At 55.7% G+C, this 100,603-nt stretch carries 85 protein-coding genes (1 of these 85 cut by a window edge); 53 read left to right on the top strand and 32 right to left on the bottom strand.

Annotation, left to right across the window (positions count from 1 at the left end; genetic code table 11):
* Positions 1–73: 73 nt before the first annotated feature.
* Positions 74–715, bottom strand: a complete 642-nt coding sequence (locus HNQ64_RS20535; protein WP_184212217.1) for a hypothetical protein — start codon at positions 713–715, stop codon at positions 74–76.
* Between the two features lie 131 nt (positions 716–846).
* On the opposite strand from HNQ64_RS20535, the gene HNQ64_RS20530 reads away from it, so the two are divergent.
* Positions 847–3,930, top strand: a complete 3,084-nt coding sequence (locus HNQ64_RS20530) for a DUF1553 domain-containing protein (protein ID WP_184212215.1) — start codon at positions 847–849, stop codon at positions 3,928–3,930.
* A 20-nt stretch (positions 3,931–3,950) separates the two neighbouring features.
* Positions 3,951–5,354, top strand: coding sequence for a DUF1501 domain-containing protein (locus tag HNQ64_RS20525; protein WP_246431144.1), 1,404 nt, complete (start codon positions 3,951–3,953; stop codon positions 5,352–5,354).
* A gap of 6 nt (positions 5,355–5,360) precedes the next feature.
* On the opposite strand, the gene HNQ64_RS20520 is transcribed toward HNQ64_RS20525, so the two are convergent.
* The gene (locus tag HNQ64_RS20520) at positions 5,361–6,833 is read right to left on the bottom strand and encodes a phospholipase D-like domain-containing protein (protein ID WP_184212211.1); all 1,473 of its coding nucleotides are present in this window, start codon (positions 6,831–6,833) and stop codon (positions 5,361–5,363) included.
* A gap of 285 nt (positions 6,834–7,118) precedes the next feature.
* Between HNQ64_RS20520 and HNQ64_RS20515 the strand changes: the two genes are divergently transcribed.
* Positions 7,119–7,877 (top strand): creatininase family protein, encoded by a 759-nt coding sequence (locus HNQ64_RS20515; protein ID WP_184212209.1) that lies wholly within the window; start codon positions 7,119–7,121, stop codon positions 7,875–7,877.
* A 6-nt stretch (positions 7,878–7,883) separates the two neighbouring features.
* Positions 7,884–9,101: an MFS transporter gene (locus HNQ64_RS20510; protein ID WP_184212207.1), complete on the top strand. Its 1,218-nt coding sequence runs from the start codon at positions 7,884–7,886 to the stop codon at positions 9,099–9,101.
* 10 nt (positions 9,102–9,111) lie between these two features.
* Here HNQ64_RS20510 and HNQ64_RS20505 read toward each other — a convergent pair whose 3' ends face one another.
* The 6 genes from HNQ64_RS20505 to HNQ64_RS20480 form a co-directional block, all read right to left on the bottom strand.
* Positions 9,112–9,825: an ABC transporter ATP-binding protein gene (locus tag HNQ64_RS20505; RefSeq protein ID WP_184212205.1), complete on the bottom strand. Its 714-nt coding sequence runs from the start codon at positions 9,823–9,825 to the stop codon at positions 9,112–9,114.
* A gap of 65 nt (positions 9,826–9,890) precedes the next feature.
* Positions 9,891–10,301, bottom strand: coding sequence for a YlbF family regulator (locus tag HNQ64_RS20500; protein WP_184212204.1), 411 nt, complete (start codon positions 10,299–10,301; stop codon positions 9,891–9,893).
* A 133-nt stretch (positions 10,302–10,434) separates the two neighbouring features.
* The gene (locus tag HNQ64_RS20495; protein WP_184212202.1) at positions 10,435–11,685 is read right to left on the bottom strand and encodes an O-antigen ligase family protein; all 1,251 of its coding nucleotides are present in this window, start codon (positions 11,683–11,685) and stop codon (positions 10,435–10,437) included.
* A gap of 21 nt (positions 11,686–11,706) precedes the next feature.
* Entirely contained in the window at positions 11,707–13,656 is a 1,950-nt protein-coding gene (gene asnB / locus HNQ64_RS20490; RefSeq protein ID WP_184212200.1) for an asparagine synthase (glutamine-hydrolyzing), read from the bottom strand.
* Positions 13,657–13,668: 12 nt separating this feature from the next.
* Complete coding sequence (locus tag HNQ64_RS20485) at positions 13,669–15,930, bottom strand: glycosyltransferase (RefSeq protein ID WP_184212198.1); 2,262 nt, start codon at positions 15,928–15,930, stop codon at positions 13,669–13,671.
* 113 nt (positions 15,931–16,043) lie between these two features.
* A complete protein-coding gene (locus tag HNQ64_RS20480; RefSeq protein ID WP_184212196.1) occupies positions 16,044–16,937 on the bottom strand; it encodes a hypothetical protein in 894 nt (297 codons plus the stop codon).
* 109 nt (positions 16,938–17,046) lie between these two features.
* Between HNQ64_RS20480 and HNQ64_RS20475 the strand changes: the two genes are divergently transcribed.
* Positions 17,047–18,174, top strand: a complete 1,128-nt coding sequence (locus HNQ64_RS20475) for a M20 family metallopeptidase (RefSeq protein WP_246431143.1) — start codon at positions 17,047–17,049, stop codon at positions 18,172–18,174.
* 144 nt (positions 18,175–18,318) lie between these two features.
* The gene (locus tag HNQ64_RS20470; protein ID WP_221305518.1) at positions 18,319–19,245 is read left to right on the top strand and encodes an amidohydrolase family protein; all 927 of its coding nucleotides are present in this window, start codon (positions 18,319–18,321) and stop codon (positions 19,243–19,245) included.
* A gap of 120 nt (positions 19,246–19,365) precedes the next feature.
* Here the strand turns inward: HNQ64_RS20470 and HNQ64_RS20465 are convergent, their stop codons facing one another.
* Positions 19,366–20,244, bottom strand: a complete 879-nt coding sequence (locus tag HNQ64_RS20465) for a hypothetical protein (protein ID WP_184212192.1) — start codon at positions 20,242–20,244, stop codon at positions 19,366–19,368.
* Positions 20,245–20,500: 256 nt separating this feature from the next.
* Between HNQ64_RS20465 and HNQ64_RS20460 the strand changes: the two genes are divergently transcribed.
* The 10 genes from HNQ64_RS20460 to hpf all read left to right on the top strand — a co-directional run bounded on the left by HNQ64_RS20460 (position 20,501) and on the right by hpf (position 27,788).
* Entirely contained in the window at positions 20,501–21,157 is a 657-nt protein-coding gene (locus HNQ64_RS20460) for a hypothetical protein (protein ID WP_184212191.1), read from the top strand.
* Positions 21,158–21,248: 91 nt separating this feature from the next.
* Entirely contained in the window at positions 21,249–21,740 is a 492-nt protein-coding gene (locus tag HNQ64_RS20455) for a hypothetical protein (protein WP_184212189.1), read from the top strand.
* A 285-nt stretch (positions 21,741–22,025) separates the two neighbouring features.
* A complete protein-coding gene (locus HNQ64_RS20450) occupies positions 22,026–22,673 on the top strand; it encodes a hypothetical protein (protein ID WP_184212187.1) in 648 nt (215 codons plus the stop codon).
* Between the two features lie 296 nt (positions 22,674–22,969).
* Positions 22,970–23,365, top strand: a complete 396-nt coding sequence (locus HNQ64_RS20445; protein ID WP_184212185.1) for a hypothetical protein — start codon at positions 22,970–22,972, stop codon at positions 23,363–23,365.
* Between the two features lie 78 nt (positions 23,366–23,443).
* The gene (locus HNQ64_RS20440) at positions 23,444–23,620 is read left to right on the top strand and encodes a hypothetical protein (RefSeq protein ID WP_184212183.1); all 177 of its coding nucleotides are present in this window, start codon (positions 23,444–23,446) and stop codon (positions 23,618–23,620) included.
* Positions 23,621–23,948: 328 nt separating this feature from the next.
* A complete protein-coding gene (gene kdsA / locus HNQ64_RS20435) occupies positions 23,949–24,779 on the top strand; it encodes a 3-deoxy-8-phosphooctulonate synthase (protein ID WP_184212181.1) in 831 nt (276 codons plus the stop codon).
* Between the two features lies 1 nt (position 24,780).
* Positions 24,781–25,296 (top strand): hypothetical protein, encoded by a 516-nt coding sequence (locus HNQ64_RS20430; RefSeq protein ID WP_184212179.1) that lies wholly within the window; start codon positions 24,781–24,783, stop codon positions 25,294–25,296.
* A 4-nt stretch (positions 25,297–25,300) separates the two neighbouring features.
* Positions 25,301–26,284 (top strand): LptA/OstA family protein, encoded by a 984-nt coding sequence (locus tag HNQ64_RS20425; RefSeq protein WP_184212178.1) that lies wholly within the window; start codon positions 25,301–25,303, stop codon positions 26,282–26,284.
* A 17-nt stretch (positions 26,285–26,301) separates the two neighbouring features.
* Positions 26,302–27,138: an LPS export ABC transporter ATP-binding protein gene (gene lptB, locus HNQ64_RS20420; RefSeq protein WP_184212176.1), complete on the top strand. Its 837-nt coding sequence runs from the start codon at positions 26,302–26,304 to the stop codon at positions 27,136–27,138.
* A gap of 53 nt (positions 27,139–27,191) precedes the next feature.
* The gene (gene hpf, locus HNQ64_RS20415) at positions 27,192–27,788 is read left to right on the top strand and encodes a ribosome hibernation-promoting factor, HPF/YfiA family (protein ID WP_184212174.1); all 597 of its coding nucleotides are present in this window, start codon (positions 27,192–27,194) and stop codon (positions 27,786–27,788) included.
* 91 nt (positions 27,789–27,879) lie between these two features.
* Here the strand turns inward: hpf and HNQ64_RS20410 are convergent, their stop codons facing one another.
* From HNQ64_RS20410 to HNQ64_RS24395, 4 genes are all read right to left on the bottom strand, one after another.
* Positions 27,880–29,055: an SDR family oxidoreductase gene (locus HNQ64_RS20410; RefSeq protein ID WP_184212172.1), complete on the bottom strand. Its 1,176-nt coding sequence runs from the start codon at positions 29,053–29,055 to the stop codon at positions 27,880–27,882.
* Positions 29,056–29,123: 68 nt separating this feature from the next.
* Positions 29,124–29,723 carry a serine O-acetyltransferase gene (locus HNQ64_RS20405; RefSeq protein WP_184212170.1) on the bottom strand — a complete coding sequence of 200 codons (600 nt, stop codon included), beginning with the start codon at positions 29,721–29,723 and terminating at the stop codon, positions 29,124–29,126.
* A 101-nt stretch (positions 29,724–29,824) separates the two neighbouring features.
* Complete coding sequence (locus HNQ64_RS20400) at positions 29,825–30,064, bottom strand: acyl carrier protein (protein WP_184212168.1); 240 nt, start codon at positions 30,062–30,064, stop codon at positions 29,825–29,827.
* Positions 30,061–31,851 (bottom strand): HAD-IIIC family phosphatase, encoded by a 1,791-nt coding sequence (locus HNQ64_RS24395; protein ID WP_184212166.1) that lies wholly within the window; start codon positions 31,849–31,851, stop codon positions 30,061–30,063. The genes HNQ64_RS20400 and HNQ64_RS24395 overlap by 4 nt, the downstream gene beginning before the upstream one ends.
* A 187-nt stretch (positions 31,852–32,038) precedes the next feature.
* Between HNQ64_RS24395 and HNQ64_RS20390 the strand changes: the two genes are divergently transcribed.
* The 6 genes from HNQ64_RS20390 to HNQ64_RS20365 all read left to right on the top strand — a co-directional run bounded on the left by HNQ64_RS20390 (position 32,039) and on the right by HNQ64_RS20365 (position 45,889).
* Positions 32,039–32,791: an SDR family NAD(P)-dependent oxidoreductase gene (locus HNQ64_RS20390; protein WP_184212165.1), complete on the top strand. Its 753-nt coding sequence runs from the start codon at positions 32,039–32,041 to the stop codon at positions 32,789–32,791.
* Positions 32,792–33,002: 211 nt separating this feature from the next.
* Positions 33,003–34,169 (top strand): pyridoxal phosphate-dependent aminotransferase, encoded by a 1,167-nt coding sequence (locus tag HNQ64_RS20385; protein WP_184212163.1) that lies wholly within the window; start codon positions 33,003–33,005, stop codon positions 34,167–34,169.
* Between the two features lie 150 nt (positions 34,170–34,319).
* The gene (locus HNQ64_RS20380; protein ID WP_184212161.1) at positions 34,320–42,890 is read left to right on the top strand and encodes an RCC1 domain-containing protein; all 8,571 of its coding nucleotides are present in this window, start codon (positions 34,320–34,322) and stop codon (positions 42,888–42,890) included.
* Positions 42,891–43,021: 131 nt separating this feature from the next.
* On the top strand, positions 43,022–44,005 hold the full coding sequence (gene cysK, locus HNQ64_RS20375) for a cysteine synthase A (protein ID WP_184212252.1): 984 nt from the start codon (positions 43,022–43,024) through the stop codon (positions 44,003–44,005).
* A 31-nt stretch (positions 44,006–44,036) separates the two neighbouring features.
* The gene (locus HNQ64_RS24205; RefSeq protein ID WP_184212159.1) at positions 44,037–45,083 is read left to right on the top strand and encodes a tetratricopeptide repeat protein; all 1,047 of its coding nucleotides are present in this window, start codon (positions 44,037–44,039) and stop codon (positions 45,081–45,083) included.
* Between the two features lie 119 nt (positions 45,084–45,202).
* Positions 45,203–45,889, top strand: a complete 687-nt coding sequence (locus HNQ64_RS20365; protein WP_184212157.1) for a phytanoyl-CoA dioxygenase family protein — start codon at positions 45,203–45,205, stop codon at positions 45,887–45,889.
* 41 nt (positions 45,890–45,930) lie between these two features.
* Here HNQ64_RS20365 and HNQ64_RS20360 read toward each other — a convergent pair whose 3' ends face one another.
* The 4 genes from HNQ64_RS20360 to HNQ64_RS20345 all read right to left on the bottom strand — a co-directional run bounded on the left by HNQ64_RS20360 (position 45,931) and on the right by HNQ64_RS20345 (position 52,057).
* Entirely contained in the window at positions 45,931–47,229 is a 1,299-nt protein-coding gene (locus HNQ64_RS20360) for a cation:proton antiporter (protein ID WP_184212156.1), read from the bottom strand.
* Positions 47,230–47,278: 49 nt separating this feature from the next.
* On the bottom strand, positions 47,279–48,616 hold the full coding sequence (locus HNQ64_RS20355) for an alginate export family protein (RefSeq protein WP_184212154.1): 1,338 nt from the start codon (positions 48,614–48,616) through the stop codon (positions 47,279–47,281).
* A gap of 90 nt (positions 48,617–48,706) precedes the next feature.
* Positions 48,707–50,137 carry a dihydrolipoyl dehydrogenase family protein gene (locus HNQ64_RS20350; protein WP_184212152.1) on the bottom strand — a complete coding sequence of 477 codons (1,431 nt, stop codon included), beginning with the start codon at positions 50,135–50,137 and terminating at the stop codon, positions 48,707–48,709.
* A 63-nt stretch (positions 50,138–50,200) separates the two neighbouring features.
* On the bottom strand, positions 50,201–52,057 hold the full coding sequence (locus HNQ64_RS20345) for a prenyltransferase/squalene oxidase repeat-containing protein (protein ID WP_184212150.1): 1,857 nt from the start codon (positions 52,055–52,057) through the stop codon (positions 50,201–50,203).
* Positions 52,058–52,268: 211 nt separating this feature from the next.
* Between HNQ64_RS20345 and HNQ64_RS20340 the strand changes: the two genes are divergently transcribed.
* The 16 genes from HNQ64_RS20340 (at position 52,269) to HNQ64_RS20265 (ending at position 69,306) form a co-directional block, all read left to right on the top strand.
* Positions 52,269–56,828: a DUF4175 family protein gene (locus HNQ64_RS20340; protein WP_184212148.1), complete on the top strand. Its 4,560-nt coding sequence runs from the start codon at positions 52,269–52,271 to the stop codon at positions 56,826–56,828.
* Positions 56,829–56,990: 162 nt separating this feature from the next.
* Complete coding sequence (locus HNQ64_RS20335) at positions 56,991–57,788, top strand: PEP-CTERM sorting domain-containing protein (protein ID WP_184212146.1); 798 nt, start codon at positions 56,991–56,993, stop codon at positions 57,786–57,788.
* Positions 57,789–57,845: 57 nt separating this feature from the next.
* Positions 57,846–58,637, top strand: coding sequence for a glycerophosphodiester phosphodiesterase family protein (locus HNQ64_RS20330; protein WP_184212139.1), 792 nt, complete (start codon positions 57,846–57,848; stop codon positions 58,635–58,637).
* 47 nt (positions 58,638–58,684) lie between these two features.
* Positions 58,685–59,422, top strand: a complete 738-nt coding sequence (locus HNQ64_RS20325; RefSeq protein WP_246431142.1) for a platelet-activating factor acetylhydrolase IB subunit — start codon at positions 58,685–58,687, stop codon at positions 59,420–59,422.
* Positions 59,423–59,680: 258 nt separating this feature from the next.
* Entirely contained in the window at positions 59,681–59,860 is a 180-nt protein-coding gene (locus HNQ64_RS20320; protein ID WP_184212135.1) for a hypothetical protein, read from the top strand.
* A 15-nt stretch (positions 59,861–59,875) separates the two neighbouring features.
* Positions 59,876–60,136, top strand: a complete 261-nt coding sequence (locus HNQ64_RS20315) for a DUF883 family protein (RefSeq protein ID WP_184212133.1) — start codon at positions 59,876–59,878, stop codon at positions 60,134–60,136.
* 52 nt (positions 60,137–60,188) lie between these two features.
* Entirely contained in the window at positions 60,189–60,338 is a 150-nt protein-coding gene (locus HNQ64_RS20310) for a lmo0937 family membrane protein (protein WP_184212131.1), read from the top strand.
* Between the two features lie 42 nt (positions 60,339–60,380).
* Entirely contained in the window at positions 60,381–60,695 is a 315-nt protein-coding gene (locus tag HNQ64_RS20305) for a DUF883 family protein (RefSeq protein ID WP_184212129.1), read from the top strand.
* A 47-nt stretch (positions 60,696–60,742) separates the two neighbouring features.
* A complete protein-coding gene (locus HNQ64_RS20300) occupies positions 60,743–62,506 on the top strand; it encodes an AI-2E family transporter (RefSeq protein ID WP_184212127.1) in 1,764 nt (587 codons plus the stop codon).
* Between the two features lie 38 nt (positions 62,507–62,544).
* Positions 62,545–63,651 carry a zinc-binding metallopeptidase family protein gene (locus HNQ64_RS20295; protein ID WP_184212126.1) on the top strand — a complete coding sequence of 369 codons (1,107 nt, stop codon included), beginning with the start codon at positions 62,545–62,547 and terminating at the stop codon, positions 63,649–63,651.
* A gap of 205 nt (positions 63,652–63,856) precedes the next feature.
* Positions 63,857–64,075 (top strand): entericidin A/B family lipoprotein, encoded by a 219-nt coding sequence (locus tag HNQ64_RS24510; RefSeq protein ID WP_184212124.1) that lies wholly within the window; start codon positions 63,857–63,859, stop codon positions 64,073–64,075.
* Between the two features lie 37 nt (positions 64,076–64,112).
* Positions 64,113–64,241: a DUF3096 domain-containing protein gene (locus tag HNQ64_RS24200; protein WP_184212122.1), complete on the top strand. Its 129-nt coding sequence runs from the start codon at positions 64,113–64,115 to the stop codon at positions 64,239–64,241.
* A gap of 19 nt (positions 64,242–64,260) precedes the next feature.
* Positions 64,261–64,527 (top strand): hypothetical protein, encoded by a 267-nt coding sequence (locus HNQ64_RS20280; RefSeq protein ID WP_221305517.1) that lies wholly within the window; start codon positions 64,261–64,263, stop codon positions 64,525–64,527.
* Positions 64,528–64,634: 107 nt separating this feature from the next.
* Complete coding sequence (locus tag HNQ64_RS20275; RefSeq protein WP_184212120.1) at positions 64,635–66,788, top strand: ATP-binding protein; 2,154 nt, start codon at positions 64,635–64,637, stop codon at positions 66,786–66,788.
* The gene (locus HNQ64_RS20270; protein WP_184212119.1) at positions 66,785–67,918 is read left to right on the top strand and encodes a hybrid sensor histidine kinase/response regulator; all 1,134 of its coding nucleotides are present in this window, start codon (positions 66,785–66,787) and stop codon (positions 67,916–67,918) included. Before HNQ64_RS20275 ends, HNQ64_RS20270 begins: the two co-directional genes overlap by 4 nt.
* Before the next feature lie 38 nt (positions 67,919–67,956).
* Positions 67,957–69,306, top strand: coding sequence for a sigma-54-dependent transcriptional regulator (locus HNQ64_RS20265; RefSeq protein WP_184212117.1), 1,350 nt, complete (start codon positions 67,957–67,959; stop codon positions 69,304–69,306).
* A gap of 51 nt (positions 69,307–69,357) precedes the next feature.
* Here HNQ64_RS20265 and HNQ64_RS20260 read toward each other — a convergent pair whose 3' ends face one another.
* The 4 genes from HNQ64_RS20260 to HNQ64_RS20245 all read right to left on the bottom strand — a co-directional run bounded on the left by HNQ64_RS20260 (position 69,358) and on the right by HNQ64_RS20245 (position 73,112).
* Entirely contained in the window at positions 69,358–70,527 is a 1,170-nt protein-coding gene (locus tag HNQ64_RS20260; RefSeq protein ID WP_184212115.1) for a serine hydrolase domain-containing protein, read from the bottom strand.
* Positions 70,528–70,529: 2 nt separating this feature from the next.
* Positions 70,530–71,009: a TPR end-of-group domain-containing protein gene (locus HNQ64_RS20255; RefSeq protein ID WP_184212113.1), complete on the bottom strand. Its 480-nt coding sequence runs from the start codon at positions 71,007–71,009 to the stop codon at positions 70,530–70,532.
* Between the two features lie 70 nt (positions 71,010–71,079).
* Positions 71,080–71,235: a DUF2256 domain-containing protein gene (locus HNQ64_RS24385; RefSeq protein WP_184212111.1), complete on the bottom strand. Its 156-nt coding sequence runs from the start codon at positions 71,233–71,235 to the stop codon at positions 71,080–71,082.
* 8 nt (positions 71,236–71,243) lie between these two features.
* The gene (locus HNQ64_RS20245; RefSeq protein ID WP_184212109.1) at positions 71,244–73,112 is read right to left on the bottom strand and encodes a SulP family inorganic anion transporter; all 1,869 of its coding nucleotides are present in this window, start codon (positions 73,110–73,112) and stop codon (positions 71,244–71,246) included.
* A 121-nt stretch (positions 73,113–73,233) separates the two neighbouring features.
* Here HNQ64_RS20245 and holA point away from each other — a divergent pair, with 121 nt between their 5' ends.
* The 4 genes from holA (at position 73,234) to glpK (ending at position 79,504) form a co-directional block, all read left to right on the top strand.
* Complete coding sequence (gene holA / locus HNQ64_RS20240) at positions 73,234–74,364, top strand: DNA polymerase III subunit delta (protein ID WP_184212107.1); 1,131 nt, start codon at positions 73,234–73,236, stop codon at positions 74,362–74,364.
* A gap of 75 nt (positions 74,365–74,439) precedes the next feature.
* A complete protein-coding gene (locus tag HNQ64_RS20235) occupies positions 74,440–77,004 on the top strand; it encodes a PQQ-dependent sugar dehydrogenase (protein WP_184212105.1) in 2,565 nt (854 codons plus the stop codon).
* A gap of 46 nt (positions 77,005–77,050) precedes the next feature.
* Positions 77,051–77,947 (top strand): hydroxypyruvate isomerase family protein, encoded by an 897-nt coding sequence (locus tag HNQ64_RS20230; RefSeq protein WP_184212103.1) that lies wholly within the window; start codon positions 77,051–77,053, stop codon positions 77,945–77,947.
* A 78-nt stretch (positions 77,948–78,025) separates the two neighbouring features.
* A complete protein-coding gene (glpK, locus tag HNQ64_RS20225) occupies positions 78,026–79,504 on the top strand; it encodes a glycerol kinase GlpK (protein ID WP_184212101.1) in 1,479 nt (492 codons plus the stop codon).
* A 15-nt stretch (positions 79,505–79,519) separates the two neighbouring features.
* On the opposite strand, the gene HNQ64_RS20220 is transcribed toward glpK, so the two are convergent.
* Together HNQ64_RS20220 and HNQ64_RS20215 are read right to left on the bottom strand one after the other, a co-directional pair.
* Entirely contained in the window at positions 79,520–79,972 is a 453-nt protein-coding gene (locus tag HNQ64_RS20220) for a GatB/YqeY domain-containing protein (RefSeq protein WP_184212099.1), read from the bottom strand.
* Between the two features lie 157 nt (positions 79,973–80,129).
* Entirely contained in the window at positions 80,130–81,098 is a 969-nt protein-coding gene (locus tag HNQ64_RS20215; RefSeq protein ID WP_184212097.1) for a c-type cytochrome domain-containing protein, read from the bottom strand.
* A 123-nt stretch (positions 81,099–81,221) separates the two neighbouring features.
* On the opposite strand from HNQ64_RS20215, the gene HNQ64_RS20210 reads away from it, so the two are divergent.
* A complete protein-coding gene (locus HNQ64_RS20210) occupies positions 81,222–82,520 on the top strand; it encodes a glucose-1-phosphate adenylyltransferase (RefSeq protein ID WP_184212095.1) in 1,299 nt (432 codons plus the stop codon).
* A 54-nt stretch (positions 82,521–82,574) separates the two neighbouring features.
* Here the strand turns inward: HNQ64_RS20210 and HNQ64_RS20205 are convergent, their stop codons facing one another.
* The 3 genes from HNQ64_RS20205 to HNQ64_RS20195 are packed head-to-tail and all read right to left on the bottom strand — an operon-like array spanning position 82,575 to position 85,771.
* A complete protein-coding gene (locus HNQ64_RS20205) occupies positions 82,575–83,873 on the bottom strand; it encodes a sigma-54-dependent transcriptional regulator (RefSeq protein WP_184212093.1) in 1,299 nt (432 codons plus the stop codon).
* A gap of 13 nt (positions 83,874–83,886) precedes the next feature.
* Positions 83,887–85,233 (bottom strand): sensor histidine kinase, encoded by a 1,347-nt coding sequence (locus HNQ64_RS20200; protein WP_184212091.1) that lies wholly within the window; start codon positions 85,231–85,233, stop codon positions 83,887–83,889.
* Positions 85,234–85,243: 10 nt separating this feature from the next.
* Positions 85,244–85,771 carry a gluconokinase gene (locus HNQ64_RS20195; protein ID WP_221305515.1) on the bottom strand — a complete coding sequence of 176 codons (528 nt, stop codon included), beginning with the start codon at positions 85,769–85,771 and terminating at the stop codon, positions 85,244–85,246.
* 90 nt (positions 85,772–85,861) lie between these two features.
* Between HNQ64_RS20195 and purU the strand changes: the two genes are divergently transcribed.
* On the top strand, positions 85,862–86,743 hold the full coding sequence (gene purU, locus HNQ64_RS20190) for a formyltetrahydrofolate deformylase (RefSeq protein WP_246431141.1): 882 nt from the start codon (positions 85,862–85,864) through the stop codon (positions 86,741–86,743).
* 19 nt (positions 86,744–86,762) lie between these two features.
* Here the strand turns inward: purU and HNQ64_RS20185 are convergent, their stop codons facing one another.
* The 4 genes from HNQ64_RS20185 to rnhC form a co-directional block, all read right to left on the bottom strand.
* A complete protein-coding gene (locus tag HNQ64_RS20185; protein WP_184212089.1) occupies positions 86,763–87,194 on the bottom strand; it encodes a hypothetical protein in 432 nt (143 codons plus the stop codon).
* Positions 87,195–87,202: 8 nt separating this feature from the next.
* Positions 87,203–87,814, bottom strand: coding sequence for a helix-turn-helix domain-containing protein (locus tag HNQ64_RS20180; RefSeq protein ID WP_184212088.1), 612 nt, complete (start codon positions 87,812–87,814; stop codon positions 87,203–87,205).
* 175 nt (positions 87,815–87,989) lie between these two features.
* Positions 87,990–88,307: an HU family DNA-binding protein gene (locus HNQ64_RS20175; protein WP_184212086.1), complete on the bottom strand. Its 318-nt coding sequence runs from the start codon at positions 88,305–88,307 to the stop codon at positions 87,990–87,992.
* A 71-nt stretch (positions 88,308–88,378) separates the two neighbouring features.
* Positions 88,379–89,320 (bottom strand): ribonuclease HIII, encoded by a 942-nt coding sequence (gene rnhC / locus HNQ64_RS20170; RefSeq protein WP_184212084.1) that lies wholly within the window; start codon positions 89,318–89,320, stop codon positions 88,379–88,381.
* A gap of 216 nt (positions 89,321–89,536) precedes the next feature.
* On the opposite strand from rnhC, the gene HNQ64_RS20165 reads away from it, so the two are divergent.
* The 5 genes from HNQ64_RS20165 to HNQ64_RS20145 all read left to right on the top strand — a co-directional run bounded on the left by HNQ64_RS20165 (position 89,537) and on the right by HNQ64_RS20145 (position 94,705).
* A complete protein-coding gene (locus HNQ64_RS20165; protein WP_184212082.1) occupies positions 89,537–90,616 on the top strand; it encodes an NHL repeat-containing protein in 1,080 nt (359 codons plus the stop codon).
* Between the two features lie 42 nt (positions 90,617–90,658).
* Positions 90,659–91,708, top strand: coding sequence for an NHL domain-containing protein (locus tag HNQ64_RS20160; RefSeq protein ID WP_184212080.1), 1,050 nt, complete (start codon positions 90,659–90,661; stop codon positions 91,706–91,708).
* 99 nt (positions 91,709–91,807) lie between these two features.
* Complete coding sequence (locus tag HNQ64_RS20155) at positions 91,808–92,686, top strand: class I SAM-dependent methyltransferase (RefSeq protein WP_184212078.1); 879 nt, start codon at positions 91,808–91,810, stop codon at positions 92,684–92,686.
* A 21-nt stretch (positions 92,687–92,707) separates the two neighbouring features.
* Positions 92,708–93,154 (top strand): c-type cytochrome domain-containing protein, encoded by a 447-nt coding sequence (locus HNQ64_RS20150; protein ID WP_184212076.1) that lies wholly within the window; start codon positions 92,708–92,710, stop codon positions 93,152–93,154.
* Between the two features lie 174 nt (positions 93,155–93,328).
* Entirely contained in the window at positions 93,329–94,705 is a 1,377-nt protein-coding gene (locus tag HNQ64_RS20145) for an aspartate aminotransferase family protein (protein ID WP_184212074.1), read from the top strand.
* A gap of 68 nt (positions 94,706–94,773) precedes the next feature.
* On the opposite strand, the gene HNQ64_RS20140 is transcribed toward HNQ64_RS20145, so the two are convergent.
* Positions 94,774–95,658, bottom strand: coding sequence for an NAD(P)-dependent oxidoreductase (locus HNQ64_RS20140; RefSeq protein ID WP_184212072.1), 885 nt, complete (start codon positions 95,656–95,658; stop codon positions 94,774–94,776).
* A gap of 53 nt (positions 95,659–95,711) precedes the next feature.
* On the bottom strand, positions 95,712–97,220 hold the full coding sequence (locus HNQ64_RS20135; protein WP_184212070.1) for an alkaline phosphatase D family protein: 1,509 nt from the start codon (positions 97,218–97,220) through the stop codon (positions 95,712–95,714).
* Positions 97,221–97,320: 100 nt separating this feature from the next.
* Between HNQ64_RS20135 and HNQ64_RS20130 the strand changes: the two genes are divergently transcribed.
* The 4 genes from HNQ64_RS20130 to HNQ64_RS20115 all read left to right on the top strand — a co-directional run.
* Positions 97,321–97,590 carry a VCBS domain-containing protein gene (locus HNQ64_RS20130; protein ID WP_184212068.1) on the top strand — a complete coding sequence of 90 codons (270 nt, stop codon included), beginning with the start codon at positions 97,321–97,323 and terminating at the stop codon, positions 97,588–97,590.
* Between the two features lie 89 nt (positions 97,591–97,679).
* Positions 97,680–99,107: a sulfatase family protein gene (locus HNQ64_RS20125; protein WP_184212066.1), complete on the top strand. Its 1,428-nt coding sequence runs from the start codon at positions 97,680–97,682 to the stop codon at positions 99,105–99,107.
* 242 nt (positions 99,108–99,349) lie between these two features.
* Positions 99,350–99,961, top strand: coding sequence for an Amuc_1102 family pilus-like protein (locus HNQ64_RS20120; protein WP_184212064.1), 612 nt, complete (start codon positions 99,350–99,352; stop codon positions 99,959–99,961).
* Positions 99,962–100,013: 52 nt separating this feature from the next.
* A protein-coding gene (locus HNQ64_RS20115; RefSeq protein WP_184212062.1) for an Amuc_1101 family PilM-like pilus complex protein crosses the window boundary here: on the top strand, positions 100,014–100,603 show its 5' portion. It continues 1,141 nt past the right edge of the window; the window shows 590 of its 1,731 coding nt (coding positions 1–590); it begins with the start codon at positions 100,014–100,016; its stop codon lies off the right edge, out of view.

Below are 100,603 nucleotides of genomic sequence, written 5' to 3'. Positions count from 1 at the left end.
CGCTGCCCCGCAAAAAACGCCCCTGGATGGACGCCATCTTTAGCAAAATCGAGACTCTAACCGCACCTCTGGTCTACTCTACTGCATAGTCCGGGATAAAACGCTCCAAGCTCATGCCCGCACGATCTGCCAAGAAAGAATTTGAGAGGTGCGTATGTGGGGCTTTTTGAATGAGGTCTAACACGTCTAACAAACGATCCGGTATATCTTGGGTGGGAGGTAACTCTAGTCTCGCGAAAGCACTGTGCAGAAGGGCAGCGCTTTCATGATAGAGGCGATGATCCCGCAAGGCGTGAGGTGCCTCGGCATGTGTCCGTAGAACTGCTTGGAGCTGGAGACGCAGAGTTTCATCAACGGGCAAGACGACCGGACCCACCGGCACGGTGCCCGCAAGGCGTGTGACGGTGAAATGCAGCCAATAGTGACAGGCCGTGACAGGGCCGCAGCAGTCAAAAATGGTATTGGCAGGGATGAGCACGTATTCATCTGGCAACAGTGGAATTTCACGCCCTTGATAGCGGAGGTGGCAACCCGCTTTAGGATTGTGGTAGAAGCGCCAAAAAGGACTGTCCACCCCTTCATGATTCCAGTTTTCCAGCGCAGGTTGGAAGCCACTTTCATGAATCAAAAAGGCTGACCAGCCGGCCCGGGCTACTGGAGATAAGCTGACACCCCAGGGAGTGGTGTAATTCAGGTATTTACGTTTGGTCGCCATGCCTTTCAAAAGAATCGGACACGGAGAACTTCTTGGCAAGGGGATGTGACAAGGCGATTACAGCTTACGTGTGTCACGATTAGACACAGATAAATCTCAAAGAGGCAACAGGGTGTTGCGTATAATGCAGCATGACTTGGAAGGTTTCACTTTCTCCAAATGCTTTTCTTGGCCTTGCATTAGCAGGCCTATGGCTGGCTAGCATTGTGCCTGCCCTGGCAGAAAAGATGGAGTTTAATCGAGACATTCGCCCCATCCTTTCAGACAAGTGTTTCCACTGCCACGGCTTTGACCCTAAAACGCGAAAAGGGGATCTGCGCCTGGATGAACGTGCTGCCGCCGTCGCCGATGGCCACATCGTGCCAGGGGATGCGCTGAAAAGCCTAATCATGGAGCGTGTGCTGTCTCATGACGAAGATGAAGTGATGCCGCCACCTGAATCCAAACTGGGGCGCCTAACTGAAAGTGAAATTGCCAAGTTGAAGCAGTGGGTGAATGAAGGCGCAGAGTATCAAAAGCACTGGAGTTTCATCGCCCCAGATCTGAATGAGATGCCTCGCTGGAAGGCGGAGGCCAAAACTGCTGGGGCAAAGGGGCCGATCGATTACATCGTTACTGAAGGACTCAAATCGCGAGGGCTGAGGCTGCAACCCAAAGCGGATGCGGCCACGCTGCTACGACGTGTCAGTTTTGACCTGACGGGCCTACCGCCTTCCGCAGAAGAGGTTTTGGCATTGACGGCGGATTCTCAAAATCATGCTTATGAGGCCCTCGTGACTAGACTCCTCGCTTCGCCCGCCTATGGGGAGCGCATGGCGGTGGACTGGCTGGACGTGGCGCGCTATGCCGATAGCTACGGATTCCAGGTGGATCGCCTGCGGGAGGTGTGGATGTGGCGTGACTGGGTGATTGAGGCATTCAATCAGAACCTTCCGTTTGATCAGTTCATCACCTGGCAGGTGGCGGGTGATCTTCTTCCAAATGCGACAGATAAGCAGATTTTAGCGACGGCTTTTAACCGCCTGCATCAGCAAGAGGCTGAGGGAGGCTCTGTGGAGGAGGAATACCGCATCGAGTATGTGGCGGATCGTGTGCAGACTTTCGCCACGGCATTCCTGGGACTGACGTTTGAGTGCTCTCGCTGTCATGATCATAAATATGATCCCATCAAACAGACCGAGTACTATGGTTTATCAGCCTTTCTTCAGAACATTGACGAGGCGGGTCTGTATTCCTATTTCACGCAATCAGCGCCCACACCAGCCTTCAAGCTGATGGATGAAGGGCAGAAAAAGCAGAAGCGTGAACTTCAAAAGAAAATCACCGAACTCGAACGGCAACTAATGGAGGTGCAAGGAAAGGTGGCGGGCGAAGGTCTAACTACCCTTGATTGGCCAGATGGTGTGCCGCCAAATTCAGAGGGACAGATCGCTCATTTCACATTTGATGTTTTGGACAAAAATAAGTTAGCCGATGCGCTGCATCCCTCGCCTGTCACGAAAGATCCGAAAGACAAAGTGGTAGATCCTGCGGCCATCTTGAAGGGTGGAAACAAGCTTGTCGAGGGACGTCTGGGCAAGGCTATCCAGTTCTCCGGTGATGATCCGGTGGAGACTCCGGTCGGCAATTTTCATCGGCATGATCCCTTCAGTGTGTCTTTGTGGATGAAGACGCCCGATGTGAAAGAGCGGGCCGTGGTCATGCACCGCTCGCGTGCCTGGACAGATGCCGCCAGCCGAGGGTATGAGCTATTGATTGAAGAGGGGAAGCTGAAGTGGTCGCTCATTCATTTTTGGCCGGGTGATGCCATTTCCATTCGTGCGATGGAGGAACTGCCTCTCAACGAATGGGTGCATGTGGTGGTGACCAACGACGGCAGCAGCCGGGCTGCTGGCCTGCGCCTGTATGTGAATGGAAAGCGGGCAGAGGTCGAAATTATTCGAGACCACCTGACGCGTGACATCACTGGGGGAGGCGGGGACAATATTAGCCTTGGCGAACGCTTTCGAGATCGTGGTTTCAAAGACGGCTGGGTAGATGAGTTGCGAGTGTTTGATCGTGATGTTTCTCAAAGTTCAAACACTGCTCTGAATCCCTTGTTGACCAAGCTTCAGGCGGCGCGTGCCCAGTTGACGGCGTTTAGCGATTCTCAAAAAGAGATCATGGTGATGGAGGAGCTGCCCCAACCCAAAGCTGCGTATGTTTTGTTTCGTGGGGAGTATGACAAACGTGGGGAGGTCGCTCCGCCTGTGACTCCCGCCTTCCTATCGCCTTTTCCCAAAGACGCCCCTCTGAACCGCCTGGGCCTGGCCCGCTGGTTGACCGCGCCGGATCATCCTTTGACTGCTCGTGTGACAGTGAATCGCTTATGGCAAAGTTTGTTTGGCCGGGGATTGGTAAAGACCAGTGAGGACTTTGGAAGCCAAGGAGAAAAACCGCTTTACCCAGAGTTGCTCGACTACCTTGCATTGCGGTTGATCGAAACCGGCTGGGATATGAAGGCGCTGGTCCAAGAAATCGTCTCCAGTGATGTTTATCAGCAACGCAGTCTGGCCGATGCCGCAACGATGGCTGATGACCCGGAGAACCAATGGTTAGCACGTGGCGCGCGGTTTCGCCTGCCTGCGGAGATGATCCGTGACAATGCCCTTGCCAGTGCCGGTTTGTTAAAAGCCCAGATCGGCGGCCCACCGGTGAATCCTTATGAGATGGCGGAGGCTTTTAAGCCGGCGAAAGTGGCAGAAGATGGCAGTGTTTACCGTCGCAGTCTATACACTACTTGGCAGCGAACCAGTCCGCCTCCGGCGATGGTAGCCTTCGATGCACCTCGGCGGGCGGTTTGTTCAGCCAAAAGAGAACGCACCGACAGCCCTCTGCAGGCTCTGATTTTGCTCAATGGCACACAGTATGTCGAAGCCGCGCGTGTGCTGGGGGAAGGGATGGTGCGTGAATGCCGGGAGGATGTGGCAAAGATGATCGAGTACGGTTTCTTGCGCTGCCTGAGCCGTCTCCCGGATGCAGCAGAGGTGAACATTTGCACGCGCCTTTATGAAGAGCAGTTGAAACACTTTCAGTTAAACCCAAAATCGGCTGTGGCTCTGATCCAGACAGGGCACGCCCCCAAAGATGAAGCTTTACCAGTGGCCGCGACAGCTGCGGCCACCGTAATGGCGCAGGCTCTTTTAAACCATGACGCAGCCGTTGTGAAACGATGAACACCGTTCCTTCACCCTTGATGAATCGCCGTACCCTACTGAATCGTTTTGGCATGGGCCTAGGCGGTGTGGCCCTGGCTGAAATGCTGAGTAAAGAGCAGGCCCAAGCTGCGGATGCAGGTATCCTAGGGGCTCCGCATGCTGCTCCTAAGGCCAAGCGGATCATTTATCTCTTCATGTCCGGCGGGCCTTCACATCTGGATCTGTATGACTATAAGCCCTTGCTCAACCAACGGCATGGTGAGCAATTGCCAGACAGTGTGCGCGGCACGCAGCGACTGACGGGCATGTCGGGAAATCAAAGCTCGATTCCCATGGTGGGATCGCCATTTAAATTTACTCAGCATGGTCAGGCAGGTGGGTGGTACAGTGACTTGCTGCCTCACACAGCCTCTATTGCCGATGACATCTGTGTGGTGCGTTCGATGTTTACGGAGAGCATCAATCATGGACCTGGTGTGACCTTTTTTCAGACGGGTTCTCAGATCGCGGGACGCCCCAGTATGGGGGCTTGGTTAAGCTACGGATTAGGTGCGCAGAATGAAAATTTACCGTCATTCACAGTGCTGATCACCAAAGGTAAAGGTGGCCAGCCGCTAGGTGCCCATCTTTGGGGCACTGGGTTTCTACCCACGAAACATCAGGGGGTATTATTTCGTGCAGCGAAAGATCCCGTGTTGTATTTGGGCAATCCCGAAGGGGTCAGCGCGGGTAGCCGACGGATGATGCTGGACCGTCTGCGGGAGCTGCATGAGCATCAGTTTGCAGGCACACCGGATGTGGAAATCTCTAGCCGCATTGACCACTATGAAATGGCTTATCGCATGCAGAGCAGCATTCCTGAGGCGACGGGTATCGAGGATGAGCCCCAGTCCATCTTGGACATGTATGGGCCGGATGTGAGAACCCCGGGTACCTTTGCGGCCAACTGCCTTCAAGCGCGCCGTTTAGCGGAACGCGGGGTGCGGTTTATCCAACTTTATCACCAAGACTGGGATCATCACGGCGGCCTGCCTGGGAATCTGCCTAAACTGGCCAAAGAGACGGATCAAGCCTCCGCTGCGCTCATCAAAGACCTGAAACAGCGCGGGCTTCTGGATGACACCCTTGTGGTGTGGGGAGGGGAATTTGGCCGAACCAATTATTGTCAGGGGAAAATCAGCGCCAATTTTGGTCGCGACCATCATCCGCGCTGTTTCACGGCCTGGATGGCAGGTGGTGGAATCAAGCCTGGCAGTGTCTATGGCGAAACGGATGAATTTGGCTACAACGTCGCTAAGGACGGTGTCCATATCCATGATTTTCACGCCACTTTACTGCATCTTTTGGGCATTGATCACGAAAGGCTCACCTACAAGTTTCAGGGGCGTCGTTACCGTCTCACCGATGTCCACGGTCATGTAGTGAAGGGGCTGCTGGCCTAACGAATGTTAGAGTAAATTCTCCCACGGTAAATGAGTGAGTAGCCAGTAGGAGACACGTTTTTTGATCGGAACCTCAGGGTCTGCACGATGAGTGATGGGCTGCCCGTGCTGAGTTTTGCCTTTCCATGTCAGGCGATTGTTTTTCTCCTGATTGACTTGCCAGCAGTTCTCCGGTTGGAGGTCCTCCATGAGGTAGTTTTTCAGTCGTGCGGCAAAGGTGGGGCTATTGATAATCACGCCTGTCTCCGTGTTGATGTACTTGGAGCGCGGATCCATGTTGTATGAGCCGATAAAGGAGATTCGATTATCCACCACAAGTCCCTTGGTATGCATACCCAGAAGGGTAGGCTTTGGCGTGTGGAGGTAGTCTTTGCGGGCAGGGGCGCGGGCGTTCAATTCGTAATAGGCAGCTCCTGTTTCGAGCACTTCCTTTCTCCGATTGGCAATACCTGTCATGGCAAGCAGGCCATCTATGGAGGCTAGTGAATTGGTGAGCAGTCGGATGTTCACACCGCGCTTGGCCGTTTCTTGGAGTAAGGCCAAAGTTTCCTCTTGGGGAATGAGATAGGCGGCATGCATGATCACCTCCTTTTGGGAGCCTTCGATGGCATCTTCCACCGTCCGCCAAACGGGGGAGGCTACTTTACCCTTGCGAAGCATGCGTTCAGGCGGATCGGCGATGAATTCATACTCAGCCCACACCATCCGGTCAGAGAGTTCATCCAAGATTTTTCGGGCATCCTCACGGGCGAGGGTGATGGGGTAAGCATAGCTGTGATGACGGGCCAAGTGGCCCTTTTTGCGGTCAATGTTCTGCCGCATGTCTTGCAGCTTATCTTGATCCTTAGCGGTGAGTTTGGTGCGATCTCCTTTGCGAGTGAGCGGGGAGTTCCAATAAAGATTAAACGACTGGGTGGCGGCATTCACCACTGGACCTTGGGCGATGAAGTCCAGATCCCTCATGTTGTGCTTTCGATCCACGCCGAAATAGGTGTCTGCCAAATTACGCCCTCCACCGATGAGTAATTTTTTGTCGGCGATGAGGATTTTGTTATGCATGCGGCTCTGCATGCGATCAATCTCACCAATCAAGGGAATAGGATTGCCTGCAAAGATCCCCTTCAGCGCTGTCATGGGGTTAAAGAACGCGATCTCAATGTTGGGATGTGCGGCCAGGGTGGCAGACTTCACTTCACTCTGAGCACCATGGGTGATGTCCAGCAGCATGCGCACTTTCACGCCCCGGTCTGCTGCTGCCAGCAGGCGATCCGCGAACACTGTGCCACACACGTCATCCGCCCAGATGAAATATTGGAAATCCAGGGTCTTTCGGGCAGATTCGACTACCGCTAAGCGTGCCAAATAAGCCTCTTTGCCATCGGCCATCATTTCAAAGCCGGAGGTCCCTTCACGGCGCACGGTGCGTTTCTTCGTCGCCTGAGCAATGGTTTCTTGATCTGCCAAAAAGGAAGTCGGCACGGGTGTTTGTCGGGCTGAATGGCCCGTGCATGAGGCAAGGAGGACGAGGCTGCAAATTCCCCAAAGTATGCGAGTGAGGAAGTATTCGGAATGATGACACGGAGCTGTCGGGGGCATGGCGAAAGAGAAATTGGACTCAAATCGTGCAGAAAGACACATGCACTTCGCACGAATTATTCAAGTTGAGCCTGTTTTTTGTTATTCAAACCAATTGCGATCATTTGTGATACGAATGTCTGCATTTTAGCAAAATGGGTTTCGAGCACCGTTGTAAAAAATCTCCACATGCAGCTCACAGATCTGACTTGGCCAGAAATTGCCACTCTCGATAAAAACACGCCCGTCGTGTTTCCCATCGCGGCGCTGGAGCAACATGGCAGGCACATGCCGCTTTTTACAGACTCTTTATTGATGGGGGAGATCGCGCGACGGGCAGAGCTAGAACTAGGAAATGAGGTCCTGTTTGCCCCGTTGCAGTGGCTGGGTAATTCGCATCATCATCTGGACTTTCCTGGCACTCTTTCCGCAGAGCCACGCGTGTATCTGGACTTGCTTGTGGGCCTTCTAGAAAACTTTATCGCTCACGGTTTCCGTCGCCTGATCCTCCTCAATGGTCATGGGGGCAATGATGTGCCAGGAAAACAGGCGGTGTTTGAGGTGCGTCAGCGGCATCGCCAGCGGGATGATTTACTCCTTCTTTTTGCCACTTACTGGAGCCTGAGTCCAGACGCGGGCACTACGCACCCTGAACTGGGGCAAAAAGTCATGGGGCATGCCTGTGAGTGGGAAACATCCATGGTCTTGAGGCTCGCTCCGCATTTAGTGAAGCCTTTGGACGGCGTAACGGATGTGCCCTTTGGCAATAGCTTTGAGCCTGCAGCGCGCGGCTGGATCATGCAGGATCGCTCTGCTCCCGGACACGTGGGAGATCCCACTCAAGCGACTGCAGAAAAGGGAGAGGCATTGTTCCAGGGCTTCACCCGAGATGTCGTGGCGCTGCTGCGACGCATGCTTCTTTGGAACGGAAAAAGCTGGGATGGTTGATGATTTATGACACGCTCCCCTTACTGGAAATGGTGGATCACAGGCCTGCTTTTGCTTGCCACGACAATCAATTACATGGACCGCGTCACGCTGGCGAACGCCTCCGTTCGTGTGACTCAGGAGTTCGGCCTGAATGATGAGCAGTATGGCAATTTGGAACTCACTTTTGGTTGGGCCTTTGCCGCAGGGTCGTTGGTCTTTGGTTTCCTGGCGGATCGCATTCGCATCTACTGGTTGTACCCTTGCGTGCTCGCAGGTTGGTCGCTGATGGGCATGCTGTCCGGCTGGACCCAGGATTACACGGGACTGCTGGTTTGCCGCACCTTGCTGGGTTTTTTTGAGGCAGGGCACTGGCCGTGTGCGTTAAAGACGACCTTTGCTGTCCTGACAGAAAAAGATCGGACCATGGGTAACAGTGTCTTGCAGAGTGGGGCCTCCATTGGGGCTATCATCACTCCTCAGGTGATGATGCTTTTGATGACAGAGGATCTTGGTTCCTGGAGATCTGCCTTTGTCGTGGTGGGGGCATCTGGGCTGCTATGGGTGGTGGCATGGTTCCTCATGCTGCGGCCTCGGGATCTGGATGTGCCTGCCCGTGCAGTGACAGTGGCCCCTGTGAATCTGGGCAGCATCCTTATCAGTCCTAGCTTTTGGGCACTGGCTCTACTGATCACAGGCACGCAGACTGTGTGGCACATGTACCGAGTTTGGATGATGAAGTTTTTGCAAACGGGACGTGGCTATGCGGAGAGCGAGGCGCTGAATTTTAATTCGCTCTATTACATCTCCACCGATGTCGGCTGTGTCATGGCGGGGGTGGCCTCGCTTTGGCTCGTGCGGCGATTCCATTGTTCACCGCACCAATCACGGCGCTGGGTGTATGCCGCTGCTTGTGGACTCACCTCTCTCAGCGTGGCCTTACCCTGGCTGGGGCAGGGATGGTTATTGCTCGGCGTGCTGTTGCTCATCGGCGCAGGAGCTTTGGCCCTTTTTCCCTGCTACTACACCTTTGTACAGGAATTGTCAGAAGAGCACGTGGGTCGCCTGACCGGATTGCTCAGTTTTTGGGTCTGGGTCATTACCTCGCCGCTGCATCGTTGGTTCGGCAAATTGGCCGATAGCACAGGTTCCTACGACCTGGGGTTGGTCATCGCGGGGCTTGCGCCATGGATCGGCGTCTTCGCCATGAGGTGGCTTTGGCGGCCTCAGGCTCGGCTAGCGTGAGGCCTACTTTTTACCACTTCAGGCTGGTCACAGGCACCCGCGTTTCATTGTGATGAGATTTCACAATCTGCCCATCTTTGAGATGTAGCACGCGATCCGCCATCCCTGCCATGTCCGCATTGTGGGTAATGATGACCGTTAGGGTGCCGAGCTCGCGATTGATACGCTCCACAGCTTCCAGCACGGCAATGCCCGTATTCACATCCAGCGCTCCGGTGGGTTCATCGCAGAGTAAAACCTCTGGCTTCTTCGCAATCGCGCGGGCAATGGCCACGCGTTGCTGTTCGCCTCCACTGAGCTGGGAGGGGAAATGATCCATGCGGTGCTGCAAATTTACCAAGGCCAGGGCTTCCTCCGGCTTCATGGGGTCCCGCGAAATGTCTGTGATCAGCGCCACATTTTCCCGGGCCGTGAGGCTGGGGATGAGATTGTAAAACTGGAAGACAAAGCCCACGCAGTTTCGCCGGAAGAGCGTCAGCGTGCGCTCGTCGCCTCCGGTGAGATCCCAGCCCTTGTAGCGTAGCTGGCCACTGGTCGGTGTATCCAGTCCACCCAGGATATTCAGCAAGGTGGATTTGCCACTGCCCGAAGCCCCCAGTAGGACGACCAATTCACTGGAGTGAAATTGGATATCCACTCCATGTAGCGCCACCACGTCCAGCTCACCAGTATGGTAAACTTTCCGCAGGGCACGGGCCTCAAAAATGGGAGCGGAGGGAGGCATGGGGAATCAGTGCTCAGGAGATCAGTAGAGGCAGCACCCTGAGCACTGGAAGAATCGTGCAGGACTCAATGGCAGCCGCAGCCTTCGCCACAACCAGCTTGGCCAAAGACTTCGTCGTGAGTCGGCACCCGGCCTTTTTCCAGAGTCTTGGTAACAAAACCATTCACTTTGTTAGCCACATCTTGCAGCAAGTCCTGGGCAGCCATGAAGCTCTGGATCACTTCATTGCCATCAGCCTGGTCTTGTAGCGCCTGAAAACGGCTGACTTCGGCGGGCTCCATCTCCGCCCCGCTGCGGTGACGCTGCTCCAGGCTGCGGCCCAGGGTCATCACATCACGGTAAAGAGAGACTGCACCTTCATCAGCCAAGAAAGTTTCGGCTTGGTTACGGGCAGCCTGCACTTCAGGATCTGCGGCGATAGCGGCGCACAGAGCTTCAATGTGGGAGGCGATGATCGGATCGATAGCGGCGTTCATGGAGGGGGAGGCTAGCTGGAAAAGCGGAAATTGTCGAATGGCGGATTGGAGTTTTGTGGATACGCCGGTAAACCTAAGAAAGAGGCCAAATTCGCCGCGTAAGCCCCCCGCATGCAAGGTTGCAGATGTCACCTCACGGGGTGGCGGGAGACGCGGGCGTGGCCACGACGATGCGAAAACGTTGCGGCCATAGAATGAAGGCTGCAGTTGCCAGCGCGAGATAGTAATGTGGCATCTCGATCCGTCCCTGACCCGCTGGGGTATAAGCGATGATGGCAAACAGCAGATAACCCGCCTTTCCCCCGGTCATGAAACTGCGGACGACCAGTGCCCCCAGGGTGCCTACAAACAGCAGGAGCCCAGGGATGCCCAACTCTAACAAGATGGAGACATATTCATTATGCGGAGCGTAGAGCACACCAGAAACGCCCGTGCCGTGGCCTAACAAAGGCTTTTGCATGACACCTTCCCAGCCGTGCGCTAGGTCCTGGGCTCGTTCAGGTGATTTTAGCTTTTCGAAGTCCAGTTCATAGATAGCCTGGAGGCGGTCAGATGTGTTTTTATCCTTCACCACGCCCTGTTCCGTACGGCTTTGAAGAATGGCAAATCCGACGCCTGCAGCAGGAATGGCGATGGCGGCCATGAGCAAAAGGAAGGGCAGATTTCGCCGAGCGTTTTGGAGGATGTACACGGTGCACATGAGGGCCAAAACCACAAAGCCACTGCGCCCATAGGTAAGGGCCACCCCCACGAAAGAAACCGCGATGAGTAAGCAATTCAGCTTAAAACTGCGACATAAAGCAAACGTGATGCCCAGCATCTCGCAGAGCAAAACGGGGGGGAAGTTCGGATGACTATTAAAGCCTGCGAAGCGGCCATTGATGCTGGAAAATTTGGCGAGGCCTAGCATTTCGGCGACTTCAGATCCCGTCGTCATGAAGATGGCCAAGATGGCGGCCCACCTTACGGCATTCATGCCTGGAGTGGTGGATAAGACAGCCAGCGTGGCCAAGATGATCAGCATGATGCGCAGGTGGTCCATCCCCGCCTGATTCTGGAGAGTCGTGACCGAGCGTGAAAGCAGCGCGGCATCAAACAATCGTACTGCCGGCAGCAGCAGCACCAGCAAACTCACGGGTGCAAAACGGATCCCACTCAAAGCGGAGAGACCGATGCAGCCCGCCACCACCACCACGGTGTAAAGCGAGGGTTTCAGCGGAGAGATCCCGGCATTGTAGAGACCGATGACCACATCTGCCGCGAGCAGCCCTAAAATGGTGCCGCAGATCCAGACGACCATCCGGTGCACCAGAGGATCTGGTTTTGCCAAGGCCCCCGGATGAGCCTGCAGACTGGCTGCATGGAGTGGCGATGAAGGATGCATGGGAACAGATGAAGATCTTGATTACTTCTGCTCTGCTAGCCAGGCCTGGAACATCAAAATATCCCACAGATAAAACTGCCAGTTGCGCGTGCCACTCAGATGCTCCTGCCATTTTTGGCGGATGGGCGCGGGGTGGAAAAAGCCTTCACGTTTCAGCCGTGTCTCGCTGAGCAGATCTTCTGCCCAATCGCGCATCTCAGCTCGCAGCCATTGCCCCAGAGGTACACCGAAGCCGCGTTTGGGGCGGTCAATCATTGCTTTTGGAACGTGGCGGTAGAGGGTCTCCCGCATCAGCCATTTACCCTTACCCTGGCGCACTTTCATAGAGTAAGGCACTCGCCAGGCGAACTCGATGAGGTCGGTATCCAGCAGAGGAATGCGTCCTTCCAGGCTTACCCCCATGGCGGCGCGATCTACCTTAGTGAGGATGTCCCCTGGCAGATAGTTTTCCATGTCCAGGTGCATCATGCGATGGGTGAAATCCGTCACCCGTGGCCAGCCTTTTTTGTTCGTGATGCTGGTCTGTGGATCATGACCGCCGATCACGATGTTTTCAGGCTGTTTCCAGTGCGACATCAAATTCAGATACAGCGTCTCCATGCCTGGCGCGGCCACGACTTCGGCGAGTTTGTGCAACTTATCCCCGAAAGGAACATGCCGCAGACGTTTTGGCAAAACCGGACCCGCCATCGAGCCTAACGAATTGAGTGTATGAGGTGGCAGGAAGGTCATGGCGCCTGCGACGGTCTTCTTGAGCGCCGGAGGCATCCAGGCAAATTTATCCCAAAGACTGCGGCCTACAAAATAGCGCTCGTATCCACCAAACAGCTCGTCTCCAGCATCACCGCTCAAGGCCACTGTAACATGCTGTCTCGCCATTTTGCAGACGAGGTAAGTCGGGATCTGCGAGTAATCTGAAAACGGCTCATCATAGAGTGCTGGTAGCAAAGGAATGGTGGCCAGGGCATCCTTACCCGTCACATACATCTCGGTATGGTCCGTGCGCAGATGATTTGCCACGGCTTTAGCAAACTCCGCCTCATTGTATTCCGGGACGTCAAAGCCGATGGTGAAGGTGCGTACAGGTCGCGTACTTTGCGCCTGCATCATCGCGACGATGAGGGAGGAATCCACCCCACCAGAAAGGAAAGCTCCCAGAGGCACGTCTGAGATCATGCGCATGCCTACGGCTTTCCTGAGGATGGATTCAAAGGTATCTATCGCTTCCGTTTCTGTCCCGGTGAAAGGGTGGTCCACGCCATATTCAATGACCTCACGCAAAGACCAATAAAGTTGAGGGACAGGTTTGTCGCCGGGAGCGCTCAGGGTGATGAGGGACGCCGGAGGCAGCTTATGAAAGCCCTGGTAGATGCAGTGCGGATCGGGGATGTAATTGAACCGAAGTTGGCTGCATAATGCATCCCTGTTGATGCCTGCATCGAAGCCTGGAAACTGGCGCACGGCCTTCAGTTCTGAAGCGAAAACGAAGGTGTTGCCTAACCACCCGTAATACAAAGGTTTTTCTCCCAGGCGGTCACGTCCCAGGTGCAGGGCACGCTCTTGTTTGTCCCACACGGCAAAGGCGAACATGCCATTGAACTGCCGAGTCGCCTCGGCCACGCCCCACTGGAGAAATGCAGCTAGCATGACCTCTGTATCGGAGTGACCCCGCCAGGAATGGCCGTGAGGCTCCAGCTCTGCGCGCAGTTCCTGAAAGTTATAAATCTCTCCGTTAAAGACCAGGACAAAACGACCGTCAGCACTGGCCATGGGCTGGTGCCCCAGAGGGGACAGATCCAAGATGGAAAGGCGGCGGTGGCCTAGGGCGATGCCCGTCTCGGCATCTACCCACGCACCGGCATCGTCTGGCCCGCGCAGGATGATCGCATCCGTCATGCGGGTGATCTCCGCCGTCATTTGGTCTGACGTGCGAGAACGAGGAAGAGTGAAATAACCGGCGATGCCGCACATAAGATTTTAGCTTCAGGGATGGCTCACCAAAACGGCGGCATGAGTCTCACGGGAGGGCGATGAGACAGGGGGATTGAGGAGGGTTTCAAACTGAGCCAGCACACTGCCCAGGGAAAAATGACGCAGGATGTGTTCTCTCCCCGCTTGTCCCTGGGCTCGGCGCTCTTGGGGAGGCAGGTGCAAGATTTTCAAGCAGGCTTCAGCCAAGGTCGTAGGGGAGCGGGGCGGGACTCGCAGGCCAGTTTCACCCATCACCCAGGCGGTGTCGCCCACATCCGTCGCCACCACGGGCACGGCGCAGGCCATGGCTTCACCGACCACGTTTGGAAAACCTTCACTCAATGAGGAAGAAACGGAAAGATCCAGCTCGGCAGTCAGTTGCGGGAGGTCATTTCTCTCACCCAGCAGCTTCACGTGATCTGCCAGTCCCAGGGTGCGAACTTGGATCATGAGTTCGGCATTCCTTTCATCCACATCGGTGCCCACAAGAATAAACTGCGCCTGCGGTATTTCCCTCACGATGAGCGCAGCGGCTTCCAAAAAAACCGGGTAATCTTTGATGGCTGAGTAGCGGCCAAAACGACCGATTTTCACCTGCGATTCTGTCACGCGCTTCTGATCTTCAGACGCCATGGGATGCCATTTCTCCAGGTCAAAACCATTGGCGATGAGTAACGTTTTCGAAGCAGCGTAACCCAGTTTCTCATGCTGCTGGGCGCTGATCTTGGAATTGTAGGTGATCCGACTGACCCAGCGTGACAAAGGGACCAGACTGCGGATGACCCAGGCGGTTCCGCGTTTCTCCAACGTGAGATCGTAAAGGCTCTGCCGGATGTTCCACACCACCGGGGCCCACACCACCAGCCGTGCCAGCATGGCGGCCAAACAGCCATGATACATCCAGCCCATGATGACGGTGGGTCTAGCTTGCCTAACTAATTTTAAAAATTGCCACAGTCCCGTTAGCGAAGGTTTTCCAGCAGGCATGTCCAGCGTATGCACCCGCGCGCCCGCTGCCCGCAGCGGCTCGATGTGTTTACCTCCCGCCGTGAGCGAAAGTACCGTGTGATGCAGATGCGGCAGCCCCTGAATGATCTGGGCCATCATCATCTCCGCGCCGCCAGTCCCTAGGCCCGGGATGATCCATAACACACGCGTGGTGGCGTTACCTCCCTTTGCCACATCCCTCAGCACCTGCGCCGTTTTCGTGACCATGCTCTCTGGCGTAAAATCTTTCTGGATGCGCACCCGGTTTTTATTTCCTAACTCACGCCGTTCTTCCGCAGGCAGGGCGATGAAACTGCGCATCCGCTGAGCGAGTGCTTCAGCATTGCCGGGCTCAAAGATCCAGCGCGCATCGGCGATCAACCAGGCTGAATCGCCCACATCACTGGCGATGCAGGGCAGACCACAGGCCATCGCCTCGCCGATCACATTGGAAAAGCCCTCCCCGTAACTGGAGGAAGAGACCACACAGTCCAGCGTGGGATACACCTGGGGCAAGTCTGTGCGCACGGGCTCCCAGGAAACACGCCCCGCGATACCCAGCGTCTCCGCCAGTTGCCGCAGTTCTCCGGCATAAGGTTCGTCTCCACTGCCGATGATGCGGCCGCGTGCATGAGGCACCAGTGCCAGAGCGCGGAGGAAGGTCCCGTGATCCTTCATCGGGTGCAGTCTGCCCACCACGGTAAACGTATCTCCATGCAGGGCAGGGGAGTGGTGGCCCCAGCGCTCGGCTTCAATGGCGTTCGGGATCACCTCAAAGGATGGCTCCGGGTACCCTTGGCCCACATACCATTTCCGCCCCGCATGGGAGTTGGCAATGATCCGGTCTGCAAAACCTGAAAACAGGCAGTTGAGGCGGAAGCTCATCCTGCCCAGCAGCCCCCACGTCGCGGCATCCGTGCTGGAATCCCGGATACCCCACACGATTCCCGGCCAGCCACAGAAGGGCTTCAGCATGAGGGCCATCAGATTGGATTCGTGGAGGTAGCCATGAATTACCTGGGGCCTGAGATCACGCATGATTTTAACAAGGCGAAAAAAGAACCCCGCCAGATCCCAGCGTGACTTCTTACCCACGCAAATCGTGCGAATGTTTGCCGCTCGCAATTCGGCTTCAAAAACACCCGTGTAAAAATGCACCACGGTGATGTCGAAGTCGCCTCTGGCAGCCAGGGCCTTGGCCAGGGCCGTCATCTGCCGCTGAGCTCCGCCGGGCCCAAGATCCCGGATGAGGAAAGCGATGCGACAAGGCTGAACGGGTGGCGGCATTATGAGAAACTATAATCTCAATAATCCCAGCCTGGCAATTAAGGAATCTTGATATTGGCCGCTCGCGGAGTGAAGAAAGCACTCCTAGCAGGGATGCAGGCGAATTTTTAGCGCTACTCGATCTTCACCAGCTTGGTGGAAACCTGCTGGCGCACTGGCACCTTCTGCCCCTGCACATCCAGCGTGATGTCCGCCCGGAAAGCTCCAAAGGAAACGGTGCCGCGCTCGATGTCGAAGAGGATCTGCCCATAGGTCTTGGAGCCTTTGCCGATGCTCACAGGGCGGGCCTCGATGGCGTTCGCATCATTCGTCATGTCACCTTCAAAGCTGATCTTCGCATGCGGTCCCGTATCGTAGTTCACGATGGCGTCGAATTTCACCCGCAGGTCCACCTTCACCGTGCCAGCACTGGGGAATTTGATCGTCTCTTGGGAGGTCCAGCGGTCGCCAGGTTTTACCTGGATGTGCGGCAGCCCCATCTCGAGCGAGCGCCGATACAGCTCCGCCACTTCTTTTGCTTCCGCGATCCCGGAAAGGGAAGGATTACCCAGAGCCGTCGGGGACATGGCTCCTGTGTCCTTCACTTCCACAAACTTGTCCTTGCCGTCATAGACGAGGATGAAGGACTTGCCCACACTCTGGCCGATGGATGACTGGATCATCGGATGAGCGTCCTTAAGATTCGTCGAGTCAAACGCCTGCTTTTTCCCCTGCAACATGACCTCCCCTGCCATCGCTTCGAAGGTCACTCGCGCCTCTTTCGTGCCTTCCGGTTCCCCCGTCACTTGGATCACGGTGGTCTGTTTCACCTTCATTTTCACCTCATCGGCCTTTTTGGCAGAAGGCAGCCCGGTAAAGGTCTCGGTGGTGGTTTCCTGAGTGTAGGTTTTTCCAGGCAGCCAGCGCAGGTTTAGCGACACCGGTTCCTCCTGGGCCAGCAGTGCAGGGCTGGTGAGCAGGGCGGCCAAAAGGACCCCATGGCGGGCGGCGGAAAGGAAGGAAATCATCGCGGACTGGAGCTAAGGGCAAAACCCGCCCGTCTGCAACTGCGGTCACAAGAATGCGCGTGTGCGTCATTGTCAAACCAGCCCGCCTTGCCCATGCTGCATGCTCACCATGACTCCCGTCATCCAGACTCTGGCAGATCTCGTCCGCATCAACAGCGTCAACTCCTCCTATGACGGCGGCCCTGGCGAGCGCGAGGTGGCCACCTACGTTCACCAGTTTTTCCAGCAGCGCGGCATCGAAGTGTGGGAGCAGGAGGTTTTCCCCGGTCGCCCCAATGTCCTCGCCCGCCTGCCAGGGAAAAATCCCCATCGTCGCCTCGTTCTGGAGGCCCATACAGACACCGTCTCCGTCCAGGGCATGACCATCCCGCCCTTTGACCCCGTCATTCGGGAAGGCCGCATGTATGGCCGGGGCAGTTGCGATACCAAGGCCGGACTCGCCACCATGATGCATGCCCTCGCTTCGCTCAAGGAGGAGGGCATCACCCCTCCGTGCGAGATCCTCCTGGCCGCCGTCGTGGACGAGGAGTACTCCTACCGGGGCGTGGTGAAACTGTGCGAAGATTTAAAAGCCGACGCCGCCATCGTGGCCGAGCCTACAGAACTGCGCGCCATCATCGCGACCAAAGGCGTGCTGCGCTGCCGCATCCTTGTCCATGGCCGCGCCGCCCATAGCTCCAAGCCCCACCTCGGCATCAATGCCATCACCGGCATGGCCCGCGTCATCGCCGCCATTGAGGCTGACAATGCCCGCCTAGCCACCCTGCGCCATCCGCTGGCAGGGGAGGGGACTTGCAACATCGGCGTCATCCACGGTGGCGTGCAGGTGAACTTCGTGCCCGACCGCTGCGCCATCGAGATTGATCGCCGCCTCCTTCCTGGCGAGCGTGCGGAGGATGCCGTGCGCCAATACCAGGCATTGCTGGCCTCCATCCCAGGCCTCCAGGCCGAGGTGGAGTTCCCCCTCCTCCTCGTGGATGAGGGGCTGGACACTCCCGCCCAGGCCGATGTGGTCCACACCGCTAGCCAAGTACTCACCGAGCTGGGCCTCGATCCCGCCCCCGGCGGCGTCCCCTTCGGCTGCGATGCCAGCAAGCTCTCCCGCGCCGGCATCCCCAGCATCGTCTTCGGCCCCGGCAGCATTGATCGCGCCCACACCGTGGATGAATCCATCGAGCTCCACCAAGTCCAGCTCGCCTACGAGTTCCAACGAAGATTCCTCCTCAGCTTCACGTAGCACCTCTCAGCGCCACCCTTCAGTGCTAGCAAAATGAACTCTCCCTCCTGCTTCTGCCCCTCGCACTGAATACTGAACACTGAACACTGAACACTGAACACTGAACACTGAATACTGAATACTGAATACTGAATACCGATCCCCATGTCCACCCTCTCCCGCCGCCAGTTCCTCACCACCGCAGCCACCGCCGCTCTTGGCACCCAGATGAGCAGTTGCGCCACCCTCGCCAGCGGTAGCGCCATTGATGCCCATGTCCATGTTTGGACGCCTGATACCCAGCGCTACCCCCTTGCCTCTGGTTTCGAAAAGAAAAACATGGCCCCTGCCAGCTTCACGCCGGAGCAGCTCTTTGCCCATTGCAAACCCGAAGGCGTCAGCCGCATCGTCCTCATTCAGATGAGCTTCTATCGGTATGACAACCGCTACATGCTCGATGCCATCGCCGCCCACCCCGGCGCCTTCTCCGGCGTCGCCATCATTGACGAAAATGCCCCCGACGTCCGTGGCCGCATGAAGGCCCTGGCCAAACAAGGCGTGCGCGGTTTCCGCATCTACACCGCCAGCAAGGATGTCGAAGCCTGGCTCGCCACCCCCGGCATGCAGGAAATGTGGAAAGTCGCCGCTGATGAAGGCCTGAACATCTGCCTCCTCATCAATCCCGAAACCCTCGCCGCCGTGGACAAGATGTGCATCAAGTATCCCCAGACCCCCGTCGTGGTGGACCACTTCGCCCGCGTCGGCATGGCCGGCCCCGTCACCCGCGCCCATCTCGACCGCCTGCTGCATCTATCCGTCCACAAAAAGCTCACTCTCAAAACCTCCGCATTCTACGCCCTGGGGAAAAAGACCCCGCCCTACACCGACCTCGCCCCCATGATCAAAGAGTGCCGCGACTACTTCGGTGCCGATCGCCTCATGTGGGCCAGCGACTGCCCCTTCCAGGTGGACCCCGGCCACACCTACAAAGACTCCATCGCCCTCATCCGCGACCACCTCGACTTCCTCACCCCCAGCGAAAAAGCCGCCATGCTCGGCAAAACCGCCGAACGCGTGTTCTTTGGGGCTTAGGGCGTGCGTGAATCAGCGGGTTGTGCCCGGCTCGGGCGGAGCATTACTGCGGTGGGTAGTGATGCGGAGTCGAGTACCTGTGCAAGTTCTAGAGTTGGCTCCCTTGACGTTGCAAGCCGATCACTTCACGAAGCTGCCATTGCGCCATTTTTTGAGAAAGTGAACCACGTCATCCGCACTAATCGGACGATTCGATAGCAATCCTGGGGCGTTGATCAGTTTCGGCACTTTCTCCAGAAGGCCGGCCGTTACCGCCGCATCGTCTGCATGCAGATTACCTCCGGCGGAAGCATAGGCAGCAATCACACCGGCCACATCGAGCTTTACGGACGTCAGTGCATGGTATTGGAGAGCACGGGCAGCGTTCGGCTTGTCTAAAAATTCGCCAAGTGTATCTGGAGTAGGCCCCAATAGCAGGTTAGCGTCCTGTTCTAGCAAAAAAGCATTGCTTGCCTCAATCAGATTCACGGGTTTTCCGCTCTGCAACTCTGCGACCAAGGCGCGTGCTTGTTTGGAATCAGGAGCACTCGTCTTTAGCATGGTGATCAGTGAAGACCTGCTAAATCGATTGGATGCGATTGAAGCCAGCAGAGATCGCGCTTCGTCTGGCGACAAATGGCCGCTGATCAGGCCGGGCACAATGCTGTTGTACAGTTTCACCTCACAGTCAGCAGAGACGAGAGCGTTCTCGTAGGCGGGAGTTTCAGACACCCCTTGATGCAGTTCGACCAACTCGGACAATTGACGTTTGGCTGCCTCTGCATTCCCATCGGTCCACAGGATACTCACGCTGGCAGCTTGTTTCCAAGCCGTCCTGACCTCTGGCAATTTGGCTCCGCCATCCGCAGGCGTCAGGTTGGCTGGCATGCTGGTTATTGTCGGAGTCTTCTTCGATGAAGCCGCCGCTGCCGTTTGTTCTGTCTGCTTGTCACAAGACGCGGAGCACACAGCGATGAATACCGCGAGGGCACGGAGTATGGATTGAGAGTGTTTTTTCATTATGGTCAGTCGGTTCCCGCTGGTGGTGTGGTGCCAGAACCTGGGGCCAAATTGAACTTTCCGAGGGCACCTGTTCCATAGGATTGAACCACTTTGATGCTCACAAAAAAGACTTTTCGCTTGGTCGGATACAGTCTTGCCTGGCATCTTTTCCTGAAGCGTTTTGTAATGAGCAGTTGCGACTACGTTGTCCTGCGAACAAGATCGAATTCCTTCTGAAAACTTACTGGCTTGAGGTGGGGCATTGGTCGTTGAAATGGAACATCCAGCTTTGCGGAAGATGAAAACTATTTGTGAACTTGTTGAAATCGTTCTGAAAGATAGAAAGGAAGGGTCTCACACATCATCGTGTGGGCCTCCGACCAAGGTGCCCCAGCCACTTGAAGACAATGGATATCCCGCAGATTTGATCGAATTTTATACATTATGCAGCGGGCTTTACTATTTACCCAAAGATCCCTACCGATACAGGCTCGTTCGGCCAGATGAGTTTATCCGGGCGGATTACAGCGACCATTTGTGGCATGCGTCGCATCGAAAAGATCTCTTGAAGAATGGAATAGCGAAAGATCAATATATCATCGCTACTCTCGACGAAGTTGGTGCGACTATCGTCATTGATCTTTCACAGAGATTTCTTGGTCGATGCTACAGAGTGTATTACGATACGTTTGGGACCCCACAAGCCCCAATTATTGCGACTTCTTTTACTGATCTTCTTAACTTGCTAATTCTTGAAGCTTTTGAGTTCGATGAAGAACTAAAATGCTATGGCTATTTCGGAGACGCAAATCTTTTGCCTGAAAGGGTTAGTCATGAGGTTTTGTATGAGACGCGCTGGCAAAATTTTCCGAAACCATGGGAGATAGATTCGTTCTGGGCGGACCTGAAGCGGCAGCAAGACAAAGCCTGACTATCTGCGCACCTTCTACCTCCAGACCATGAACAACTGGTTACACAACAAGCATCTGCCAGGCAAAAAGGCCACAACCTCCTACCTTTCCATGAAAACCTACATTCTTGTTGGTGCTCTCTTGGTGTTCACACAGCTTGCTAAGTCTAGTGGCCGTAATGCACCAAGTGAGGTCAAGGCATCTGACTGTGTTCGATTCATCATGGATGCCAAAATGCGTCTCGATAAACACCCCGTGGACGATCAACCAGACGAGGTTTTTACTTCTATGGATTATGCTTTATCCAAAAGCGACAGCATTACTGGAGTCCTCGGAGTTGTGTCGCTTTGGTCGAAGGGTAAGGATGGACTTGTTGAGCTGGTTTGGTGGCGACAACAGGACGCAACGGTGCGGAGAGCAGCGCTTCTTTTGTTCTATTCGATGAAAAAAGAAGAAGCCTCTGGCTTTCCAGGGTTTGAATCATTCGCAAAACGATTTGAAGCTGGTGAAGCCGAAAGTAGGGCAAAAGAGATCGCTGAAATGAAGGTAGTTGCTCAAGCGAGTAGAGGCGATTTGATGAAATCCTTGGGCGTTCCAAAGTGAACGCACTGGCCTTCAGCCTGCGACGCCTCGCCAACCCACCCCGGCCGGTGGCTGAGCTTGGCAATATGCCAGCGGGGTAAGTCCATCGTGTTTAGCGGTGTCTTGAGGGTATCCGTCAAACCAAGCCCCGTATGAGAATTATTAAGAAAGAAAAAAGATGCCAAAAGAAAAAAAGATGCCGGGCACTCAGTGCTCGGGAAGCCGCTTTGCCGCTGCCAGGTATCCGAGTGGAACACCTACCGGCCCGATTAGAACCTTTGAAGTTAATGCCTCGAATTTGAGAAGATGATGAAGCATTTTACAGAACGAGTTGGTCAGCTGATTGTCGAGCAAATTCCAAGCTTCAAATTCAAGAAGCGAGAAGGCAAATTGTTCCGATTGACTGACAACGGTTGGCAGGCAATCGCGCTTGAAGTTCTGCCGACGGCGTCACAAGGCATTGGTAAACTTGCCGCCCATGCACAAGTTCGACATGAACAAATTGAATCGCTTTACTCGCAATATCACCCCTTCTTGCAACCGAAGGAAGTGAAGCTCCATGCAACACTTACCGTGAATTGCGACGGTCTGCTGCAAAATCAAACCTTGGCTCACGGGTTTGGTCTCGATCCTGCCTCCGTAAGTGCCTTTGCGGAAGCCTATGCAGAGGCAATCAAATCCGATGTGATTCCGTGGCTAGATAAGTTTTCGGATGAACAAGCACTCTTCATCGGTCTTGCTGACAGTGATCCGATGAAATGGGCAACATCCGATCGTCTTACCCGCTTTCCTGTATTGATGGCTATTTTGGCCAGACGTGGCGACATTGTGGGTTTCGATTCAGCAGCAGCTGAGTTCCAAGATTGGTGCAAGCAAAAGCACGCTTTGGTTTACGCTCCGTTGGCTGCGGCGATGCTCAAGATGCGTCCTGTTCATGAATTGCCGCCGCCCTAAACCCCAACTAGGATTCATCAACCTATGACCTGCCGTATGACGAGACTGATTTGCATACTGCTAACGTTGCCTTTTTCACTGGGCGGCCCGGCGACCAAAACGATGCCAGGCAAGAATGGCACTCAGTTAAGCCGCTGCTCGATCGTGTTCGCGGTGGGGGATTTTTTGGGACTCTTCAACAGATGAAAGGGAATTAGTGTTAACCATGAATAGAGTAAAAGATGCCAGGCAATCAATGCTTGCCATAATAAAAGATGCGAGGCAATCAGTGCTTAACCAGGAAGGCAACATTAGGTATGAAGATAAAACGGATAAAAGTTGGAGTGCTTTTTATAACCTTACTCATTGTTAGTGTATCCATCAGTAGCTTCATTGATATCGTCAGACGATACGAAGCCGGGTTTGGTCAGAAAAGGGTTGTTGTCCTGGCGAATGCTCTCAAAGAGTATCACCAATTGAACGAGAGACTGCCTGTTCAATTGGTGAAGGATTTTGACGAAATGGGATTATTTTGTGACACTCAGGGTATTAAGTTCAATTTTATTGATCTTGATGCAGATAAATTTCAATTGTCATATGAGCCTAAACATAGTTTCAAACTTTTCTCGAAACCAATTCCGGGGAAGCTAGTTGTGAGGTGGGAAAAAGGCATGAGCGAAGTCCTCATACAAAATTCAATCCCTCGACCGTGATGGAGGGCAGCACTTGCGTATGCCATTTAAGCGTGGCACCAAGTGCTAACAATGAAAAGAATCAAAGATAGCCCGTTCATGATCCTGTTAGTCACATTTACAGTGATTGCATTTTTAGCTGCATTTGCTTGGCTGTCTGTTTCGAAGCAGTTAGGAGAAAAATTTAAGGGGATGATTTTCCTTTTTGCGGAATCGCTAGATGCTGCGTCTGATGCTCATCTGCTCAAGTCAGAAACCCATCAAAAGACTAAGTAGAATAAGCGTTAGCAACAACGACTAGCCTTGCTGTTCCACGGTATTCAAACGCATGAGGTGCCGTGACCGTATAGTCCTATGAACACCCATGTGTTCAAGAGTCTTGTTCCTTCATTAAAAGCTCCTGCCCCAACGCTCTCCGCAGAGTCTGATAATAAGGTGACATGCAACCAGCCTGCATGGGAAACAGCAAGGGAGCGATCAGAAATAGATCCTAGGCCTGCCCTTCACACTTGCTGCACTTGCTTGTTGTCAGAACTGGCGGGCCTCGCTATCCTGGTCATCGCGCGGCGGTGTACTGCTGCTGGGCGGCTTTTTTTGATCTCTCATGCTCTCTCTCCCTGTTGTTAAGGTGGGTTCCGTGCCGGTGGATGGCACGCAGCCGTTGTTCATTCTCGGTCCCTGTGTCATCGAGAGTGAGGAATTCATTTGGGATGTGGCCGAGAAGCTGGGGGCCATCGCCAACAGCCTGCGCCTGAAATGGGTCTTTAAGGCCTCCTATGACAAGGCGAATCGCAGCGCCATCAGTTCGTATCGTGGTCTGGGCGTGGAAAAAGGCTGCCGCATCCTGGCCGAGATCGGCGCAAAGCTGGGCGTGCCTGTGACCACAGACGTGCATTCGCCTGAGGAGGCAAAGATCGCCGCCGAGCACATTGATCTGCTGCAAATTCCGGCCTTTCTCAGTCGCCAGACGGACCTCATCCTCACCGCCGGTGAGACCGGGCGCGCGGTGAATGTGAAGAAGGGCCAGTTCATGGCCCCCTGGGATGTGAAAAACATCGCTGAAAAACTCGTCAGCGTGGGCTGCGAAAACTTTCTTTTTACTGAACGCGGCACGACCTTTGGTTATCAAAACTTGGTAACGGATATGAGGTCGCTATACTGGATGCGGGAGCTGGGCTATCGGGTCATTTTTGACGCGACTCATTCCGTCCAACGTCCGGGTGGGCTTGGTACCACCACGGGTGGCGATGGCAAGCTAGCCCCGGTTTTAGCCCGGGCAGCCGTAGCGGCAGGTTGCGACGGTGTTTTCATGGAAACGCATCCAAATCCGGCCAAGGCGCTGTCCGATGGGCCGAATCAGGTGCCCATGTCAGACATCGCCCATGTGGTGGAGAAACTGCGGCGGATTCACAGTCTGGTGACGGAGGATTCTTAACATGAGGTCAGGCAATACTCTGAGAACGCTGCGCCCTTGGGTGGGGCTGGGATTGCTGACCCTCGCAGCAGTGGCCCTGGCACAGACCACGGAGGCCCCCGCTGAAGGCGGCATGAGCGCCTTTGGCAAAATGATCCCGCTGGGATTTGTGAATGAAAACGTCACGGTGCCTTCCTTTAATGAGGGGCGTGCATCCTCGCTTTTAACCGCGAAAACACTGACCCGCCTGGATGAGTCTCGCCTGGGGGCTGAGGGCGTGGTGGTGGAGATTTATGGCAAGACCCCCGCAGAAAATATGCGGGTGGACCTGAAAAGCGCCGTCTATCACATGGATGAAAAGATCCTCCGCAGTGGCGAGCGCAGCCGGGTGGCCCGGACAGATTTCGAAATGGAGGGGGACAGCATGGTCTTCGACACCACGCAATCCATCGGCAGCATGAAAGGCCGCGTGCGCACATTGATCTTTGACACGGGCGCGGTCTCTGGCAAATCGGAGGGGAGCCAACCATCCAACTGATTTTATGAGAACGATCACCACCATCGCCCTAGCCGCCCTCGGCCTGGTTCAGTTTGCCAGTGGGCAGGGCGCATCGCGTCTCACCACGCCCTCCAGCGATCAGAAAAAGCAGCTCCAAGCCGCCGCCGAAAAGCTGCGCGCAGCCCAGTCCAATGGCGAGCTGGACAAGGCCAAAGAAACCGCCAAGGGGCTGATGGGAAAGCTGCCCAGCAATCTCACCGATGCGGCCAAAGCAGCCCTGCAATCCCCCGAAGTGAAAGCCCAGGCAGCGGAAGCGGCCAAAGCAGCGGCGAAGACCCTGCTGCCAGAAGCCCAGAAAATGATGGGTGCACCTGGTGATTTACCCGCCACGGATGCCCCTCCCGCCGCTGCGGCGGCTGTGCCTGCGGCGGATCAACCCCCTGCGGCTCCTCAAGGTCCCGTTCCACAACTTTTGCAGCCTCTGAATCAAGCACCGGCCAATGCCGCTGGCCGAAACCCCATGGCTGTGATTGAGGCCGATAGCTCGGTCTTCAATCCCGAGACAGGCATCCTGATCTACACGGGCAATGTCCGCGCTCGGCATCCACAGTTTTACATCGAGTGTGAAGAGCTCACCGTGCACCTGAATCAGGCGAAGGATGACAAAACGAAACCCAAGCCCGCCGTGAAATCCGACGCCATCTTGGCCAAAGGGGGCGGTGCAGGCAAAGATAACCCAGTGAAAAAGGCCATCGCTACGGGGCCCATGGTGCGCATCGAAAAAGCCGATCCTGAAGGCAAACTCCAGCGCGCCTTTTGCCGCAATGCCGTCTATGATGGCACGACGGGCATCATCACCATGCGCGACAACCCGCAAGTGCAGACCGATAACGTGATGCAGACCGCGATCACCCCAGACACCGTGATGACCTTCGATGAGAAGGGGAACTTTAACTCCAACCGCCGCACGCGGACAGTGATCCTGTCCGAAGAAGAAGGCGCGGGTGCGTCACGCAATAACCTGTAATTTTTTCCTTCACTGGCATGTCAGCCGCACGCACCAAGCGTCCACGCACTTCCGCCGACTCGGCCCCCATCTGGGAGGGCGAACCGACGGCTCAATCCCGCGCGGATTCCGCTGCCGGTAAGGATGAAAGCAGCATCCTTCTTCACACCGAAGGCCTGAAAAAAGTCTATGATGGCCGCGCTGTGGTCAACGGCGTGGACATCGAAGTGAAAGCCGGAGAAATCGTCGGCCTCTTGGGCCCGAACGGGGCTGGCAAGACCACCACGTTCTACATGATCGTCGGCCTCGTTCGTCCGAACGGCGGGAAGGTCATGTTCGATGGCAATGATGCCACGGAACAGCCGATGTTTAAGCGCGCGCGTCTCGGCATGGGTTACCTGCCGCAGGAGGAGTCCATCTTTCGTCGTCTCACCGTAAAGGAAAACATCCTGGCGGTGATGGAGACGCAGAGTTACACGAAAAAAGAGCGCGAAGAGCAGTGCCAGCAGCTCATGGAAAAGTTCGGCATTGACCATGTGGCAGACAATTTGGCCCTCACCCTTTCCGGGGGTGAAAAACGCCGTCTTACCATCGCCCGCAGCCTCGTCACAGAGCCGAAGTTGCTCATGCTGGATGAGCCTTTCAGCGGCGTGGACCCCATCGCCGTCAGCGAGATCCAGGACATCATCCGCATGCTTCGTCGTGCAGGCCTAGCCATCCTGATCACCGATCACAATGTACGCGAAACGCTGAACATTGTGGACCGTGCGTACCTCATTTACGAAGGTCAAGTGAGACGCCATGGAACCAAAGACTTCCTCGTCAACGATCCTGAAGCCCGCCGCCTTTATTTGGGCGAAGACTTCACGATGTAATACCCTTTCCCCCAAGCTATTTCAACCAACCCCAATACAGGAGGATACATACCATGCAAAAACATAACGTGAACCTGCCGATCGTCATCACTGGCCGTCATATCGAGATCACAGATGCCATCCGTGAATACTCTCATAAGAAGATCGAGAGCCTCCACTTGGACTACCCGCGAATCATTGAAGCGAAAATCATTCTGGATGTGGAGCACCACCGTCAGATCGCTGAAATCATCCTGTTCTGCGCTGACCACATCCATATCGAAGTCAAGAGCACCACAGAAGACATCTATGCCTCGATCGACGAGTCCATCTCCAAGATCGCGCGCCGGATGCGCAAGTTTAAGACTCGCCTCCTGAAGAGTCACCGCCCTCGCAAGGATGGCAGCATCCGTCACCTGGAGCAGAAGGTTTTCCACGCCGACGACCTTCACAGCGAAGTCGAAACCGTCGAGCACGCCTACGTTCACCAGGAGCAGTACAAGGTGCGCCCGCTCTACCCAGATGAAGCCATCATGGACCTCGAAATCAATGATCGTCCGTTCGTGGTCTTCCACAACCAGACGACTCACAAACTGGCCATCATGTTCCGCCGTAAGGATGGTGAATACGGCCTGATCGAGCCTGAAGACAAGGCTGCTGCGGCTGCTTAATCTTCACGATTGAGTCTTTCCCAGAACCTCAAACACGTTCGCGTGTTTGAGGTTTTTTTGTGTCAGGCTTCGGATGAGCGTCTGAGGCCTTTTAAACTGGTCCACCCGTTAGCGGGATGTTTTGGCCGTTCATGTAGGCGGAAGCATCGCTGGCGAGAAAGGCGACTACGGAGGCAACGTCTTCCGGCACGGCCAAGCGACGCAGCGGCACCTTGCGGGCCTCGGCCTCTTTCAGACGCGCAGGGACATTGTCCGTCAGTTCCGTGACTGTCATGCCGGGGGAGATCATGTTTGTGGTGATCTGTTGCGGCCCGAGTTCCTGGGCCATGCAGCGCACCGCTCCCCACAGCGCCTGCTTGGCACTGACATAAGCGGCCAGTTTCGCCGGCGGTGGGCCAAAGAGGTAAGAGGTGCCAAGGAAGATGAAGCGACCAAATCGGCGCTCGATCATGCCCGGGGCCGCCGCTTTCACCAAGGCTGTCGCAGCCCCCACATGCACCCGCCAGCAGTCGCGATAATCAGTGGGGGAAAGTTCTTGTACACTGAGGTTTTTCAGCGGCTGGCTGGCGCAGTGGACAATGACATCCACACTCCCGAAATCGCGAATGACTCTCTTCGTGAGTTCTTCTGCTGCGTCTTCTTTGGAGAGGTCAATGCTGTAAGCTTGGCAGCGCACTTCTTTCTCTCGAATGCTGTGAGAAATTTCCTCGGCGGCGGCCTGATTGGAATGGTAGCTGATGGCCACGTGAAAGCCTGCCTCAGCCAGAGCGATAGCGGTGGCAGCCCCGATACCACGTGAACCACCCGTGACCAGAGCCACGCGCGTCTCTGTTTGTTTGGGCGTAGCCTCTACCACCGCGAGACTGGTGGCCATTTTGACCTTGGCTTGGCCTGTCATCACAGGCTCAGACTGTTTATTAAAACCGCGAAGCGCCAGATGCAGCACGGAGGCACCTGTGGAGACTTCCATGATCTCTGCCTCGATCCGCACGGTTTCACCGACGAAAATCGGCTTGGTCCACTCCATGGACTGGCTCATCCACACCGCGCCTGGGCCGGGGACCTTCATACCAATGAGGCGGGAAACGATGGCCGTCTGGATCGCCCCGTGAGCGATCGGGCGCGCGTAACCAAAACCGCGTGCAGCATCCGTCTTGAGGTGGACTGGATTGCGATCCCCTGAAAACTCGGCAAAGCGTTCCACAAATTCAGGAGAGAGGTGGACCTCTTCACTGAAAACCATTCCTTGCTTGAAAGCCTCGATCATAGGGGAAAGTGAGCGATTTTTTAGGGACTCAGGTGTGGCTGCAAACAAAGCACAATCCTGTCTCCGGTCTAGATAGTGTTGGTAACGTAGCTCTCTGAGCCGCTGGTGGAAAATAAGCGGGCGGGCACCCCGATAACCACGCCATTTTCAGGAACATCCTGGAGAACGACAGAGTTGGCGGAAATCAAAGCATGATTGCCAATCTTGACGGTGCCAGAAACGCAGGCCCCAGGACCGACATAAACATTGTCGCCCAGGGTAGGCACCCCTGAGGTGGGACCACGGCTGGCCCGGCCCAATGTTACGCCTTGCGTCAGTGTCAAATTTTTGCCCACCGTGACCCCAGGATTCACCCATATACAGCCCCAGTGCGCCAAGTAAAACCCTGGGCCAATGCGGCAAGTCAGTGGCACGCGCACTCCATAGATGGTGCTCACGCGCTGAAACCAGTAGAGCATCGGGAAGTAGAGCGTAAACTTGCGCAGTTTCGACTGACGCAGGAACTGACAAATCCGAAACAAAGCAACGTAACGGTAGCCTGGGTTTCGGAAAAAATGGAACATGAAGTGGCCCCATCCGCCCTTTCCATCCTGGCGGAAGAGATCGCAGAATAAAAGCGTGCGCAGTTCTCCTAGTGTTTTAGCGAGAGACAGATCCTGGTCGTTCATGAGGCCGCTGAGAAAGGGGTAAGCATTTTGAGCGACGATTCCCTGCGCTTTGCAACATCATTCCACAAACGGTTTTGTCGAAAAATGTCTAAACTGACAGCTTAGATGCCCTTTTCTTCAAGCATGAGGCGAATGAGTTTCACTGAGGTCATGTCCAGCGTCTCTTCGGGAGTAAAGGAGACATTGAAGGTCTCTTCCACCGCCATGACGAGGCTCAGGTGGGTCACAGAATCCCAAGCGGGCAGGACGTCGGGGCTGAGGTCATCGTTGATTTCGCTCGCGGGAACATTGAGCAAGGCGGAGAGTACGGAGTGGAGTTTTTGAGTCTGTTCGGGAGTCATAACTGGGTGAAAATACCTTCAGGAGAAAGACAGTCAGGGAGAGGACGCGGCTTTGCCAACGGTAAAATCCATTGTTTGCCATTGTTTTCAAACCCGTGGTTAGGAAGAAACAGTGCCGCAGGTTGGTTTTTGGCCGTAGGGAAAAAATCTGCGGTCAAGGTGGTTGCGCCTTTGCTGGCGAGTAGCTTTTCCAGGATGGCCAGCATGGCAGTTTCCACCTTTCGCCCAATGACGCGACAGCTCATGAGGAAGGTATCCAGATACCAAGCACCACTTTCTTCTGATGGTGTGGCGATGAGGATGCCAACGACGCCATTGTCACCGAATTTGTCCTGCACGCGGAACCAGAGGACTTGGGCCCCGCCATCCATCATCGCTTGCAGATCTGCGGCTGAGTGGCGGCGGGTGGTCAGGTTAAACTGATTCGTTTTGCCGAGCAGTTGGACGATGCGGGGCAGCACGGTTTCATCGGCCAGCCCAGCGGTCATTTTCATTTCGAGCCCGGCTAGGAAGTCGTCCAAGGAGGTGGCTTGGGTATGCATTTCCTTGCGTAGAGCTTCCTGCTCATACAATCCTGCGCGCAGGAGGTCTTCCTTCACCAGGGCGGCAAAGTCAAAGCAGCCGCATTCAGCCAGCGCTTTGGCATAACCGAGCGGGCTTGCTGGGGCCTCAATGACGGTGACCTCGGGCAATTGCCCCCGCACCCATTCTCGTTCGGTCGGGTTGTCATCGAAAAAGACGAGGGCGTCTGTGCCAATGTTAAGGTGACTGGCGATGCGTCGCAGGCTAGTGGCCTTGTCTTCCCAGTGAGCCTCAAAGGCTGAAAAGTGCCGCCGACGCAGTAGGGAGGCCGGGTGGTGATCCAGTGCTTGGACGGCATCCACCTCATTGTTCTTGCTGGCAACGGCCAGTAACACGCCTGCGTCGCGAAGGGCCAGGATGCGTTTATGGAAATCCACAAACACATTGCCTGGATAGTCAGGTCCTAAGGCGATCCCCTCCAGTCCCGCCTCTCCCAGCACGCCTCCCCAGAGGGTGTTGTCTAAATCTAGCACCAGGCATTTTTTCGGAGTGACCGTGAGGGAGCGTAGCCTGCGCGCAAAAGCCGCAGCTAGGGCGCTCATGGCTTCCAGGCTCAGCGGGGCCTTGGCCAGGTAAGTCATGCGCTCATCATTCCAGTGGCGCATCCCCACCTCCGCTGCTGCTCGTGCGGCATCCAGGATCGCCGTGCCGGGAAGGCGGCCGCAGACTGCGGCGAGGGCATCATTCAGGCTTTGAATGAAGCTGATCTGGGACGTGGCCAAAGTGGAGTCTGCCATGCCAGCGGCCAGCCAGGGCAGGGGGGCGAAGTTCGCCATCAGCACGGTGGCTTGTGTCCGCGAGCGGATCTCTTCTGCAACCTGTTGGAGCCTGGAAATGGCACGTGTCTTCAGTGCCTCTTGATCCTCGGGTGAAAGGCTGATGAAATGATACCCCGCTTCAGGGACCCAATCTTCAATCCGTGGCAGGATGAGTACCACGTCTGGCTGGGCCTGATAAAGCAGGCTGGAGGGATCGCAGGCTTGTTGCTCGATCTGGCCAAACGGAGCTAGCCATAGATCCAGCAAGAATCCTTGCGCGGCCGCTTCAACGACCAAGCAGGGTTTCATCAAGTCCACCGTGAAGGTGGAAAGCACAGCGATGCTTTTCTTGATCAAATTCGGATCTGCCTCAGCCAAGATGGCCTGAGACTGCTGGACGAACTCCGTCCGAGTCAGGGCGGCTGAGGGCTTGCGTGCTGGAGTCACCGTCGAGGACACTGGTTAAAAAAGGATTTAAGAGGCTTGGCGTCGTGAGTAGGATAACATGTGGCTTAACACAAGGGATGAATGCGGTGCAGGGTGAGCTGGAGGGCAAATCTGAAGGGGAAACGCAACCTCCGTCCACTTTCCCTCTGAAGATCTGCAGGGGGACTTTCGTAGTTGGAAGCTCTTCATGAACGTTCTCTCTCTTTCTGGCCGAAAGGCCATCGTCACCGGCAGTGCCCGGGGTATCGGGTATGCCATCGCTGAACGGCTGCTGCAGTCCGGGGCGGCCGTTTGTCTTTGGGATGTGGATGCCACTGCGTTGGAGCAGGCGCAGAGGTCGCTTTCGGCTTCAGGTGAGGTAACTACGGCCCAGGTGGACATTACCAGCGCGGAATCCACGGAAGCTGCTGCTCAGAAAACTTTAGCTGTCTTTGGCAAGGTGGATCTCCTCGTGAACAACGCTGGCATCGCGGGAAACAATGCAAAGACTTGGGAACTGCGTCCTGAGGACTGGCGGCGGGTCATGGACATCAACCTCACGGGGACATTCCTCTGCTGTCGGGCCGTCATCCCGCATCTGCTGGCGAATGGCTATGGTCGAATCGTCAATGTCGCCTCCGTGGCAGGGAAGGAGGGGAATCCCAATGCTGCCCATTACAGTGCCTCCAAGGCGGGGGTGATCACCCTGACGAAGAGCTTGGGGAAGGAACTGGCCACCTCGAACATCCTGGTCAATTGCATCACCCCAGCGGTGATCGAAACAGACATCCTGCAGCAAATGACGCAGGCTCACATTGATTACATGCTTTCGAAGATCCCCATGGGCCGATTTGGCCAAAAGCATGAGGCAGCGGCTTTGGTGGCTTGGCTGTGCTCGGAGGAATGTTCATTCACCACCGGTGCTGTTTTTGATCTTTCGGGGGGACGCGCGACTTACTGAAATCAAGTCAGGCGGTTTTTTTGACCGTTATCACAAAGGGGGACGTCCTTAGGTGCGGTGCGTTTTGCTTCGTCAAAGAACAAAAAACGGGTGACATCTCCGCGTCTCTTCGCTACCCCCGGCGTTGACAAACCCGCTCACCGCTCCTTTTTAGCCAGCCCTTCCCGTGGGGCCCCCCGCACAACCACTTAGATCCGCACCTTTTCCCATTATGGACTTCATTGCCAAAAACATCGCCGAACTTTCGCCCTCCATGACCCTAGCCATCACCAGCCAGGCGAAGGCTCTGAAGAAGCAGGGTGTGGACGTCTTGAGCTTTGGCGCAGGCGAGCCTGACTTTGATACCCCCGCGCACATCACGGCGGCAGCCATTGAGGCCCTGAACACCGGCAAGACACGTTACACGGAGAGCTCTGGCCTCGTCGAACTGCGCGAAGCTCTGGCTGCCAAGCTGCTGATTGATAACGGCATCCAGTATGACCCCTCCCAGATCAGCGTGAACTGCGGCGCCAAGCATAGCTGCTACAACGCCATCGCCGCCTGCGTGAATCCTGGCGATGAAGTCATCATCCCTGCTCCTTACTGGACCAGCTATCCTGAAATGGTGAAGCTTGTGGGCGGTATCCCCGTGGTGGTGGAAACCAAGCTGGAAAATGACTGGAAGATCACTCCGGAAGAGTTCGAGGACGCCATGTCCCCGATGACCAAGATGATCATCATCAACAGCCCAGGCAACCCTACCGGTTCTGTTTACAGCAAAGAAGAGCTTCAGGCCCTGGGTGAAATCGCCGCTGCCGAAGACATCCTCATCCTGTCGGACGAAATTTACGAGAAGCTGGTCTATGGCGACAACAAGCACGTCAGCATCGCCAGCATCAGCAAAGATATTTTTGATCACACCATCACGATCAATGGCTTCTCCAAAGCCTACGCGATGACTGGCTGGCGCCTGGGTTACACCGCTGCTCCCAAGAAGATCGCCGACGCGATTGACACCATTCAGAGCCACACCACCAGCAACCCGACTTCGTTCGCGCAGTATGGTGCCATCGCCGCCCTTCAGGGAGATCAGCAGATCGTCGCTGACATGCGCGATGAGTTCGACGTGCGTCGCCAGTATATGCTGAGCCGCCTGCAGGCGATCAAGAACGTTAAGGTGATCGAGCCCCAGGGCGCTTTCTACTTCCTGGTTGGCATTGAGCCTATCGGCATCAAGTCCATCAACTTCTGCGAGAAGCTGCTGAGCAAGGGCAAAGTGGCCGCTGTTCCAGGGGTCGCTTTCGGTGCCGAATATACCGTGCGCTTCAGCTACGCGACAGGTCTGGATGTCATCAACGCCGGCATGGACCGCTTCGAAGAGTTCTGCGGTCAGCATTAATCGAAGAGTTCCAACTTCGTATGATTTTGGGGGCAGGTCATCTTGACCTGCCCCTTTTTGCTTATGCAAAGTCTCGCGTAGATCAGGTTTTTCTTTAATGACTAAGGTGTTTTGCCTTGTTCTTAAATCGGGGTTTTTATAAAAGATGACGTGCAAAATCAGTCGCGTCTCTTCTTTCTGTTAGTGGTCATCGTTTTGACTCTAGCGGTCTGGAGGAATTTCTCGAAAGAGGCTCCGCCCATCACCCCGGCGACTGCCGTGAATGCTGAAAAAGCTTTGGATAAGCAGGTTTCAGAAGAAACCTCCTCCCGTGTTATTCAGCATCTCCAGGAAGCTCCGCAGGCAGGTGCCGTGGCACAGAGTTTTACCCCAGACGGGACGAAAGTGCAGGTCGAGGTGCCAGCCAAGGTAGCTCAAGAAACCAGCGCCGCTCTGTCTCCTGCGGCGGCCTTATTGTCACAGAAGATTGATCTGACAGATCCAGTCAAACGTCAGCAATTGGTGAAGCAGTTGCGCCAGATAGAAGACTCTCAGCAGGCAAGCACGCGTCTCAAGGCAGAGCGGTTAGGGATTCCTTTGGTCGTTCATGAACCCGGCGGAACCAAGGCCATTTTAGTGGGTTTTGAGGGAGATCGACCGCTCTATCGGGCAGATCATAACGTGAATGCCGCCATTAGCTCGGGTGCTAATTTAATTCGTTCCATAGCCCCCTACAATGTGAGTGGCAGCGGTCTCAAATTGGGCCTTTGGGAGGCTGGTGGCATCCCCCGGGTGAGCCACCAAGAGTTTGGCCCAGGTGTGCGTATCACCATTGCGGATGGCAGTACCACTTTGTCAGATCATGCCAGCCATGTGGCTGGCACCATCATCGCACGGGGTTCCTCAGCCTCCGCACTGGGGATGGCCCCGGGTGCCGTCATTGCAGCCTATGACTCGACCAATGATAATTCTGAAATGGTGGCGGCCGGCGCTGCGGCACCAGCAGAGGCGGGTAAGATCTATATCTCGAACCATTCGTATGGTTTCATCAGTGGTTGGCGGCCTGAAACGGCCACTTGGTACGGCTCATTCACGGATGACGGAAACCCTGCCAACGATGTCGAAACTCGATTCGGCCGCTATGACCCCACCAGTGTGGCCTTGGACGGACTGCTCTTTAATCTGCCGTATTTCTTATCGTTCATGTCTTCGGGCAATGATCGGAATGATGACCCACCAGCTACGGGTGGAACCTGGGCGCAAGGGCCGGGAGGGACGACGCGTGCTTATGATCCGGCTCAACACCCCGCCAGTGATGGGGTTTACAAGTTGGGGTATGATGTGTTGGACAATGAAAAGACCTGTAAAAACGTCATTACCATCGGGGCCGTGAATGATGCCGTGAGTGCAGGGGTGAGGAATGCGGCCAATGGGACAATTACGGCCTTTAGTTCCACAGGTCCCGCTGACGATGGCCGTATCAAACCAGACATCGTAGTGAATGGGGCCAGCCTTACTTCAGCCATATCTACCGGAGACAGCGCATACGGTACGATGAGTGGGACGAGTATGGCGGCCCCGAATGCCAGCGGCTCCGCTCTGCTGCTGGTGGATTATTTCCAGCAGCGTTTTCCTGGCCAATCCATGCGGGCCAGCACGCTCAAGGGACTGCTGATTCACACGGCCAACGACATTGGCCGTGCTGGTCCCGATTACGAGTATGGCTGGGGCTTAATCAACGTCAAAGCTGCGGCGGATTTGATCAAAGCCGAAGCGGATAACGTGCGCATGCAGCAGATCACTGAGCAGGTGCTGGCGCAAGGAGGTGCAGATACCCACCGCTTCACCTGGGATGGCGTGAGCCCCATTCGCGTGACTCTCTGCTGGACGGACCCCGCCGGTGCTGCGTTTTTGACCCATGACAATCGTACCCGTGACCTCACCAACGATCTCAATCTCAAGCTGACCTCTCCTACCGGTGGGGTTCATCGTCCTTTTATCATGCCCTATGTCGGTGATTGGACGAACGCCCAACTGACGGCGGTCGCGACGACGGGGATCAATACCGTGGACAATGTCGAGCAAGTGCTGGTGTCTGCTCCGGCCCAGGCCGGGGAGTACGTCGTTACGGTAGATCATACCGGTAGTCTCACCTTTGGCTCGCAGGGCTACTCGTTGATCATCAGTGGAGCGGTCTGGCCGCAAGCTTTAACGGTGACGCCCGAGGAAGTGTTTGCCGCAGCAGGTTCGCAAGGTGGCCCATTCAGCCCCGCTTCTAAAAGCTACCAGTTGAGCAATACCTCGCCCCAGTCCGTCTCTTGGACTGCAGGGGTCAACCAGCCCTGGTTGCAGGCATCTCCAGCATCGGGCACTCTCGCCGCGGGTCAGAGCGTGAGTGTGACGGTGAGTTTCAACTCTGCCGCCGCAGGGCTGCAGATGGGAAATTATGCAGCCGAAATTTCATTCACAGACACCGTCAACACTCAGGTACACACTCGGCAGGTAAGTCTTCAAGTTGCAGGGTTAGCTCCTGGACTGGTGGTGAAAAACGCGTCGGATCAGGTGCTGGTTAATGGCAGCGGCACCGTTAGCTTTGGCAGTATTCCTTTGGGGGGAAATCCGGCAGATTCCGTGATGAAGCTGGGGAACAGCGTGCCTGGAACGTCGCTGACGGTGGAAGGCATCACCGTTTCTGGCGCGGATGCAGACGCCTTTTCCCTGGTGTCATCGCCACTGGGAGCTGTGGTGACCAGCTCAAGTGACCTGCCCTTTTTGGTCCGGTTTAGCCCCCGCAGAACGGGCTCCCATACAGCCACCCTCAGCATCGCTAGCAATGATCCCGATGATGATCCATTCACGGTTTCCCTGAGCGCCACGGCAACGGCGGCAGCCGGTCCTGCCCAGACGATTTCAGTGGGCAGGGTTTCCTCCAGGGCAACGAGTGCAGGCCCTTTCCGGTTGCCTGCCGTGGCTACGAGCGGGCTGCCTTTGACCTACACGCTGATCGCGGGGCCCGCGACCGTCAATGCGGACGGGCTCGTCACGCCCAACGGCACAGGGGCCGTGACCCTCCAAATCTCCCAGCCTGGGAATGGCCAGTATGTTGCCGCGACTCCCGTCACTGTGACGTTTGTCCTAACCGACCAGCCATTCCAGTTTGCGAAGGTGAGTGTTTCTAGCATGGGCTCACACACACTTGCCATCGGCTTGGATGGTCGTTTGTGGGCTTGGGGATTTGGAGGGATCGGGCAGTTGGGAATGGGTGGTTCATCGACATCGTATGTACCTCAGACTGCCGGAACAGCGCTCGATTGGGCAGATGTGGAAGCAGGTGGAAACCACTCGCTAGGAATTAAAAAGAATGGAAGTCTTTGGGCCTGGGGGAGCAATACATCAGGTCAGTTGGGGGATGGCACGACGATACTAAAATACAGTCCGATTCAGATTTCATCCGGTCGTTGGGTTAGCATTGCGGGCGGAAGCACTCATTCCCTGGCGGTGAAGGAGGATGGAACATTGTGGGGGACCGGATCGAATAGCTCGGGTCAGTTGGGGGATGGCAGCACCGCGAGCCGAACGAGTTTGACTCAGATTGGCTTAGCTACGGACTGGCAGTCCGTTTCAACTGGAACTAGTCACAGCCTCGGAATCAAAAGGGATGGAACTTTGTGGGCTTGGGGATTGGGCACAAGCGGTCAATTAGGTCTAGGGAGCAATGTTAGCTCGAACAGTCCTGTTCAAGTCGGCTCTGCGACGAATTGGAAGCAGGTCACTGTGGGTGCATTTCACAGTCTTGCAATTCGGCGGGATGGCACACTTTGGTCGTGGGGTGGAAATGGCAATGGGCAGTTAGGTTATGGAACCTTCACATCCAGAAATGTCCCAGTACAGATTGGCGTGGGGACAGACTGGGTGTATGTAGATGCGTCCAGCAATCACAGTGTTGCCATTCGACGGGACGGTTCCGCCTGGGCTTGGGGCAGAAACCTCGAAGCGCAAATAGGTAACAGTAACTTGGCGAACGAATCGTTTCCTTTGCGAATCAATCAGCCGGGCGAGGACTGGCGCCAGATTCATGCAGGTTCCTCTCATAGTTTGGCTATGCAGGCTGATGGCAGTCTGATCGCGTGGGGAGATGGCAGCGACTATTCCGGCAAAAGTGGGCGTCAGCTTGTGCGTGCCATCGGACCTGGTGCTGTCAGCCGAGTCAGTTCTCGTACTAGTCACACGTTTATAACACGTGGAGATGGTTCGCTTTGGGCGTTTGGTTCGTCGCTCAATGGTCAGATTGGAAACAATACCTACATTTCACAAGATCTCATTCGAATCGGAAGCCTAACTAACTGGCAATCAGTCGAAGCTGGTCAAGCTCACTCAGGCGGACTTCAACAAGATGGTTCGCTGTGGATGTGGGGAGCGAATACACAGGGCCAGATCGGTGACAGTTCAACTGTACCTCGACTTACTCCCACGGCTGTGGCCGTGGGGAGTAGTTGGCGTGAATTCTCGCTCGGATCTTTTCATAACTTGGCCATTCGGAATGATGGTACTTTGTGGGCATGGGGGAGCAATTCAAATGGGGAGTTTGGAGATGGAGGAACCACAAGTCGAAGCAGTCCAAACCAGATCGGTAGTGAAAACATCTGGGCTAAAGTGGCCTGTGGTAATTTTTATTCGCTAGCTCTAAAATCGGACGGCTCTTTATGGTCCACAGGTTTAAACACTTCGGGGCAACTTGGGCTGGGGAATGCGGTTCAACGCACATCATTCACTCGTGTGGGAACGGACACTGATTGGGCGCAAATCGGGGTTTCGCCTTCCTCCGGTGCGGCGGCTTCATTTGCCATCAAAACAGACGGTAGCTTATGGGCTTGGGGCAGCAATAGCAGTGGCCAGTTAGGACTGGGTAATACGACCAACAGGAATGTTCCTGTTCGTGTCGGAACGGATACGGATTGGAAGCAGGTGGCCTGCAATGTCAACTGGACTGCGGCGGTGAAACAAGATGGCTCTCTGTGGACTTGGGGAGATAATTTAGCTTTCCAGCAGGGGGTGACCACGGTGGGATCCGTCTCTTCCCCTCGCCGGGTTGGCAACAGCACGGGATGGGTGGCGGTGCAGGCGGGAAATCTGCACATCGTGGCCATGCGTGCCGATGGTTCTTTGTGGACGGCAGGTTCGGCTGGGTCTTTTCGGCTGACCTCTGCGGGTGGGCGTTCGGCCTTTGTTCAGGCACCGATTTTGCCTGCATTGCAGCCGCAGACTATCTTGCCTCCTCCCACCGGTTTTCGTTCTGGGCGCATCCTTTCCAGCAGCGGTTTGCCAGTGGAGCTAGAGATCACATCTGGAAACGGCAGTGTGTCAGGAGATGTGTTTACGCACACGGGGCCCGTCGGCAGCACGGCGGTGATCCTGGCCTGGCAGCGGGGCGATGAAACGGCCTGGAATGCGGCACTTCCCACACAATTCTCCGTCACCACTCAGGCCATCACCTTTCCTGTCATCGCACAGCAGACTTGCCTCACACCACTGATCCTGAATGCCACGACAAGCAGTGGTTTGCCAGTGAGCTATACCATCACCTCTGGAGCAAATATTGCGACGATGAATGGCAACACCGTTAGCTTCAGCGCAGTGGGCACGGTGACGATCCAGGCTAGCCAGGCTGGCAGTGCAGACTTTGCTGCGGCAGATCCCGTCAGCCGCACGTTCGCGGTGGTGAAAGCCGAGCAGACCCTTGCCTTCAGCGGGCAAGTTCCTGCGTCTTTACCTTACACTTCGACAGTGACCTTGAATGCAGTTTCAAGCCGTGGGTTGACTCCCATTCTATTGGCTGTGGCTAGCGGGCCGGGCGTGTTAAATGGCAATCAGTTGAGCTTTACGCGGGATGGCACTGTGGTCGTGCGTGCCTCGCAGGCTGGAAGTGATACCGTTTCCGCAGGTGAGGTGGAACTGGAGATCACTGCCTTTAACACAACCCCGATTGCCCAGGCGGGTAGCTTCACCGAAAATGAAGATGTGATGATCCAGGGCACTGCGCAGGCTGCGGATGCAGAGAACACACCCTTGTCTTACTCCCTGGTTTCGGGGCCTGATCATGGTGCGCTCAACTTCAATCCTGACACCGGATCTTTTAGTTATACTCCTGAGGCAAACTATTTTGGAGGCGACCATTTTTCCTTCAAAGTCAATGACGGGTTAGTGGACTCAAATACGGCCACTGTCACGCTAAGCGTGACCTCAGTGAACGATAAGCCAGTGGCCTCGGCACAGACCGTGACCACGCCCGACCACGTTCCTGTAACCATCTCTCTGACTGGTCAGGATGTGGAGACCGCAGCTCTGGAATTTACCTTAGTTGGCCCTCCCGCACATGGCAAGCTGGCAGGCAGTCCGCCGGGGTTGGTTTACACATCCACCCAAGGGTATTCTGGTCCAGATAACTTTACCTTTGTAGTCAGTGACGGGGAGCTCAGTTCCTTGGTCGCCACAGTTTCCATCCAGGTTTCTCCTGTGGGCATCACCTTCATCCGGCAGCCCTTGTCGAAAAAGATCAACGAAACCGAAAGCGCCACTTTTGAAGTCGAGGTGACGGGCTCTGACGAGATCAGCTACCAATGGCTGAAGGATGAGGAGCCCCTAGTGAATCAAACAGGCCCCGTGTTGGTTTTGTCTGGTCTTACTCCTGCCCAGGCGGGCTTTTACCAAGTGCGGGTGACAAACCCGGTGGAGACGGTTTTATCTCAAGTCGCCGAACTGACTGTGGTGGGAGGGAAGCCGGAGATCCTGATGCAGCCCCAGCATCAGTTGGCCTTCATGGGCTCTGAGGTGGTGATGAGTGTTCAGGCGATGGGAAAGCCACCCCTGCGTTATCAATGGCAGAAGGATGGCAAAGCGATCCGAGGGGCTACGCAGGCTGTCCTACGCTTACCTGCCGTGCAACTTGCCCAAGCTGGAGCCTACTCGGTGGCCGTGGCAGCGACTGAGTCCAGCCTCAGTGAAGAAGCCCAGATCGGCGTGGCGGAAAATTTGATTCAAAAAATCATCATCGCAGAAGGGGGCAAGGCATCCTGGTCCGTGAAGACCGCCGGCGAAAACCTTGCGTTGACGTGGAGTCACGATGGCGAGCCAGTGCTTGGAAACCCTAGGGTAGTGCTTTCTGCTGATGGCAAAAGGCTCTCTATCTCAGAGGCTGAACCTGATGCGGCTGGGCGCTATGTCTGCATGGTTTCTGGCCCTGGTGGCGAGGTGGTCATTGGCCCGCAGGATCTAGTGGTTGTCAGTGGTCCACCTGACATCACACCGCTGGCTTCAGGAGATGCATTGCCACCGGCGATTGTTGGAGAGGACTATGAATTTGAGGTTCCTGTGAGTGAAGATGAGCATTTACCTCCGGCATCTTTTACCGCTTCAGGCTTACCACCAGGATTAAAGATAGATGCGCTCACAGGCCTCATTTCGGGACGAGTGACAGCCTCCAAAATCACTCCCTATCAAGTTAAAATCACGGCTAAAAATCTCCTGGGAAGTGATGTGGTGAATGTCACTCTTTTGGTTAGCCCCTTGCCAGAGGGCAGTATCGGCACCTTTGTCGCACCAATCCCACGCCATGTGTCGAACGGTGGCTTAGGCGGGCGATTGGATCTGGTCACCACTCTTTCGGGGAGTTTCAGTGGGAAGCTGACTCTGGGATCTCGGAAGCCGATTCTTTTCAAAGGCGGGTTACTTTCCATGTCCCTGTTACCAGGTCGCACACCCATGGGGAGCGTATCTTTGTCTCAACTCTCACCGCTGCCAGCATTGCAGCTTGGCCTGGTCATGAATCCAGAAAATTCACGGATGACCGCCACACTGACGGATGGTGGTGAGCCTCTCGTTTTTGAAGGCTGGAAAAGCACCTGGAACTCGCGCGAAAACTTAGCAGATGCCTTCGATGGTCTTTACAATTTAGGATTGATCCCTTTGGAGGAAGAAGTGACTGATGGCGAAACTCCTGGAGGAACAGGCTTTGCTTCCGTCACCATCAGCAAGGCCGGTTCAGCAAAACTCGCCGGTAAAACGGCGGATGGTGAAACCATTCTGGGCAGCACTTTCCTGGGGCCACAGGGGCAGGTTTTGGTTTACCAGACGCTGTATGCCGCACCCTCGAAAGGTTCTCTCTTGGGGACTCTGCAGATCCAAACGGGTGCCGATCCAGAAGCTGACCGGGACAACCCTATCGGGGGTGGGCTTTCTTGGTCCCGGCCCGTCATGAGTGGGCGGATTTATCCGCGTGGGTTTGGGCCCCTTACCCTCTCGGTCGTGGGGCAGAGATATCTACCTCCTGTCAGCCCGAATCTGATTCTGGGACTCACAGACGGTCCTGACAACGCCAAGTTGCGATTTAGCGGAGCCAGGATTGAGGAATCAGAGACATCGCCAGACACCGTTTTTCAGATCACCTCAGGTCACAAATGGCTGCTGCATCAAGCAGGCACGGCGAAAAATCCTGGGAAGGTGACGCTGAAACTGAATGTCAAAACAGGGCAGATCAGCGGTTCTTTTCTTTTGCTAGATCCAGGGCCCTCGGGCGGTGCAGGCTCCATTCAAAGGAAAAGCGTTTTCGAAGGCTTGATCTTCCCTGGCCCGGAGGGGCTCAAAGGGCTGGGGTACTTCCTGCTTCCCACTCTGCCTGAAACACCGTCGCAGCCGGCTTTAAACACCCCTGTTTTATCTGGGCAAATGCGGATGGAGTCTCCTTGAGGAGGCGCTGCGCTGCGGTTTTTTCCTTTGCAAGCCTGCCGGGCCACTCCTATAAACTGCACCCTCACCGCTTAGGGCTGCCGTTTGGCCCCTTGGCATTGCTTTTCAAATCCCCCAACCCTGCCTCCGCCATGGGCCATATCTACAATAACATCGTCGAAACCGTCGGCAAGACGCCGCTGGTCAAACTGAACAAAGTGACGGCTGGCCTGGATGCCACCATCGCTCTGAAGTGCGAGTTTTTTAATCCGCTCGGCAGTGTGAAAGACCGTATTGGCATGGCCATGATTGAGGACGCTGAGGCCCGTGGCATTTTGACCAAGGATACGGTCATCATTGAGCCAACCAGTGGTAACACCGGGATCGCTCTGGCCTTTGTGGCTGCGGCTAAAGGTTACAAGCTGATTTTGACGATGCCAGAAACCATGAGCCTGGAGCGCCGCACGCTGCTGGCTCTCCTGGGTGCTGAGTTGGTGCTGACTCCTGGACCGCAGGGCATGAAAGGCGCGATTGCCAAAGCAGAAGAGCTGCTCAAGGAAACACCCAATGCGTGGATCCCCCAGCAGTTCGAAAACCCGGCTAACCCAGCCATCCACATGAAGACCACCGCAGAGGAAATCTGGGCGGATACGGATGGCAAGGTGGATATTTTTGTGGCCGCAGTCGGCACCGGTGGCACCATCACCGGTACCTGTGAGGTTATCAAACCTCGCAAGCCAAGCTTCCAGGCCATCGCAGTGGAGCCAGAAGCCTCTCCGGTCATCAATCAGACCCTCGCAGGCGAACCTGTGCAGCCGGGCCCACACAAGATCCAGGGAACAGGCGCTGGTTTTGTGCCAAAGAACCTGCACCTGAAAGACAGCGCGGGTAATGCCCAGATTGTCGAGTGCATCAAAGTCAGCAATGACGATGCGTTCGCCATGGCTCGTCGCCTGGCTAAAGAAGAAGGCCTGCTGGTCGGTATCAGCACCGGGGCTAACGTCGTCGCCGCTATTCAGGTCGCGCAGCGCCCTGAAAACAAAGGCAAACTGATTGTTACCGTCGCCTGCTCCACAGGTGAACGTTACCTCTCCACCGCTCTGGCGGATGAGGCCCGTGCCAAAGTGGGGGCTTAATCCTCTGTCAGAATTTTAGAAAAAACGGCTCATGTCCAAAGCGACTCCTCCCGCCTCACCGGCACCTGCTCTCGATACACTCGTTCCCTCCTCCCCGATGGAACAGTTCTTGGAAGCGAACTTCAAAAAACTCGTCCTGCTCAGTGCAGCGATCGCCCTGGCGGCAGTCGTTTACGGCATCATCAGTTACACCAACAAAGCCAATGCTGTAGCGGCTGGTGAGGCTTTTGCCGCTGCCAAAACGGTGGAAGATTGTGACCTCGTCATCAGCAATCATCCTGGCACCACTGCTGCTGGGAATGCACTCGTCCTGAAGGCCGATTTCTTGTGGATCCAGGATAAGAAGGACGCTTCTGTGGCAGCTCTTCGTGAGTTCACCACCAAGCACTCAGACCATCCTCTCCTGCCGGAAGTTATCCTTGCTCTGGCGACCAAGCTGGAAGTCATGGGTAAGGCTGACGAAGCCAAACCTTTGTTTGAGCGTGTGGTTTCTGAATTTGCGAGCAGTGATGCTGCTGCTTTGGCTCAGCTTCGTCTCGGGGATTTGCTCTGGGCTGCTGGCAAAGAAGAGGAAGCTAAAGCTGCATACGAAGCCGTGCCTGCCAAGTTCATCACCGCAGATCCTGCTTTCCTCGACCAGAGCGAAGGCCGCCTGAAGTGGATCGCAGCCAAGTTGCCGACGAAGGAAGTGGATGGACCGCCGAAACCTAAAGTGGAAGCTCCTGCCCCGGGCGCTCCCCAGTTGAAGCTGGACTCCACCAGTCTCAATCCTACCTTGATGCCAGCCGGCGCAGCACCTCAGATCCAGGTTTCCCCCGTCGCTCCGAGTGCCCCTCAGATCCAGGTGACGCCATCCGCTGCCCCTGCACCTGTTATGCCCGCTGCACCGAAAATCGAAGTGCCTGCTGTCCCAGCCGCGCCCGCAGTCCCTGCGACGCCAGCTCCTGAAGCACCCAAGATCGAAGTGAAGCCTGCCCCGGCAGTTCCAGCCCCTGCGCCAGCGCCCACCCCAGCTCCCGTGCCTGCCCCGGCACAGCCTGAGACCCCGGCTCCAGCGGTTCCTGCGAAGGCATCCTAAAGGCCGACGTTTTTTTGAATTCCATAACGCTGACTGGGAAACTGGTCAGCGTTTTTTTATGGTTTCGGTGGGATTCAAAATGAATTTGCCTCGCTCTGGAATGTGTGGATGACGTGGGCATGACGTGCGCAGCCCTGGCGGATTATAACCTTGAATCTCACGGCTTCTGTATTTGCCCAGCAGTGCTGAGTGTGGCGCATTGCACTGCGGTTATCGAGGAGCTGGGGCCTATTGTCAGTGCAGGCCGGCGCGGGTTACTCGCGTTGCCAGAAATTGCACGGTTAGCTCATTCACCCAAGTTGATGGAATTGACGCGTCCCTGGTTGCCAGATCCACCTAGGCCAGTACGGGCTATATTCTTTGATAAATCGCCAGATACCAATTGGCTGGTCGCTTGGCATCAAGACCTGACTTTGTCGGTGCGCGAACGCCGTGAAACCCCTGGCTTTGGTCCTTGGAGCATCAAAGAAGGGGTTCCTCATGTGCAGCCACCGGTGGAATGTCTTCAGCGAATGATCACGGTGCGTCTGCATTTAGACGATGCAGATGAAACCAACGGTGCCTTGCGGGTCTTGCCTGGGTCACAGGCTGTAGGCCGACTGTCTGCCGAACAAATACGACAATGGCGGGAGGACGTGCCAGAAGTGACCTGCAGCGCCTCTGCTGGAGATGCGCTTTTGATGCGGCCACTGCTCTTGCATGCTTCGGGTCGTTCTCAAAGCCCGCGTCACCGCCGGGTATTGCACCTAGAGTATGCTGCGTTTGATCTGCCTGCCGGGCTTGAATGGCAAGAGGGGCTTCCCTGATAGAATCAGCGAAGCCCCTTGGAGAAAGAAATCAGGTCGTCTTACATCGCAGCTGGCAGTGTGTCGGCATCTGCATCTGGCTCCGGCTTTTGAGTACCGCTGCCCACGAAGTATTCAAAGATGGGGGAGGCCATGAGCGTGGTGACGATGGCCATGATGACGAGCGTGGCAAAAAGCCCTTCAGAGATGATGCCACGCTGCAGGCCGATGTTGATAATGATGAGCTCCATGAGGCCACGTGCATTCATCAGAATGCCGATGCCCATGGCTTCACGACTCGAGATTCCTGTGGCACGCGCGGCCAGGGTACATGCGGCCCATTTACCCAGCACGGCGGCTGCTAAAACAGCGGCACACATTCCCCAGAGGAACCAGCTATTGATGAGGCCGATCTTGGTATTTAGACCTGAGTAAGTGAAAAACAGCGGCAGCAGAAGCGCCACGGCCAGGGGCTGAATGCGCCCCATGAGATCCTTCACAATGACTCCACGTGGCATCGCAGCTCCCATGATGAAAGCTCCAAAGACGGCATGCAGACCGATTTTGTCCGTGAACCAAGCACCGAGGGACATCATGGCGATGCCAATGACCAGCCCACCATCGGTCAGTTTGCCATCTTTGATCATGAGGTGTGAGGTGGCTGCCAAAAGAGGGCGAATCAGCATCAGGGTGACGGTCACATAGCCGATCGCCCCACCGATGTTGTAAAGAGAGTTGCTAACATTGCCTTCAAAGCTGGCCAGCACGACGGCTAAGAGGATCCAGGCCATGGCATCATCAATGGCTCCTGCACCAATCGCCACGGTACCCATGGTAGTCCCCGCGAGGCCTTTGAAGTGGATGATGCGTGCCAGCATGGGGAAGGCCGTGATGCACATGGAGGCACCCAGGAAAAGCATGGCCTCTCTCAGCGAGGTTTTTTCTGGGAACAGCTCAGTGTAATGAAATAAGACCCACGCCAAGCCAGCGCCTAACAAAAAGGGCGTGATCATGCCGGCCAAAGAAACGGCGACCGAGCTCTTCAGCCGCTTTTTCACGATATCCATGCGAAACTCCATCCCGACGATGAACATGTAGAGCGCCAAGCCAAGCTGGGATGCAGGGAAGAGATAACACGAAGTATCACGCGTCATCTGTTTTGCATCCCAAGGGAAGAGCCATTTTTGCCATTCTGGTGCCAGCTCTCCAAAGAGGGAGGGACCAAGCATGACACCCGTAATCATCTCTGCCACCACCTGCGGCTGGCCAAAGCGGGCGGCGATCATGCCGACGATGCGACAGGCCAAAAGAATAACGGCGATTTGAAGGAAAAACTGAACGGCGAGATGGAGGTTATTCATGGGAGTGTGGAGTCATTTGAAATTGAGGAGTGATGGGGAATTGAATGGCTCAGTAGTTCAGCGTCAGCATGATGTAAGCAAAGTGGGCATCATCACCTGCGCCCGTGTCGTCGAGGTAACTTCCTGCAAAGAAATGGCTATAACCGACGAGCATATCCAGGTGTTGGGTCAGCTTTGAACTGATGGTAAAGTCCACTTCCGCTCCTGCTTGATTGCTGGCAGAGCCTTTGATGGGGCGGACTTGCGTTGTGCCATTGGCTCGGTACCAAGCGTCTGCTGTATCGTCTAACCAAAAGCCATGGAGGTCGAGCGTCGTCTTCAGTTTGGGGTGAGGTTGGGCAGCTAGGCGCAGAACGATGTTGTGCATGTTCTGCCAGGACATGGTGTCCATAAACCCATAAGGCGGATGATTCGTGGGGAAGAGGTTTTGGAAAGTATGAGATTGGCCATCGGTCGCATCGCCATCACCACTGCCATAGCTGTATTCCAGGCCGACGCGGGGCTTCCAAGGCGTTTGCAGCCAATTGTAGCCTGCTTCTAAATGAGAGGCGAAGGCACGCAAGTCCTGGCCACGAACCTGGCCTGCTTGGCCGACGACTTCGACGGTGTAGTCCCACCCTGCGAGTTTGAGGGGATCTCCTTTCAAGCGAGTCCCTAAGGTGATGAAATCGGTGCCACCGGCCAATCCTTCTTCGTGCAGGTGGAAGGCATAAACATCGGTAGTCTGCACACGGATGGCGGTGGTGCTGAAATAAAGACCGCTGAAGAATTGGTCTCGCATGTTTTCCCCATCCAGCCAGTCGGAGGTATTGAAGTGAGATTCGTGGATGCGCACCACGCTGGAGGTAAAGGCATCCAGCCACCAGTCTTTCTCCTGATAGTGCAGCTTCACCGCATCAAAAGTGCGGCTGAAATTCAGCCATTCCAGCGGGCCCACAAGACGCTCATCTCCATAAGCAAGCACCTGACGCCCCAGTTTGAGCGAGAGATGTTTAGGGTCACCGATTTCGAGATTCCCGAGGCGTAGGTCAAAAGCGTCGTCTCCTTCAGCACCCATTTGGTTAGGCACATCTGCTCGGTCCGAGAAAGATTCACGGACATCCTGTCCTTGGATGGAGATTTTAAGCCAGGGCAGGACCTGCCATTCCATGCCGACTCGGATACGATGCAGGAGCCAAGTGTCATCGGTGGCAGCGTTGGCGCTGTTATTAAAGTCAAAAACGTTTTCCCGCCATTCTCCGCGCACACGTGCCTGAAAGTTAAAGACTAAAGGGTCTTTTTCTGGGAGAAGAATGGCTTCGGGTGTTTGATCTCCTGCCAAAGCTCTGAGGGCAAGGCCTGAAGTGCCTAACAGCAAATAAAGAAAGAATTTGATCGGGCATTTCATGGATTATGCTGATTCAGCATAGAATCCATAATCTATAATTAAAATAGTCTTTGGGAATGAGTGTCATGCCGGAATGGCATGAGTGTGATTTCAGGCTTCAAGTTGATCCGCACATTCCTCTGCGGGGTAGGTCCAGATTTCACTCAGGGTCGGGTGATAGTGAGGGATGGCCAGGAAGTCCTGCACCTTGGATCGGTAATGCATGGCGATGACGACCTCGTGAATCAGTTCGGTTGCGTGAGGGCCCACGCAGGTTGCACCGAGGATTTCGCCCGTTTCGCGGTGCGCATGCATTTTGACAAATCCTTCCGTCTCACCCATGCACATGGACTTGCCATGATCATTGAAGGGATAACTGGCAGAAACGAAAGGTGTGCCTGCTTTTTCCAAATCCGCTGCGCCTGCACCGACGGCAGCGACCTGCGGATGGGAAAAGACCCCAAAGAGTAGCAGGCGATAGTCGGTTTCTTCCTCCACAGGTTGTCCCTGAATGAGACGGTGGGCATTGCGTGCGGCGATTTCTCCCTGTTGGATGGCCACATGCACCACATCTAGAGGGCTGCACACATCCCCGGCTGCAAAGATGTGCGGCTGGGTGCTTTGCATCGTTGGCTTTACCGCGATCTTCTTTTGGGTGAGGCTGACTTTGGCGGCCTCTAGATTCAAGCCATCGGTGGCTGGGCTACGCCCCATAGCCACCAGGATTTGATCCACTGTGATGCTCTTTTCTTTGCCCTCGTGCTGATACTCAATGTGCCGACGACCATGGGCAGTCGTGACTTTGTGGATGCTGGTGCCAAGGTGGCAGGTGATGCCACGGTGAGCGTAGGCTTGTTCCAAAACGGCACTGCATTCCGCGTCCAGTCCGGTGAGGAACTGGGGACCGCGCTGGATGAGGGTGACCTTGCGGCCTACCCCTTCCAGGTAATGTGCCATTTCCAGAGCGATGGCACCACCACCCAGAACGGCAAAGGATTCCGGCAGGGCCTCAGCATCCAGCACTTCATCACTGGTCCAGTAACCGGACTCCGCAAGACCTGGAATCGGGGGGACGCTGGGGACGGAGCCTGTGGCGATGCAGAAAGTCTTGCCGGTCAGTTGAAAGGAGGCCGAGCCATCTTGCGGCTGCAGTTCCACCGTGTGTGCATCCGTGAAAGATGCGTGGGCACGATACAGTGTGAAACGCCCGTCTTGGAGCTGTTGCTGGCGGTAACCGGCGAAGTCGGCGATGAGGGTGCGTTTGCGCTCCCGGATGGCCCGGATGTCAACCCCCTGAGATTGCGCATGAAGACCAAATTCGGAAGCTCGGCGAATGCTAAGGTTGCGATCTGCAGATTCGATCAGCGTTTTGCTCGGCATGCAACCCCGTAGGATGCACAGGCCCCCCAGCTCTGCGGCCCCATCCACCACGGCGACGCTGAGGCCTAACGAATGGGCCGTGCGTGCCGCTGCGTAGCCGCCACTGCCACCGCCGATGACAATGAAATCAAAATGAGAGGGTGAGGAGGCATCTGTACTCATGCCCCCATGCTGGCGGAGGCATAAGGGATCTGCATCCAGAATCTGCACTGGCAAGGATGAAGACTAACGATCAAAGAAGCTTTCTTCGTCGCGATCCGCCACTTTCAGGTAACGGTAATAGACCTCCAGCATGAGGGTGCAGAGAGCTTGGCGGTAAACGGGATCGGTAGCATCGCCAGCAGGCCAGTTTGGGCGACCTTTTTTAAAGCTGCCATCGGGCTGCTGCGCGGCCAGGATCTGTGGCAGGAATTGTTGATTGTAAAATTTCCAGTCATCGCCCCCAGCCTGGAAGAAGGTCTGGGTGTAGTAATACCAGCAGTAAGGGTTGCAGTTTTTATTCCAGTCCAGAGGCTCTGCTTCGAGGAACTCCCGGAGGAAACCGATGGCCTTTTTCAGTGGCGCGGTGTGGCCTTTGGACATGGTTTGCAGAGCCAGAGAGCCGGCTCCCGTGAGGCTCCATTGATTGTAGTGTTTGTCACGGTCAGGATTGCCAAAACCGCCGTCTTTGGTCTGCTTGGCCAGCACATACTCCGTGCATTTCTTGATGGCAGAGTCGAGGCCTTGAATTTTGAGGCCCGAGTTCTTGGCGGCTTTCAGCGCCTGGAATTGCCAGCCTGCCACAGAGAGGTCTTCTCCTTTGCTGTTTTTCGTGTAGGCCGTGGTCATGCCTGCGTCCTTGCCGCCGTAGGTCCATGAGCCCCGCTCATTTTGATTGTCGATGATCAACTTCACGCCTTTTTCAAAAGCTTCACGCATGCCTGGCAGCTCCTTGCTGCCCAAACGTGCCAAGGTGTACATTTCACCCAAGGCGTAAGTGGCGATGCCGTGAGCGTAGGTGGAGCCGTTGTTGTAGATGTCTTCACAGATCATCCCGTGGGGATTCTTTTTGCTAGTCTCGATCAGGAAGAGAATGCCCTTCATTACCGTGTCTCCATAGAAGGGAGAATCCGGTGTTTCACAGCGGCCTAAGTAGCAAAGGAGGGCAAGGCCGGTCATGGCGGACTTGCTGCCCATGCCATTCCAGGCACCATCAGGCCCCTGTTTCTGCTTCAGCCATTCCAGGGAGGCGGAAACCGCACGTTCACACTCGGGACTGCCACCGCTGTCAGCCAGTTTTTTCAAACGCTCCTGCGGGGAGCAGCGACTGCGCATGGAAGGTGGCAAAGTCACAAAGCCCTGCATCCCGCCCATGCCCATCCCAGTGCCAAAGCCACCACCAGCTCCTGCTTTGCCAAAACCTCCACTGCCCAGGCTTCCGCCTCCCAGCATCGAGCTCACATCCGGCACATCCAGCAGATCTGGCGGCGCATCTGGCAGCGTCACGGCCGAGTTCTGGCTCGTGCTCACGATCTTCTTCATCGGCATCGTCTTGTTCAGCGATGTCCGCTTCTTCTGCTGCACCTTGTGCTGCATCTCTGCAGAGGCCTGCGCTCCCTGCTGCGTGCCGCCACCAGGCAGGAAGTCCACCTGCTTCTGAATCATCTGCGTGCTGACCACGATAGCACCGCCCACGATGAGGATACCCGCGTGAATGGCCAAGCTGAGGGTCAAAGAGCCACCGCCTACCTTGCGCCAGGCTTTAACCAGAGCATTGGGTGGTTTCACGGTTTCAAAATGGTTGAGCGCCGGCGGGTGATACATTTCGCCTGGGGCTGCATGGAGGGCCACGGCTTGATCTTCTTCCACAGCGGCCACAGGCACGGGGCCTGAGGTGGCCGAAGGCGCGGGGTATCCCGCAGGTGGCGGCGGCATCATGCCGGGCTGGACGGGGTAGCCCAGGTTGTTTCCTTGCACAGGATAGCCTAGATTCCCAGAGGTCGGATATCCTGGAGGATGGCCTAATGGCTGGGTGCCGCCAGGAGGCGGGGGCACAAAAGCATCTGGGGCAGGTTGGCCAGAAGGTGGCTGGTTAGGGTCCATGAGGGGATAAAATACGTTCGGGTGCAGGATAACCGGGAAAATTCTCTTGAAGCAAGAGTATTCGCCTTCGCAAAGAGACGTGTCAGCACGCCGATTCTTGGAGTTGAGAGAACGAAAAGTGCTAATCTGTAGCGGACTCTTTCTTTAAAATGGTCCAAAGCGTCCCGAAAAACGGGGCTGCTACCAGCGTTTACTGCCTGCCTCTTTCCTAATGAATCTCTCTCTCCGTCCCGCCACCGCCCAGGCGCTCCAGGCTTTTCGTGCTCGTCGCCAGCGTTTGCTTATCCTTCGGGCAGGGCTGGCCTTAATTTTGGTGGCACTTGGTTGCTGGACAGCTATTGCCCTGCTGGATCGGGCCTGGTTCATGCCGGAACCCCTGCGCCCTTGGCTCACGCTGCTGGCTTACTTCGGGGGCGCATTCATCGCTTGGTGGGTGGCCTTGCGGCATCTGGCGTTTGGTCGGGATGCGCTAGGAACGGCACGTTTGCTGGAAAGTGTCTCGCCCGACTTGCGCGAGCGCCTGCTGGCTGCCGTGGAGTTAGCGGAAGGGAAGGGAAGCGGCTCGGCAGAGTTTCGTTCCCAGTTGCAGGATGAGGTGGCTGCGCAGATGGAGCGCCTAGATTTGCGAACCGTTTTGCCCCTGCGGTCGCTGAAACCCTGGTTAGTCGGGTTGGGCGCAACCGTGGTACTCGTCATCGCGCTCAGTTTCATCCCGGCGCTGCATTTGCCCGGTTTCCTGGCTCGGGCAGCTATCCCCTTTGCCAATCTGCAACGTCCTTCCAGCGTCAAAATCAGCATTGTCGAACCCAACCCCGCCAGCACCCTGGTGCCCTTTGCTTCAGAGCTAGAGATCGTGGCGAACATCACGGGTCCACAGCCTGGAACCGTTCTTATCGAAACAGAAACGCAGGGCAGTCCTGCACGCCGCACGGAATTGTTGCGCAGCCACGATACTCGCTATTCAGGCCTTGTGGCCATCGGGCAAGGGGACCTGCGTTATCGCGTGCTAGCGGGCGATGCTATTTCTCCCTGGCATACGCTTTCGGCCCGGTCTCGACCACGAGTCACAGAATTTGTGAAGACCGTGGTGCCTCCCGCCTACTCAGGTCTTCCGGAAATGGTCCTGACCGAAGAGCGTGGGGATGTGGAGGCCCTAGATGGCAGTACCGTGCGGTTGAAGTTGAAGCCTAACCAAAAAGTGTCTGAAGCTTGGTTATTGATCAATCCTGACCATGCGGATCATCCTGAAGCGATCGCGATGAACCAAGGCGCGGACGGTTTTCTCACGGGGGAGCTACCCATCCGGCCTGAACATGAGTCCTGGCGCAGTGCACTGACGGCTGAAGAAACTGGCTTTAATAATGAGGAAAGTTCTCCCTGGCAGATCATGACGATTCCTGATCTACCACCCGTGGTGCAGATCTTAGAACCCCTGGAGCAAATTTCCCTCATGGCGGATGAAACGGTGCGGGTGCAGGGGCTGGCCAGTGATGATGTCGGTTTGGCCACAGTGCAGATCGCCCATGCTGTGAATGGAGCGGACTGGCAGCAGCGTCTGCTGTTGAGCAAACCAGGCAAGGAATGCCCTCTGCAAACTACATTACCCCTGGCCCCATTACAGGTGAAGCCAGGCGATGCGCTACTGATCAAACTGGTGGCGACAGATCTGAAAGGGCTGACGACGGAATCACCCGTCGTTCGGGTCATCATTTTGGAGCAGACGGTGGATCCCCAACATCGCCAATGGGCGCAGGACATGCGCCGCCTGGCCCAGCAGGCCACCGCGCTTTCTGAGCAGACGCGTGAGCTGCGTAAGGCGATGGATCAGGTGCAGAAAACGGCCCGTAAAAAAGCGGGTGAAGCTCCTGAATCCACCGTTGCACGCGCCCAGGCGGAACTTCAGCAGGTGACGGATCGTGCCGAAGATCTTTGGACCCAACTCAAGCAGGCGGCTCAGTCCGCACCCACACATCTGGATAGCATGGAAGTTCAGGTGCTGGGGGAGCGGCTGGCGCATCTGCGGAATGAGTCGCTGCCGCAAATGCAAAGCCTCACGGAAAAGGATCTGGAAAGCACCGAAGGACTGCGCCGGGCAGCCAGTGAAGCTGGGGGCGATGCAGAAGCGATCGCCCAAGCTGCCCGCGCTTTTGCCACGGAAGACAATGCCAAGATCGTCGCTCAGGCAGCGCAGCAACTCAGTCGTCAGGAAGCTTTGCTCACGGAGCAATCGCTGACTGCCAACCGCGATAGCAGCCAGCGCCCCAAATGGCAAGAACAGCAGCGTGCGGCCATTGCTGCTAGTGAAGCCCTACGGCAAGAAATGGAATCACTGAAACCCGTGCTGGATGGCGGGCAGCAAAAACAGGTGGAAGACATGCGCAAACAGTTGGTCGAGACCGCCAATGACTTGGGCGCGAGCCTAGATAAACCTGACCAGACCAAAAGCCCCGAGCACCTCTATGGAGCTGCGGACAATCATCGGCAGCGTCTCAGTCGCTCCGCGGAAGCCATGCGTGCCATGGCTGAAAATGCAGGCCATCGCGCTAACCAATTGCGTGAACAGCTCGCACGACAGGAAAATCCCGCCATTATCGCACTGAATGAAGCCCGGGATGCTCTTTCCCAAGCCACCGCAGAGGCGAAAGATCCCAAGGGGCGACAGAAGCTGAGCAGGGAAAATGAAACGGCCACGCAGCGGGCTGAAAAGGAGCTGGGCCAGGCGGCGAAGCAACTGGAAGACCAAGCCGTTTTGCGTGAGCAAAACCAGCGCACAAATACCGAAGCTGCGCTGGATGCAAATCGTGCCAGCCGTGCTGCGGGCCAGCTTGCTCGTGAAACCGCCACATTGCCCAAAGATGCCGCTGTCATTGCCGCGGCTCAGCAAAAAGTGGATCAGTTGACGCAGCTCAGTCGCATGTTAGAGGCGGATGCTCTCACTCAAACCGCTGTGGAGGCCATCGCTGAAGCGGCTGCAAATCCAGATCCTTCGCAAGCAGCCAGCCCCACTCAAGCGACGGATGACGCCCGCGCAGCCAGTGAGGCGCTCCGGCAAGTGCCTGACATGCTCCGCCGTCTGAAAGTGCCGGATCAACCCATGGCCAACACAGCGCAACAAGCCTCAGATACGAGTCGCCAAGCAGCCGATCTGCTCCAGGCTCTTGCTCGCCAGTCGGCGCAGCAGCCTAACCAACCTTTGAATGTAGAGGCCGCGCAGCGGATCTCAGCGGAGGCCGAACAAAAAGTATCACAGTTCGCCCAGCAGCTTCAGGCCCAGACTGCCGACGCACGCGAGACGCTGGCTCAGCTCACCCCAGACGTGAGTGATATGATGAAAGCCGTGGCCCAGGATTTAAAAGCCACTCAGGAGGCTACTCAAGCGGCAGCGGCTGAAGCGGAAGCGAACAAGCCCGTGGCTGAAGTGGCCCAGTCTGCCCAGGCTCTACAAGCCGAGACGGCTGAAAATGCCGAGCAAATGGAATCCTTGCAAGCCGCCCTCCGCCAGGAGGCCAATGCCGCCAACCTTCAAGAAGATGCACAGCGCCAGATGGCCCGCATGGCGGATGTGGCTCTGGCTCAGATGCAGCAGAAGGCTCCTCAAATCGCTCAGAATCTCAAGCAAGCTGCTCAGGCCCAACAGAGCCAGCCACAAGCCCAAAATTTGAACCAGGCAGCGCAGGCGCAGCAGCAAACCGCACAGGCTCTGGATCAACTGGCCCAAAACATGGCCAAGGCAGAAGATGGGCAGAAACTGACCGAACAGGAACTGGCTGCCATGCAAAATATGGAGAAGGACCTAGGCGTGCAAGAATCTCTGGAGGAGGCCTACAAACGCGCCCAGGAACTCGCGGAAATGGCTCAAGATGCGAGTCAAAATCCAGCGGCGGTTTTGGCTGAACTGGAGAAGGAGCTACCTAAAAATCCCGCCATGCAAAAGTCGTTGGCCGAGCTTTCCAAACAAGTCGCCTTGACCAGTGAGCAGGCCGTCGCCGCAGAGGCTCAGCAGCCGAGCAACATCGGCCTCGCCGCGGAAAAAGCGGCTCATGATCTCGCGCGTGTTTCTCGTCACCAGCAGCGGCTTGGTCAAAAAGAAGCCGCCCAGCAGGCAGCTCAGGCAAGCAATCAACTCCAGCAGCAGGCTCAAGTCGCCAAAGGTCAACCAGGGCAGCCGCAAAAACCCATCGGCCCAGAGGCCCAGGCCACCGCCGCCCAGGCTGCTAAAGCTGCTGAAGCCACCGCGACGGCGACCCTACCTGCCACCTCGGTCAATCCTTTTCAGGACATCCAGGGCGCACTTTTAGCCCAGGCTCTGGATCAACTCGACCAGACCCTGAATCCGCAGCAAGGGCAGGCTGGTCAGCAGCAGGAATCCCAATCCGGACAGCAGCAGCAGCCGGGCGGCAATCAACAGCAGAAAGCGCAGCAAAGCCTCGCCGATGCCCAGCAAAGCCAGCAGCAGTCCATGGCTAATCAGCGCAATCAGGGGCAAACACCAGGCTCACAACAGCCAGGTCAGCAGCAGGCTCAGAATCAGAACAAACCTAACCCGAATGATCCCACCCAGCCCTCGGACGGTGAAGGGGGAAACCAGTCCATGAAAATCGTGGAAGGTGTGCTGGGAGCCGATGCCATCTTGGTCAATGGCGACTGGGGCCACCTGCCCAGCAAAATGGCGGCGGATCTCAGCGAAGCCACTCGCAGTGAAGCAGCTCCAGAGTACCGCGCCGCTATCGAAAGCTACTACAAAGCCATCGCCACCAAGGCGAAGAAGTGAAGTCGAGAGTTGCTACCACTCACGGCACCTGAGGTTCACGGTGATGAGCTTATGATCTGCACCACGAGCAAAATCCATGGCCCGGTGACCTAAACTTGACTGAATGTGACCAGTGTCACTGCCTGGAGCTTCCCTGGCCTAAGGACTGCTGATTAGCTTTCTATGGCTTCATTGTCTCTCCATTGCCTTAAACACTGCCATTGGTTTTTGATCTGCCTCATTGTTCTTCTGCTGGCTCCAGCGCAAGCTTCCACCCTTTTATTCTCTCATGTAGGAGCGGTGAATCCGACCACGGAAGGTTGGACTTTTTCAGGCACTGTGCAGACTGGGGCTATCACGAATGATCTTGGCACGGGTGTGGATGCCTGGAAGGTCTATGAGCAGGGCGGTAGCAATGCGGGGACTTACAATAAGACGCTGACGACCGGGCAGCTTTCAGAGGCTCTGCAAATCGGCTGGACACTGGACGCCACCCTTCGCTTCGTACCTCCAGATCCGCTGGTAGCCACTTCTCTCGGCAACAATGCTTGGTGCACGCTTTTGATCGACGAAGGCGTTACGGGCAAGCGCGATCTTTACGGGCTCTACTTTGGCAATGATCTCAGTGGCAATACCTTAGTTCGTCTCTATGCCACAGGGGCTACCTACACCGTGGATTCTGGTTATCACGATTATAGCATCCGCTGGGATCCCACGACTCAACTGGCCTCCTTTTTCATTGATGGAGTGCTGAAGGCTTCTGATTACGCAGGAAGCACGATTGATAACACGGGCACGAGTCGGGTCTATTGGGGGGATAATACCACCACCGCCATCACGCCTGGGCGGGGTGCTCACTATGCTTATGTAGGGCTTAGCATAGGCGCTGCGGTTGTTCCCGAGCCGAGCCGTCTTGGGTTGCTACTGCTGGCAGCGGCCGTGGGCCTGTTCAGGCGGTGTCGGGGCTCACAGCGCGTGTGACGGAAAATTGCGACGGAAGATTTGGCATGTTAAGGGCGTCTTGCTTCATCCCTGATCATGCGAGTTTTATCCCTCCTCCTGCTGTCCCTTCTTTCTGCCAATGTCTCTGCGACGGAGATCGTGGCCCATCGCGGATTCTCTCAACGTGCGCCGGAGAACACCGTGGCCGCTTTCAATCTGGCCTGGGAGCACGAGAGCGATGCCTGCGAGCTGGATCTTTACCTAACCAAAGATGGTGAGATCGCCATCCTGCACGATGCAGATACGAAACGAACCACGGGCGTGGCCAAGATCGTCAAGGAAAGCACCCTGGCAGAATTGCAGGCCCTGGATGCAGGTTCCTGGAAAGCGAAGGGCTACAAGGGCGAAAAGATACCTACTTTGATCGAAAGTCTGAAAACGATGCCTATTGGTAAAAAGCGTTTTTTCCTGGAAGTAAAATGTGGTCCAGAGGTCGTGCCAGTGCTGGCAAAACAACTCAAGACCTGGCGCCCGCGCGCAGGCCAGCTTTGCATTATTGCCTTTGATCGCACTGTTGCTCAGGAAGCCAAGAAGGCCTTGCCGTGGATGAAAGTGTACCGCCTGTCCTCCGAGAAGACCAAGGACAAAAAGCCCGTGGACCTTACCCAGCTCATCGCCGATACCAAGGCCGATGGCCTGGATGGCCTGGATCTAGGTTTAAAATGGGCTTGGAATGAAGCCTTGGTCAAACAGGTGAAAGATGCGGGCCTGGAGCTTTACGTCTGGACGGTCAATAAGCCTGCGGATGTGAAACGCTTGGCTGCTCTGGGCGTGGACGGTATCACGACGGATGATCCGGTGATGGTCCGCATTGCTTTGAAGAAGTAATGATTGCAATGGTCGGCAGTTATCGTTTTCACTGTTCCTCTCAAACCATGAAAAACATCCTCATTGCTTCGGCTTTGTTCATCAGCAGCGCTTTTGCGGCTGAGCCTAATCTCGCCATCAATCCTGTGCCGCGTGATGGTGGCTGGGTGAAACGGCATGAAAGTTTCAATGCCATTTCCAAACAAGGCACGGCCACCTTGGTCTTTCTGGGAGACTCCATCACCCAGGGGTGGGAAGGCAAGGGGAAAGCCACCTGGGAGAAGTTTTATGCCAAACGCAATGCGGCCAATTTTGGCATCGGCGGTGACCGCACCGAGCACGTGCTGTGGCGGTTGGACAATGGCAACTTTGACGGGCTGAAACCGAAGCTCATCGTGCTCATGATCGGGACGAACAACACGGGCCATGTGGGGCGGGCGCAGAAGGAGCTCAATGGTACCATTTATGCGTGCTCTGCCGAGCAGACTGCGGAAGGCGTGAAAGCCATCGTGAGTAAGCTCCAAACCAAAGCTCCTGAAGCGAAAATCCTGCTGCTGGGCATCTTCCCACGTGGTGAGAAACCCTCCGATGCGATGCGCCAACAAAACGAGGCCACGAATGCCATCATTGCTAAACTGGCCGATGGCAAACAAGTCCATTTCCTGGACATCGGGAAGACCTTTCTTCAGCCCGATGGCACGCTCACTCGCGAGGTGATGCCTGACCTGTTGCATCTTTCTGAAAAAGGTTATGACATGTGGGCAGAGGCTATTGATCCCAAGATCAAGGAACTGCTCGGGGAATGATTTTCCGCCGTTACTAAATTCTTCTTTTTACCTCTTCAGAGGTTTAAGAGCCGCCTTTCTAGGCGGCTCTTTTTGTGTCTGAATAGACGACATGCAATTCGCAAGGAATGCTCAGGTTGTTTGCACGAAACAACGAATTTGCCCAGCAACGAAAGGATGAGGTTTTTGATTTAATTCGTTGATCATCAAGGTCTTGATCTCATTCGGCTCTGCTTGGCATCGCCTGTGCGATAGAAGGTAGCCACACTGCCACTCCCCATGATCAACACCAATCCAAACCCCCGCTACCCGCAACTCCGCGTTGCTTCTGTGGCTATCGCGACTCTCGCGGTAACTGCGGCAGTCACGGGAGCGGCTGGCAGTGGAACGGTGTTGGCCTGGGCAGTGGCAGCTATCGCTCTAACCACTTTTGGAGCGAGTTTTTTCCTCAAACCCTAATCCAAAGATACTCTTATGACCGCAACGCCACGCACCGAAGAAGTCCTGCATGACACCGCTAACGATTTCCGCAATCTGGGATCTGCGGTGAAGCAGGACCTGAATAACCTCCGTGAGGAAGCCCGCACCCGCATTGATGGCTGCACTCAAAAGGCCGTGCAGGATGCCAATCAAAACCTGAATCAACTGCGCGATTACGCGGTTGAGAATCCGCTCCGCGCCCTCGCCTATGCTGCATTGGGGGGTGTCGTCCTCGGCCTGTATCTGCGCCGTTAATCTTCCCTGTCATTAAGTCTCTCGTTTCATTCAACCTCAACTCACCACCATTATGCTTTACACCGTCGCCGTCGTTCTTCTCATCCTCTGGCTCCTGGGTCTCGTCACCAGTTACACCCTCAGTGGTTTCATCCACATCCTGCTGGTGATCGCCATTGTGGTCATCCTCCTTCGTGTCATTCAGGGACGCAAACCTCTCTAAGTTTCCTCACCCTTTCCGCCTAACAATAAACATCAAATCGCTATGAGCCTACTTTTCAAACGCAAGCCTCTCAGCACAACCGAGCGCATCAACCACAGCCTGCGCACCATCTCTGATGAAGCCCGCGGCATCCTGGATAGCATCGGTAAAGATTCCAGTCACTACACGGGTCAGGTTAAAGATCGCCTAGCAGGCATCGCTGACTATGCGGGTGAAGCCAGTCACGAAATCGAGCGTCAATTGCGAAACAAAGCCTCCGCTTTGGATTCCGTGGTGCACAAGCGTCCTTATGAGTGCCTAGGCGTGGCAATCGGCCTGGGTCTACTCTTTGGCCTTCTGGCTAACAATCGCCGCTAACTAAGAGTTCGAAAATCAAATAGACCTCGAATAGCGGAACCTTATCTATGGAAGCCTTGCAACTTCAGCTGGCTCCGCTCATCCGGCTCGCCACGGTGATGCTCACCGTGGCGATGCTGTGGTCTGGGCGAGACTTTTTCATCCCTCTCGCTCTAGCGATTCTTTTCGCTTTTTTGCTCAAGCCGGTGGTGTCATTTTTAAACCATCGGTTGCACTTTGCTCGCACCCTGGCGGTCATCACCGTCACGCTGCTTTCTTTTTCCGTCATGGGGGCATTGCTCTGGGTGCTTGGAGGCGAGTTGCACGAATTGGTTAAAGAGTTACCCGGTTACCGGAACACCATTCATCAAAGGGTGGTTAGCCTGAAACAAGTGGGGCAGGGGGGTGTGCTGGAAAAGCTCCAAAGCCTTGCGGCTGAGATTTCCAACGTCTCTGAAGAATCTGGTGCCCAGGGCGCAGATGCTCCGCAGGAGACGCCCGTATTCATCGAGAAGTCCACGAATCGTGTTCAAGAAACGGCCATGTCTGCCCTGGGTTACCTCGCAGATAGCCTGGGCACAGCGTCGGTCGTGGTCGTGTTTGTGATCTTCATGCTGCTCCGGCAGAACGACGTGCGAAACCGTGTCATTCATCTGGTCGGTTACAGTCGTCTGACGACCACCACTCGCGCCTTGGATGAGGCGGCCTCTCGTGTCAGCCGCTATCTATTGATGCAAAGTTTGATCAATGGCGTGTATGGAGTGCTCTTGGCAGTGGGTTTTTGGGCCATCGGTTTGCCCTACGTGGTTCTGTGGGGTGCGTTAGCGGCGCTGTTTCGCTTTGTGCCTTACATTGGTCCGTGGATCGCGGCTGTGTTGCCCATGGCTTTGAGTTTGGCCGTCTTTGATGGCTGGTCCCAGCCTCTAATGGTGATCACCTTGATCGTCGGTTTGGAGTTGCTGACAAACATGATTTTAGAACCTTGGCTTTATGGGCAGAGTGCAGGGGTTTCGGATCTTGCGCTGCTAATCGCCATCATGTTCTGGACCCTTATTTGGGGCCCTGTCGGCTTGCTATTGGCGACACCGCTGACCGTCTGCCTTGTCGTCTTTTCCAAATACATCCCAGAGTTGAGATTTGTCGAAATCTTAATGGGAGATAAACCTGAGGTTCAGCCAGCCTTTTTAGTCTATCAAAGGCTTCTTGTGGGAGACTTGGAAGAGGCTGAGGAACTGACACAGCAGTCGGCCAAAGAGATCGGTCAGGAAAAAACCATCGACCAAGTCTTGCTGCCTGCTGCTGTGCATGCGCGCCGCGAAATGATGGCAGGTCGCCTTAGCAAAGAAGAAAGTGATAGCATTCTAGATACGCTCACAACTCTTTCCAGTGAGACTGCGCTGGAGGAGGCCGTTGTCTTTGCGGCTGACAGCGATGGGCCCTTGCTTTTATGCCGTAGCTTTGACGCTTCTGCAGATGCCATTGCTCTGAATTGGCTCACCCGCTCTGTTGGGGCAGGGGTGCTGAAATGGGAGTCTATACCCCAGTCGGCTCTGGTGTCTGAAGTCATCGCACAAGTGGAAAAGCTGCAACCCGCCATTGTGTGCATCAGCGCCATGCCCCCTGGGGTTAGCAGCACCGCCCAACTGCTGTGTAAGCGTCTCCGTCATCGTTTTCCGGAGTTAAAGATTCTGCTGGCTCGCTGGGGTGCTCAAAAAGCAGAAAGCCCTGCGGATACGGGGGCCTCCTGGGTGGTCACCACGACTGAGCAGGCCCGTGAGCGCTTGCAGACGGTGCTTCGCTTGGAAGAACCCGCTTCAGCTCCTGCGACCTAAATCGTTCGAGATCATTATTGTCCCCCCCCTTCGTCTCCATGAGAACTTATCTATGCGTCTGCGGTCAGCCCGTTTTCTTTAATAACAGCGTCTGCATTCCCTGTGGGCGAGCCGTGGGTTTTGACCCTGACTCGCGTGAAATGCGAACGTTGGATTTAACGGAAGAAGGCGTCCATCAGCAGGCCCTGGCGGAAGTAGCGACGAAGCGCGGCTTTTTCCGCCGTGCACCCAGACCTGTGATACCTCAGCGTTACCGCTTCTGTGCCAACTTGAATGCCTGTGCTTGCAACTGGTTGATCCCTGCGGATGCCGATCCGGCTACCCTGTGTCCTTCCTGTGCTACCACGCGTGTCATTCCAGACCTTTCTCAACCAGGCAATCCAGAACGCTGGACGAAGCTGGAATCCGCCAAACGCAGGCTACTTTTCACGCTGCTCGATCATGGGCTTTGGGGGCCTGGTAATCGAGTGAAGTCCAGCGTTCCTATGGTCTTTGATTTTCTTCAAAATTTGCCAGGTCAAGCCCCCGTGATGACGGGACATGATATGGGTGTCATCACGCTGAATGTGCAGGAAGCTGATGATGATGTGCGTGAAAAAACGCGATTGGAAATGCGCGAGCCTTATCGTTCTTTGTTAGGCCATTTTCGTCATGAATCAGGTCACCATTACTGGGATGTGCTCATTGATGGCAGCCCTTGGCTGGCTGAATATCGCAGTTTGTTTGGCGATGAAACGGCAGATTATTCACTGGCGCTCCAGCGGAACTACTCGGAAGGGCCACCACCGGGGTGGGATCAAAATCACATCAGCGCCTATGCTTCTTCTCACCCCTGGGAGGACTGGGCTGAAACTTGGGCTCACTGGCTGCACATGAGCGATACCCTGGAAACGGCTGATTCGGCTGAGTGCCACAGCAATATCGTGCAGCCGAAAATCGATCCCACGTTGCTTTGTGCCGAAGGTCAGGAACCAACGCCTGAAATCAAGGCTTTTTGCGAGCGTGTCAGCCACTGGGTGGCATTGACCACTTTGGTGAATGAGCTCACACGCAGCATGGGGCAGCCGGATGCCTATCCTTTTGTGTGCAGTGGCCCCGTTCTGAAAAAACTCTTTTTTATTGATCGAGTTGTGAATGCGGGCTGATCAAATTGCGAATTGCATTGCGCAATAAACGCATGTGTTGGAGTCATGCATAAAGCATGAAAACAAGGAAGTTAGGTTCAGTGTTTGATTTATTAAAGTGTTGGTTTTCAACGTTTTAATATCAATGTGGGGCGGTTGGCAAAGTCTTTGCACTAGTCATGTCAGAGTGACGCACCAGTCACATCCATTCCTTGATCTTGCCATCATGAAAACCACCGACATCTCCCACGAAATCGCCTCCAAGGCGGACCATGAAGAAGCGACTGCGCGCCACGCGAGTTTTTTCATTTTCTCCCTCGGGATGCTGATCCTCACCCTCTCTTTCTTGAGCAGTTGCAACACCACACGCGGTTTTGGTCGTGATGTGCAGAAGGTCGGCAGCACCATCGAGAGGCAAGCTGTGAAGGTGCAATCAGGTCGCTAAAGAATCTCCTTATCAATCAGTCAGCCAACCAATCTCTATGAGCCCTCATCTTACTCCCATCGTTTCTATCGTTGCAGGCATTTGTGTCCTCATTTTCCCCCACCTCCTTAACTATGTGGTGGCGATTTATTTGATCCTTACCGGTGTTTTGGCCCTCGTTAAGTAATCTTAATCCTTCGCATCCTATGAACGCTATTCAAAAACAGATTCAGACTGCTTTCGCCGCGATGTTGACTTTACTGTTTGGTCTGAGTTTGACTTTGGTCAGTTGCAAAGACCGCTCTTCGAATGTGATTCTAGACAAACCGGAAACACCAGCAGAAAAGATCAAAGACAAAGTGGACGATGCTCTTGATCGTAGGCCTAACGAAAAGATTCGCGATGTCGCTGAAGACGTCGAGAAGGCGGCTGAAGATGTCAAAGAAAGCGTTAAAGACGCCGCCGAGAAATAGCCGCATGGGAGAGGCTTTAAACGGGTAACTTTTCCCGATGAAAAAGGTACTTACCATTGGCCTCTCCTTTTTAGAGCTTACCCCCCAGCTTCTTTTTCCCCCCATCCATGCTCCGTTCCTGGCACGGTTTATTCCTCATCTTTACTACATTCCTGCTCCTGCTGGTGATGGGTACGGTGGTGCGTAGCGGGCGACTGGCCGAGGAGGGCAGCGAACTAGTGACGCACACGGATGCGGTGATTGGTGAGTATTTAAAACTCCGCACCGTGATCACAGAGGCGGAATCCTCCACACGGGGTTACGCCATGACACGCCAGGCCCCCTTGCTGAAACCCCTCAGCACGGCTCCAGAACAATCTGAAAAACTGCTGCAAAGTCTTGTTGCTATGACTCGGGATAATCCGACTCAGCAAACGCTTTTGACGGAACTTTCCATTCTGGTCAATCAGCGTCTTGCCGTGCTCAAAAAGCTAGCTGATACGGCTAGTTCGAGCGATGCCGATTTGCCTCTGCGGGAGATCATCAGCCAAGGTGCGGGGGTGAATGATAGCATGCTGCAAAAGATTGATGAGGGTATCTTAGCAGAACGTAAACTGCATGCCGGACGCGAGGAGCAACTCCGCGATGTATTGCAGACGATGAATGTTACAGGTATCGGCGGTAGCATCTTGGCGGTCATTACAGGCATCGTGAGTTTTGTCATGCTGCAGCGCAGCTACCGCATCGCGCTACGCACCGCAGAACTCGAAGCAGAAAAAGAGCGTGCCATCGAGGCCGATGCTCAGAAATCTCGGTTCCTTGCGAACATGAGTCATGAGATTCGCACGCCCATGAATGCGATCATTGGCTTTGCTGATCTGCTGAATGGAATGGTGCATGAAGAACGTGCTCGCGGCTATCTACGTGCTATCCAAAGTAGTGGCCGTTCTCTATTGGATCTCATCAATGACATCCTGGACATCTCCCGGATTGAGGCAGGGAAGTTGTCCTTGCGGCCAGAACCTGCGAATGTGCATGAGATTGTTGAAGGGGTGGTCTTTGCCGTTAAAAAACAAGCGGAAGACAAAGGGTTAGCTCTGGAAATAAAAATTGAGCGCCAAGTCCCTAAAATCTTGGAGGTGGACTCCCTTCGACTTCGTCAGATCCTTCTTAACCTAACCAGTAATGCGGTTAAATTTACTCATAAGGGCAAGGTAAAGATCCACGTCAGCACACTGAATGAAGCGAAGTCTGGAGAGGCCTGTGACTTGCAGGTGAAAGTGAGTGACACAGGTGTTGGTATCGCCGAGGAGGATCGTGAGCGGATCTTTTCCGCCTTTGAGCAGATCAGCACCCAAAGCCGCAGTGGCGCACAGGGTACAGGGTTAGGTCTCAGCATCACACGGCGTCTGGTGGACTTGATGGATGGAGAGATCTCACTCATCAGCGAGCCTGGGAAAGGCAGCACATTCACTTTGATTCTGCCGGGCATTCCCCTTAGCCATGCGACCAATGATCCTCCGAGTGATCATTCCGCAGACTTCAATCGGCTGCGCCCTGCCACCATTTTGGTGGTGGATGACAATTCGACAAATCGTGAGCTTATCGCGGGTTATTTGCATGGGTCCCATCATGAAATTCTCTTTGCTCAAGATGGTATGGAAGCTCTGGAACTAGCCCGGACAGCCAAGCCAGACGTAATCTTGATGGACATCCGCATGCCACGCATGGATGGCAAATGGGCGCGCCAGATTTTGCGTGAGGATAACCGCACCTCGGCGATTCCTGTGATCGCGCAGACAGCTTCTTCCATGCCCGAAGAGTCAGCCAAGCTACAGGAAATGTTTGATGGTTATCTGCGCAAGCCTTTCCACCAGCGTCAGCTTTATCGGGAGCTCGAAGGTGTGCTTGGGCATGCGACCATTCGTTACACCACGCCGAGACCTCAAGTGCCGCATGCTGAAGATTTACCGACTAGCATTCTGGAGTCCTTCGATGCAAGCACCACGGCTGCTTGGCCGGGATTGGCTGCCCAACTGCAAGTGTGGGAAGACGGGGATGTTAGCCGATTTCTGGATACATTCCCCATGCTGGAAATCGCCACCTTTGGTCATCAACTCCACCAAGAGGCGGCGCGTCATGATTGCCCCCCGTTAGCTCGTTATGCCACGGCGCTTTATGGGGCCGCAGAGACTTTTGAGTTGGATGTCGTCGAACGCTTGCTGCGTGACTTTCCTGCTTTTTCCCGCCGCATCACCGGCATCAAAAAAGACCCCCCATGATTGTGGAACCCCAACCCCCCCTCAGCCCCAGCACCGCACGTGGAGTCGTGCTGGTGGTGGATGATCAGATGCAGAATATCCAGGTCGTGGGCACGGTGCTCACGCGTGAAGGGTATGAAGTCATCCCTGCTACCAGCGGAGCCCAGGCCCTGCAGCGTATCGCTGCACGTTTGCCGGATCTGGTTCTGCTGGATGTGGTGATGCCTGATGTGGATGGCTTTACCGTCTGCAAACGGTTGCGTGAGCATCCAGATACGGCAGGATTGCCCGTTATTTTTGTTTCCGCTGCAAATGACTCTGAGACCATCGTGAGAGGGCTGGAGGCTGGTGGTGTGGACTACATTACGAAGCCGTTCAACAAGGCTGAACTGCTCGCTCGTGTGCGCACGCAGGTAGATCTCCAACGCGCACGTGAAACGACCTCCCGGATGCTGAGAGAGCGTGAAAACATCGTCAGCATGGTGGCGCATGATTTAAAAAACCCACTCGGTGCCATTCGCTTCAGCGCGCAGACACTGCTGGAGCTACCAGCGGAAAAGATCAATACCGCCAGTGATCTCACAGGCCACATCGTGGCTACATGCGATCAGATGCTCAAGTTCATTGACCGGTTCCTAAACAACCGTGCTCAAGAGGCTGAGCATGAACGCATGACCACCGTTCATATCTCCTCCGAACAAATTAAAGAGATGCTCACCGCTTGGTATCCCAATGCCAAACGAAAGAACACGACCCTCGCAGTGACACTTTCTGAGACACCTTTGCTCGCCAGTGGGGATCTATTTACCGTGCGACAGATCGTGGACAACCTCATGAGTAACGCAGTGAAATTTTCCCCTCTGGGCAGTCAGATCACTTCACGCGTTTATGCAGATGGGGAGCGCTTCATCATTGACATCGAAGACGAAGGTCCCGGCTTCAGTGAGAGTGATTTAGCCCGCATTTTTCAAGATTACACGCGCCTGAGCGCACGCCCTACGGGGGGAGAATCCTCCACTGGGCTTGGCTTAGCCATCGCTAAACGTGGTGCCGACCGCATGGGTGCCAAACTTACCATTGATAATCGTTCGAACGGTCAGGGCTCCATTGCCCGACTGGCTCTGCCTTTGGCCCTCGTCGCCAAGGCATGACCTCATTAACCCAACCAACCAACCCCCCCCCCACTTTTATGGACATCCTCATCGTAGATGACGAAGCCAGCATCCGTCGCGCGACCAGTCTCGCACTGGATGCCGCTGGCCATTATGTCGAGACCGCTGAAAACGGAGCTGTGGCTCTGCGCAGTCTCAAAGAATCTTCTTTTGATCTCGTGCTGCTAGATCTTTATCTTGGCGAAGAAAGCGGCCTGCAAATTCTGGAAACGATTCGCCGGGAACACCCCAGCGTGCACGTGGTCATCTTCACAGCGAATGCCACGATCCCAAATGCCATTGAAGCCACCCGTCTGGGTGCAGTGGACTTTTTGGAAAAGCCCTTTAGCCCAGACCAACTCCGCCAAGCTCTGAAGCGCATCACCACTCTGCGCACCCTGGAACGTAAAGTCGAGGAACTGACTACCGAGGTCCGCACACAAACGCCTCCACCCCAGGTGATGTCGAAGAACCCAGGGCTCCAGCGTCAGATAGAGGTCCTCTTTCGTGCAGCGGACACACAGGCTTCTATCCTCATCCTGGGTGAAAGCGGTACGGGCAAAAGCATGATCGCGCGCGCCATCCATGATCAGAGCCCTTTTCGTGATAAACCTTTCGTCACAGTGAGCTGCCCTAGCCTCTCTCGAGAGCTGTTGGAAAGTGATCTCTTTGGCCATGTCAAAGGCTCCTTTACGGGAGCGATGCGGGACACCTGGGGGAAGGTGAAGGCTGCAGAAGGTGGCACTTTGTTTCTCGATGAAATCGGCGAGTTACCCCTGGAAATTCAGCCAAAGCTCCTCCGCCTGCTGCAAGAGCGCGAGTATGAGCGGCTGGGGGAAACGACTCCACGCAAAGCGAATGTACGTGTGATTGCCGCGACCAATCGAGACCTAAAACAGTGGGCCAGCGAAGGACGCTTTCGGGAGGATTTATTTTATCGCCTGAATGTCATCTCGGCCACCATGCCCCCGCTACGTGAACGCCCTGAGGACCTGGTGGCCTGTGCAGATAACTTCCTGAAATTCTTTGCAGACCAGTTCCGCCGCAAGGTGCGCCGCTTCAGCCCGGCGGCCTATGTGGCCCTGCGCAATCATCCATGGCCTGGTAACATTCGTGAACTGCGCAATGCTATCGAGCGTGCCGTCATCCTGGCTGAGGGAGATGAGATCACTCCTCGCGATCTCCCCGAAGCAGGGGGGAGCACCACACTCAATGGTCATGACCACGGTGCCGAAGTCGGTCAGCGAGTCAGCATTGAGAAGTTGGAGTGCGAACACATCCGCCGGGTGATGTCTATCACGGATTCCCTCCAGGAAGCGGCAGAAGTGCTCGGCATTGATGCCGCCACGCTCTATCGCAAACGCAAGCGTTACCAGTTGGACAGTTAGCAACAGGGCCCGGAAGCGTGGGCAGGGTGTCCACGCTGAATGCGGATGATGTTACCAATACAGACGCTCCACCAAGCCCAGCACTTTGGCACCTGGCAGGGCACCGACTTCCATCTGATTCATCACATAGGCCAGTGCGATGCCATTTTCTGGGTCCGCAAGAGACAGGCTGCCTCCAGCCCCGGGATGGCCAAAGGCACTCAAACTCTGTCCATAATGCTGGCGCAGTTTGGCCCCATCGTATCGTGGATCTGGATTGATCGGGTCCTTCATCACACCCGCGCCAAAGGCGATGGGGGTGAGGAGCACGCTATCCTCTTCTTCAGATAAAGTGTGGCTGAGCTGCCTAACAATGGATTCCGAAACGAGGCGTTTGCCATTCCAAATGCCCCCCTGGGCCAGCATGGCGTAGAATTTGCCGAGCCCGCGTGCGCTGCCTACACCGCCCATGCTGGCAAAGCCGGGTGCCCACAGTGCAGAGGTGTTGAATTCACTCACCGCATTGAGACCGAAGGGGCTGGTGAAGGTTCGCTGGGTCAGCGTGCCGCCAGCATTGTAGGCTTTGAGGAAAGGCTGGTCATTATGCGCGATGCTGATTTTCCCAGGATATACAGGTGAAACCCGGCCCCACTGCTCTTCTGGTAAGCCGATCCAGAAATCGAGATCCATCGGTTCACCGAAGGTCTCGCGGAAATAGAGACCCAAAGAATCCACTCCGGTAATGCGGCGCACGGTTTCATCCATCAAGAAACCGAAGGTGCGCGCATGGTAGCCCTGGCGTGTGCCAGGTTCCCACAGCGGAGTTTGATGCTCCAGTGCCTCCACGACGGCTTCATAATTAAAGATGGGCACGCGTTCATCCAGCGCACACAGCCCTGCGGTGTGCGAGAGTAAATGGGCAAACTGCATCGCCCCTTTTCCTCCGCCAACGAATTCGGGCCAGACCTCAGACACGGCACAGTCCAGTGGCAGTCCAGCCTCCTCCAGTGCCATCAGGCAGCATACTGCTGCGGGGGCTTTCGTGGAAGAAAAGACGGGGGCCAGCGTTCGTGCATCCCAGGGCTGGGTGCTTTGGCGGTCACAAAATCCCTGCGCCAGTGCCAGCACTTCCACGCCATGTTGCCAGATGGAAACGGAGGCTCCCAGTTCTCCTCGTGTGCGGAAGTTTTCTTCGAACCATTCCGTGATGGCGACTTTGGCTGTGGGCGTGATGGCGTGCATTTTTAGGATTTATCTAACTGCGTGCGCAGTCGATCCAGGTCGGGATCCTTGCGCGCATGGCTCCGCAGACTGCCATCCATTTCAAAAGATTGCCTCAGTAAATTCAGCGCTTTTTCATCTTCGCCCAGACAGGCCAGGTAGCAGCCCAGATTGTAGTAATACACGGGTTTAGTTCGCAGGGCCGCAGGGCCGCGTGCCAGCAGGTCCAGTGCCTCCGTGGTGCGCCCCAGCTCATGCAGGCAATAGGCGGCGTGGATATAGCCTCCGGGTTCTTCGGGCTCCAGGGCGCACAACTTTTGCGTCAGAGCCAGAGCCTCCGCCCACTGGCGGTCCCCCATGCGGCAGAGCACGCTGAGTTCGATGACATCCACCCGCTCCGCTGCAGAAGGGGGGAGACGGATCAATTCTGCCTGGGCCTCTTCATGAAGACCCAATTCGACATAGCCTTGGGCGGCTAGGATGCGTCGTTCCAGATCGTTCATGTTTTTCGGTTATCAGTCAATCTGGCGGGCGAGTCAATAGGACGAGCGCAGCATTCGATGCGAATGGAACTCAGTCTGGGGTCCGTCTTTGTTTTTTCTTCCGGCAGCCTTCACTGCAATAGAGCACTTGGTCCCACACTCTTTCCCATTTCTTGCGCCAAGTGAAAGGCCTCTGGCAGACGGCACAAAGTTTCTCCGGCAAGTTTTCTTTTTTCACCCCTCGCATGTGGAGAACTACGCTTCCTTTTTCTTGCCGGGGTCAAAGAAGATCTTCACTTCCGCCTCGGTGGTGCCCAGGATTTGTTGAGCCCGCTTCAGCGCATTTCGTGTGGCCACATTGGGGTTGCTCGGGCTGGAGGGGAAAAGATTGTCCTTACCGATGACCTCCACCATGCCGGCATCCCGCAGCACGCGGTAGATATCCTTCATTACCCCGCTGATCAGGAGATCTCGCCCATCGGCCCTCAGCGCCCGCACCAGATCCTCCATCGCCATCACCGAGGTAGCATCCATGTGGCGGGCATTTTTCAGTCGCAGGATGATGATGCGCAGGTTCGGGTCTGCACAGGCCTGCTGGACTTGGCTGCGAAAGAGCTCGGCTGCGCCAAAGAATAGCTCCCCCTCCACATGGACGATGGAGATGGCCGGATTTTGCCTCATGCCAGGCTGGCTCGCTTCTGCTAGGTTACCCTCTTCGTTAAACTCATATTCGATGAGGGAGGGGCGGCTCGCCTTGCGCAGATACAGCATCAGGGACACCCCCACTCCGGTGAAGATGGCCACGTGCAGCGGCACCATCAGAGTCGCAGCCAGAGTGACCAAAAAAGTCAGCGCATCAGATCCCGTGGCTTGGAGGCAGATGCGCACATGGCGTTTATTGATGAGAGAAAGTGCCACGCAGATGATCAGCACCGCCAGGGAAGCCTTCGGAATATAGACCACCAGACTGCCCAAGGTTAGCGCTCCGAGGAGGCAGGCCAAGCCGTTTACCAAAGACGCGACGGGGGTGCGGGCACCGCTGGCAAAATTCAGCGTGCTGCGAACCATGGAGCCGGAGCAGGGCATCCCGCTCAGGTAGGCGCAGCTCAAGTTCGCCATGCCCAGGCCAAACATGTCCTGATTCGGGTCCACCCGCTGCCCTTTCAGGCCTGAGAGAGTCTTGCCCATGGTGGAGCTTTCCAGCGTGGCTAAAAAAGCCAGCGCGATGGCGAGGCCAAAAAGACGGCTGAAATCCGAAAGGAACTTGGGCGAGGCAAAGTCTGGAAACGGTGGCAGCAGATCCAACCAAGTGAATTGCGCATCTTGAAAGGTGGGAATGGTGATGTTCAGCGTTTTCATCCCCAAGCCGATGAGTGACGCTCCCACCAGTGCGATGGCCAGGCTGGGCCACGTCGGGCGCAGCCGGCGAATGCCCCAGTAAATGCCCGCCGTCAGGGCTGCTATCAGAAGGCTTTCCCAGTGCGTCTGTGAGAGGTTTTGTAACAACTGCCAGACGATACCCGGAAAGGTGCGTGGTTGGAAAACCTGCCCGTCTTCAGCGATGGTACGCGTGCCAATGCCCAGTACATTTCCTGCTTGGTTGGCGATGATCAGCATGGCCGCGCCCGTGATGTAGGCCACCATCACCGCCCGGCTGATGTACTGGGCCAGCTCAGCCACCTTGATGAAGGATCCGATCAACAGCAGCGTCCCCACCATGAACACCAGCAGCGGCATCAGCGTGATGCGGTCCAGGTGCGCATCGGCCGCAAAGTAGGAGAAAATCATGAACGCCGTCGCATTCGTAGGCCCGAGGACCGTGTAGCGAGAGCTCAAAAATAACGCCCCAACGATGCCAGCCACGGCCGAGCACGTGGTGCCAAATTGCAGAGGCAACCCTGCGATGGCGGCATAGGCCATGCCTTGTGGAATATCCAGCAGGGCCACGGAGGTGCCTGCCTTCAGATCCGCCTGAAAGCGCCGGGGGCCATAGCCACGCAGCCAGCGCCGGATGGGCAGGGGATCCAGGCCGGTATCTGCCAGATTTTCACTCAGCCACGAACGGCCCTGCCGCGCGAGATTGCGCGCGATCTGCCACCAGGAGGGCGTGGAAGGGCCGGACATACGTTACTTTAATGCGTGGAGATGGAAGATGGAAGTGGTTGGTTGCAGGTTATTCGTTATTGATCAGTGCCTCAGGCCGGGTTCCTATCCCAAAAAACGCCTTTCCGTTACGTCTCCTCCCATGCCTCCTCCGAAAAAGACCGCCTCACCCAGCCAAGTCCATGCCATCTTGGGCACTGACGACGCCCGGGTGAAGGAAATGGCCATGAAGACCGTGCAGCGTCTCTCCCCTCCTGGGGCCGATGAGTTTGCCAATGAGATCGTCGAGGGCAATGCCGACAATGCCGAGCACGCCGGACAGATTTGTTCCAACGTCATCATGGCCCTGCAAACCATGCCCTTCTTTGGTGGGGCCAAGATCGTTTGGCTCAAGGGCGCGAACTTTTTGGGCGATAACCAGACCGGCAAATCTCAGGCGGCCGTACAGGGTTTTGAAAACATCCTTGATGTCATCGAGTCGGGTCTCGGGCCCGATGTCAGCTTTGTCCTCAGTGCCAATTCCATTGATAAGCGCCGCACGGCCTACAAACGTTTGGGCAAACTCGCGGGCATTGAGGTCTTTGATAAACCCGATACCAGCAAGGCTGGCTGGGAAGGTGCCGTCATGGCGCATGCCAGCCAGAAAGCTCGTGAACTGGGCCTCACGTTTGAAAGTGGGGCTCTGGATCTTCTGGTGCAGATGGCAGGGGATGACACGCGGCAGCTTGAAAATGAGATTGTCAAAATCGACCTCTACCTGGGCGAACGCCGCCGCTGCGGTATCAATACCGTCCGGGGACTCGTCTCCCTCAGCCGTTCCGGCGTCATTTGGGAAATCGGCAATGCCATCGGTGCTCGTGATCTCCAACGTGCATTGGAACTCCTCGGCGTGCTGCTTTATCAGGGACAAAACGCCATTGGCATCCTCCTTGGGGCCATCGTTCCCCGTGTGCGCAGCCTGCTCATCGTCAAAGAACTGGCCACGAAGTACAAGGTGAACAAGTCCAACTACAGCGGCTTCACCTCCAGCCTGGATGCCCTCCCCAGCAGCGCCACCTCGCACCTGCCCCGCAAGAAGGATGGCAGCGGCTTCAATGCCTACCCGCTTTTCCTCGCCCTCAATGAAGCGGGTCGTTTCACTTTGGAAGAACTGCACGCTGCCCTCGTCGCGTGTTTGGATGCAAATGTGAAACTCGTCACCACTCAGTTGGATAACAAAGTGGTGCTGGAGCGTCTCTTGGTGGGCCTGCTGACTCCGCGAGTGAAGCGGTAACCACCGTACTGTGTGCCAAAAGCGGCTGAAGCCGTCACGGAGTTTTGCTTGTGCTCAGGGGGGCTTTCTGATGGAATGAAGCCTGCTCCCAAGTCCGTGATCATGAACGCTCTGCGCTGCCTCATCGCCCTCCTTTTTGCATTGCCCCTGCTGGGCCACGGCGCTTTCCCGGCCTTGTACATGAAGCCGGTTTGTCTTCAGCAGATCCATTCTCCCACTAACATCACTTCGGCTAAAGACGGCACTGGGCGTCTCTTCATCTGTGACCAGCCAGGGAAGATTCATGTTTTCCAGCGTGGCATGCTGCTGCCGACCCCTTTCTTGGATCTTTCTAACAGTGGGCTTGATCGTGTTTTTGTTGGGGCTGATCTCACAGTTTACAGTGAGCGCGGCCTTTTAGGCATGACTTTCCATCCGGATTTCAACGAGCCTCTGGCTCCGGGCTACCGCCGCTTTTATGTGAACTATACGGCGTTACCCAGCACGCCTACCGATAACCCAAGCACGCCCCAAGACTGTGTAACCGTCATCTCAGAGTTCCGAGTCTCTGCCAACGATCCAAATGTGGCGGACCCTAGCAGTGAGCGCATTCTGCTGACCTACGGACAACCTCAGTTCAATCACAACGGCGGTCAGATTGAGTTTGGTCCCGACGGCCTGCTATACATTGGCAGTGGGGATGGCGGCAGCGCCAATGACAACAACGCAGGGCATACGGGTGGCAGTAGCGTCAATCCACGGCCTAACGGCATCTTGGGTAATGGCCAGGATCGTCGAGTCCTACTCGGCAAGATCCTCCGCATTGATCCACTAGGGACCAACGGTCCAGGCGGCCAGTATGGCATCCCAGCAGACAATCCTTTCGTGGGCATGCAGCAGGACTTTACGAACGATGCTCTGGATGGACCTATGCGTGGCGAGATCTACGCCTACGGTCTTCGCAATCCCTGGCGCTTTTGTTTTGATAGCCGCGCAGGTGGGACTAACCGAATGTATTGCGGGGATGTCGGGCAGGGAAAGGTGGAAGAGGTGAACCTCATCACCAAAGGGGGAAATTATGGTTGGCGATATAAAGAAGGTAGCTTCGTCTTTGATGGTCTGATGTCCACCAACGGCATAGCCCCCGCAAGTCCCACGGACCCAATAGCCCAATACAAACATCCGGGCTCAGATCCCTCCATCATTCTGCCAGAACTCGGCCTCTCCGTCACGGGAGGTTATGTCTATCGTGGCAGTGCCATTCCAGGCATGGCTGGCAAGTACATCTTTGGGGATTACGGCGCTACCTCCGGGAGCGCGAATGGTCGCCTCATGGGCCTGGAGGACACAGCCGCTGGCAGTGGCACGTTCACCTTGGTGGAGGCGCTCCCTATCACTACTGGCAACCCCTTTGACCTCCATGTACTCTGTCTGGGCGAAGATGAAGCTGGCGAGATCTACGTGGGGACAAAAATCACAGCAGGCGTAACTCAACTCAGCGAGGGGCTGCCTGCGGGGGGCATTTACAAACTTGTTTTTGTTCCACCTGCCGGAACCATGACCTTGAGTGATGCTGCCGCGATTAAAGACACGACGATTTATTCAGAAAGCGATTTCAGCAACGGTTCCGGATCCCATTTTTTTGCAGGCTCGGCTAGCACTTCAGGTATTCGACGTGCCTTTCTATCTTTTGCGTTGAATTCGAATACCCTCCCTAGTGGTGCTTATGTTACAGGGGCTAGCTTACAACTTTATGTAAATCAGCAGGCCCAATCTGCCGTGGCTGGGGATTTTACGCTCCATAAAGCCACCGCTAGTTGGGGGGAAGGTACCTCCAATTCAGATTTTCAAAGTCCCGGTCCTGGGTTCGGCATTGCGGCTGCTGTCGGAGACGCAACCTGGCAGCTTCGACAAGTCAACACGGTGGGGACTCCGCCTCTAGGCACAGCTTGGAGTGTCCCAGGTGGTGATTTTATTCCCACATCTTCTGCTGCGGTGAATATCTCAAGCACGGGATCGGTGACCTTCAGCAACGCCCAACTTGCGGTCGATGTGCAGTCCTGGATTAACAACCCCTCGAGCAACTTGGGTTGGTGTTTGAGAGGGCCTGAAAATGATCTGCTTGTTGCGCGTCGTTTTACCAGCCGAAATTCAACGAATGCTTCGCAGCGTCCGCGTTTAATACTTCAGTATGCTTTCACTATTCCCCCCACACACTTCGAGTCCTGGCTGGCCACGCACTTCCCAGATAAGCCCATCGGCTTCTTTCTCGATGAAGCGGCGGATTTGGACAACGATGGCATCTCCAATCGCCACGAGTATGCCTATGGCCTCAGCCCGGTGGTGGCGGATGAAAACAGTGGCTTCACTGTTAGCACCCTGCCTGGCAGTGGCAGCAATACCCTGCACCGGCTCACCTTCCGCCGTGACAGTGCCGCCACGGATTTGACCTACCAACTCCAAACCAGTGCCGACCTCATCAACTGGACCACCATCGCCACCAGCATTGCCGGGACCAGTGCGCTGGGCAGCAATGGTGGCAGCGTGCTTTCAGATGTCGTCCAAACGGGCACCATTCGTCTCGTGACGGTACAGGAGTCTCTGGCTCCCGTGATGAAAACACGTCGCTTCGTGCGTCTGCACGTGCAGCGCTCTTTTTGAGATTCGCTGCTTGGAAATCTTCCGCAGGCGACGTTAAATCCTGCGCATGAATCCAGCCCCACTTCCGCGTCGTCAGTTTTTAAATCGTTCTCTTGGCGTGGCCGCCGTGGTAGCCATGCTGAAAGATCAAGCCTGGGCGGCGGACACTAAAGCGGGCAAGGTGAAGCATTCGGTCTGCAAGTGGTGCTACAAAGACATTCCTCTGGAGACCATGTGCCTCGCCGCCAAGGAGATCGGTCTGGAGTCCATCGAGCTTCTGGACCCACCTGACTTTGCGACGATGAAAAAGCACGGCCTGCACTGCGCCATGGTCAGCTTTCCCACAGCCATGGGGCCGGATAACAAAAAGATCGGCAGCATCCCGCACGGCTTTAATCGTGTGGAGCACCATGACCTCCTGGTGCAAGCTTACGAGCCTCTGTTGAAAGTCAGCGCTGAGGCGGGTTTTAAACAAGTCATCTGCTTCAGCGGCAATCGCAATGGCATGAGCGATGAGCAAGGCCTAGAAAACTGCGCCATCGGGCTGAAGCGCCTGCTGCCACTGTGTGAAAAACTCGGCGTCACGCTAGTGATGGAGTTGCTGAACAGCAAGGTGAACCACCCCGACTACATGTGCGATCACAGCGCCTGGGGCGTCGCCTTGTGCGAGAAGTTAGGCTCACCCCACTTCAAGCTGCTGTATGATATCTATCACATGCAGATCATGGAGGGGGACGTCATCGCCACCATTCGCAAGCAGCACGCTCACTTCGCCCATTACCACACCGGCGGCGTCCCCGGACGTGCCGAGATTGATGACACTCAGGAGCTCCACTATTCCGCCATCATCAAGGCCATCCAGGAAACGGGTTATACCGGTTACCTGGGCCAAGAGTTCATCCCGAAAAAGGCCGACAAACTCGCCTCGCTGAAACAGGCTGTGGGTATCTGCTCGGTTGGTTAGACCTGACTTGGTGGATATTCTTGCCTCACCTGGTCTTTGACGGCTTGACCCCATGCCTCCGATATGAACAATCGGGGCATGAAATACATCCTCGCGCTCGATCAAGGGACCACCAGCAGCCGCAGCATTCTGTTTGATAAGAAGGGCAAGGTCATCGCCACGGCGCAGAAGGAGTTTACCCAGCATTACCCCCAACCAGGCTGGGTGGAGCATGACGCGGCGGAGATCTGGAGCACCCAGCTCCGCACGATGAAAGAAGTCTTGAAAAAGGCCAAGGCCACAGGCAAAGACATCGCGGCCATCGGCATCACCAATCAGCGAGAAACCACCGTCGCCTGGAATAAGAAAACGGGCCAGCCGGTGGGCAAGGCCATCGTCTGGCAGGACCGCCGCACCGCCGCCTTTTGTGATAAGCTGAAGGCCAAGGGGGCAGAGTCCATGATCCGTCATAAAACCGGCCTCGTGGTGGATGCCTACTTCTCTGCGACGAAGATGAACTGGATGCTCAAGCATGTGCCTGAGACCAAGGAACTGGCCAAGGCGGGCGACCTCGCTTTTGGCACCGTGGATTCCTGGCTGCTGTGGAATCTGACGGGCGGCCAGGTGCATGCCACGGATGTCAGCAATGCCTCGCGCACCATGCTCTATGACATCACCCAAGGTGGCTGGGATGTAGAGCTGATGAAACTCTTTGGCGTGCCTGCTTCCACCTTGCCTGAGGTGCTTCCCTCCAGTGGTATCTTCGGGGAGACCTCTTTGTTAGGCGGTAGCATTCCCATCGCAGGCATAGCGGGGGATCAGCAGGCAGCCTTGTTTGGCCAGGTGTGCACCACCCCTGGCATGGTGAAGAACACCTATGGCACGGGTTGTTTCATGCTCATGCACACCGGCACGAAGCGCATCGCCTCCGGCAATAATCTTCTAACCACCGTGGCCTGGCAGTTGGGCGATGGTGAGTTGGAGTATGCGGTGGAAGGCAGTGTCTTCATCGCCGGCGCCGTGGTGCAATGGCTGCGCGATGGGCTGGGCATCATCAAAAAATCTTCGGAGGTGGAGGCCCTGGCGGCCCAGGTTCCCGATGCAGGCGGTGTTTACCTCGTGCCTGCCTTCGCAGGGCTCGGTGCCCCCCACTGGGATCAATATGCGCGCGGACTCATGTGCGGCATCACCCGGGGCACCACGAAGGCCCACATCGCACGCGCGGCCCTGGAAGGCATCGCTTATCAGGTGACGGATATTCTCCACGCCATGCAGGCAGATGCAGGGGTAAAGCTGCGTGAGTTGCGCGTGGATGGCGGGGCCAGTAACAACAACCTCATGATGCAGTTCCAGGCCGATCTCCTCGGCGTGCCCGTCGTGCGCCCCGTGGTCACAGAGACCACCGCCTTAGGCGCAGCTTACCTCGCAGGCCTCGGTACCGGCTTCTGGAAAAACCAGGCCGAAATCGCCACCCAGTGGCAGACCGAACGCCGCTTTGAACCTGCTATGAAAGCCCCCCAGCGCAAGAAGCTCCTTTCAGGCTGGAACCGTGCACTGGAGAGGACCAAAGGGGCGTAGTCGAAAACGAAGCGACTACTGCAGTCTCTTCGCCACTTCGGCGGAGAGGGCGCGGTTGTCGGCACGGCCAGCGGCGCGTTCGCCCAGCAGTTTCATCACAGCTCCCATGTCTTTTTTGGAGGTGGCACCCAGTTCTAGGATCACGCTATTGACGAGTTTTTCCATTTCGTCGGCGCTCATGGCGGCGGGGAGGTATTTCTCCAGCACGGCGATTTCGGCCTTCTCGGTTTCGGCAAGGTCAGGGCGGCCGCCGGCTTCGTAGCTGGCCACGGAGTCCTGGCGCTTTTTGAGTTCTTTGCGGATGACGGCGATGGCGTCGGTATCCTCCAGTTCACCTTCAGCCCCGAACTTTTCAATTGCTGCGTACTTGATCGCCGACTTCAGGCCGCGCACCACATTCAGGGTCACGGTGTCTTTCGCCTTCATGGCGGTCTTCATGTCTTCAGTGAGCTGCTGGGCAATGGGCATGGTCGTAGGGGGAAAAGATTGGATTGGAAAGAACAGTGGCGTGTAGGGCTGGGGTTGTCCAGAGAGGATGGCTGTCAGAACCGTTGGCTTCCAGGCATGAAAAATCCCCTGGCAGCATCAGCCACACAGGGGATGTGAAGGTTTGTCGCGAGCTTGGTTACTTGAGGGTGACCTTGATGCCAGGGATGGCGTCTGTCAGCTCTTTCACGGCTGCTGGCGTGGCCTGGGTTTGGTAGAGGGAAACGGTTTTGAGGGACTTGATGCCACTGAGATGCTTGACCCCGGTATCGGTGATGGCCGTGCCGAAGAGATTGAGGTTTTGCAGATTCTTTAAACCAGCGAGGGATGCCAGACCTGCATCAGTGATTTTGGTCTGGCGCAGGTCTAACGAGGCTAGGCGTGGGAATTGCGCCAGTGTCTTCAATGCGGTGTCTGTGATGGCTGTGCGGCCAAGGTCAATCTGGGCCACCTGCTCTTTCAAAGGCAATAAAACGGTGATGGTTTCGTCCGTGCATTTGGACACTCCCGTGAGGAAGTCCGCACGCAGCAAAGGGCTGTCCATTTTGAGCGTCGCTATCTGTGCCCCGCCTGCTTTGGCTTGATCAATGGCGGCAGTTTCGGCGGGTTTCACACCTTCTTGAAGCTTGGCGTAGAAGGTCTCATGCTCGCGCACTTTGGTCACCGCAGCTTTGGCAGGCTCAGCTTCTTTGGGGGCACCTTCCATGTTCCCCTTCCAGCCACCAAAGTCTGCCCCGCCTTCGATCCACTCCTTCAGCAGCTTGATTTCATCCGGCGTCATGGGGTCGCCCTTCGGGGGCATGAACATGTCATCATCTTTGGGCAGGTTGACGACTTCATACATGTAGCTCTTGGCCAAATTTCCTGGTACCAGCGCAGGGCCACTTTCAGCCCCTTTCAGCATGGCCCAAGCCGCATCCAGGCGGAGGTCGGCTTTGGGTTTCTTCAGCTTCCCATCTTCCATAAAAGCCGCCTTGTGGCAGCTGAGGCACTTAGCCTCCAGCACGGGGAGGATCTGCTTTTCAAAGTTCACTGCTGCGGGCAGGGAAGCGGTGGCACCGGCAGCGGCGAAAGCTAAAAGGGATAAACGAAGCGTCGCGGAAGACATACGATTTGGGGTGGTTGGGCTCAATGCACGATGAAACATGCGGAATACCTGCATCTGGCGCGAGAGAAACGCTTGCCTCAGCGTCTTGTTTCAAGGAAAACTGACAGCAACTTACTGACCCTCATGCCCACACGAATCGAAACCGATGCTCTCCTCCGGCGTTCCACCTTGGCCATCGTCATGGGTGGGGGGGCGGGAACCCGCCTTTTCCCGCTGACTAAAGACCGCGCAAAACCTGCCGTGCCTCTGGCTGGTAAGTATCGTCTTGTGGACATCCCCATCAGCAACTGCATCAACTCGGGCGTGCGCCAAGTGTATGTGCTGACTCAATATAACAGCGCCTCGCTGAACCGGCACATCGCTCGCACTTACAAGTTCGACCAATTCAGTCGTGGCTTCATCGAAGTGCTCGCCGCTCAGCAGACTCCACAGGGGGAACGCTGGTATCAGGGGACGGCTGATGCGGTGCGGCAAAACCTGCGTTACTTCCTAGAAGGGGATCATGAATATTTCCTCATCCTCAGTGGTGACCAACTTTACCGCATGGACTTTCGCAAAGTGATGGATCAGCACCTCATGAGCGGAGCTGAATTGACCATCGCCACACTCCCTGTAAATGCAGAGGATGCGACAGGTTTTGGCATCATGAAGGCGGATGCCTCAGGCCGTATCCATGAGTTTGTGGAAAAGCCCAAGGACCCTGCCGTGCTGGAGTCCCTGCGCATGCCGGATGAAACGCTCAAGGAGCTAGGCCTGCCTACAGAGGAAGCTCGTTACCAAGCCTCCATGGGCATTTATGTCTTCAATCGCAAGGCCCTCATTGAGAGCTTGGATAATGATTGCATGGATTTCGGCAAGCACATCATCCCGGCTGCGCTGAAGAAGTACAAGGTTCATTCCTTTAACTTCCAGGGTTACTGGGAAGACATCGGCACCATCCGTAGCTTTTTCCATGCTAACTTGGATCTCTGCAAACTGGTCCCCCAGTACGATTTCTTTGATTCTTCGGCGCCTATTTTCACTCATGCCCGGTTCCTTCCTGCCACCAAGATTAACGGAGCTGTCATTCGCGAGGCCCTGATTTCAGATGGCTGCATCATCACTGATGCGCATGTGGAAACGGCGGTCATCGGCCTTCGCTCCATCATTGAGACGGGCACCACCATCCGTGATACCATCATCATGGGCGCTGACTACTATGCTGGCGCTGCGGGCACAGACCAAAGCAAGCCCGCACCCGGCATCGGCCGGAACTGCCGCATTGAAAAGGTCATCCTGGATAAGAACGTCCACGTTGGGGACAACGTGGTCATCACCCCCGAGGGCAAGCCGGAGAATATGGATAGTGACCTGTTTTACATCCGTGATGGCATCGTGGTGATCCCGAAGGACACCGTCATCCCTGCTGGAACCTGGATCTAAACAGTCTTTTTCACACGGCCCTGCATCTTCGATTTTTGAGGATGCAGGGCTTTTTTATTCTTTGCCCAGCAGCTCGCGCAGTTTCCGGCGCAAGGTCGCTCGGTTCATGTTCAGCGCTGCGGCGAGGCGTGTGGGCTTGTCCTCAAAGCGGTGCAGCAGCTCTGCTAGCAGAGGTTTTTCCACCTCGGCCAGCAGCGTGTCGTAGTCAGGGATGAGCTCTTCCGGGCACGTCAGTTTTTGATCTACCCAGGCAATCAGGGCGCGTCTCAGCGCCTCATCCAGATGCTTGCTTTCTTGGCTGTGGCTACTGATGGCCTCAGGCAGATGGCGGGGCAGCACGGGAGCGGCGGAGCAGACGGCGGCCACATGCTGCATGGCGGTGACCAGTTCCCTCACGTTCCCTGGCCAGTCGTAGCCTTTCAGGGCAGCTAGGGATTCTAGGGCCAGCGGTAGCTCTCGGTCTGGGGCGGCTCTTTGGAGCATGGCCGTGGCCAAGGCTGGTAAGTCCCCCGTTCGTGCTGCTAAAGGTGGCAGTGCCACGTGGAGGACGCTGATCAAGTAATACAGATCTTCACGAAAGCGGCCCTGAGAAATGAACTCCAGCAACGGCAGCGAACTGGTGGCTAAAATCCGTTGCTCTGCCTGGGCTAGAGCGCGGCACAGTGTGGCCTGAACAGGGAGCGAAAGGGAGCCTACTTCTTCGATCAGCAGGGTGCCGCCCTTTGACCTTTCCAAGCATTGTGCCAGCACCGTTCCCGCCTGATCCGTGGGCCATTCATCACTGCGAAAGATCACCAGAGTGTGCGGAGTGCTCTGGGCGGCGATCACCTCAGCCGCGAGGGTTTTTCCCGTTCCGGGCTGACCTGTCAGCAGCACCGGGACGGCGGTGGCGCAGGCCTGAGCGATGATGGCAAAGGCACGCTGCATATCCGGTGCATCACCGATCATGATGGCTGGGGCAGGTGAAGCTGCCGTCTGCGGGGCTTCATTCCTGGGCAGCTCCAGTAAGGCGCGCAGTTGGGGCTGGATTTCCGCTAAGTTCAGCGGTTTTAGAAAGTAGTCATGCGCTCCCAGGCGGCGGGCTTCCAAGGCATTGTCCAGGGTGCCATGTGCGGTGATGATGACGATTGGGGGCGGATTGGGGTTGGCGCGCAGCGTGGCCAGAACCTTCAAGCCGCTCATGTCTGGAAGACCGATGTCCAGCAGCACCGCATCAAACTTCTGACGCTGGGCTTTTTCCAATCCGCCAAGTCCAGACGCTGCCACGACGGGCTCTGCCCCCAGGCGGCGCACCACGGTGGAAAGAGCTGCCGCTAGGGCGTATTCGTCTTCGATGATCAGGACTCGTGGCATTCAGCAAGGACGGCTAAAAAGTGATCATCGGCAAAGTGATCTCGACTCGAGCACCGCCTTTGGGATGATTTTTGAGCGTCATTTGACCTCCGTGGGCAGAAATGATCTCTCGTGCAACGTTAAGCCCCACGCCCATCCCCCCTTCTTTTTCAGAGAAAAACAGCTCCACACCTTGATCGAGGGCAGCGGCAGAAAAGCCCGGCCCCCGATCGTCAAAGGTCAGTGTCACCCAGGAGGGATCCGTTTTCAGTGTGATCTCCAGCCGCCCACCTCCTGGCATCGCCTGCATGGCATTGAGGATGATGTTGCGAAACACCTGCTGCAAGCGCAAGCGATCTCCCAGAGTGTCCGGCGCGGTGCTGTTTCCTTCACCTTCGTGGATCAGTTGGATGTTCGTTCCGGTGTGTTCAGCTTGAGGTTGGAGCATTTGCACCGTCTCTTGCAGCAGCGGTAGCAGAGAGAGTGGCTGCTTTTTGGGGGAAGCTGGGCGGGCTAAATAGAGCCATTGGTTCACGAGCCCCTCAATCACCCGAACCTCAGCCAGAAGATGCCGTAGAGATGTCTGAGATTCATCATCTAGATCCACACTTTCAATGAGTTGAGCGTGCAGTTGAATGGAGGCCAGCGGATTTTTGATTTCATGCGCCAGCCCTGTGGCTACACGGCCTAACAAGGCGAGTCTTTCCGACTGGGCGCGGCGTTCACGTTCGCTTAGCAGGTCATCTCGGGTCTGGGTCAGTGCACGTGCCAGTTCGCCGATCTCATCAGCCCGTTTCGTTTCCGGAAGCGCGCGTGCCTGAGGGCTAAAAAAGCCGCCTAGCCTGCGGGTGAGACGCCCCACAGGCTCCACCACTTGCCGCCCGATGACCCAGGCAAAAAGGGCCGAGAATAACCAAAAGGCGATCAAGGAGTATCGGGTCGCAGGGTGCCACAGGCTCAGGGTCAGGGCCGGGGCATCACGGATGAAGATCATGTCATGCTGCTCATCTACCGGTAGCACCAGAGCTTGGCGGCCTGTGGGGAGTTGCAGCACTTCCAGGCTTGTGGGGGCATCCATGAGCATCCGCGCTTCCTCTTGCCTTAGCCCAGGGCCCGCCTGGCCCAGACGGTTGCGAAAGTGGATGTTCATGCGCAGGAGTTGGCTCAGATCATCGGCCAACTTCGGACTGCGCGGGAGATTCAGTCGCATGACAAAGTCCACGTCATTTTGCGCCACCGTGACAAAGAGCCGCTGCATTTCCTCCTGCTGCTGATAGCGCAGCCAGGCCACTAGGAGCAAGGACCCCATGGCAACGAAGACCACCATCACCACGCCGTAACGCGCTGCGAGACTCTGATGCCAGCGCCGGGAGAAATTCATACTGGAAAAATCAAGCGTGACCCAGGCGCTGAAGGATTTCCGCCAGGATGCTTTCAGGCGACTGCTCCAGAGACACCGTCCAGAGATCTGGGGATTCTTCCAAGATCGCAAACTGACTGTCTAGCAGGCTGACGGGCATGTAGTGGCCTTGGCGTTTGGCCATGCGGGAAAAGATCACCTCTTTCGAACCTTTTAAATGAATGAAGATGAAGTCTTCCTCAGCATCGCCCTTCCGCAGTTTTTCCCGATAGATGTTTTTCAGGGCAGAGCAGGCCAGCACATAAACGGCGGTCTGGCCGCGCATTTCTTCGATGCGGGCGCGCAGGGCCGCATACCAGGGCCAGCGATCTTCATCCGTCAGCGGGATGCCGGCGCGCATTTTGTCCTTATTCGCCAGCGAGTGAAAGTCATCTGCATCTTCACAGATGCCGCCTAAGCGCTCGGCCAACAGGGTGCCGATGAGGGTTTTGCCACAGCCACTAACTCCCATAACGATGATGGTGCGGGGAAGGGGGGCGGGGAGATCGGTCGGCTGCATGAGGATGAAGGGCTGATTTTCACGCAAACCGGGGCCGACGCAAAGCCCAGAGAGGAAAACAACGCATAAATCTTTGCGGACAAGGGGGGGATGCGTGAGTTTCCCCACCTCATGGCTGCCGCAGACACCGCTACTCTCCTCATTCATTGCCCAGACCGTCCCGGGTTGGTGCATGATGTCACTGGCTTCATCTTTGCGCACCGGGGGAATATCATAGACCTGCAGCAACACATTGACCCCACCCTGGACGCTTTTTTCATGCGGCTGGAATGGAGCTTGGAAAACTTCACCCTTGAGAAGGAGGAGATCGCCCCCCGGCTCCAGCCCCTGGCTCGTCGTCATGACATGCAGCTCCGCCTGCACTTCGCCAGTCAGAAAAAGCGCGTGGCCTTGTTTGTCACCAAGGAGAGTCACTGTCTTTATGATCTGCTGGCTCGGCATGAGTCCGGCGACTTGCCCGTCGAGATTCCTTTGATTGTGGGCAATCACGATACCCTGCGCTCGGCGGCAGATCGTTTCGGCATCCCCTTTTATCATTTCCCCATCACGAAGGAAAATAAGCAAGAGCAAGAGGCCGCCCAGATCGAACTGCTGAAAAAGGAGCGTGTGGATACCGTGGTGCTGGCCCGCTACATGCAGATCATCAGTCCGGCGATGATCGCCGCCTTCCCGAATCAAATCCTCAATATCCACCACAGTTTCTTACCCGCTTTTGTGGGGGCCAAGCCCTACCACCAAGCCCATGCCCGTGGCGTGAAAATCATCGGAGCCACCAGTCACTACGTGACAGCAGATCTGGATGAAGGTCCCATCGTGCATCAAGACGTGATGCGGGTGAGCCATGAGGACAGCGTCCAGGATCTGGTACGACTAGGTCGGGACCTGGAAAAAAACGTGCTCGCTAAGGCCCTCTGGTGGCACGTGCGTGACCAGGTGCTGGTTTACCAGAATAAGACCGTGGTGTTTGAGTGATGCGGCGGTATGCGGGGGCTTACAGCTTTTCAGCGCGCTGGCGCACGGCCTTCACCTGTGGATTTTTTTGCTCCTCAGCACTCAGCATGTTCAGATGGTCCAGTGCTTCCTTTGCCAGCCCCAACTCCAGATAACCTTCGGCGATGGCCAAACGCGCTTTAAAATCGAGTGCGGCGTCAGGTTCTGTCTTCGCTAAATAAACCCAGCCATCGCCTTCCTTTTGGAGCCGCCATTGATTGATGGCCACGACGACAACCAAGCCCACGATGGCGATGGAGCTTTCTAAAATGAAAGGCGTCGCGAGTGCCCCCGCTACCATCATGACCGCTTTGGCTAGAACCTCGCGGGCTGTGTCACTGACCTTACAAACAATGACCGTTGCCGTGATGAGGGTGGCAGTAAACAGCAGGGGAGAGACCCACCAGCGTTTGGAGACATAAACTTCTGACATGCCACAGCCTACTGCAATCCCGCCGGCAATCCAGTGTCGAATGCGGGTGCTGGTTGCGAGATGACTGGACGGGTACGCATGGAATCTGAAGTCAAGTCACTGCGGGAAGTACCTTTCATGGAAAGTATTTCCATCTGAGGCGTTTCGTGGGCGAGGGGAACCGTGGGGGCCTGCTTAGCACCTGCCTTCAGTGCCTCTTGGGAGACATGATGACCCCACAGCCCTGTTCCCACGAATACCAAGGCGAAAATGACCAGCCCTGCCACGAGGGGCGAACGAGAGGCTTTTTTGCGTTCTTGTGCGTTCAATAGACGCTGTAAGCGGCGATCTTTTACCACCCAGGGGCCGTGGTTTTCGGTGAGGTAGCGGTAGTCCCCTGGACCACCGAGTTTGGAAGTGGGAAGTTCTTCCAAGACCTCCTCCACATCAATGTCGAGGAACTGGCCGTAGATTTTTAAAAAGCTGCGGGCGTAAGTCAGGCTACCGAAAGCGGCCCAATTATCCTGCTCTAACCACCGAAGACGTTGGGCGGGGATACGCGTTTCGTGGGCAACATCCAGCAGCGTCAGCCCACGTTTTTCACGCGCTGTTCGTAGCTGGATGCCAGGCAACATAGACATAAAGAATTTCGCACCCAGTTTGGCATTTGGATGTCATTAAAAGAAGCCAAATCTTTAACGTGCGCTGTTCCTGAGAACAGCGGGCTTCTGTATGCTGTATGTTATATACCTATTTTGAAGGCTGCGGTTACTCAAGATCTGAAAAAATTCAGAAAACAGCTTTTTAAAGCCTGCGCTATTCCTTCGGTTCGACGCTTTCTGGGGATAGCTTAGCGACGCGTTCTTTGAGCTCACGACCTGGCTTAAAACGCACCACGCAGCGATCTGGGATGACGACTTCATCCTTGGGTTTATTGGGATTGCGTCCGATCTTGGACTTGGCGACGCGGACTTCAAAAGTTCCAAATTTACGGAAGGTGACATCGTGTCCCGTTTCCATTTTTTTCCCGATCAATTCCACCAAACCATCCAAGACTTCAGCGACTTGGTGATGTTTGAGCCCGGTGAGGTCGCTCAACTCGGTGATCATATCGCGTTTGGTAGCAGTGGGCATGAGACTTAGGGGGTAAGTTAGATGGCGGAGAGACGGGGCTTTGCAAGCTGTTCCTTAGTCCTCTAAGGGATTTATAGGGAAGACGACCTGCTTTCGTTGGCGTTGAAGACTTCCTGGGTCGTTTTAAAATGCAGTTTTGCGACTTGAGCGAGGATCTCTGGACCCTGATTTTGTAACAGGATTTTAGCGTTGTCTTTTACCTGTTGGGAGACGCCTTTGGGCAATGGAGTGCCAAGTTGCTGCCCGCTTTCGCGGAGCCAAAGAACGAATTTTTCCCGGGCCAGGATGGATGCAGCCGCCACGGCTGGGTCGGACTCTGCTTTGGTACGTTGTACCAGTTCGATTTGTTGTCCCTTCGCCTGAAGGGCTTTTTTGAGCACGGCGGGATTTGCGAATTGGTCAGAAATGGCCTGGGGGCAATCGGGCACACGCTCCAGCAAAAGCTCGATCACCTTTGCGTGTCCCCAGGCTAACAAGCGGTTCAGGTTACCGAATTTTTCATACAGCGCGTTGTAGCGTTCGGGATTGATTTGCACCACTTCCCAGCGCAGCCCAGGCACCTGCCGGATGGCCTGTGCCACTTGCTCGATTTTTTGGTCACTGGTGATCCGCTTGCTATCCACTGCGCCGATCTCACGCAGCCTGCGAGCCACGTCGGTATCTACATAAACGCCAGCGATGACCAGCGGCCCGAAAAAGTCGCCTTTACCACTCTCATCCACCCCGATGTGGGGCTGGTACATTTCGGGATGATGGACTTCTTCATAGCCCAGTTCCGCCTGGCCGAGAATCTGTGGCTCCAGAATGAGAGTCACAAAATCGGCCGTATCTTTGCCTTGAACCAGGACCTTGGGGCCTTTTTGGTAAACCAAGACATTCACCTTACCGCGGCTAGCAGCGTATAGGCAGTGGGGTTTCGTCTCAAACTCCCAGCCCTGTGCCAGGAGCAAAGATCTCAACTTCGTGGCCTGCTCGGTCGAAAGGGGTTTAGTGTAGGTCGTGATGGGGGCCATGAATGAGAAAAAAGTCTGCCGCAGGAAAACACACGGATTGTGGAAATGCGCGGCATTTCTCAGAGCAAAATACCGCAAAAAGATTCAAGAGTTACAAGGATTTGCGGGATTGACCAATCTACGAAGAAGAGCGGAGAATAAGTTTCCACCGCAGAAAAGTGGCCTCTTGTGCCGTTGTTAAGCCCTTACACTGCTACCTTCTTTGCTTTTTGATTCATGAAACTCTTCGCTCTCAGTCTGTCCCTCCTGCTCTCCCCTCTTGTTCATGCGGCAGAATGGACGATTTCCACATTTGCCGGAACTGGTGAAAAAGGGTTTAGCGGCGATGGAGGGCCCGCCACGAAGGCGAAAATGGACAATCCTTTCGGTGTTACTCGTGGGCCTGATGGGGCGATTTGGTACTGTGAGTACACGGGACAAAAGATACGTAAAATCACACCCGATGGCGTCATCCACACCATCGCAGGCACGGGTGAAACGGGTTATACGGGAGATGGAGGTCCGGCTTTGAAAGCCACTTTTAATCTGCCTCATGAGATCCGTTTCGATGCCGCTGGTGACCTTTACATCGTGGACATGAAAAACAACGCGGTGCGTAAGGTGGATATGAAAACGGGCCTCATCAGCACCTTCGCTGGAACAGGAGTGGCAGGCTACGCTGGTGATGGTGGTGCTGCGGCACAGGCGCAGTTGAAGCAGCCACACAGCATTCAGTTTGGTCCAGACGGGGACTTATACATTTGTGATATCGGAAATAACACCATTCGTAAGGTGGATATGAAGACCCAAATCATCACCACTTTTGCAGGCACGGGCAAAGCTGGAGACACTCCCGATGGCGCACCCATCGCTGGCACACCGCTCAAAGGTCCAAGGTCTCTGGACTTTGACAAAGCAGGCAACCTTTGGCTCTGCACCCGTGAGGGGAATCAGGTGTTTAAATTTGATCTCAAGGCCGGCAAGATCCACCACGTCGCAGGCACTGGTAAGAAGGGTTTTACGGGGCATGGCGGCCCGGCCAAAGAGGCTACCCTCAGTGGCCCAAAGGGCATCGCACTGGATGCTGAAGGCAATGCCTGGCTGGCCGATACAGAGAGCCATAGCGTGCGTATGGTGAATGCTAAAACAGGCACGCTGGATCTCATCGCGGGTACCGGAATGAAGGGTGATGGTGCAGATGGTGATCCTCTGAAATGTGAAATGGCGCGCCTGCATGGCATCTATGTGGACCATGATGGTGCCGTGTACATTGGCGATAGCGAGGCGCACAAAGTCCGCGTTTTGCGCCAAAAGTGATCTGCCTTGGCTTCCCATATTTCATCTTCCTTTGTTCAGCTCATGTCGCTCTTTCGCTCCCTCTTCTTACTGGCTCTGCTGCCTGGTTATTCTCTGGCAGATCGCATTCACCTGGTGGCAGGAGGTGTGCGGGATGAGGTGGGCATCGCAGCGACAGAAGCGGTTTTAAAAGAGCCTTTCGGGGCGGAATTTGATGCTGGTGGTCACCTGTGGATTGTGGAGATGGTTTCTGGCAATCGCCTCCTCCAGGTGGATGGCGGCGGCCTCATCACCCATGTGGCTGGGCAACTGACTCCGGGTTTCAGTGGCGATGGGGGCCCGGCCTTGCGTGCTCAGTTCAATGGCCCTCATAATCTCGCCATCCAACCCGATGGCAAAGTTCTGGTGGGAGATACCTGGAATGGTCGTGTGCGTGTAGTGGATGTGAAAGCAGGCACGGTGAAAACTCTCGAAGGCTGGCAGGCGCCTCAGGGGAAGGAACGCGGCAACGGCCCTTACTGCATCACGCTGGATTTCAGCGGTATGCAACTCTACATCGCGGATCTGCGTCAGGTACATCGCCTGGATTTAGCGACGGGTAAGTCTGTGGTCATCGCTGGCAATGGTCAGAAAGGCCTACCGGAAAATGGAGCATTGGCCACCGAGGCCCCGCTGGTAGATCCCCGCGCCGTGGCTGCAGATCGCCAGGGCAATGTGTACATTTTAGAGCGTAATGGCAATGCCCTGCGTGTGGTGGATAAGAGTGGGCGCATCCGCACCGTGGTGAATGCCTCGGGTAAAAAAGGCGGCGCTGGGGACGGTGGTGCTGCACTGGAGGCTACGATGAACGGCCCTAAACACCTCTGCATAGATCGGGATGATTCGGTCCTCATTGCAGATGCGGAAAGTCATCTCATCCGTCGTTATGTGCCCACCACTGGTAAGATCGAGCGTGTCGCCGGGACCGGCGTGAAAGGCAGCGCTGGCGTGGGGGGAGATCCCCGTCAGTGCCAACTGGCCCGCCCGCACGGCGTCACCGTTCATCCACAAACGGGAGAAATCTTCATCACAGATAGTTATAACAACCGTGTGCTAAAGATCGTCAACGAGTGAAGCGCCGGGGACCGATCTGGTTAAGGAGGTGTGAAGCTCCGGTAGCACCCGGGCTCTTTTCCTGATAGCGCAGCCGCCTTCTTCAAGCGATAAAGGGGCATGCGCTCCGACTTTCATCGCAAGCCCACCGGCTCACGCACCCCACCCCGCCCAGGTCCCCGTCCCGCTCCAGGGAGGGGCCCCGCCAGTGCCCCGCGCCCAGATCGCAGCCAGGGCGGTACCTCCTGGGAAAAATCGGCCGACTGGTATGACCGCATTTTAGGAGAACGCGGGTCCGAGCTCTATCAGGCCGTCGTCATCCCCCAATCCCTGGCTTTGCTCAAACCTCAAAAGGGCGAGCGCATCTTGGATCTGGGGTGTGGCCAAGGGGTTTTCTCACGAGCCATGGCTGACAAAGGGGCTCAAGTCACGGGTGTGGATGCCGCGCCGACGCTCATTGTCAAAGCCCGCACCTACCCCAGCCGCACCCCCATCCGATATTATGATCGGGATGCCGCGCAGCTCAACGGTCTGGGCGAATTCGATGCGGCTTCTGCCATTCTTTGTCTGCAAAATATGGAGCATTTGGACACTGTGATCGCTGCCACGGCCACGGTTTTAAAGCCCGGTGGTCGCATGCTATGGGTGCTGAATCACCCCGCCTTTCGCATTCCCCGCCAATCTTCCTGGGGGAATGAGGAGGATCGTAAAATCCAATACCGCCGGGTGGATGCCTACAGCAGCACGCTGGGCATTCCCATCCTCATGCACCCTGGCAAAGCAGACAGTGAAAGTACCGTGAGCTTCCACCGCAGCTTTGAAACGCTGTGTTCCTCGGGCTTCAAGGCGGGGCTCACCATGGCCGGCCTGGGGGAATGGTATTCGCATAAAGAAAGCCAGCCTGGGCCTAGAGCCCGAGCCGAAAACCGGGCTAGAAAAGAGTTTCCTCTGTTTCTGGCTCTCCTCTGGCAAAAGCCCTTTGTCACAGCACCCGTCTAACCGGTTAGTAGATTTTTCCCGATGAAATACCTCGTTCCCGTTTGCGCTCTTGGTTTGTTGTTAGTCGCTTGTGCCAGCAAGCCTCCGGCGGCTCCAGAAAAACCCGTGGAGGCGCTTGCCGGGCGCGATTACTTCGTGACTTACGTGAAGCCCATTCTTGAGACGCAGTGCCTGCGCTGTCATCAGGGAGCGAATCCTCCGGCAGGGCTTTCCCTCGTCCAACGCAGCGCTGCTTATGCCCCGCGCAAGCGCGACCGAGCTTACATCGTGCCGGGAGATCCTGAAGCGAGCCTCTTGTTCACCGCTGTCACACGGGAGGGCACTCATCCCCTCATCATGCCGCGTCTCGACATCACCCTAACCGATGATGATATCGGTGCGCTGCATGAATGGATCGAGGACGGTGCCTTCTGGCCAGACAATCCAGATGGCTTTCTTCAGCCGCGATACAACATTGAAAATCCCTGATTTTACAAGGGATGCAGGCGCACTCGGCACGCATTGATACCTTTGTGATGTGGCTGTATTAAGATGGCGTTTTGAGGCTGCTGTCACAAAAATACCCACATGCGCCAGTTTGCGCGTAGCTCATCCGCACGAAGCAAGACAAGGTCAACGTTGTCCTAACCAACCGATTTTAACATGGGCAAAGAATACGACACCACTCCACAGACCGTCCCGCACGTGGCGACGAAATACCGCACGATCTGCACGCCGGTCCCTCATCCAGAATCCATTCAGCACATCGAGCGGAGTCGCAAGTATGAGCCCCTGTCCATGCGCGGAATGCCGCCCATTGTTTGGGACCGCGCTGAAGACATCTTCGTTTTCGATAAATACGGAAATCGCTGGCTCGACTGGAGCAGTGGCGTACTGGTGACGAACTGTGGTCACGGCGTGCCTGAAGTCCGCCAAGCCATCCTGGATCAGGTCAATAGCGGCCTCATTCATAACTACGTCTTTCCAAGTGAAGAGCGGCCAGAGCTGTGTGAACTCATCGCCAGCGTCTCGCCTGAGCCCCTTAAAAAAGTCTTCCTGCTGAGCACCGGCAGTGAGGCCACAGAGTGCGCTATCAAACTCAGCCGCGCCCATGGCATTGCGGTGGGTGGGCGTGAGAAGATCGGCATCATCGGTTTTGACCGGGGTTACCATGGTCGCACGCTCGCTTCCCAACAGGCCGGGGGCATGTCGGGCCAGAAGTCCTGGATCGTCAACATGGACCCCGCCATCATCAATGTGCCGTTTCCAGACGGATATTGGGAAGGGGACAGCAGCTTTGATGGCTTTTTAAAAGCGGTCGAAAACAGTGGCATGAAACCTAGCCAGATCGCCGGCGTGATCATGGAAAGTTATCAGGGCGTGGGTCCTGACTTTGCCCCGGTGCCATACATCGAAAAACTGCGGGCTTGGTGCACAGAGCATGACGTGGTTTTGACCTTTGATGAAGTGCAGTCGGGCTTTGGCCGCACGGGCAAGTTCTGGGCCTTCGAGCATTACGGAGTGGTCCCAGACCTCATTTGCTGTGGTAAGGGCATCTCCTCTTCGCTGCCCCTGGCTGCCGTCATTGGCCGCCAGGACATCATGGATCAGTTCCCTCCGGGGTCCATGACCAGCACCCACTCGGGCAACCCTGTCTGCTGCGCCGCTGCCCTGGCTAACATCCGCAAGCTGCTGGATGAAGACCTCACAGGCAATGCGGCCCTTTTAGGCCCCGTGCTGCTGGCTGGATGCCTGGCCATTCAGGCCAAGCATCCTGAAGTCATCGGCAACGTCACCGGAGCAGGCCTCGTGGCGGGTCTCCAGACCGTCAAGCGCGGCACCAAGCAGCCAGACCATGACCTTGCCCACCGTGTCATCGAACTCTGTTATCAGAAGGGTCTGCTCTTCTTCGCCCCCGTGGGTGCCTGGGGGCAGACCGTGAAAATCTGCCCGCCACTTACCATCCCTCAAGAAGCGCTCGAAGAAGGTCTCGCTGTGCTGGCGGAAGCCTTCGACGAAGCCGTCGCTGAATTGGGTTAAGCTTTGAGTTCAACCACAAAAAAATCCCATGGCCTCGCGGTCATGGGATTTTTTTATGGAGTACTCGCTTACGCGTGCCGCCCTTTGAAGGTTAGCTCCGCAATGCCTGATTTGTCCAGATCTCCAAGACCCAGGCTAACCATCTTTTGATACTGAGAAATGGTGGCCAAGTTGAGCGGCAGATTGAGGCCCACACTTTCAGCCATGCCGCCCGCGATGCCACTGTCCTTGGCTGCGTGTTCGGCAGAGAACCAGCAGTCATGTTCGCGCGCCACCATGTCACCGCCATCCGTCTCCAGCACGCGGCTGTTCGCGCCTGTTTGGCTGAAGACTTCGCGGACCATGTCGAGATCATGCCCCAGCGCCGCTGCGAGGCCCAGCCCTTCGGCGAGACCTGCGGTGTTGATATTCATCACCATGTTTACCAGGGCTTTCACTTCCGCGGCCCGGCCTGGCCCACCAATAAAACGACGGTTCACGCTCATCTGTTCCAGGATAGGCAGCACCTCGTTATAAACACCTTCATCGCCTGCCAGCATGAGGTACAGCTTCCCCTCACGTGCATGGCTGATGCTGGAGGCCATGCTGGCTTCCAGACTGTACGCACCGCTGGCTTTAGCTGCTTCATAAACCTGACGATGAATGCCAGGAGAAACGGTGGCGCAGTTGATGAAGATCTTGTTAGCCGCTGCCTGGAGTAGATTGTCACCCGGTGCCAAAAAGATGCCGCGCATGGATTCGTCATTCGTCACGACGGTGAAAATCACCTCGGCGGCAGCCGTCACTTCCGCCAGCTTTTCAGGAGCTGCGCATCCGAGTTCCTCCGCCAGCGCCACGGCGATGGGGCGATGGCTATCATAAACAGCAGTCACGCTGTATCCGCATTCTTTTAGACGGCGAGCCATGTTGGCTCCCATGCGTCCGACTCCGACAAAGGCGATGGTTTTGCTCATAGATAAGAGGGTATTTAAAAAAAGGTGTGCGTAGTGAAAGCGCAGCGTGGGCATTACGGCTGCAACTCACTCAAGTGCAAGGTTTTCTCGATCTGCGTGGCTCCCGCTTCATCCAGAATGCGTAGCGTCAGAGCGGGATCTACAGCCGTCCAGTCGATGGCCAGGGTGCCCACATTTGGCTGATGAAAAGTCTTTGGCAGGGCGCGGTTCGCATTCGGGGTTGGGGTCCCGCGCTTATGGACTTGAGTCATGGAGCTCGCCGTGAAGTCATAGAGAGGGTAGGGGACGTCCTGGGTCAGGACGGACATTTCACACCAATGCCGATCACCGCTGAGGACCAGGGCACCGGCGGCCTTCGTTTCGGCGATCAGTTTCACCAACCGTTTTTGTTCGTGAGGGAAATTGGCCCAGCTTTCACTGCCGCTCGCTGCGGCTGCAAATTGGATGCTGGAGATGATGAGGCGAAGCTCTGCGGGCTGCTCCAGCACCCCTTTCAGCCAGGTCCACTGGGCCTCCCCCAGCACGGTGGTGCTGACATCATCAGTGGGGATGGCGCTGCCGCCATTTGTGGCTTGGTCTTTGGGTACACGTTTCAGGGGACTGCGGAAGTAGCGGGTATCCAGCAGGATGACCTGGGTGCGTTTACCCACAGGGCCGAAGGTGCGTGCCTGATACACACCCTCCTGTTTCCTCAATGCGGACCCGCTGGGTTCATTCAGCCAATCCAGGAATTCCTTCTGCGATTCCTTTTTCATGGGGTAGTCCCCACCGCCATCATTGGCACCAAAGTCGTGGTCATCCCACGTTGCCAGAACCGGGGCTTTGGTGCGCAGTCCTTGGAAAAATCTGCTCTGGCCCAGGGCGATGTATTTGGTCCGCATCTTGGCCATGTCTTCCGTATCGGCGTAGATGTTGTCGCCCATGAAAAGGAAAAGGTCCATCGGCAGGGTCAGGGTGCGGTCCAGCATCGGGTGCTCGGTCAGGTCCAGGCAGGAGCCAAAAACGATGTTCTGCAGCGGCTGGGCCGGGGCGGTGAGATCAAAGGGAAAACTCGTTTCTCCAGGAAAGAGGACGGAGAACTTCGGGTGCTCCACCCCCGAAATGTAGTTCCGAAAAACCACCGCCAGCGGCGTGTCCTTAGTCGCTCGGATCTGCCAGTTGCGGCTGCCAGCGGGCACTCGAGTCTCCCACGTGCCTGTCAGCACGACGATATCGTCCTCGCTATCCAGCGGAGCGCGATCGTGTCCGGTGAACTCAAAGCGGAAATCTGGAGTCACCGGGCCGGTGGGGTCGAAGAGGAACTCGACGTATTTTTTTACCAAGGCCTGCGCTTTTGTTTTCAATTCCGTCACCCGGGCCTCTCCCAGAGTTGGTAAAATCGGCTGCATTAAGGAGGCGGCCGTGTTGGGATCTTCGGCAAAACAGCGGGGGTCCACCTCCACCGTCAGGGTGCATGCTCCCTCCGGGGTGAAATAAGCGCGCACAGGGATGTCAGGCACCGGGTGGCCCCAGGCGGAGGCGCAAAAAAGAAAGACGGCAGCAAGGTGCAGGCGGGTTTTCATGAAAAAATGAGGCTTGTGTGCAAACGAAGTTTATGAACAATCGTTTACTGAACAGCAACGCAATCGGTTGCTCACATCCAACAATCATCCTGAAACTAATATGAAAAAAGCATTCGCTACTCTCGCCATCGTCTCCCTGGCACTCGGCTCCGCCTACGCAGGCTGCGGCAAGGTGGTCACCAATGAAGGCAAGCTGAAGTCCTTCGATGCAGCGACGAAAGCTGTCGTCGTAGAAGGCAAAGACGGCAAAGAAGCCAAACTCACCCTCACCCCATCCGCCAAAGGCGCTGATGATGCAGCAAAGCTCGTCGGTAAAGACGTGAAGGTGGACAGCGAGCACGGCAAGATCACCAGCATCGCCAAAGCTTAATCCTGGATTAAAAGTTTTTGGAAAGCCCGGCAGCGATGCCGGGCTTTTTTTTGGACAGGTTCTACCTCATTATCACGTTCATGGGAGGCATGTTTCGCCTCCTCATTGCCACAGTCCTTGCGTTTTCATCGCTGCTGAGAGCGGCTGACCAGCCCAATGTGGTGGTCATTTTCATGGATGATATGGGGTATGCAGATGTGAGTTGTTTTGGAGCTAAAGGTTATCAAACCCCTCACATTGACCGCCTCGCCCAAGACGGGCGCAAGTTTACCAATTTCCATGTGCCGCAGCCTGTTTGCAGTGCCTCCCGCGCAGGCCTTCTCACAGGATGTTACCCAAACCGCATCGGCATCCACGGTGCCCTTTCCCCCAAGGCCACCCATGGCCTAGCCGCCAGTGAAATGACCCTCGCGGAAGTGGCCAAACAAAAAGGTTATGCCACGGCGGCGATCGGTAAATGGCACCTCGGCCACCTCGCTCCCTTCTTGCCCACTCAGCATGGGTTCGATGAATATTACGGCCTGCCTTACTCCAATGACATGTGGCCTTTCCACCCTGAGGCCAAGCCTGGTAGCTACCCCAAGCTGCCTCTCTATGAAAATGAACGCATTGTGGACGCCGACGTGACCCCCGAGGACCAAACACGCCTAACCACGGATTACACCACGCGAGCCGTAGATTTTATTGAGAGGAATAAAACGAAGCCGTTTTTCCTCTATCTGGCTCATAGCATGGTCCATGTGCCTCTCTATGTGAGTGAAAAATTTAGAGGCAAGTCGGGCAAAGGTCTCTTTGCGGACGTGATGCTGGAGGTGGACTGGTCCGTGGGGCAGATCCTCCAGTCGCTGGAAAAAAATGGCCTCAAAGAAAACACCTGGGTCATTTTCACTTCCGATAATGGGCCCTGGCTGAGTTATGGGGACCATGCTGGCTCGGCAGGCCTTCTTCGTGAAGGCAAAGGCACCGTCTGGGAAGGTGGGACACGGGTGACCAGCATCATGCGCTGGCCCGCTAAAATACCGGCCGGCAGTACCAGCGATGCCATGCTCATGACCATTGATATCCTGCCGACGATGGCCGCTGTTCTGGGGGCGGAACTGCCGCCGCATCCGATCGATGGCAAAAACGTCTGGCCCCTGCTCACGGGGGATTCATCGGCCAAAAACCCTCACGCTTTTTACGCTTTTTATTACCATCAAAATGAGCTTCAGGCCCTCACCAGCGGCGACGGGCAGTGGAAAATCGTTTTCCCTCACAGCTACCGCAGTCTGGGAGACCTGCCGCCGGCTCAAGGCGGAAAACCTGCGCAATATCGACCTGAGAAGGTGCTCTCACCAGAGCTTTACGACCTTTATGCGGATCTGAGCGAGGCTAAAAACGTCGCCTCAGCTCACCCTGAGGAAGTCGCCCGCCTGCAAGCCTACGCCGCACAAATGCGGGCTGAGCTGGGCGATAGTTTGGCCAAGCAGCCAAAAGGCACTGGCAGCCGTGCAGCCGGACAAAGCCCCCTGAAATAAAGGATTAAAGGCCGCAGAATTGCCGAAAATACACTCAATGGGCCTTTTCTGAAGGCGTCCGAAGCCTCTCAATGTCATCTGTGAGAGGCTTCTGGCGGTATTTTTCACCTTTTGATCTAATTTTTCGCCGTTTCCGAAAATCGTGTCTTGCTGCCTGAGGCTCTTTGCGGATAAAAATAAAAAATCCCGATTGAGTCACCACCTCCCGGCGGACCTTTACGGGCTACCATCCTTCCCCCCTCATGATGAAAATCTACACTGCTCTCGCCATCTTTGCGTTCGGTATCAGCACGGCCAGTGCTCAGGCTCCAGCCGTCAAAGTGGATGGAGGTAAGCTTTCGATTGATACCCAAAAGACACCTCAGTTTACGGCTAGTGGTGTTAAGGACAAAAACTGGCGTCAAAAGGATTGGTTGGAGGTGGACCTGCCCTTCCAAATCAAACTGCCACAGGCAGCAGGTGGGCGTAACGGAAGCCTGGAGTCCATGACCGTGAATTATTACATCGGTCTAAACGCTCAGACCAAAGACAATAAATTTGAAGTGGTCAAAGGCACTTTTAATTACGTGGACATTCCTGCGGGTCAAGACTGCCATGCTTTGGCCTATGTTTCTCCTGCGACTCTGCGTCGCCTGCTCCAGAAAGACAATTTCACCCCTTCTGACATCAAGGCCTGGGGTTATGAAGTGCTCGTCGGTGGCCAGCGCGTGGGTGGTGATTCCAGCGTGAGTGGCAACGCTTGGTGGGAGAAGACTGATACCCTCTCCATCAATGAAGGAGTGATGCTCGCCAAAACAGAGACGCCTTTCGGCATCCTTTGGGGCGACTACGATGTGAGCGCCAAGAAGCAGTAATCTGCTCAGGCTCTTTCTCACTCACACACGGCACGTTTTAGAAACAAACAGCATGGCAGACAGCAAAAGCATAGCGGTCCTGAATCTCGGCTCTCAGAGATTGTCAGGTGCCATTTTCAGTAAGTCCGGGGGCGATCTTGTACTCAAAAAGTACGAGTTTCTCGACATGAGCGGCGATCCAACGGTGGATGCCTCGAGAATTCCTCAGCTTCGCGTCGGCGTGCAAGAAATTGCCAGCCGTCTCAAGCTCAAGGGGAGCTCTGTGAACTACGCCGTCGCTGGCCACACCGTTTTTTCACGCTTCGTGAAGCTGCCACCTGTGCAGGGTGACCGCATGGACCAAATCGTGGAGTTTGAGGCCCGCCAAAACGTGCCTTTCCCGATCAATGAAGTCATTTGGGACTATGAAGTCGTTTCAGAGCTGGGCGAAACGGAAGTCATCATCGTCGCCATCAAGTCTGACTCGTTGAATGAGACCAACGACACCGTCAAGGAAGCAGGCTTGAAGACCAGCTGTGTGGACCTTGCTCCTCTGGCTCTCTACAATGCTTTCCGTTACAGCTACCCAGACGTGGATGAGCCTGCGGTCATCATTGATCTTGGCGCACGTTCGACCAACTTGGTTTTTGTTGAGGAAGGGCG

The organism is Prosthecobacter dejongeii, assembly GCF_014203045.1.
GTDB classification, from domain to species: Bacteria; Verrucomicrobiota; Verrucomicrobiia; order Verrucomicrobiales; family Verrucomicrobiaceae; genus Prosthecobacter; species Prosthecobacter dejongeii.
The sequence above is the reverse complement of the archived record's forward strand: the minus strand, read 5'-3'. Positions and strand labels throughout refer to the sequence as shown.

What these genes read in the sequence shown, in the direction of transcription:
- HNQ64_RS20165 (WP_184212082.1), top strand. Translation starts at nt 89,537, where the DNA reads ATGAAACTCTTCGCTCTCAGTCTGTCCCTCCTGCTCTCCCCTCTTGTT.
- HNQ64_RS20345 (WP_184212150.1), bottom strand. Translation starts at nt 52,057, where the DNA reads ATGGACCCTAACCAGCCACCTTCTGGCCAACCTGCCCCAGATGCTTTT.
- HNQ64_RS20510 (WP_184212207.1), top strand. Translation starts at nt 7,884, where the DNA reads ATGACACGCTCCCCTTACTGGAAATGGTGGATCACAGGCCTGCTTTTG.
- HNQ64_RS20175 (WP_184212086.1), bottom strand. Translation starts at nt 88,307, where the DNA reads ATGCCCACTGCTACCAAACGCGATATGATCACCGAGTTGAGCGACCTC.
- HNQ64_RS20335 (WP_184212146.1), top strand. Translation starts at nt 56,991, where the DNA reads ATGGCTTCATTGTCTCTCCATTGCCTTAAACACTGCCATTGGTTTTTG.
- asnB (WP_184212200.1), bottom strand. Translation starts at nt 13,656, where the DNA reads ATGTGCGGCATCGCCGGTTATTTCACTCTTCCTCGTTCTCGCACGTCA.
- HNQ64_RS20245 (WP_184212109.1), bottom strand. Translation starts at nt 73,112, where the DNA reads ATGTCCGGCCCTTCCACGCCCTCCTGGTGGCAGATCGCGCGCAATCTC.
- HNQ64_RS20495 (WP_184212202.1), bottom strand. Translation starts at nt 11,685, where the DNA reads ATGCATCCTTCATCGCCACTCCATGCAGCCAGTCTGCAGGCTCATCCG.
- HNQ64_RS20505 (WP_184212205.1), bottom strand. Translation starts at nt 9,825, where the DNA reads ATGCCTCCCTCCGCTCCCATTTTTGAGGCCCGTGCCCTGCGGAAAGTT.
- HNQ64_RS20260 (WP_184212115.1), bottom strand. Translation starts at nt 70,527, where the DNA reads ATGCACGCCATCACGCCCACAGCCAAAGTCGCCATCACGGAATGGTTC.
- HNQ64_RS20515 (WP_184212209.1), top strand. Translation starts at nt 7,119, where the DNA reads ATGCAGCTCACAGATCTGACTTGGCCAGAAATTGCCACTCTCGATAAA.
- HNQ64_RS20215 (WP_184212097.1), bottom strand. Translation starts at nt 81,098, where the DNA reads ATGTCTTCCGCGACGCTTCGTTTATCCCTTTTAGCTTTCGCCGCTGCC.
- HNQ64_RS20405 (WP_184212170.1), bottom strand. Translation starts at nt 29,723, where the DNA reads ATGAACGACCAGGATCTGTCTCTCGCTAAAACACTAGGAGAACTGCGC.
- HNQ64_RS20145 (WP_184212074.1), top strand. Translation starts at nt 93,329, where the DNA reads ATGGGCAAAGAATACGACACCACTCCACAGACCGTCCCGCACGTGGCG.
- HNQ64_RS20525 (WP_246431144.1), top strand. Translation starts at nt 3,951, where the DNA reads ATGAATCGCCGTACCCTACTGAATCGTTTTGGCATGGGCCTAGGCGGT.
- HNQ64_RS20265 (WP_184212117.1), top strand. Translation starts at nt 67,957, where the DNA reads ATGGACATCCTCATCGTAGATGACGAAGCCAGCATCCGTCGCGCGACC.
- HNQ64_RS20135 (WP_184212070.1), bottom strand. Translation starts at nt 97,220, where the DNA reads ATGAAAACCCGCCTGCACCTTGCTGCCGTCTTTCTTTTTTGCGCCTCC.
- HNQ64_RS20200 (WP_184212091.1), bottom strand. Translation starts at nt 85,233, where the DNA reads ATGAATTTCTCCCGGCGCTGGCATCAGAGTCTCGCAGCGCGTTACGGC.
- HNQ64_RS20330 (WP_184212139.1), top strand. Translation starts at nt 57,846, where the DNA reads ATGCGAGTTTTATCCCTCCTCCTGCTGTCCCTTCTTTCTGCCAATGTC.
- kdsA (WP_184212181.1), top strand. Translation starts at nt 23,949, where the DNA reads ATGCTCTCTCTCCCTGTTGTTAAGGTGGGTTCCGTGCCGGTGGATGGC.
- holA (WP_184212107.1), top strand. Translation starts at nt 73,234, where the DNA reads ATGCCTCCTCCGAAAAAGACCGCCTCACCCAGCCAAGTCCATGCCATC.
- HNQ64_RS20280 (WP_221305517.1), top strand. Translation starts at nt 64,261, where the DNA reads ATGAACGCTATTCAAAAACAGATTCAGACTGCTTTCGCCGCGATGTTG.
- HNQ64_RS20390 (WP_184212165.1), top strand. Translation starts at nt 32,039, where the DNA reads ATGAACGTTCTCTCTCTTTCTGGCCGAAAGGCCATCGTCACCGGCAGT.
- HNQ64_RS20425 (WP_184212178.1), top strand. Translation starts at nt 25,301, where the DNA reads ATGAGAACGATCACCACCATCGCCCTAGCCGCCCTCGGCCTGGTTCAG.
- HNQ64_RS20180 (WP_184212088.1), bottom strand. Translation starts at nt 87,814, where the DNA reads ATGTCTATGTTGCCTGGCATCCAGCTACGAACAGCGCGTGAAAAACGT.
- glpK (WP_184212101.1), top strand. Translation starts at nt 78,026, where the DNA reads ATGAAATACATCCTCGCGCTCGATCAAGGGACCACCAGCAGCCGCAGC.
- HNQ64_RS20535 (WP_184212217.1), bottom strand. Translation starts at nt 715, where the DNA reads ATGGCGACCAAACGTAAATACCTGAATTACACCACTCCCTGGGGTGTC.
- HNQ64_RS20445 (WP_184212185.1), top strand. Translation starts at nt 22,970, where the DNA reads ATGAAGATAAAACGGATAAAAGTTGGAGTGCTTTTTATAACCTTACTC.
- lptB (WP_184212176.1), top strand. Translation starts at nt 26,302, where the DNA reads ATGTCAGCCGCACGCACCAAGCGTCCACGCACTTCCGCCGACTCGGCC.
- HNQ64_RS20485 (WP_184212198.1), bottom strand. Translation starts at nt 15,930, where the DNA reads ATGCCGCCACCCGTTCAGCCTTGTCGCATCGCTTTCCTCATCCGGGAT.
- HNQ64_RS20270 (WP_184212119.1), top strand. Translation starts at nt 66,785, where the DNA reads ATGATTGTGGAACCCCAACCCCCCCTCAGCCCCAGCACCGCACGTGGA.
- rnhC (WP_184212084.1), bottom strand. Translation starts at nt 89,320, where the DNA reads ATGGCCCCCATCACGACCTACACTAAACCCCTTTCGACCGAGCAGGCC.
- HNQ64_RS24385 (WP_184212111.1), bottom strand. Translation starts at nt 71,235, where the DNA reads ATGCGAGGGGTGAAAAAAGAAAACTTGCCGGAGAAACTTTGTGCCGTC.
- HNQ64_RS20140 (WP_184212072.1), bottom strand. Translation starts at nt 95,658, where the DNA reads ATGAGCAAAACCATCGCCTTTGTCGGAGTCGGACGCATGGGAGCCAAC.
- HNQ64_RS20430 (WP_184212179.1), top strand. Translation starts at nt 24,781, where the DNA reads ATGAGGTCAGGCAATACTCTGAGAACGCTGCGCCCTTGGGTGGGGCTG.
- HNQ64_RS20125 (WP_184212066.1), top strand. Translation starts at nt 97,680, where the DNA reads ATGTTTCGCCTCCTCATTGCCACAGTCCTTGCGTTTTCATCGCTGCTG.
- HNQ64_RS20155 (WP_184212078.1), top strand. Translation starts at nt 91,808, where the DNA reads ATGCGCTCCGACTTTCATCGCAAGCCCACCGGCTCACGCACCCCACCC.
- HNQ64_RS20340 (WP_184212148.1), top strand. Translation starts at nt 52,269, where the DNA reads ATGAATCTCTCTCTCCGTCCCGCCACCGCCCAGGCGCTCCAGGCTTTT.
- HNQ64_RS20400 (WP_184212168.1), bottom strand. Translation starts at nt 30,064, where the DNA reads ATGACTCCCGAACAGACTCAAAAACTCCACTCCGTACTCTCCGCCTTG.
- HNQ64_RS20410 (WP_184212172.1), bottom strand. Translation starts at nt 29,055, where the DNA reads ATGATCGAGGCTTTCAAGCAAGGAATGGTTTTCAGTGAAGAGGTCCAC.
- HNQ64_RS20230 (WP_184212103.1), top strand. Translation starts at nt 77,051, where the DNA reads ATGAATCCAGCCCCACTTCCGCGTCGTCAGTTTTTAAATCGTTCTCTT.
- HNQ64_RS20350 (WP_184212152.1), bottom strand. Translation starts at nt 50,137, where the DNA reads ATGAGTACAGATGCCTCCTCACCCTCTCATTTTGATTTCATTGTCATC.
- HNQ64_RS20150 (WP_184212076.1), top strand. Translation starts at nt 92,708, where the DNA reads ATGAAATACCTCGTTCCCGTTTGCGCTCTTGGTTTGTTGTTAGTCGCT.
- cysK (WP_184212252.1), top strand. Translation starts at nt 43,022, where the DNA reads ATGGGCCATATCTACAATAACATCGTCGAAACCGTCGGCAAGACGCCG.
- HNQ64_RS20470 (WP_221305518.1), top strand. Translation starts at nt 18,319, where the DNA reads ATGTCCACCCTCTCCCGCCGCCAGTTCCTCACCACCGCAGCCACCGCC.
- HNQ64_RS20300 (WP_184212127.1), top strand. Translation starts at nt 60,743, where the DNA reads ATGGAAGCCTTGCAACTTCAGCTGGCTCCGCTCATCCGGCTCGCCACG.
- HNQ64_RS20325 (WP_246431142.1), top strand. Translation starts at nt 58,685, where the DNA reads ATGAAAAACATCCTCATTGCTTCGGCTTTGTTCATCAGCAGCGCTTTT.
- HNQ64_RS20195 (WP_221305515.1), bottom strand. Translation starts at nt 85,771, where the DNA reads ATGCAGCCGACCGATCTCCCCGCCCCCCTTCCCCGCACCATCATCGTT.
- HNQ64_RS24510 (WP_184212124.1), top strand. Translation starts at nt 63,857, where the DNA reads ATGAAAACCACCGACATCTCCCACGAAATCGCCTCCAAGGCGGACCAT.
- HNQ64_RS20475 (WP_246431143.1), top strand. Translation starts at nt 17,047, where the DNA reads ATGACTCCCGTCATCCAGACTCTGGCAGATCTCGTCCGCATCAACAGC.
- HNQ64_RS20130 (WP_184212068.1), top strand. Translation starts at nt 97,321, where the DNA reads ATGAAAAAAGCATTCGCTACTCTCGCCATCGTCTCCCTGGCACTCGGC.
- HNQ64_RS20500 (WP_184212204.1), bottom strand. Translation starts at nt 10,301, where the DNA reads ATGAACGCCGCTATCGATCCGATCATCGCCTCCCACATTGAAGCTCTG.
- HNQ64_RS20360 (WP_184212156.1), bottom strand. Translation starts at nt 47,229, where the DNA reads ATGAATAACCTCCATCTCGCCGTTCAGTTTTTCCTTCAAATCGCCGTT.
- HNQ64_RS20185 (WP_184212089.1), bottom strand. Translation starts at nt 87,194, where the DNA reads ATGTCAGAAGTTTATGTCTCCAAACGCTGGTGGGTCTCTCCCCTGCTG.
- HNQ64_RS20480 (WP_184212196.1), bottom strand. Translation starts at nt 16,937, where the DNA reads ATGATTTCCTTCCTTTCCGCCGCCCGCCATGGGGTCCTTTTGGCCGCC.
- HNQ64_RS20275 (WP_184212120.1), top strand. Translation starts at nt 64,635, where the DNA reads ATGCTCCGTTCCTGGCACGGTTTATTCCTCATCTTTACTACATTCCTG.
- HNQ64_RS20310 (WP_184212131.1), top strand. Translation starts at nt 60,189, where the DNA reads ATGCTTTACACCGTCGCCGTCGTTCTTCTCATCCTCTGGCTCCTGGGT.
- HNQ64_RS20315 (WP_184212133.1), top strand. Translation starts at nt 59,876, where the DNA reads ATGACCGCAACGCCACGCACCGAAGAAGTCCTGCATGACACCGCTAAC.
- purU (WP_246431141.1), top strand. Translation starts at nt 85,862, where the DNA reads ATGCGTGAGTTTCCCCACCTCATGGCTGCCGCAGACACCGCTACTCTC.
- HNQ64_RS20440 (WP_184212183.1), top strand. Translation starts at nt 23,444, where the DNA reads ATGATCCTGTTAGTCACATTTACAGTGATTGCATTTTTAGCTGCATTT.
- HNQ64_RS20120 (WP_184212064.1), top strand. Translation starts at nt 99,350, where the DNA reads ATGATGAAAATCTACACTGCTCTCGCCATCTTTGCGTTCGGTATCAGC.
- hpf (WP_184212174.1), top strand. Translation starts at nt 27,192, where the DNA reads ATGCAAAAACATAACGTGAACCTGCCGATCGTCATCACTGGCCGTCAT.
- HNQ64_RS20235 (WP_184212105.1), top strand. Translation starts at nt 74,440, where the DNA reads ATGAAGCCTGCTCCCAAGTCCGTGATCATGAACGCTCTGCGCTGCCTC.
- HNQ64_RS20355 (WP_184212154.1), bottom strand. Translation starts at nt 48,616, where the DNA reads ATGAAATGCCCGATCAAATTCTTTCTTTATTTGCTGTTAGGCACTTCA.
- HNQ64_RS24200 (WP_184212122.1), top strand. Translation starts at nt 64,113, where the DNA reads ATGAGCCCTCATCTTACTCCCATCGTTTCTATCGTTGCAGGCATTTGT.
- HNQ64_RS20305 (WP_184212129.1), top strand. Translation starts at nt 60,381, where the DNA reads ATGAGCCTACTTTTCAAACGCAAGCCTCTCAGCACAACCGAGCGCATC.
- HNQ64_RS20205 (WP_184212093.1), bottom strand. Translation starts at nt 83,873, where the DNA reads ATGCCACGAGTCCTGATCATCGAAGACGAATACGCCCTAGCGGCAGCT.
- HNQ64_RS20465 (WP_184212192.1), bottom strand. Translation starts at nt 20,244, where the DNA reads ATGAAAAAACACTCTCAATCCATACTCCGTGCCCTCGCGGTATTCATC.
- HNQ64_RS20320 (WP_184212135.1), top strand. Translation starts at nt 59,681, where the DNA reads ATGATCAACACCAATCCAAACCCCCGCTACCCGCAACTCCGCGTTGCT.
- HNQ64_RS20365 (WP_184212157.1), top strand. Translation starts at nt 45,203, where the DNA reads ATGACGTGCGCAGCCCTGGCGGATTATAACCTTGAATCTCACGGCTTC.
- HNQ64_RS20220 (WP_184212099.1), bottom strand. Translation starts at nt 79,972, where the DNA reads ATGCCCATTGCCCAGCAGCTCACTGAAGACATGAAGACCGCCATGAAG.
- HNQ64_RS20295 (WP_184212126.1), top strand. Translation starts at nt 62,545, where the DNA reads ATGAGAACTTATCTATGCGTCTGCGGTCAGCCCGTTTTCTTTAATAAC.
- HNQ64_RS20385 (WP_184212163.1), top strand. Translation starts at nt 33,003, where the DNA reads ATGGACTTCATTGCCAAAAACATCGCCGAACTTTCGCCCTCCATGACC.
- HNQ64_RS24205 (WP_184212159.1), top strand. Translation starts at nt 44,037, where the DNA reads ATGTCCAAAGCGACTCCTCCCGCCTCACCGGCACCTGCTCTCGATACA.
- HNQ64_RS20450 (WP_184212187.1), top strand. Translation starts at nt 22,026, where the DNA reads ATGATGAAGCATTTTACAGAACGAGTTGGTCAGCTGATTGTCGAGCAA.
- HNQ64_RS20455 (WP_184212189.1), top strand. Translation starts at nt 21,249, where the DNA reads ATGAAAACCTACATTCTTGTTGGTGCTCTCTTGGTGTTCACACAGCTT.
- HNQ64_RS20530 (WP_184212215.1), top strand. Translation starts at nt 847, where the DNA reads ATGACTTGGAAGGTTTCACTTTCTCCAAATGCTTTTCTTGGCCTTGCA.
- HNQ64_RS20255 (WP_184212113.1), bottom strand. Translation starts at nt 71,009, where the DNA reads ATGAACGATCTGGAACGACGCATCCTAGCCGCCCAAGGCTATGTCGAA.
- HNQ64_RS20160 (WP_184212080.1), top strand. Translation starts at nt 90,659, where the DNA reads ATGTCGCTCTTTCGCTCCCTCTTCTTACTGGCTCTGCTGCCTGGTTAT.
- HNQ64_RS20460 (WP_184212191.1), top strand. Translation starts at nt 20,501, where the DNA reads ATGGAACATCCAGCTTTGCGGAAGATGAAAACTATTTGTGAACTTGTT.
- HNQ64_RS20210 (WP_184212095.1), top strand. Translation starts at nt 81,222, where the DNA reads ATGCCCACACGAATCGAAACCGATGCTCTCCTCCGGCGTTCCACCTTG.